Below are 115,343 nucleotides of genomic sequence, written 5' to 3'. Positions count from 1 at the left end.
GTTCGTCGCGTGTATAAGCTTTCGAGCCGTAGCGGCGCGCGGCCGCTTCATCGACGTAAAGCCAAGGATAGGCGCTACTCGTCGTTTGTTCCGTGCACCCATACGGGTATTCGAGCAGCCATTGCACGGCAGCCTTCACATCGATCGGAGGTTTATTCGAGAGCAGCAAATGAGCCGTCAGCGAACCGGGGTAGAAGCCAGCCAGTGCGGGGTCGCGGATCTGCAGCGTGGCGCCGGGTTCGATCGTGTAGCGCTGAACGACTTGTGTCGACGGCGTCGGCGCCTCGACTTGCACGGCGTAATGGCGCTTCAAGGAGACACCGGGGCCTTCCACGGTTAGGTCGACTGCGTGCAGCCCCGCCAATTGGCCGGTCTCCACCGCATAACGCAACGTGACTTTCTGCTGTGGCCGCAAGGCGACGTTGCCGGTGCCACCGTGAATCGAAAGGCCGTTGTCGCTTGTCACGTCAACCTTGAATTGCCCCGCGCTGCCGGTCAGGTTCTGCAGATCGAGCGCGAACGTCGCCCGATCGCCGAAGTTCAGATAGCGAGGCGTCGACAGCTCGGCGATGACTGGCGCCGCGACGATCATCTCCGCGCTCTGGCTGCCATAGCGGTCCGCGGTCGCTACGACGGCACTCAAGCGCAGTGTCCCGTTGAAGTCGGGCAGCGAAACAGGAACCTCGGCCTCGCCGTTGGCGTCGAGCGTCACGGGGTCGCTGAAGATGTCGACGAGCTTCACCTTCTTTGGCAGATTCTGCGTCGCCTTCGGCGTGGCGTCGCCGCCCCATTTAAGCTTGCCCTTCTTGCCGGCCATCTTTTCGATCAGCCGCCCGTAGATGTCGTGCAGATCCGCACCGTAACGGAGCTTGCCGAAGAAGAACTGATAGGGATCGGGCACGGCGAACTGCGTAATGTTGAGAATGCCGACATCGACGGCCGAAAGCGTGAGCAATGCGTTCTGCCCCTTCGCGGCCGGCACTTTCACCTTGATCTTCGCGACGGTTTCCGACTTGATGCGCGTTGGCGCCTCGATCATCACGTCGAACTTGCGGTCGATGCGCGCGAGCGGCAACGCCGTGAGCCCCAGCGCGCGAGCTGGCGTCACGAGGTCGCCCTCGTTGCCCGGGCGCAACGCCATGACGGAAATGTAAAGGTCGTGGCGCTGCCATGACGGATCGACCGGAATATCGACCGTGGTGCTCGCGCCATCGACCTTGACGCGTTTCGTCCAAAGCGTTCGATCGCCGTCCACCGTGATGAGCGCCGTGCCCGGGTGCGGCGGCATGATCGTTAGACGCGCGGTGTCGCCGCCTCGGTATGCGTCCCGGTCGAGCTTGAGCATCACGCGGTCCGGGCGCTGGCCGGCCGTTTCATTGCTTTGCGCGTTCCAGCCCGCGTAGAAGCGGTAGCGCAACGTCTGGCCTGTGGCCGTGTCGAGGATCTCGAGCCGGTATCGTCCGTATTTGAGCGGTACTCGCAGGTGGCCGCGGCCGCCGGCCGGGACGTCCACGGTGGTCGTAAAGACGAGCTCGTCGCTGTCGGTATAGCCCGAATTCCACCCGCGCTGGTCGTCGAAGCGCCAGTAGTAGTTGCGGTTCTCGCGGAAGAGCCGCACAGGCAGGCCTTTTTCGGGCTTCAGGTTGCCAGCCGCATCGGTGCGAATCACCTCGAAGTCGGCGGGCGAATCTTCCGGCGCATAGTCACCGCTGTAGAGCGGCCGCACGGCAGTGAGCGCTGGTGCCGGCCAGATCGTCCGCTCGATGTTGCGCACCACCGGCCGGCCGCCCGTCTCGAGCAGGCTCAGCGTCGCGCGCACCGTCATCGGCGAATGCGCGTTGGCCACTTCGTCGGTCGGTAATTCCAGGCCGATGCGGCCGTCGTCGTCGAGGTGCTGGTCGTCGAGTGGCTGGCGCACGTGCGTCGCTTCGTCGTTGGCGTCGCCGAACGTGAAACCCGGGTACCGCGCCGCAAGCGGATTGTTGCTGCGGAAAAATTCGACGACGCCGACGAGCCGATTGCCAGCCGCCGGTGCGCCGTACAGATAGGCGCCTTTTACGTCCACATGGAAGGATTGATTCGGCGTCAGCGCGGACGCCGGGCTGCTCAAATCGAGCTTCATCCGCTCGGGCAGGAACTCTTCGACGCCGAAGCGCACGGTCGTGTTCGGCAGCTTATCCGCGGGATCGTTGCGCAGCTCGAGCGTCCAGGTGCCCGTTGGCGCATCGGCGGGCAACGCGATCGGGTGCAGGTAATAGCCTGGGCGTCCGGTCATCGGTTGCCACGTCGCGACGAACTGCGTTTTACCGTCGGCGCGGCGCAGCGTCGCTTGAATCGGCTGCGGCGGCACGGGCCGCCCATCGGCATCGCGAGCAAGCACCGACAGGGGGAAGGTCTCGCCGGGCCGGTAAAGGTCGCGTCCGCTCCAGGCGAAGAGCCGCACCGGCTTGTAGGGCAGCCCGGTGACGTCGTATTCGGACAGATCGAGCGCCGCCTCGCGCACCGCCAGCATCGACATCTGCTGGCCTTTTTGCGCCAGGACGATCGCCGCGCCCGCGGGCGCCTGCGCGAAGGCCGCGTGGCCATCGCCGTCGGTTTGGCCGCGTGCGAGGACTTTCCCCTGTTTGTCGAGCCAGGTCAGATCCACGCCGGAAACGGCGCTGCCATCGGTCAGCGAGCTGACGAACGCGTCGGCCGCATGCTCGAAGAGCCGAAGGTGCAGGCCGAGGTCGCTCACGTAGTAATAGGTCGTCTGGTATTCGGAGCGAAAACGCCCCGGTTGCGACATGACCGCGACATAGATGCCCGGGTCTTGCAGCGCCTTGATGCCTTCGACGGGCAGATAGGTCACGCTGCGCTTGTCGGTCTGCTGCTCGGTCAGAAAGCGTCCCTCGTACACGCTGTCGGCCATCTTGTGGAGTTCATCGAGCGACCAGATCGACACGGCGCCATGCAGATCGTCGGGCAAGCTTGCGTTGTCCGTGTCGTTGCTGTTATCGCTCGCGTCGCCATCGTCATTGGCGTCCGATTGCTTGGCCGGCTGGCGGCGCGCGAGCATCGAGTCGAGAAAGCGCGGCAATTGATCGGGGCGCACGCGCATGAACTGGACGTCGACTTCAGGTACGTTCACCGTGACCACCGGCAAGCCGCCGTTTTGCTTCGCGGGCAGCACCATGCCGCGGCTCGCGAAGTAGTAGGCCGGCGTCACGGCAGGCGTGTTGATCGAGTAGCGTATTTCCTGGCCCAGCTTTCTTCCGTCCTTCGCCGAGAGCGAATCCCCGATTTGCACGACATAGCGTGTGAGCGGCTCGATATGAGGGAAGTAGAGGATGCGCGGGTTGTCGCCGACCACCCAGGCGCCTGAAACCGCGACGCCGCCCGCGAGGTCAGTCAGTTTCTCGGATCTGCTGACCTCGCTTGCAGCCGATGCGGCCGATGCGTTATCGGGGTTGTCGGCGTCTCCAGCGTTGTCGTCGCCATTCTCGCCATTGTTATCGGGCGAGCGGGCCTTCAGGTTTTTAGCCGCAGGCATCTTGAAGACACGCACGACCTTGTCGTAGTCGCGGCTTGCGTCGAGAGGCTGGGAGAAGGTCAGCGCGAGCGCCGGCTGCCCGTCGAGTTCTCGATTGGCCGCATCGATCACGGCAAAGGGCGCATTGCGGTCTTCGCCGATATCGCTCGCTTCCGCGCGGTTGTGGAAATATCGGACTATGCCGAATGCCGCAATGGCAGAAATAAAGAGCAAGGTGATGATGCTCGCGAGGCGGATGGTGCGCTTGTTCATCTTGGTCTTCGCTTTGCAACCGGATCATGAGCGTACTGCCCGACGCATTGTCTGGACGACCGGAATATCCGCAAATCGCGCCGGCAGGCTTATTGACGGAAGTCCCACGCTTACGGGAAATCCCAATATTTCGGCTTTTGGAGACTTAAAGCCTCCGATTTAGGCCGAATTGCGCGCAGATGGTATCACTTCCGCAAGGCGGTTTCGTGCGACTGACTGCGAAACAACAAGCTCGGCCCTTCAGTACCGGCACCGAATGCGTTCGATCACCGAAACGTGGAGCATCAGCGGTTTTGGGCTGTGCGAGAACGTAACGACATCGACTCAAGGAAAGTCGGCAGGCGATAGGGAACCGATCGCCAAAACCGCGCATAATCGACGCACGTGCAGCGTCTTCGTTCATGACAAGGACGAGCCATGATTTCATCTGCCAGTTCGGGGCCTGCATGGCTATGCGCGGCCCCACTACCCGACGTCGCCGAACCCGCTTTTCGCGTTCCGCTCGGCGCCGTCGACACGCATGCCCATGTCGTCGCGGCGAATGCCGATGCCTATCCGATGGTTGCCGAGCGCAGCTATACGCCGCCGCCCGCACCCGAAGAAAAGTATCTGGCAATGCTCGACGCCTGCGGCATGACCTATGGCGTGCTGGTGCAGATCAGCGTCTACGGAACGGATAACCGTTACATGCTCGAGGTGCTGCGACGCAATCCTCAGCGCTTGAGGGGCGTTGCCGTGGTGTCGCCCGAAGTGTCCGACGACGAGCTCGAAGCCATGCATGCCGTCGGCGTACGCTGTCTGCGCATCAACGTGTTATTCGGCGGCGGCATCGGCTTTGCGGCAATGGAGGCGCTTGCGCGCCGCATCAAGGATTTAGGATGGCACTTGCAATTCTTGATGGACGTCGAGACGCTGCCCGAATTGATGCCGCGCATGATGAAGCTGCCAGTGCCTGGCGTTGTCGACCACATGGGGCATACGCCCGTGAGAGGGGGCATTGCCACGCCGGGCTTCGCTGCATTGCGCCATCTCGTGACCGATCATGGGTATTGGGTCAAACTGTCGGGCGCTTATCGCATCAGCGACAAGGCCCCGGCGTTCGAGGATGTCGTTCCGTTCGCGCAGACGCTTATCCAGGACGCTCCGGATCGCATGTTATGGGGTAGCGACTGGCCGCATGTTTCGCTCATGCCCGAGCGCATGCCCGATACCGGCCGCCTGCGCAATCTCATCGTCGACTGGGCGCCGGAAGAGGCGATACGCCACATGATTCTCGTCACGAATCCGGCGCGGCTATATGGCTTTCCCGAAAGCCATGACGCAATCGCGTCGGCCAATGCGAACGGTTAGCCGCTTTATCGGCATATCGGCAATATAACGAGGAGACTGATCGATGTCATCTGCTATGGAGCACGGAGACAAGGCCAACTGGTTTCGCCGAATGACAGCGCCCGAAAAGCGGACATTCATTGCGGCTTTCGGTGGCTGGGCGCTCGATGCGCTCGATTTCATGGTCTTTACGTTCGTGATCTCGACATTGATCGGGCTATTCAAGATCGATCGGGCCCAGGCCGGACTGCTGGCTACCATCACCTTGCTGTTCTCGGCGATAGGCGGGTGGCTGGCTGGGATGCTTGCCGACCGATTCGGGCGTGTTCGCGTCCTCCAACTGACGATTCTTTGGTTTGCCGTTTGCACGTTGTTGATAGGCTTTGCGCAGAGCTTCTGGCAGGTCTTCTTGCTGCGAGCGCTGCAGGGCCTCGGCTTCGGCGGCGAATGGGCCGTAGGTTCGGTGCTGATGGGAGAAATCGTGCGAACTGAGTACCGTGGCCGTGCGGTCGGGACCGTGCAAAGCGGTTGGGCAGTGGGTTGGGCGGTTGCGGCCATTCTCTATACGGTGCTGTTCTCCGCGTTGCCCGAAAACTACGCATGGCGGGCGCTGTTTTGGGTAGGCGTGCTGCCGGCACTGCTCGTGTTGTTTATTCGCAAGCGCGTGCCCGAGCCTGAGCTCTTTCGGCGCACGCGCGCCCAAGAGGAGGCGAGTGCCGCGCGCGTGTCGCCGTGGGCGATCTTCTCGCCTGCGCTGATCAAGACGACGGTGCTCGGTGCATTGCTTTGCACCGGTCTGCAAGGCGGCTACTATGCGGTGACGACTTGGTTGCCGACATTCCTGAAGAGCGAGCGGCATCTCTCGGTGATCGGCACGGGCGGCTATCTGCTCGTGATCATTCTCGGTTCCTTCATCGGTTATCTGGCCGGCGCTTACCTGACCGATCGCCTCGGCCGCCGAGCGAACCTCATCATTTTCGCTTTGCTCTGCGGCGCGTGTATCTTCGCGTACACGCGCCTGCCACTCTCGAACGAGCAAATGCTTTTCCTCGGCTTTCCCCTGGGCTTTGCGGCATCGGGGATTTTCAGCGGAGTGGGTGCCTATCTGACTGAACTGTTCCCATCGGCCGTGCGCGCCAACGGACAGGGCTTCGCATACAACTTCGGCCGCGGAATCGGTGCGCTCTTTCCCAGCCTCGTCGGATATCTCGCGAAGACTGCGCCGCTCGGTGTTGCCATCGGTATTTTCGCGGGCGGGGCGTACTTGGTCGTCTTGATCGCGACCTTGCTGCTGCCGGAAACGAAGGGCCGTGAGATTTCGTGACCTCGCGCGAGCGTGCTATGCCGCGAACCGGTTTTCCCGATTCGCGGCGAGCACGAATTCAAGACAGACGTCGGCGGAAAGAGGGCGGCTGAAGAAGTAGCCTTGGAAGCGCCCGCAACCCAGCGCCGATAGACGCGATAACTGACGCTCGTTTTCGACGCCTTCAACCACCAGCGACAGATTGAGCGTCCCGCTCAATTCCGCGATGCTTTTGACGATGTGCTCGTTGACACTGCCGGGGCTGACATCCGCCAATGAGCGATCTATCTTCACTGTGTCGAGAGGCAGCTCGCGCAGATAGTGCAGCGATGTGTGGCCCATACCGAAATCGTCCAGCGCGACTTTCACGCCGATTTTTCTCAGGTTTTTCAGATTTTCGATCGCCTCGATGTCCGGAAGCAGCATCGTGGACTCCGTGATCTCGAGTTCAAGGAGGGAGGGAGGCAAGTGCTCGCGATCGAGTATGTCGACTACGTTCCGGTAAAACTCACGATTCATCAGCTGTTTCGGCGAGACGTTGACCGCAATCACGAAATCGTCGGGCAGCACATCGCGCCAACGCTTCCTTTGGCGGCAAGCGAGCGATAGGACATGCAATCCCAGGCGGTCGATCTCTTCAATGTCATCGGCGAGTGCCACGACGATCGGCGGCGCCACCCGGCCCAGAAACGGATGCTGCCAACGCAACAGTGCCTCGGCCCCGAATATTCGCCCGGTTCGGAGATCTACTTGCGGTTGGTATTCGAGGAAGATATGTTTCTGCGTCGCCAGCGCATCTTCCAGGTCGCTTGCCAGCGACACGGCCATCCGGCCCTCGTCTCCGGGCAGCTCGAGGCAGCGTTTCGGCTTGACGCTCGCTTCCGGCGACTCGGCGATGCGCAGAAGAGAGGCGAGCACTTCCTGTCCTCTTCTGCCCGCGAGATATTCGGCGACGCGGACGAATGGCGCGTATATCGCGGCTCCGGCCGCCAGCGATACGATTTGCACTAACGTTCCCGACAGCGAACCCGTGACGGCGTATCCGCTGAAAAGCGCTGGTGTCGTCCATGGCACGCTGAAGCTCGCCTTCGGCATCAGGCCGGCGACGATCGCTCCATAGGCAATGAGAATCTGTGCAATCGGGGCCAGTACGAACGGAATGGCATAGACCGGGTTGAGCACCAGCGGCAGCCCGAAGAGCAACGGTTCGTTCACGTTGAATACCGCCGGCACCATCATGAACAGCGCCAGCTTGTGCCCGCGGACGGTGCGGCTCACGAGCAGCAGCGCAAGGATGAGGCTCAGCGTGCCGCCGGATCCTCCCATTCGCGCGAACGCCGAGAAAAAGCCGTAGGTGAAGATGAACTGAGGAGTGGCACCGCTTGCGACGGCGGCAACGTTTGCATGCGCGGCCGGGTCGAGTACGCGTTCCTGAACCGAATAGAGTGTGTTGGGCCCGTGAATCCCGAACAGCCACAGTACCTGAGACGCCGCCTCGTAGCTGATGGAGAAAAGCAAGCTGTTGGAGAGCTTCGAGAACGAGATGGCGAATTGCGTGGTCAATGCCTCCACCCACTCCGACCAGCCGAGCCACATTGAAGCTGCTCTGAGAATGGCGAAAGCGAGGATGGTCAGCATTCCGGCAGGCATCACCGTAAAGACGTCGCCGACGAGCGTGTCGTTGCTCAGATTATGTAGCGGAATACGAAAAAGGCGGTAGCCGCAGAGTTTCAAAAAGAGACAGCAGCCGATCGATGCGGCGACGAGCGCAGTAAATAATCCGTGCCCGAGGGAGAGCGGTGCGAGCGGGCTTGCATCGCTGCCAGTTGGCGCCACCAGCGTGAAGAAGCACGACGTCACCACGATCACGGCGACCATCGGATTGACGACGCGATGACCGAGTCGCTGGTTATGAAGGCTTGTGAGGACATCCGTGAAGCCATATAACGCAACGAGCGATCCAATGCCGAAAGTACCGGCGAGCAGGCTGTCGCAAAAGTCATCGAGACGGGGCCCGAAGGCTTCCGTCAACAGTTGCTGCATGCCGGCGGTCGACGGGTAGCGCAGAAGCAAGGCCAGCGCGCCGGTCATGATCAGTGGCAAGGCAAGCGCCAGCCCGCGGCGAATGGCGATGAAATAGGGCGTACGGTCGATTCGCTCGACGACGTGCACGAGCCTAAGCCAGGGCCCTAACGATTCATTAGTCATCGCCTTCGACTTGCTTCGGGTTGGGAACTCCTGGGATCTTCGAATTTTTGCTTTCCCGAGCTACCGCTCGCGTAAACGGCTGAACCATGAGGAGTCCGACGGGTTATTTGTTATCCAGGCATCGGTGAAGCGGCCGCCGCGAGCCGACCACGCACTGCAATTCGAAACTTTTCGACCAAGCATATCGATGCTGCGTTCGCACAACGCTATTCATATTACAATGACTTTTCAAGAATCAACAGATCGTTTTTTGTTTATCAGAAAGTTCTCACGGTCATGTCGGCGTGATAGGAATGCAGAATGTATGATGGCTCGTACCATGGCTGGCTGGTTTTGTTGTCTTTTGCAATTGCCGTACTGGCGTCCTACACGGCACTGGATATGGCCTCGAACGTTTCGACGGCCAAGGGGCGTTCGGCATGGCGGTGGCTCGCGGCCGGGGCGTGCGCCATGGGCATCGGAATCTGGTCGATGCATTTCACCGGCATGCTCGCGTTCAGTTTGCCGATCCCGCTTGGCTACGATCCCGCAATAACGGGTGCATCGCTGCTCATTGCAATCGCCTCTTCGGCTTTCGCGCTGTGGTGGGTTTCCCGGCCTTCGCTATCGTGGCGGAGCGTAATCGGGGGAGCGCTGGTAATGGGCGCGGGCATTTCCAGCATGCACTACACGGGCATGGCGGCGATGCGAATGATGCCCGGCATCCAATTCGACCATTCACTCACAGCGGCATCGATTGGAATCGCCGTGCTGGCTTCCGGAGCCGCACTGCAACTGGCATTTCGGCTACGGGCGCGCTCGTCGCGCGTCAAGCTGTGGCGAGCTGGGGCCGCGGTCGTCATGGGCTCGGCGATCATCGGCATGCATTACACCGGAATGGCCGCGGCGGAGTTTCCCGTTGGTGCAGTTTGCGGCGCGGCCCTCGACGGCTTCCGCACGGACGGGCTTGCGCTTTCCGTCGCCATCGGAACCGTCGCTGTGTTGGTGCTCGCTCTGACGGTTTCGGTATTCGATTTGCGGCTACAAACGCGGGCGTCCGCGCTGGCGGAATCCGAGGCGAGGGCCCAAGAGCTGGCCCATCTTGCCACGCACGATATGTTGACTGGCCTGCCCAACCGGGCGGCTTTCGAGGCGCGACTCAACGAGTCGATGGCCGATATCGATCTGCATGGCAGTCATGTCGCTGTCATGTTCATCGATCTCGATGGATTCAAGGCGGTCAACGATGCGCTTGGACACCATGCGGGTGATCTTCTTCTCATCGAGGTGGCGCGGCGCATGCGCAAAACGCTTCGCCGCGGAGACATGGTTGCGCGGTTGGGGGGCGACGAGTTCGTGATGGTCGTCAACATCGATCGGCCGGCGGACGCGGCCGAGATAGCTAGAGGCATTCTGGGCAGCCTCGATCATCGGTTCGAGCTTCAGGGGCTCGAGTTGCATCTGTCCGCCAGCGTGGGAATCGCCGTCTATCCTGACGACGGCAAGCATCCGCATGAGCTGCTCAGAGCGGCGGACGCGGCGATGTACCGGGCAAAGTCTCAGGGAAAGAACGGTTACTGGTTCTATGACCCGTCGTTGGAGGCCAACGCGCGCGAACTGCTCCAGCTCGCGCAGGACCTGCGCTGGGCGGTCCAGCGAAACGAGTTGACCCTCTACTACCAGCCGAAGCTGGATGTCTCCGGCGAAACGATCGTCGGCGTCGAGGCGCTTCTTCGCTGGGGCCATCCCACGCGCGGACTCATTCTTCCCGAGCGGTTCATCGGTTTGGCGGAAAGGGTGGGGCTGATCTTGCCTATCGGCGAATGGGTCATTGATGAAGCTTGTCGACAGATTGCGAACTGGCGCTCGATGGGACTTACGGACTGGACGATGGCGGTCAATCTGTCGGCTATTCAGATCCGTCATTCGGCGCTACCGGATATCGTTTATGCGGCACTCGAACGCCATGCTGTGGCGCCGCATTGTCTGGTTCTCGAGATCACTGAATCGACGATGGTCGATATGGATGCCAGCATTCAGGTGATCGAGCGACTGCACCGAATGGGCGTGCAGATCGCCATCGACGATTTCGGCATAGGCTATTCGAGCCTGCTCAACCTCAAGCGCTTGCCTGTGCACGAGTTGAAGATCGATCGCGGATTTGTGCGGGAGCTCGAATCAAGAACCAGCGATGAGGCCATCGTATCGGCCATTGTCGCGATGGGCAAAACGCTGAACCTGCGGATCGTCGCGGAAGGCGTGGAAACGGCGGAACAACACGCGCTGCTCTCGGGGATCGGGTGTCATTCGATGCAGGGTTTTCTGTTTGCACAGCCGATGCCGGCTGACCGGTTGGTTGAATCGATCGAACAAGACGGTGCAAGGGTGCGGCTGAAGCGGTCGGGCGTGAATGCTTCTGCTGTTTAAGTCGAAACGTGTCCGACGACGAAGCGTTCAAAGAAGTGCGACGGCAGCTGCATTCGGCGAGCGCCGTTCGAAACAACTCGTTGCAGAACTCACAGTTGCCAGGTCGTCGACGCCTGTCAGCTCCGCGTTAAGGATGCAAGCGGCATCAAGCCGCCTAACCACCGAACGGAGCTGATCATGAAGAAGACCGCCTTGCGTTTCGCCGCTGTCGCCGCTGTTGCATTTTCATTCGCAGGCATCGCATCCGCACAGACGAACTGGGATGCGGCGCATCCGCGCCGCACGGAGGTGAACCATCGGCTGGCAAATCAGAACAGCCGCATTCACGATGAGGTTCGCGAAGGTGATATGTCGCACGTCGAGGCGGTGGCGCTTCACAAGGATGACCGCCAGATTCGGAAGGAAGAGCGACTGATGGCGAGCCAGAATGGCGGTCACATTACTAAGCAGGAGCAGCGCACATTGAACCAGCAAGAAAACAACGTGAGCAAGCAGATCGGAGAGTGAGCTAGCGATCTGGATGGTGCGCCCGGCTGGGCGCGCCAAGCAACTGTTGCGTCTCTATAACTTCCTTTTTCCACATAGTCCCGAGGCTGCTCGACGCGCGGCCTCGGTGATTGCCGAAGCAGTGCTATTGCCCGGACTGTGCAATGCCTTCCTCGACATCGACTGCGCTTAACTCGCGCTGCTTCTTGGTGCCGGGCAAGCGCACCGGTTTGCGCACCGCGCCGCCCTGATTCGTGCGTGACGGCGAACCCGAGGCGCGCCGATCATCGCACTGCGCCCAACTCGCCTGCGCCACTTGCAGCGCGTGACTTGCGGCTACACGTCCACGAACCGCCTTTCGAGCCAGCGCGTGAGCGATCATCTGATAATATCAGCGCCGAACTAGATCAGCGTGGCACGAAACCCGACCTATAACGATCTGTTTGAGAGGGTCCATACATGGACTGCGTTACCTTTTCAAAATCGTTCCAGGACAATATGAGAGCGCTGGGGCTGCCAGCCCCTTTTAGTATGTTTTCGTCGATGACGACGGCGCTAGCGAACCTCAGCGCGATGCTAAATGCATTCAAGTCGGTTCCGCCAAATGCTACCGTCGCTGAGATGCTCGGTGCCACGACGTTAAAGGAAAAGCTTGATGTCGTGGGCGCGATGGCGGCGTCATACTACGTCGGTGCGGTACTCGGAAGCATTCTCGTCGGAGCACAAGCATCGAAGGCCTGCAGCGATCCTTACCGTAGCAATTTGACCGTACAGCGATACCGCTTTCTGGGTTTGGTTGATGAGTCGCGGAGTCATCATCCCCATCGATGTTCAGACCTTCGTTCAGAACAATCCTGAAGTCATCGACGAAAGCCCGAGGCGAAAGTCGTATGCGATGCGAGCTCGGCAGTATGGAGCAACACAATGAGTTGGATCAGCGATAAGGTTGCGCTAGTGCTCATGGCGGTGGTTTGTGCGGCCGGCGCCTGGGCGCTTATTCACTATTCGGGGCAGTGGTTTTTCCCTGCCTTGACGTTATTTTCCCTGATCTCGATGTTTCTCGAAATTCGTCGGCTGAGGGCACTCCTCGCGAAGCATGGGATCGATCCGCGAAGCAAGTGAAGAAAACGCCGCTGGAGCGGCGTTTTTACCAATTAGGAAGCGATTGTCAACGTCAGTTGCATCGCGAAACTCTCCTCGTTTAGCCCGCCGGTTGCCGGGGCGCCCGCGCCGGCGCGAAACCAGGCCGCCTGGACCGTCTTCCTGCAGCCGCGCGACGAGCCGCCGAATCTGCCGCGTCGTCAACCCGAGTCGCTCCGCAGCCCGCCATGGCTTGAGCATGCAGTCGGCAACCGCGTGAATCACCTCGAACCTGTCCAGCTCGCGCATCGTCATTGTTATCCGTTCTGTCGCAGCCATCGAAGCCTCCGGCGCCGCCAATCGGCTGCGGGCCAGCTTACGCTGCGCCCAAAAGCGGACATTTGAACTTAGCTAAAAGCGGACATTACAACTTAGCCGCTACAACCGGATCCGTTGATAATTCATGTTATGTCAAATCAATGAGCACTCCGTCACCCCTCCCGTATCTGCCGGGCGCGCCTGACATCGTCGCCCTCTAGATAGAACGACGTTGCAGCAATCGACGCGTGTCGCAGGTCATCCCGTACCGCCGTCAGTTCTGCGCGGCGCGCCAGCGCATGAGTGGTGCGCGCATGCCGCATCAGAGCTCTGTAATTCGATCGCGCTACCTGTCACCCTGTTCGATTCAGGCCGGCTGCGCGAACAGCGCTGCGATCCGATCGAGCAACGCAGTTCGCAACGCGCCGTCGCTTGCTGCCCGCCGGTTGCATGGCCGCGGCATGTCCACCCGCAACTCGTGCACGATGCCGCCAGGACCGTCTTGCCCGGATTGCATCACGAGCACCCGGTCCGAGAGCAGCAAGGCTTCGTCCACGTCGTGCGTCACCACAAGCGCGGCCATATGATGTGACGACGTGACCTGCAACAGGAGGTCCTGCAAACGCATTCGCGTAATGGCATCGACTGCGCTGAACGGTTCGTCGAGCAGCAACACGCTCGGACGAGAGAACAGCCCGCGTGCTATTGCCACACGTTGCGCCATACCGCCCGAGAGTTCCTTCGGCCAGCGCGCCCCGACACCCGGCAGGCGGACCTCGGCAAGCAGTCTCGCGACACGATCAGCAGCTTCGCCGTAAGCGCGCAGCGGAAAGCAGATGTTGTTCGCCACATCGAGCCACGGCAAAAGCCGCGGCTCCTGAAAGATCACGCCTAGCTCCGGCGACGAACCATCGAGCGGTACACCGCGCAGCGCGACCGCCCCGTCGAAATCGCGATCGAGCCCGGCCACGATGCGCAACAGCGTGCTCTTGCCGCAGCCGCTCGGGCCGAGCAGGCTCACGATCTCGCCCTGGCGCACCGTGAGCTGCGTGTCGCTCAGCACCACGCGGCCGCCGTAGCGCTTCAGCCGCACGCTTATATCGAGCAGCGGATCGCTCATCCTCGCCTCTCGCCGGTATCCGTATCGCGCCACACCAGCACGCGCGCTTCGAGCGCCTTTATCGCGCCGTCGGTCAGTTTGCCCATCAGCGCCAAGAGAATGATGGCGCCGAACACGATGTCGGGCCGCCCGGTTTCCCGTCCGTCGCTCAACAGATAGCCGAGGCCGCGCGTGGCGGCGATCAGCTCCGCCGCGACCACGAACATCCACGCAAGGCTCAGGCCCGTGCGCAGCCCGGTGAAGAGCTGCGGGAGCGCCGCCGGCAACAGGATGCGTGCCAGCATGCGCGCGGGGCTCAGGCGATAAACCGAGCCGAGTTCCACCAGCTTACGCTCCACATTGCGAATGCCCGCGACCACGGCAAGGTGGACCGGAAAGAACGCACCTATCGCAACGAGCGCAATCTTCGGTGCTTCGTCGATGCCCATCCAGAGCAGCAACACCGGCACCCACGCTAGCGACGGTATCGCGCGCAGCGCCTGAAACGAAGGGTCGAAGAGCGCTTCGAGTCTGCGGCTCAGTCCCATCCCGGCGCCGATCAACACAGCGAGCACCGCGCCAAGGCCGAATCCCGCTAGCACCCGCAGCGTACTCGCGGCGACGTGGCGCAGAAGCCGCGCGCCGCCCATGTGCATCAACGTGCCTGCGATCGTCGAGGGTGCAGGCACCAGGTTGGCAGGCAACATCCGCATGCAAACCAGCAGTTCGATCGCGCAGAGAAATACCACCGGCAACGCAAGCCCGGCCCAATGCCAGTGCCGCAGGCTTCTTTCCGCCGCGTCGGCGCGCCCGGAATCAGATGCGTCATGGCGCGTCCCACCCCGCTCATGAGCCTCGCGCGCAGGCCTGGCGCCGGACGCGGTCCTGTCGCGCAGCGCGAACGAGTCGTCCATGGCCATCGCGCCTTCCCTTACGGCGTGCCCGTCGACACGATCACTGCGCGGGCAGGCCGGACGTCGATCAGCGCATCGATGACCTGCTCCACCTTCGTGCCGGGCTTCACCAGTTGCTCCTGTGTGAGGATGGGCGCTGCGGCCTTGAGCGCGGCGATTTGCTTCGGCCCCGGCTGCGGCCGGCTGAAATCGTTGCGGCTCAATTGCAGCTTCGCCACGGCGAGCGACACCTTCGATTCGCTCGATATGATCTGCGCGGTCTCGTCCGGGTGCGCGGCGATCCACAGCCGGGCCTTTTCGTAGACCTTCAGCACGCGCGCGAGCGCACCGGGGTACTGCTGGACGAAGTCTTCGCGCGCGTTCAGAAAGCCCCACGTGTTGAAGTCCACGTTGCGGTACAAAAGCCGCGCGCCGTTGTCCACCTCCGCCGCAGCCATGTGAGGGTCGAGCCCGGCCCACGCGTCCACCTGCCCGTTGAGGAGCGCCGTGCGTCCGTCGGGATGCTGGAGATTGACGATCTCGACGTCGTCCGCGGACAAACCTGCCGTGTGCAATGCGCGCAGGGTGAACAGATACGGGTCGGTGCCCTTCGTCGCGGCGATCTTCTTGCCCTTGAGCTGTGCGAGCGACTGGATGTTCGAGTCCTTGCGCACGACCAGAGCGGTCCACTCCGGACGCGAGAAGATGTAGACGGTGCGAATCGGATTGCCGTTCGCCTTGGCCAGCACCGCGGCAAGTCCCGCGCTGGAGCCGATCTGGATCGCCCCGCTGTTCAGGTATTCGAGCGCCCGGTTGCTGCCAAGACTCAGCACCCACGTGATCTTCGTGTGGTCCGGCGCAAACGCTTCCTCGAGCCACCCATGGTGGCGAATCACGAGGCTTTCGGGCGAGTAGTAAGCGTAGTCGAGCTTCAGTTCCGCGGGTACGGCCTCGGTGGCGTGAGCGGTGCGCGGCAGGAACGCCGCGGTAAGCATCGTGAAGGCGACGGCCACAAAGGCGGTGGCGGCCGCCCGAACGCGCGCGAAGGCGACGCGGCTCGATTGCTTCATTGCATTTCCCCGGTTTGGTCGGTTGTATGGCGTGCCGCTGTGTGCCGTCCCGATCGGGGCGGCAAGTCATGCACTCGAAATCACGCAGTCAGACAGACTATGCTAACGGCCGCGTGCACGTCGGCGAACCGATGTTTCGAGCGAAGCAAATGACGGTGCGCGAATTGCGTTCAGCGCATTGTTCGCACCCCTTCGCGCGCCCTTGCCGACGCTGCGTCGCGACCACATTCTCGAGCTGCGCTTCGCCCTTTGGAGCGCCCACGCCTTCATGGTCGTTCGGAACGCCGCGGCCTCGCGTAGTCAGGACGCCGTTTCGGCGGCCAGTACACCCCCCAGATATGCGTCGCGAATCCGCCGGTCGCCGAGCAGGCTCGGCGCATCGCCCGACAGCACCACACGCCCCGTTTGCAGCACGTAGCCACGGTGGGCGATCTGGAGCGCAAGACTCGCGTTCTGCTCTACCATGAAGAACGTCACGCCCTGTTCATTCACGGTGCGGATTAGCTCGAGTACCTTGTCGACGTAGAGCGGAGAGAGGCCCATCGTCGGTTCGTCCATGCAGACCATGGACGGGCGGCTCATCAACGCGCGCGCCATCGCCACCATCTGCTGCTCGCCGCCCGAAAGCGTACCGGCACGCTGCCCCAGCCGCTCTTTCACACGAGGAAACAGTTCGAGCATGCGCTCGTAGTCGGCTTTTATGCCGTCGCCGTCGGGGCGTGAGAACGCGCCCATGAGCAGGTTTTCGCGTACTGTCATGTCGCTGAACAGACGGCGCGCCTCGGGCACCGACGCAATGCCACGTCGGATGATTTGTGCCGTAGATAGCCCCATTAGCGACTGCCCCTCGAACACGACATTGCCCGAGCGGGGCTTGTGCAAACCGAGGATCACCTTCATCGTCGTCGATTTGCCGCTCGCATTACCGCCCAGCAGGCAGACGATTTCACCGCGCGGCACCGCGACGCTCACGCCGAAGTGAACCTGGCTTTGTCCGTAGAAGGTGTCGATGTTGTCCAGTTTCAGTTGAATGTCCGTCATTGCGCGTTTCGCGTAAGGCGATGTTTGGCTTGCTGTTGCTCGCTGCTCCGGGCTCATGCTGCGACGGCTACGCGGCGGCCCGGCTGCTGCCCGACATGGCGGTGCCCCAGGTAAGCCTCGATGACTAGCGGGTTGTTACGTACTTCCTCAGGCAAGCCCGATACGATCTTCTTGCCGTCGTCCAGCACGATCACGCGGTCCGAGAGACGCATCACGAGGTCGAGCTTGTGTTCGATGAGGAGAATCGTAAGACCCCCGCGCTTTAGTTCGAGCATGAATTCCTGCATCTCCGCTGTTTCGGACTCGTTCATGCCCGCCGTCGGCTCGTCGAGCAGCAGGATGCGCGGATGCAGCATCAACGCGCGGGCAATTTCGACGCGTCGCCGGTTGGCATAAGAGAGGCTGTGCGCAGGCGCATCGATGCGCGGTAAGAGCCGCGTGCCGAAGCGCGCGAGTACGTGCTTCGCTTCGTCGCGCAGACGCTCGTCTTCATCGCGTAACGCGGCTCCGGGAACGAGCGCGCGGAACACTTCCACGATCGCCCCGATCAACGGCAGGCCGTGCCGTGCGATGGCAAGGCGCGAGTGCGCACCGATCAGCACGTTGTCGAGTACCGACAGGTTGCCGAACACGCGCCCATGCTGGAAGGTACGCGCCACACCGCGTCGCGCGAACTCGTCGGGCGTATAGCCCGTCACGTCTTCGCCGACGAATCGCACGATGCCGTCGTCGGGCCTGTCCGTCCCCGCAAGCAGATTGAACAGCGTCGATTTGCCTGCTCCGTTCGGCCCGATCACGCTCACGCACTCGCCAGCCGAAACATTGAGACTGATTTCGTTGACTGCCGTGAGGCCGCCAAAGCGGCGCGTCACACGGCGCACGTCGAACAGAATGGAGCGCCCCTCCCCGCTGGCGATAGTCATCGTTCTCTCCTCAAACCGCGCCGAACAGGCCCTGCGGGCGAAAGCGCACGAGCAGCAGCAACACCACCCCATAGACGAGCATCCGGTAGTCGGCCGCAAAGCGGAACAATTCCGGCAGTCCGACCAAAGCCACGGAGCCCACGATTGCGCCCGGCACGTTGCCGAGGCCGCCCAGTATCACCATCGTGAGGCCCAGAATGGACACCTGCGAATCGAAGGTCTGGTAGTTGATGTAGCTGTACAGATGCGCCGCGATGGCCCCACCGATGCCGGCGGAGAGGCCGCCGCACGCGAATGCGATCGCCTTGTAGCGATTCGGCCGCACGCCGTAGGCGCGTGCGGCGACATCGTCCTCGCGAATCGCGCGCCATGTGCGCCCTAGATGCGAACGCAGCAGCCGAAGCTGCAGCAAGGCGAGCGCAACCAGTATGGCAAGCGTGAACCAGTATGCAGAGCGCGCGCCCGATAGCGGCCAGCCGAACAACGACAACGGCGCGATACCGGTCACGCCGATAGGTCCGCGCGTCAGGCTGTCCCAGTTCAGGATGACGAGCCCCACGATCTCGCCGATCCCGAGCGTCGCAATGGACACATAGTGCCCACGCAGACGGAACGACGGATAGATCAGCAGCGTGCCGATTGCGGCGGTCACCACGCCGGCTAGCAGGATGGTAATCCCAGGCGTCAAGCCCATCTTTGCCGACAGCAGGGCGGACGCATAGGCGCCAATCAGCAGCAACGCCGCATGACCCAGCGAGATCTGCCCCACGGTGCCCGCCACAAGCGTCAGGCTCAAGGCGAGCAAACCGAAAATCCAGCCGTTCGTCAGTGTCTGCAACAGATACGGGAATGGCGCGACAATCGGTAGCGCGAACGCGATCGCGAGCAGGATGCCGACTGCGCGCGGCGAGAGGCGCACCGCTTGCCGGTTCGAGAGGAAGGTGCCGGTCAACGGCTCGGGCGGCAAACGGCGGCTCGAACTGAAGAGCCCATTCGGGCGCAGCACGAGAAAGAGCAGCAACAGCGCGAAGGCGAACAGATCGCGATAGCTCGTGCCGAACAGTGCAACGCCATAGCTTTCGACGAGGCCGAGCAGCAGACTGCCCACAATCGCGCCGGGCACATTGCCGAGGCCGCCGATCAGCAGCGCCACCACGCCTTTGAGCGTCGCCTGAAAACCCATCGCTGGGTCGATGCTGTTGTAGTACATGCCGACCAGCAAGCCACTGAGCCCGCCGAGGCCGCATGCAATGGCGAACACCGCGCGGTTCACCGCATGCACGTTCACGCCCATCTGCTGCGCGGCATCGCGGTCCTGGGCGGTCGCCCGCACCGCCCAGCCCAGCCGCGTGAAACGCAGAAACGCATACAGTACGGCGGCCGCGCCTATGCCGATCGCCGCAATCAGCGCGTCGAGCGAGTTGAGCGACGCACCGCCGACCATCAGGGTCCACTGCGGCAGGGAGCTGGGCACGGGGCGCGGGTCGGGTCCGAACACGATCTGCGCCAGTTGATCGAGCACGAAGCTGATGCCGATCGTCGCAAGCAGGGGCGTAATGCGCGCGGCGCCTTGCAGCGGCCGCAAGCCGATACGTTCGATCGCGATACCGAGCAGTGCGCAGCCGCTCACCGTCGCGAGCAAAGCGAACGGCAGCGGCAGGCCCAACCGCGAGAGGCAGAGCCAGCCAATGAAGCCGCCCACCATGTACACGGAGCCGTGCGCGAAATTGATGAGGTGCGACACGCCGAAAATGAGCGCGAGCCCGATGGCGAGCAGCGCATAGATGTTGCCGACGATCAGCCCGTTGATCGTGTAATCGAACCACGATGCCATTGCGGTGCCCTATTTGATCCTTTCCGTTACTGAACGCGCGCTGCGCTCGTGCCATCCCACAGCGCGAACTTGCCGTCCTTCACGACGAGGTCGAGATTCTTCGCGCCGGCAACGCGGCGCGTTTGCGGGTCGAAACGGAACTTGCCGAAGATTACGCTCGGTACGTTATCGATCTTCGCGAAACCGTCGTGCACGGCACTGCGCGTTGCGCCATACCGGCGGATCACCTCGGCCGCAAGCGTCATCGCGTCGTAGGCGCGAGCGGCGAACGTGTCGGGGTCCGCATGGTAGCGGGCCCGATAGCGTTGCACGAAGCTCTGCACTTCGGGGCGCGGATCGCCGGGGAAGAAGTTCGATTCCGTGTACACCCCATTGACCGCTTCACCGCCCAGGTCGATGAACTTCGGGGAGTACACGGAACCCACCGCGGCAATCGGCTCGCGCGCGCCCGAGGCGCGCGCCTGGCGGACAATCTGAGCTCCGTCGGAGTAGTACGAGATGAGCACGAGCGAATCGGGCGACGCGCTCCTTACACGCGTGAGCGTCGCGCGAAAGTCCTTTTCGTTGGGCTGATAACCCTCGGCCGCGACGATCTGCGCGCCGTTGGCCAATGCCGCTTTCGTAAAGATGTCCTTGCTCGTGCGACCCCAGTCCGTATTCAGATATAGCACCGCAATCTTGCGGAAGCCGAGTCCTTTGGTGACGTAGTCGGCGAGCAGAGGCTGCTCTTCAGCTTGGCTGATGGCCGTGCTCCACATATAGTCGCCGCCCTTCGTGAAGTCGGGATGCGAATTCGTGAAGCCGAACTGCACGAGCCCCGCGCGCTGATAGATGGGCGATGCAGCCATGGAAGCGCCGCTCGACAGATCGCCCAGTTCCAGCAGGATGCGCTTGTCGTCGACGAACTTCTGCGCAATTGCGACGGCCTGGCGCGGGTCGCTGCGGCTGTCTTCGAAGTCGTAATCGAGCGGGTGACCGTTGATGCCGCCGCTCCCGTTGATCTGTTCGAGCGCGAGGTCGAAACCGCGCTTCCATTGTTCGCCGTACTGGGCATCTTGCCCGCTTAGCGGACCGGTCACGCCGACCCAGTACGGATCACCGGCAGCGTGTGCCGCGCCCATGTGCAGCAGCGGCACGACGGTCGCGATGCTCAAGGCCCAGGCGCCCAACATGCGGCGCAACGTGTGGCCCACCTTCCTGTTCGATTCTCTCGACATGTCGATCTCACGCATTCCATTCATGATGGGTGCGATGTAACCATGCCGGCCGGAAATGAACCAAACAAGATAAGCGCCAATCGATATTCGCTTTTCGATGAAATGCTTATCCGTGTAAGCGCAATGGCCTTTCCGGAATCGCAAGCAGGCTTTGCGACTTGCCGTGGCGCCTGCCGCATAAGGGTTCGCGCGCCGACGCGAAGCGCAATCAAGCGGCAATCCGGCACGACACGACGCGCGCGCCGCAGCCGTTTTACATCGTTTCATTCTTTTCATAGCCGAATTTATTATAAGAATTGCGCATGCAACGCCCCCTACAATGCCTGCAACACGGGAGTAGAACAGCGCATGGAGTTGCATCAACTCGAAGCTTTTTCGGCCGTCATGTCGGCGGGCAGTATCACTGGCGCCGCGCGTCTGCTCCGGCGCTCGCAACCCGGCGTATCGCGAACGATCCAGGATCTCGAACAGGAAATCGGCTACGCGCTGTTCCACCGGAACGGGCCGCGCGTCACGCCGACGGATCGCGCCTTTCTGCTTTACGCCGAGGTCGAGCGTGCACTGGTCGGCCTCGAACGAATACGCGCCAGCGCGCTTGCCATCGGGCGTGACGAAGCACCGCCGCTGCGCATCGCCGCGACGCCCGCGCTTGCTGCGGCTCTCGTACCGCGTGCATTGAGCAGGCTCGAACCGGGCGTGGCGCCGCGGGAGACGAACGTGCTTGGCGCATCCGCGGAGCAAGTCGTGCAGGCACTGCTGTCGCGCGCCGTGGATGTGGGTATTGCAACGCTGCCGCTCGATCACGGCGCACTGCTCCTGCACTACGTGATCGAAGCGCCGTGCGTGGCAGTCGTCAGTCGCGACGATCCCCTGGCCAATGCGCCCGTGATCGAGCTGCGCAATCTCGCTCACCGCCGCATCGCGACCGTCGGGAACCGCTATCGCTTGCGCCGTCGCATCGGCCAGGCTCTCGAATCCGCAGGGTTCGCGTCAGCCATCGTGTTCGAGAGCAATGCGTCGCTCAACGCGGTCATGGCCGCACAGGCGAACCTCGCTGTCGCCGTTGTCGATCCGGCCACGGCCTTCGGTACGCCCGTCGATGGTGTCGTGACGCGGCGGCTCGATGTGGAGATTCCTTTTTTCTACGGCGTGGTCACGTCGGCGGACAAGGCGCGCTCGCCAGCTGTCGATGCGTTGATCGAGGCCATCGATGCCGTCTCGCACGAGCTGTTGCCGGGCGCTACGCGCCATCATGCCGCACGGCACGACACGTTACTGTCCGAACCCGTCCAACCACGCGTAAGGAATGGCAGGCGTTCGACGCGCCACCCGGCAGGAGCCGAAGCATGAACACAACAACCAAGCCGCAAACAACGAGCACCGGACTCGCCGCGCTCGAAGCGCGCCTGCGAGAGGACCTCGCATGGCTCGAATTGCCCTCGCCCGCGTGGGTTCCGCCCCGCTTCGTCGAGGGCGAGCGCGTGCTCGACGTTGCTATCGTTGGCGGCGGCATGGCCGGGCTCGCTGTGGCGGCCGAATTACGCATGCTCGGCATCCACCATATCAAGCTCTTCGATCAGGCCAGTGCCGGACGCGAAGGCCCGTGGGTGACCTACGCGCGAATGCAAACGCTGCGTTCGCCTAAACAGCTAACCGGACCGGCGTTGCGGTTTCCCGCTCTCACGTTCCGCGCCTGGTACGAAGCCCAGTTCGGCCGCGAGCAATGGGATGCATTGAACAAGATTGCGCGCGAGCAATGGATGGACTATCTGCGCTGGTATCGCGACGTGCTGGCTTTGCCGGTGGTGAACGATACGCGTGTCGCCCGACTGGAACCGCGCGCGGACGGATTGTGGGCCCTGCATCTGCAATCGGCGGCCGCCCAGGCACCGAGCGAGGTGCGCGCGCGCACGGTGCTCGCACGGCACATCGTTCTGGCCACGGGACGTGAAGGGCTCGGCGGCCCGTATGTACCGCCCGTCGCCGCCACGCTGCCCGCGCGCTTTTACGCGCACTCGTCGGATGCGATCGACTTCGACGCACTGCGCGCAAAGCGCGTGGCCGTGGTCGGCGGCAGCGCGTCCGCATTCGACAACGCGGCGGTTGCACTCGAAGCAGGTGCCGCGCGCGTCGACATGTTCATTCGCCGAAGCGAAATGCCGCGCATCAACAAGCTGACGGGCATTGGCAGCCCAGGGCTCGTACACGGTTTCCAGCATCTGCAGTACGAGTGGAAATGGCGCTTCCTTCACTATTCCGCACAGTCACAAACACCCCCGCCACGCGACAGCGTGCTGCGCGTTACGCGCCACGCTCATGCGCATCTTCATCTCGGCAGTCCGCTGCTCGGCGCGACCATTCAGGGCGACGAGATCGCGCTCGATACGCCGAAGGGACGTTACGTGCTCGACTACCTCATCTTCGCAACCGGCTTTCACACTGAGATCGACACGCGGCCTGAATTCGCATCCATTGCGCCGCATGTGCGGCGCTGGCGCGACCGTTTTAATCCAGGTCCCGAACTGGCAAACGAAGAACTGGGGGCGTCGCCCGATCTCGACTTGAATTTCGCGTTTCAGGAACGCGCGCCGGGCAGCTGTCCTTCGCTCAGCCGTATCCATTGCTTCAACCATGCGGCGAGCCTCTCGCATGGCAAGGTGGCGGGCGATATTCCGGCCATCAGCGACGGCGCGCAACGGCTCGCGCGCGGCATTGCGTCGATGCTGTTCCATGCCGACCGCGAGCTGCACTACGCAGCCTTGCAGGCATTCGACAAGGCCGAGCTGTTCGGAGATGAATGGGTTGACGCGGATGCCGCTACCGAGGTGTCGCATCCCGCTGTCACGAGCGAACCGTGACGACGCATCGAATCAGCACACGACAGGAGTACGCATGTCTACAGCAGTGAATGAGCCGTTCGCCGACGGCGACTTCGTCAGCAAGCTCGCAGGTCTTGCTCCCGCCGGCACCGTCGCCGCCCTGCGTGCAGCGCGCGCCGATGCGAAGCGCTTTACGCAAGGGAGCCACGATGCGCTGTTCGATCCGAACGCAACGGGCCTTTCGCTCGAAGAGCGCCTCGCCGCGGCCACCTACGCGGCCCATCTTGCAGCGGCGCCCGACGTGACGCGTGCGTATCGAGAACGCCTGATTGCACTACGCACCGCGGCCCGCGACGAAACGCTCGCACTACTGGAACAGTTTATAGCGGCAGACAACGTATCCACTGCGCACACCACGCCGGCCACAGACGCAACGAAGAACGCGCGCACGACAGCGATTCTTTCACACACGCACGCGCTGGCCACGCTCGCGCCGCTACCCGGCAAACCCGCGCTGGTACGCCTGAAAGAGGCGGGACTCGCGACACACGAAATCGTCGCGCTCTCACAGCTGGTCGCGTTCGTCACCTATCAGGTGCGGGTCGTCGCCGCCCTGCGTGCACTGGAGGCCGCCGCATGAGCACGCCGCACGTCTTCACTTCGCAACGACTGAGCTGGTCCGCGTGGCTCGATACCGTTGCACTCGCCGATGCGTCGGCCAGGCAGACCGCCGTGCTCGAGGACAGCCATCCGCAGGCGAAGACCTCCGACTACTATCTGCTGCTCGTGCACGAGCCCGAGATTCTCCAGCAACGCTCGGGGGCTTTCAACAGCATCATGTACGCGCCCGGCGGCCTGTCGCGTGCGGAACGGGAGCTGGCGAGCACGGTAGTCTCGCGCGTAAATGGCTGCGTGTACTGCGCGTCCGTGCACGCACAACGCTTCGCGCAACTCGCGAAACGCGACGATGTGATCCAGCACGTCTTCGCCGATCCACGTACTGCCGGCACGACGCCGCGCGAACGCGCGATCGTGCGTTACGCAATCGAGCTCACCTTGCACCCCGATGCGATCGGTGCTGCATCGATCGATGCGCTCACTGCAGTCGGGCTAACGCATGCCGAAATTCTCGATCTAAGCCACGCAGTTGCAATATTCGCGTGGGCCAACCGCCTGATGTTGACGTTGGGTGAACCGGTCTTTCCGGATTGACGCGATGATTGGTTTAAGCCGCCCGCGAATTGCGGGCAGCTTCAATCACGCGCACCGGTCAACGAAGCAAAATCGATCCGTTTATCGGCTTCAGCCGTAAAGGCGCTGCTGCCGCGTCGGTTGATCGAACCGTGCGGGAAGTGAAGCGTCCGCGCGATCAGTCGCCGCCCTTACCGATCCACGCGGCCGTTGCGGCGTCGCTCACGCGGAACGACGAAAACTTCGCGCCGAGTTCCGCAATCGTGTGGATGTCGTTCTTCACCAGATCGTCGCGCGTAATCAAGGCCGGCTTCACCACGATGTGATGCCCGGGGTCCTGCCCCGCGACAAGCAGCGCCGCGGCCCGCACTGATACGGCGCCCACCACGGCCGGGTTGGTGGCCGCGGTTGCCACCCAGGCACTGTTCGGTGCGCGAATCGCTTCGATGTCGGCAGTCGATATGTCGGCGCTGTAGATACGCAGCTTCGTGCCGAGATTCGCTTCGTCGGCCGCGAGCTTCGCGCCGCGTGCGAACTCGTCATAGGGCGCGAATACGACACGAATGTCCGGATGCGCGCGATAGGCAGCGGCCGCCTGGTTCGCAACGGACTGTGCAATCGGATTGTCCACCGTGCCCCAACGCGCTTTTTCCTGGACGCCGGGATGACTGCTCTTGAACGCGCGCCAAACGGCATCGCGCCGGTCAAGCGGCGCGAATCCGGCCACATAGACGTAGCCCGCGGAAAAAGTCGTGCCGTTATCCTTCACGGCCTGGTCGAGCAGCAGCGCAGCTAGATCGTGATCGCTCTGCTCGATCTGCGGCACGCTTGCGTTGCCCAGATCGACATCGAACGCGACAACCTTGATGCCCTTGTCGAGCGCGCGTTGCACCACGTCCTTCAGCGATTCGGGCAACCCGTGATTCACGATGATCGCCGACACGCCAACGCTGATTGCCTGCTGGATCTGCTCGCGTTGCTCCGCGGCGTCCTGCCGTCCTTCATAGATGCGCAGATCGACGCCGAGCGACTTCGCCTGCTTTTGCGCGCCCGCTTCGTAAGCCTGGAAGAAATCGCCCGTCGAAAGATAGTTGACGAGAGCGATCTTCACGCCGCCCTTGTCGAATGGCGGTGGTGCGCCCGGAATGCCGGCAGCGCTCGCGCATGCGGTCCATCCCCAAGCCGCGGCCGCGACCATCAGCCCTGCTGCCTCGCGCCATGTCTTACGCACCATACGCTGACCAAGCCCGCTCGTCATGATTGGAATCTCTTTGTGACGTATTGCATGTTAGGCATCGCGTCAACTTTGCCCGTCGTCGCGCTTGCGCACACCGAACGTGAACGCCAGCGCACCGACGAGCAACGCGCCCTTGATGAAATCCTGCATGTAATAAGGCGCGTTGAGCATGGTGAGCCCGTTGAGCAGCACGCCGACGAACACCGCGCCCACGACCGTGCCGAACACGTTCGGCCGCTTCGCGACACCCACGGCGTAGCCCACGAGCGCGGCCGCCACGGCATCGAGCAGCAACGAATGGCCTGCGCTGACGTCGCCGCGTCCCACACGCGCGGCAATCAGCATGCCGCCAAGCGAAGCGATAGCGCCCGATGCGACGTATGCAGCCACGCGATAGCGCGCGGTCGGCGCACCGGCAAGCCGCGCTGCCGTCTCGTTGCCGCCTGTCGCGTAGAGCACGCGTCCCCAGCGCGTTGTCTCCATGACAACACAGCCAAACACCATCAACATAGCGAGCACGATCACAGGCAGCGGCACGATATCGAACACGCGCAAACGGCCCAGCGCGAGAAAGGCGGCCGGAAACACGCCGCTCGTTTCAGTGCCGTCCGGCAAAACAGTACCCGCGGAAAGGGAGCGGCCGCCCGTTGGAATTAGTTGCAGCCCCGCGAGCAGAAACAGTGTGCCGAGTGTGGCGAGTTGATCGGGTACGCGCAAACGCGTAATCAATAACGCATTGAAGAGTCCGCTCACCACCCCGAGAGCGAGACAGGCCGCCACGGCCGCCCACGTTCCGCCATGCCACACGACGAGCACGTAACTCGCGGCCATCTGCGCCGATGCCGCGATGCTGCCCACCGAAAGATCGAAGCCGCCCACGGCCAGCGTGACGGTGACGCCGATGCCGAGCAGCGCCGTAATCGAAATGGCCTGCAGGATACTGAAGAGGTTGTCGACGTTGAGAAACGCGGGTTCCGCGATGGAGAACACAATGACAAGCGCCGCGAGCGCGAGCAGCATACCGTTTCTCTCGAACTGCACGCGCAACTTTTGCAGACGCGAGCGGCGCGTGACGGAGGCGGAGGAAACGCTTAGGGTGACGGCGGCGGAAGCGTCGTCGGCGGACAAGGGTTTCTTCATGGGCTCACGGAACGTGGAGGGAGCGTGATGACCCGGCACGTGCAACAGGCGCGCCGTGGTCGAAATGCACGATGCGGTCGGCCACTTCGAGTGCTTCGTCGAGATCGCTGACGAACACGAGGGTCGCGCGTCGCGACGCACTGCTGCGCAACAAGCGAACGATGTCGGCCCGCGCGCCCACATCGATGCCTTGGAACGGCTCGTCGAGCAGCAGCAGACGCGCAGGCTCGGCATGCCAACGCGCGAGCGCGACCTTCTGCTGGTTGCCGCCGGATAAGTGTGACGGACGATCGTTCGCGCCGCGACAGCGAACGCCGAAGCGTTCGATCGCCTCCGCTGCAGCGTGCTTCTCACGCCGCGTGCGCACGAAACCATCGCGAAACCAGCGCGACATGAACGGAAATGCGATGGTGCCCGCGATTGTCGCGAACGGCACGCTGTCGGGAAAAAGCGTGGTGCGGCGGCGATCTTCGCCGAGCATGAAGACACCGGCGCGGATCGCATCGGCCGGCGAACGCGGTTGCCAGCGCACTCCGTCGAGCGTCATCAGCCCATCGTGTGCAAACGATGCGCCGAACAACGTGCGCGCAAGACGCGACTTGCCGCTACCGACCGGTCCTGCAATCGCGACGACTTCCCCGCGCTGCACGTCGAGATCGAAAGGTGCGCTGGCGGACGACAGCCGCAGACCGCGCAGGCTCAACACCGCGGGACGGTCCGCGTGCGCGCCACTTTGCGGCGGTTCGTGCGAGCGTTGCAGCGGTCGTCCGATCATCGTTTGGAGCGCGGCATGAAAGTCGATTGGGCTCCGCGCGTCGCCCACGACACGGCCATCGCTCAACACCACTACGCGATCCGCCATGCGGCGCAGGTCGCGTTCGCGATGCGAGACGAGCAACGTCGCAACGCCTTCGTCTCGCAGACCTCCAATCAGATCGAACAGACGATCCGCTTCCCCAGCGGAAAGACTCGCGGTCGGCTCGTCGAGAATCAGCAATGCCGGGTGCGTCGCGAGCGCGCGCGCAATCGTCACCTGCTGCTGTGCCGCAAGCGGCAATGCTCCGAGCGGCGCTGCGAGATCGACAGCAAGCCCGATGCGCGCGGCGCGCCGCGCCGCCTCGGCACGCCGGACGCTGGCAGGCACGTACCACGGCGACGTGCCGCCGCAAAACTGGTCGAGCAGCAGATTGTCTGCAACGGGCAGGTCCGGGACGACGATATCGGCAATGGCCTGATGCACCGTGGCAACGCCACGCCGCACAGCATCTTGCGGCGACGATGGGACAAACGGCGCACCACGCAGCGCGAGCGTGCCGCGATCGGCGCGATAAACGCCGCTGAGAATCTTCACGAGCGTCGACTTGCCTGCACCGTTCGCGCCCATCAACGCGACCACTTCGCCAGCGTCGATGGCAAGATCGATGTGGTCCAGCGCGACACTGGCGCCGAAGCGCTTGCCGATACCGGCGGCCTGCAAAACAGGAGAGGACATCGCGCGCAGAGGGACCCGAAAGGAAACGCTATCTTGCCGCGCATGAAACCACGCGCGGCGGCTATGCGTGCACATTAACGCGGCTCGCGTCCCCAGAACAACGAACGAATGGTGATAACCAAGTGACGCAACGGCGGAACGCAGCCAAGACGGCTAAGAGACTCTGGCTGTTTAAGGTTTAGCCACCGTTGAAATAAGATGGGAAGCCCCTGACGTACCTCTCTACGTCCCATTTTGACGAAGTGCATTTAGCATTACTTGCTTCGAAGCAAACCGCCTTTTAGATCGGATTCGCGAAGAACATTTCGCATTGATTTGCAATGCCGAGCCTCAGTTTTCGTCCGCAGTCCGGTGCGGGCAGGCGGAGATCGGTCGTACACGGCGCGCCGAGACGGGTAGGAACTCCCACTTGCGCAACCCGGCTCCGCTAGCACAAACTATTGGCGGACAGCAGCAGAAGCGATCTCGATGCTTGCCTCTCAACCTTTGCGAGGTTCATCATGGTTCAGTTGCTCACCGTCACAATCTCGAACCCCGACAGCGTCAATTTCATCCTCGGGCAAACGCATTTCATCAAGTCCGTCGACGACATTCACGAAGCGCTCGTCGCCTCCGTGCCCGGCATCAAATTCGGGCTGGCTTTCTGCGAAGCGTCCGGTAAACGACTCGTGCGTCGCTCCGGCACCGATCCCGAGCTCACGCAGCTTGCCTGTGATAACGCCATGACGATCGGCGCCGGTCACAGCTTCATCGTCTTTCTTGGCCAGGGTTTCTATCCGCTCAATGTGCTGAACGCGATCAAAGGCTTGCCCGAGGTCTGCCGGATCTTTTGCGCCACGGCCAATCCGACCGAAGTCGTGATCGCCGAGACAAATCAGGGGCGAAGCATCCTCGGTGTCGTCGACGGTTTCACGCCGCTCGGCATCGAGAACGAGGTCGAAATCGAAGCCCGCAAGACGTTTCTGCGCGAAATCGGCTACAAGGCTTAGGCTGCGCCGAAACGCATATCGGGCGGTTGGCACCGCAATGCGGCATGACGATGAACTGCCGCCGATTTGAAGCGAATGCAGGTCGGCACGTCAGCCACCGTCCCGGAGCCCGCAGTTGACGCTCGGGGAGTGCGATGTATGCCGGCAATCTCTCCGCAAGAATCGAGAAGTCGTGCAACCCAAGGCTCAGTAAAGTGGAGATTCGTCCATACACGGAAAGCGGAGCAACCGGTGCGCAATCTGCGCGAAAGACCGTCGACTCGAAATCACCCCCTTTTTGAGGTCGGCGAAGATACGGTGAACAGCCCACTCGGCGCATACCTTCATAACGTCGACTGGTCCAGCGTCGAAGCCGCGCTCGACGAGTACGGATGCGCCATCATCCCTCGCCTTTTATCGCCGTCGCAATGTCGGGCGCTCGCCTCGCTTTATCCGGACGACGCCCGGTTCCGTAGCCGCGTCGTGATGACGCGGCATGGTTTCGGCAAAGGCGAATACAAGTACTTTGGCTATCCGTTGCCCGAGCTCGTCGCTTCTTTTCGAGAGGCGCTGTACCCTCACCTCGCCCCGATCGCCAACCGGTGGATGAGCGCGCTCAACATCGACATCCGCTATCCAGCAACGCATGCCGCTTTCATCCGGCGCTGCCATGCCGCCGGGCAGCGCCGCCCTACTCCACTGCTGCTGCGTTACGGCTCAGGTGACTACAATTGTCTGCATCAGGACTTGTACGGCGAACATGTCTTCCCGCTGCAGGTGGCCGTGCTGCTGTCCGAGCCCGGCCGCGACTTTTCCGGCGGCGAATTCGTGCTGACGGAGCAGCGCCCGCGCATGCAGTCGCGCGTCGAGGTCGTTCGGCTCGGGCAAGGCGACGCGGTGGTTTTTGCCGTGAGCCATCGTCCGGTGCAAGGCACGAGAGGTGCATATCGCGTAAACATGCGACACGGCGTCAGCCGCCTGCTTTCGGGCGAGCGCCACACGCTCGGGATCATCTTTCACGACGCGCTGTGACCGTCGTCGATATTCGGAGGCAGGTCAGTCGCCCATACCTGATGCGATGACTGCCATGTATTCATTGTTCAACGATCGCGTCGAGGCCGGCCGAATGTTGGCCGAGCGCCTCAAGGAGTACGTGGGTCCGGGCACGGTGGTCCTCGCCTTGCCGCGTGGCGGCGTACCCGTAGGGTTCGAGCTTGCCATGGCACTCGGGGCCGAACTCGACATCATGCCCGTGCGCAAGCTCGGCGTGCCAAGCCAGCCAGAGTTGGCGATGGGCGCTATCGCTCCTGGGGGCGCGCTATTCGTCGATACACAGACGATGCGCGCGGCACACGTCGGCCAGGCGCAGTTCGACGCTGTCCTGGCGCAGGAGCAATCGGAACTAGCGCGTCGGGAAACGTCATACCGGGGCGAGCGAGCGCCGTCCGCGGTCGAGGGCCGCACGGCGATTCTCGTCGATGACGGCATAGCGACAGGTGCGACGATGCAGGCCGCCGTCAAGGCACTGCGCGAGCGTCGACCGGCGCGCATCGTCGTCGCCGTGCCGGTCGCTCCGGCTGGTGCCGAAACCGATTTTGCCGCCATCGTCGACGAATTCGTCTGCGTCGCTCAACCGGCGCTTTTTTTCAGCGTCGGCCAACACTATGACAATTTCGGGCAGACGACGGATGAAGAAGTGCGCGATCTGCTGGAACGCGCACGGGCTGGAGGGAAGTGACGGCGCGACTAGCAACGAACCCGGTGGCTTAGGTACCCCTGGGTCACGTACCGCTTACAGCCGCAGCGCAGGCGCCGCATACCGGCACTCGTAGCGCTTGCGGATCGTGCCGTTCTCGTCGACGCTCTCTAGATAGACGTCGAACTGCCAAAGTCGAGCCATGTGCTTGAGCACTTCCTCGGTATCGTTCGACAAATGGCGGTTGTCCGTCATGAAATGCCGCAGCGTCAGGCTGCGGTCGCCGCGCGTGTTGACCGACCATACCTGAATGTTCGGCTCGCGGTGATGCATGTCGTACTGACGTGCCAGCGCGTGGCGCACGTACTGGTAGCCGCTGTCGTCGTGGATCGCGGAGACTTCCAGCGCGTCGCGCGTGTCGTCGTCGAGCACGGAAAAGAGCCGCATGTCGCGGATCAAATGCGGGGACAGGTACTGCGCGATGAAACTCTCGTCCTTGAAATTGCGCATCGCATAATGCATCGCCGGCAGCCATGGCGATCCGGCGATGTCGGGAAACCACTTGCGGTCTTCGTCCGTTGGCGATTCGCAGATCCGCCGAATGTCGCTCATCATCGAGAAGCCGAGCGCATACGGGTTGATGCCGCTGTAATACGGCTTGGTGACGGGCGGTTGATAGATGACGTTGCTGTGCGAATGGAGGAACTCCATCATGAAGCCGTCTTCGAGAAGCCCCTGGTTGTACATCGTGTTGAGCAACGTGTAGTGCCAGAACGTCGCCCACCCCTCGTTCATCACCTGGGTCTGCCGCTGCGGATAGAAGTATTGGCCGATCTTGCGGACGATGCGTATCACCTCGCGCTCCCACGGCTCAAGGAGCGGCGCGTTCTTCTCGGCAAAATAAAGCAGGTTCTCCTGCGGCTCGGGCGGATATCGCTCTTCCTCCTCCGTCTCGAGCGGCCTTTCCTTCACGGGCAGCGTTCGCCATAGCTCGTTGACCTGCGACTGCAGATACGCCTCGCGTTCGCGCCTCAGCTCGGCTTCCTTCGAAAGCGAGGGCTTTTGCGGCCGCTTGTACCGGTCCACGCCGTAATTCATCAGCGCATGGCACGAGTCGAGCAGCTCTTCGACGCGGTCCAAGCCGAACCGCTCCTCGCACTCCGCGATGTAATTCTTCGCGTAGACGAGGTAATCGATGATCGCGTGCGCGTCCGTCCACAGCCGGAACAGGTAGTTGCCCTTGAAAAATGAGTTGTGGCCGTATGCGGCATGTGCCATGACGAGCGCCTGCATCGTCATCGTGTTCTCTTCCATGAGGTAAGCGATGCATGGATTCGAGTTGATGACGATCTCGTAGGCAAGGCCCATCTGCCCGCGGCGGTAGCTCTTTTCGGTGGAAAGAAAGTGTTTGCCGAACGACCAGTGCCGATAGTTGACCGGCATGCCGACCGATGCATAGGCATCCATCATCTGTTCGGCACTGATGAGCTCGAGCTGGATCGGATAGACGTCGAGCTCGTACTGCTCGGCGACATGAGAAATATGCGTGTCGTATTCCTCGATCAGCTCGAAGGTCCAGTCGGACGGCCACGGCAGCGGTCTGCGGTCGGCAGCGTTCATACGAAGTTCCTTTGGGGCCACGACAGGTACGTCGGCGTGGGCTTGCGTCGGCTCGACGTCCGCTCGTTTGCCGCTCTCGCGCGGCACGTTGCCGTTCTGCCCGTGTGCACCCTTACGGCGGCGCTCCGGCTGATATCCGCGCGATTCATTATGCAGGTGCTTCGTACTCATGATTGAGCCGCCTGCTTTTCGAACAGTTCCCGGAATACGGGATAGATATCGGCCGCTGCGTCCACCTTCTTCATCGCGAGATGCGGCTGCGTCATCGCGAGTTGCGCGTACTCGAGCCAGAGGTTCTGCTCTTCCGGCGCGACTTGAATATACGCGAAGTAGCGCGTTTTGGGCAGGATGTCATCGTGCAAGAGGCGCCGGCACTTGGGCGAATCATCAGTCCAATTGTCTCCGTCGGACGCCTGTGCTCCGTAAATGTTCCATTCAGTGGGCGAGTAGCGCTCGTCCATGACCTTGCGCATGAGTTCGAGCGCGCTGGACACGACCGTGCCGCCGCTCTCCGTGGAATGGAAGAAGGTGTCTTCGTCGACCTCCTCCGCACGCGTATGGTGCCGGATGAACACGACTTCGATCTTCTCGTAATTGCGCTTCAGGAACAGATAAAGCAGGATGAAGAAGCGCTTCGCCAAGTCCTTGCGCTGCTCGTCCATCGAGCCCGAAACGTCCATCAGACAGAACATGACGGCCTGGCTCGACGGCTGAGGCTGCTTGACGCGGTTGATGTAGCGCAGATCGAACGGATCGATGAACGGAATCCGCCAGATGCGTCCGCGCAAGTGATGGATGTCCTCTTCGAGGCGCTTGATTTCCTCACTGTTGTCGCCGGGCTCCAGCTTGAGCGCCTCGAGCTGGCGCTCGAGTTCGCGCAGATCGTTGACGAGCGGCGCGCCGAGCGCGATGCGCCTGCCGAGTGCGCTGCGCAGCGAGCGCACCACGTCGATGTTGTTCGGCGTGCCCTCGGCCGCCCATCCGGCACGGATGTTCTTCCATGTCGGCACGGCGAGCAGATGCGTCTTCACAAGCCGCGGCAGCTCGAGATCGTCGAAGAAATACTGCATGAACTCTTCGCGCGAGAGCTCGAAGACGAAGTCGTCCTGCCCTTCTCCTTCGTTGCTGGCCTGGCTTCCCCCACCGCCGGAGCCGCCGTTCGGTCGTGGAATCTTGTCGCCGCGGATGTAATCCTCGTTGCCCGGATGCACGAGCTCGCGCTTGCCGCCGGGCCCGTGGCGGAACATGGGTTCGGCGATGTCCTTACGCGGAATGGTGATGCTCTGCGTGCTTTGGATGTCCTTGATACTGCGGTCGCGCACCGCCTCGGATACGGCACGCCGAATGTAATTCTTTACGCGGCGCAGGAAGCGCTCGCGATTCGCAATGCTCTTGTTCTTCCCTGCCAACCTGCGGTCGATGATTTGGTGAAGCACATCCAGTCTCCCGCTTTTCGTTGCCTGAAACGACGCGACGAGACACTGCGCAGGCGTCGTGCCCGCGCATCCCGCGCATCGCGGAGCGCTCGCCCGGCCAACGCCAGCCAGGCGAGCGCGCTGCCTTGCGTTACTTTACGACGACTTGCGTACCCGCAGGTACCAATCGCAGAGCAGGCGTACTTGCTTCGGCGTGTAACCTTTCGTAACCATCCGATTGACGAAATCTTCGTGCTTGCGCTGTTCCTCCGCCGACCCTTTGGCATTAAAGGAAATCACCGGCAACAGTTCCTCCGTGTTCGAGAACATCTTCTTTTCGATCACGACGCGCAGCTTCTCGTAGCTGATCCAAGCCGGGTTCTTGCCGCCGTTCGCCGCCCTCGCCCGCAGCACGAAATTGACGATCTCGTTGCGGAAATCCTTCGGGTTGCTGATGCCGGCCGGCTTCTCGATCTTTTCGAGCTCCGCATTGAGCGCGGCGCGGTCGAAGCTCTCTCCCGTGTCGTGATCGCGGAACTCCTGATCCTGAATCCAGAAGTCGGCATAGGTGACGTAGCGATCGAAGATGTTTTGACCGTATTCCGAATACGACTCCAGATAGGCAGTCTGAATCTCCTTGCCGATGAACTCCGCGTAGCGCGAAGCCAGCAGGTCCTTCACGAAGGACAGGTATTTCTGCTCCGTTTCGGGCGGGAACTGCTCGCGTTCGATCTGCTGCTCGAGCACATACATCAGGTGCACCGGGTTCGCCGCGACTTCGGTCGAATCGAAGTTGAACACGCGCGACAGGATCTTGAACGCGAACCGCGTCGAGACGCCCGTCATGCCTTCGTCCACGCCGGCATAGTCGCGGTATTCCTGATACGACTTGGCCTTGGGATCGGTATCCTTCAGGTTTTCCCCGTCGTAGACCTGCATCTTCGAGAAGAGGTTCGAGTTCTCCGGTTCCTGCAGACGGGTAAGCACCGAGAACTGCGACATCATCTTCAGCGTGCCCGGCGCACAGACGGCGTCGGCCAGCGACGAATTGCGGATCAGCTTCTCGTAGATCTTGATCTCTTCGGACACACGCAGGCAGTACGGCACCTTCACGACGAAGATCCGGTCGAGCAACGCCTCGTTGTTGCGGTTGTTCTTGAACGCCTTCCATTCGGACTCGTTCGAGTGCGCGAGGATGATGCCGTCGAACGGTATCGCACCGAAGCCTTCCGTGCCCTTGAAGTTGCCTTCCTGCGTCGCGGTGAGCAGCGGGTGCAGCACCTTGATCGGGGCCTTGAACATTTCGACGAACTCGAGCAGGCCCTGATTGGCGAGACAAAGGCCGCCGGAGTAGCTGTAGGCGTCCGCATCGTCTTGCGCGTACTGCTCGAGCTTGCGAATGTCGACCTTGCCGACGAGCGACGAAATGTCCTGATTGTTTTCGTCGCCAGGCTCTGTCTTCGCAATGCCGATCTGGCGCAGGATCGACGGGTAGCGGCGCACCACGCGGAACTTGCGGATGTCGCCGTTGTACTCGTGCAGGCGCTTGACGGCCCACGGGCTCAGGATGCTCTTCAGGTAACGCCGTGGAATGCCGTACTGGTCCTCGAGGATCGGGCCGTCTTCGTCGTAGTCGAAGAGGCCGAGCGGCGATTCGTTGACGGGCGACCCTTTGATGGCATAGAACGGCACACGCTCCATGAGCTGCTTCAGTCGCTCTGCGATCGACGACTTGCCGCCCCCCACGGGACCCAGCAGATAGAGAATTTGCTTTTTCTCTTCGAGCCCTTGCGCCGCGTGGCGGAAGTACGAGACGACCTGCTCGATCACGTCTTCCATTCCGTAGAATTCGCGGAACGCGGGGTACACCTTGATGACCTTGTTCGCGAAGATTCGCGACAGGCGAGGATCGTTGCGGGTATCGACCTGCTCCGGATCGCCGATGGCCGCTAACATCCGTTCGGCAGCTGTGGCATATGCTGCGGGGTTTTCTTTGCAGAGCGCGAGATACTCCTCGAGCGAGAACTCTTCTTCTCGCGTCTTTTCGAAGCGGTTCGCGAAGCTGCTGTAAATATCCATGCTACCTCCTCGCCCAAGTCTGCGGTCGATGCCGTTCACGGAACCCTATACCGAGACGACCTCGCTCGATTTCATCCTAAACCCTTTTAAATTATTTTTCACGGCTTGCGTTGTTCACGTGACTCCCATCTTGGAGATACGGCGACAGTCGCCTACAATCTTCGTCCGCGCTGCGAGGGAAGCTCGTTGCGTGCCATACGCCAAGCTTCAAGCACATCGTAGTGCCTCGAAGCGCAAGCGCGCACGCCGCGACCTTCGTCTCTCGTACGTTGGCGAACCGATCAAGGGGCATCTTTGCTCTCAAAGCGTGCATCTCCCAAATAGCGGTCTTTCTGCTGCGCTGCGCGCTTGTATGCGGCCGCCCGGATTCGCGTCGCGGCCGACGTGCCGCTCTCTTCGCCGCGTCATCGCTCCTACCGTACGTATACGTGCTGGGTGGCCTGTGCGACGACATTCGTACGCGACCGTTACAACTTTTTTTCGAGGGACAGGCGTCGATTGCTCGGCAAAGCCACACAGTATGTGTGTGCGCGTTCGGCCCCTAATTCAAGTCGCACGTGAATGGACGCAGCCTGCGACGGTGCGGGGCGGTAACGCGTGGCGCTTTGCATCGATTCGCGCCAGATCGTCTTCTCGAGCAAAAGCAAACAGAAGAAGCTCGGCGAGGAGAGTCTCTGCGGGGGATCGGTTTGGATGGGGAGCACGTGCGTCGCCTCCGGTGCAACATTCGCGGCGCACATGCGTCGTTCATACCGCGTTTAACGGCGTTGTCATCGGTGCGCTTAAGGCATTTCGTGTCCGGAGCCCCCCGAGGAAACCCGCGCCTCGGGGGCGCTACGCGCCGTCATGCATCGAGCGCGACGCTCATGCAGACGGCCGTCGACTCGCGCAGCACCAGGCGTGGCGTGATGACGCGCCGGCGCGTCGGCCCGGTGAGTTCGCGGCAGATGCGCTCGATCAGCATCTTGGCCGCCGCCTCGCCCAGCGCGCGCACCGATTGGCCGACGGTCGAAAGCGCCGGATAGGTGTACCCGCTCAATTCGATGTCGTCGAAGCCGATGATCGAGCATTGCTCCGGCACACGAATGCCCCGCACGGCCGCGACGCGCAGCGCGCCGATTCCCATCATGTCGTTGCAAGCGAAGATAGCGGTCGGCTTGACTGTATCGAAGAGCTTTCCCGCCGCTTCCTGCCCGCCGCCGGCCGAAAAATCGCTTTCCACGATCGCACTCGGCTCGATTTCGATGCCGCGTTCCGCCATGGCCCGGATAAAGCCGTGCACGCGCATGGCGCTGACCGCCGTCGTCACGGGCCCGGTAATGCATCCGATCCTGACGTGTCCGAGCTCGAGCAGATGCCGCGTCGCCAGATAGGCGCCGCGCTCGTGATCGATCTGAACCAGGTCGGCGGCGAGGCCCTCGATGTTGCGATCGACGACGACGAGCGGCTCGCGCGCGTCCGCGAGGCTTTCCGCCAGCACCGCATCGTCCCCGGCGGACGCCACGATGATTCCGTCCGTACGCTTTTCCTGCAGCACGCGCAGGTAGTTGCGCTGCTTGGCCGGCTCGTCGTCGGAATTGCAGAAGAACATGCAATAGCCCGCGCGCGCGCAGCCATCCTCGATGCCGCGCGCGAGCTCGGCAAAGTAAGGATTGGTGCTGTTCGGCACGACGAGCCCGATCGTCGCCGTCGAGCGCGCCTTCAATGAGCGCGCCACCGCCGACGGCACGTAGTTGAGCTGGCGGATGGCGCGCTCGACTTTCGCGCGCACGTCGGCCGATACCGGCCGCGTGTTGTTGACCACGTGCGATACCGTCGTGAACGACACACCAGCCATGGCTGCCACATCCTTGATCGTCGCCATAACCCGTTTCTCTCTCGCTTGTTTTTCTTGACCGGCGCAACGATGGCCGGCAACCCCGATTGTGCTTGTTTCTTCCGTCTTTGTCCGCCACGTTCCCCGCGTGGCGGACAAGGACGCCTTTCCATCAACCGCGCTTGCGCCGGCTGCGATAGGTGTCGAGCACGACCGCGACGACGATCACGGCGCCCGTGATAATCCGCTTGGTCGGCTCGTTCGCGCCGATCTGCGCAAGCCCCGCCGCCAGCACCGAGATGATCAGCACGCCGAAGAAAGTGCTGATCACGGATCCGCGGCCGCCCATCAGGCTCGTGCCGCCGATCACAACTGCCGCGATGACCTGCAGCTCGAGCCCGACGCCGGCATTCGGATCGGCTGCCTCGAGGCGCGACACCTGAAAAAGCGCCGCCAGCCCCGAAAGCGCGCCCATCAGGGCGAACACGGCGACCTTGTAAGGTCGCGGATCGACGCCAGCCAGTCGCACGGCCTCCTCGTTCGTGCCGATGCCGACGAGATGGCGGCCGAACACGGTGCGCGTCAGCGCGAGCTGAGCGAAGATCATGACGGCCACCGCGAGCAGGAACGCGGGAGAGATCCCCACCGCGATCGGATTTGACAGGAAATCGAACGCATCGCCGATATAGGCGGTGCGCGAATTCGTCATCTGATAGGCCAGCCCGCGCGCCGCCTCGAGCACGCCGAGCGAGACGATGAACGAGGGAATGCGCCAACCGACTGTCACGCCACCCGTGATCGCCCCGGTCAGCGCCGCCGCCGCCATGCCGACGACCGCCGCCGGCAGCGCCGCCCATCCCCATTTGAGCGAAGCCACGCTCACGACCGAGGCCGCGAGGGCGAGCACCGAGCCGACGGACAAGTCGATTCCCGCGATGATCAGCACGAAGGTCATGCCGACCGACATGACGACCAGGTCAGGGATCTGGTTGGCGATCGTACTGAACGTTTCGTACGTCAGGAAATGCGAGCTCAACAGCGAGAACAGCGCGATCATCGCAAAGAGCGCACCGGCGAGCCCAAGATAGTTCGAAAAGCCGAGCCGCGTGCCGGTCGGCCGCGCGCTCGCCGCTTCAGTCAGGAGCCCGGCCGCGGTTTCTTGCCGCATGCGGGACGATTCGGCCAGCGCGCCGTCGGGGCGCGCCGATTGTTCGGTCATGACGGTCTCCGTGCGTTCAACGCGTTGGCGGGCGCTTGCGGCGCGCCCCCATTGCCCAGATGTCCGGCGAAAGCCGCCGCGAGCAGCGCATCCTGTGTCCAGCCGTCACGCTCGAAAATGCCGGTGAGACGTCCGGCCGACATCACGGCGATGCGGTCGCAAATCAGCATCAGCTCGCGCAGGTCGCTCGAGACCACGACGAGTGCGCGTCGTTCGCGCGAAAGCGCTCCCATCAGCCCGTAGATGTCAAACTTGGCGCCCACGTCGATGCCGCGCGTCGGCTCGTCGAAGAGCAGGACGTCCGCGTCGCGCGCGAGCCACCGGCCGATCACCACCTTCTGCTGGTTCCCGCCCGAGAGCTCGGCGACCGGCTGCGCGGGCCCCGCGGCACGCACGCGCAACGCTTCCATTTGACGCCGGGCAAGGGTGGTCTCTCTGCGCCCGTCGATGAGTCCCCAACTCGCCACGCTCGTCGTATTGCCGAGCGACACATTCGCGGCGATCGAGTGCGGCAGCAGTAGGCCCTCGCCTTTTCGGTCCTCGGTAATGAGGACGATGCCGTGCCGGACCGCATCGGCGGGGGAGCCGATGCGCACGGGCATGGGAGGCCGGCCGACCGACACGGTGCCGCGATCGGCGGTGTCGGCGCCGTAGATGAGCCGCATCAATTCCGTGCGACCGGCTCCGATTAGCCCGCTCACGCCAAAGATTTCACCCTCGCGCACTTCGAACGACACGTCGCGGACGACGTCGCCGCGCCCGAGCCCTTCGACCCTGAGCAGCGGCGCGCCGAGCTTGCGAACGCCCAACTCGATGCGCTCGCCGATCTCGCGTCCCACCATCTTCGTCACCAGCCGGTCGGTCGTGACGTCGGCCATCGCTCCCGCGTGGACGAGCCGACCGTCGCGCAATACGGCTACACGCTCGGCAATCCGCGCGAGCTCCTCCAGCCTGTGTGAAATGTAGACGACCGCGACGCCGCTTGCTTTCAATCGCTCGATCTGCTCGAACAGCAGGTCGACCTCGCGCGCGGTCAGCATCGCGGTCGGCTCGTCGAAAATCAGTACGCGCGTCTCGCCGATCAGATTGCGCGCGATCTCGACCATCTGCTGATGGCCGATGCCGAGCGAGCTGACCGGCGTGCCGGGGTCGATCGCGTCGAGTCCGACGCGCGCCATCGCGGCGCGCGCGTCGTCGGCGAGCCGACGGCGATCGACCCAGCCCAGCGCACGCGGTCCGCGCCGCGGCAGGCAATCGAAAAAGAGGTTCTCCGCCACCGACAGCGTCGGCAACAGGTTCAACTCCTGCATCACCATGCGCACGCCGAGCGCTTCGGCTTGCTGGCGGCTCGCCGGCGCATAGGGCCGGCCGCCGAGGCGCATCGTGCCCGTGGTCGGCGTCACGAGCCCGCCTACGATCTTGGACAGCGTGCTTTTGCCGGCGCCGTTCTCCCCGGTCAGGGCGAGCACCTCGCCCGCATGAAGCGCGAGCGTCACGTCGGCGAGAACGGGCTCGGCGTAGGTTTTGCCGATGCCGATCACTTCGAGCACTGCGTTCGTTTCGTCGTGGTCGATCGAATCCATCATCCGTGTTCTCGAGGCCGCCGTGGTCGCCGGCGACATCGCGCGTCGCGCTGCCGCATGACTTGCTCGGTCCCGGGTTGGGCCGACCAAAGTGAGCGCGTCCGTTCGCGCCCCTCCGGCCCTATACAACGCTAACGGCAGTGGCGGGCATTTCTTGAGTCAATTGGCTGACGAATTCGGCGCGGCCGCGGGGAATCCGCCGGAACGCTTCCTTAACTCCGATGGCGGAGTTGGGCTGGGCAGCGACCGCGGCCCCCGCCCTCCCGCGTGCCGGGCGAGGCCGCGCCGCGCCGGCCGTAAATCCCTCCGGGCGATTACTTCGAGGCCGTCTGCGTACCCGCCTTCGTCACCAGGTCGACCGGTGTCTCGACGACTTGTGACAGCTCGGACTGCTTCTTGTGCTCCTGGATCGCCTTCAGCGCGACGTCGATTCCGAATACGGCTTGCTTGGCCGCGTACTGATCCGCCGTCGCAAGCACTCGGCCGTCCTTGAGCATCGGCTTGATCGCGCCGATGTTGTCGTAGCCGACCACGTAGACCTTGCCCTGCTTGCCGGCCGCGCGCACGGCCGAGACGGCGCCGATCGCCATATTGTCGTTGCCGCAGAGCAGCGCCTTCAAGTTCGGATATTGATTCAGCATCGCGGAGGCGATCGCATTGCCCTTGTCGATTTCCCACTCGCCGGACTGGACCGAATCGATCTTCGCGCCGACCTTCTGCATCGCGGCCTTGAAGCCCGCCGTGCGCTGTTGCGCGTTCGTCGTCGTCGAGACGCCCTCGATGATGCCGACTTCGTCGCCGGCCTTCAGCTTTTTCGCGAGATAGTCGCCCACCTCCTCCGCGCCTTTCGCGTTGTCCGGACCGACGAACGGTACGTTCAGATCCTTCGATTTCAGCACGTCCGGATCGAGCCGGTTGTCGATATTGACGACGATGATGCCGGCGTCGACCGCCTTTTTGACGACGGGCACGAGCGCCTTCGAATCCGCCGGCGCGAGCACGATCGCATCGACGTGCGAATTGATCATCTGCTCGACGATGTTGATTTGCGCCGCCGTATCGGTTTCGTTCTTGATGCCGTTCGTGATCAGATCGAACTTGCTGGAGTTGTGCTTCTGATAGTCCTTCGCGCCGGTCTCCATCGTGAGGAAGAATTCGTTGGCAAGCGATTTCATCACGAGTGCGACCTTGGGCTTCTTCGCCGCCTGCGCCACGGCCTCGGTCGTGCCGAGCGGCGTCAGCGCGACGGCGAAGAGCGTCGCGGCGGCGGCAATGAAGCGGCGACGGGTGCGATCATTCATGAGGTTCTCCTTTTCCTTTTATTCGGGCTCGCGAGAGCCGCGGTTTTTGATTCGGACGCCGGCGGGAAACGTTTGCGGCTGCGCTGAGTGAGCCAGGCGCCGAGCTCGGCGCGCATCGACAGGCGCGATCCGGCCCGCCTATGCTGTACCGTTTTAGCAGCGTACGCAAGGAGAGTTGAATTGGCATCGGTCGGGGGTTTCCCTGACCGACGCCGGAAGAAAACATGCACGAGTCGCCGAGCCCTGCCGCGGATTCGACTCAATGAGAATGGGGCGGCCCCTAGAGCTTATCGACCGAAGACCCGTCGATCTTCCCGTCGATGATGTCACGGGCGTATTGCAGACCGATCTTGTGTGCCTCCAGCTGGTCGTCGAGCGGATCGTGTTCGGGAACACCGAACATTTCGGCCTTCGCGCGCTCGCCGCGCGACTTGCGCGCGATCGTCACGACGATGTCGAAGCGGCGCGGCGCATCGGCCGGCTGGTCGGGCTCCTTGGCCCGCCGCAACGCTTGAACGCCGATCGCGTACCCCTTGTACTGCTCGGTGAACGGCTCCAACATAGCTTGAACCCCCGTGCTACAGCACGAATAAGAATGGTTCGGCGCAAAGAAGCGGTCGAGCGCCATCGGCTTCGCCCCGGCCCGCGCGCGCCGCGTGGTAGGCGGGCCGGTTGGGCAGATGCAAGACCCGTTCCCTCCCCGAAGGGCAACCGGCACGGCTTACCGCCTTCGCGTCAGCCGCAGGTGCCCGCGCGCGAACGGCGGAGGTCGGTGCGTCAAATGCCGGAAACATTGAAGAATTTACCGGTTCGTCGGCATTGCCTCCCCATGGCCGCGACGATTCGTCGCATTTCTTCTATGATGGCTGCCAAGACGGCCGCTTTCCCAATCGAAAACAGAAACGCCAAGGGCCGCCCTCTCGTCGTCGATGCGCAATGCATAGCGGAGGCAGGAATGGCATGGAGACACAACCGGTGGGTCAAGCGCTGGATCGTTACGATCCTCGTTTGGGCCGTGCCGGTGACGATCGTCGCGGTTCACGAAATCCGCGAGGAAATGAGCTACAACATCGTCGATCGCGACCGCGCGCTGACGACGTGGGAATTCACCGACGGGCAGCGGGCGGCAGGCGCTCCCGCACGCTGTCATGGCTCACCCGACGAGGCGCGCGCGGCCGGTTGTCCGGCGGACGTCCTCGCGGCCAACGCGCCGCGCCATCAAGCGGCGATCGACGAGTACGTGCTGAGGCGGGAGACGCTCGTGAGCTATCTCTGGCACGCGTTCGTCGGCTACTGGGTCGTGCCGGCGGCGTTTCTCTTCGCGCTGGGACTCGTCATCGCGGGGATTCGACGCGCGCTGAGGCGGCCGCCGATTCCGAAGAGCCCCGCACACCACTGAGCCGAATTCGGGACAGGTCCAGGCATGGCCTGTGCTTCGCCCTCCTTCGTCAGCGCTTCTTTCGCGCGAGCGGGAAGGCGTGACTAATGGAATGCGTTCCGACTATCGTCCAGACCTGCCGTTGCAGGTTTGACCGACGGATCCCACGGAGAGAGCCATGCAAAAAGGAAGTTTCGTACTGAAGGCGGCGGGTGCCGTCGTGGCCGGCAGCCTGGTGCTCGCGGGCTGTACGGCAACCACCAATAAGGGCAATCCGGTGGGCGAAAGCCCCGGCAGCAATGCGTCCAAGCGCCAGGACATCAACGCCGGCGTCGATGCCACGCTCTCGCGCATGTATGCGCAAGTGCCCGGCTCCCGCGAGCTCGTCTCTCGTGCCCGCGGCGTCCTCGTGTTCCCCCGCGTCCTCCAGGCCGGGTTCGTCGTCGGGGGCGAATATGGCGAGGGCGCGCTGCGTACGGGCGGGACGACTTACGCCTACTACAACCTCGTTTCCGGCTCGTTCGGCCTGCAGGCCGGCGCGCAATCGAAAGCCGTCGTCTTCCTCTTCATGACGGACGATGCGCTGAAATCGTTCGAATCGCGCCAAGGCTGGTCAGCGGGCGGCGATGCGTCGGTTGCGCTGCTGAAGATGGGCGCCAACGGGGCCGTCGATACGACGTCGGCGACTAAGCCGGTCCAGGTCATCGTCCTGACGAATGCAGGCCTCATGGCCGACCTCTCGCTGCAAGGCATGAAAATCACGCGCATGAACATCTGATGCGCGTGCTCATCGCGCGGCGCGCAGGCGCCGCGCGCCTTTCCTGCTTCCCTACCAGCCAGCGCGGCGGCCTCAGGTCGAGGCCGAATCGATCACTTTGAAGCGCGAGCGCTTCTGCGCGCGAATCACCGTCTGATAGGCGGCGAGATACTGCCTCGCCATGTGATGCGAGGTGAAGCGCTCTTCGAAGCGCCTGCGCACGCCTTCGCGCGGCAGCGTGTGGAGCCGGTTGACGGCCGCCACCGCGCTGATTTCATCCTCCACGATGAAGCCCGACACCCCCTCGTCGACGACCTCGGGCACCGAGCCGCGGTTGAACGCGATGACGGGCGTGCCGCAGGCCATCGCCTCAATCATGACGAGCCCAAACGGCTCGGGCCAATCGACGGGAAAAAGAAGTGCGTGCGCGCCCGACAGGAATTCGGCCTTCTGATCGTCGGCGATTTCGCCGATGTACTCGACGTGAGGCAAGTCGAAAAGCGGCTTGATTTCGCGGTCGAAGTACTCGCGATCAGCGGCGTCGATCTTGGCCGCGATGCGGATCGGCAACCCGCAATGGGCTGCGATGCGAATCGCGATATCGACGCGCTTTTCGGGCGAGATGCGGCCGAGAAACGCAAGATACCTCTGCTCGGTCGGCTGAGGCTGATAAAGCCGCTCAGGCAGACCGTGATAGACGGTCGTCAGCCATTTCGCCTGCGGCAACGGATGACGCTGCGCGTTCGAGATCGAAATGACGGGCGCTGTGTTGAACGTATCGAAGACCGGCTGCTGTTCCGGCAAGTCGAGCCGCCCGTGTAGCGTTGTGACGAACGGCGTTTCCTGCCGCTTGAACAACGAAAACGAGTAGTAATCCATGTGGAAGTGCAGCACGTCGAACTCTTCGGCACGGCGGCGCACGAGCTCCATCAGCAACATGTGCGGCGCCACGCGGTCACGGATCGCGGGATCGAGACGCAGCGCGCGCGGCCAGACGGCTTCCAGCTTGGCGGTCGTCTTCGAATCGCCGCTTGCGAAAAGCGTGACGTCATGACCGAGCTCGACGAGCGCCTCGGTGATGTACGAGACGACGCGCTCGGTGCCGCCGTAGAGCCGCGGCGGCACCGATTCGGTGAGCGGTGCGATCTGCGCTATTTTCATTGCCTGCACTCCATGCGAACGAGGGTTGGTTCGCCGATATGGCAAACATTTGATGGCGCCAAACATGGGATGGCGCAACCGTCGCGAGAGGCGAGCGGGCTACGGGGTTCGTTAGCCCCGGCCGCCGTCCGCGGCGCGCTGACCTCCATTATTCCGTACGGCTCCCGCAAGCAAATGCACCTTTTCACTTATTCCCGGCTGTTACAGTCGAGAAACAATCGGCAGCATTCGAATTTGAGGGTGCGTCCCGCGTCAGTCGCGTCCCTTGCAGGGATAGGCTTTGCCGAGACCGAGTGAGACGACCGTGCTCGCGTTGTAATCGCCGGCCCGCGGGTCCTCCGCCACGTACTTGCGGATCGCGTCGACGAGCGATTGGGGCGTTGTCTTCGGCGGCAGGCAGAAGTACTGACCGACCCGGGGGCCCGTGGTGCCGCCGATCGCGTCGATCGTGTTGTAGACACCGTCGGCCGCGCCCTGGACATAGCCTTTGCAGGCATTGCGCGAAGCGACGTCCGTCTGAGCGCATAGCTTAGTGAGTTGCGCTCCTGTGAACGCGAGGGCCGAAATCGGCGCGGCAAGCGCACTGAGGCATATCAAAGCCCGCAACATGGTTTTCCTTTTCTCCGAGCGATGAACGTGCGGCCACCTCAGCCCGGCGGAAGGCCCGAGCCCCGCGCCGCGTGCCCGCCGGGGACACCGTGACGGCACGGCAGTCGCCGCGCCAGGACGCTCATTTTGCACTGTTTTGCCCCGCGGCAGGCACCCCACTCGATGCCGCCTGCTCTCGCGCGAACATGTCCTGAATCGCCGCGGTGGCATCCTTGGCTTGATAGCGCTTGGCAAAATCGAGCGCCGTCATGCCGATCTGGTTCTTCAGCTTGGCATCGGCCCCGCCGTCGAGCAGTACCTTCATCGTCGTCACGTGATTGCCGCGCGCCGCCATCATCAGCGGCGTCGTGCCGTTCGGCGACGCGGCGTCGATATAGGCGGAATTGTCGATCAGCAGCTTCGCGATGTCGTCGTGACCGTTCGCGGCGGCATAGTGCAGCGGCGCCCAGCCTTTCTTGTTGACTTCCGCGCCCTTGGCGATGAGCAGCTTTACGAGATCGGCGTCGCCGTTCAGCGCGGCCAGCATCATCGCGTTCTCGTCGTGGGCGTCAAGCTTCTCGATATCGGTGTTCGGGTTGTCGATGAGCAGCTTGGCGACGTTGTCCGATTTCTCGCGCGCCGCGAGCACGAGGAGCGGCATGCCTTCGTCGTCGGTCGTATTGGGATCCATGCCGCGCTTGAGCAGCTTCGTCACGGCCGAGACATCGTCGAACTTGACCGCCTTGATGATCGCGTCCTTATCCGTCGCATGAGCCTGGCCCGCCATCGTCAGAGCCAGAATCGGGGCAGCGCAAGCCATCAACAGGCGGCGCAGGCTCAATGCCCTCCCCAACGGCCGATTCTGCCGCAGCGGGGCGGGTACACCGAAGCGCGATATAGCCGAAACCATCGTGAGCGTGTTTATCTGCACCATCTTTTCCTTTCAATTGCCTGACGACAGGCGTCGAGTGTCGAGTGTCGAGGATCAGGCCGCGCGGGGCGCCGCCGCGGCGAAGAGCCGGAAGAAATTGCCCGTCGTCGCCGCACCGAGTTCCGCCTCGGGGATCGCGCGAAGCTGCGCGATGAAGCGTCCGACATGGCTGACGTACGCAGGTTCATTGGACTTGCCCCGGTGAGGCACCGGAGCGAGATACGGCGAATCGGTTTCGATGAGCAGCCGCTCGAGCGGAACACGGCGCGCGACGTCCTGCACGTCGAGCGCGTTTTTGAACGTGACGATGCCCGAGAGCGAAATATGGAAGTTCTGCGCAAGCGCGCGCTCGGCGACGGGCCATGGCTCGGTGAAGCAATGCATGACGCCGCCGGGCTCGTGCGCATGCTCTTCGGCCATGATGCGCAAGGTATCGTCGGCCGATGCGCGCGTATGGACGATGAGCGGCTTTTTCGTCGTGCGCGCCGCGCGAATATGCGTGCGAAAACGCTCGCGCTGCCATTCCATGTCGGCGATCGAACGCCCTTCCAGACGGTAATAGTCGAGGCCCGTCTCGCCGATGGCGACGACTTTCGGATGTTCGGCCAGCTCGACGAGCTCGGCCACGGTCGGCTCGCGCGCGTCTTCATGGTCGGGGTGCACGCCGACGGAAGCGAAGACGTTTTCGTATTCGGCCGCGATCGCGAGCACCGAGGGCAGCGTCTCCAGATCGACGCTTACGCAAAGCGCATGCGTCACTTGATGCGCCTTCATGTTCTCGAGCACCTGCGGCAGGCGGTCGCCGAGGCCCTCGAAATTGATGTGGCAGTGGGAATCGACAAACATCGTGATAGGGCTCGTGTTGGTCAAGGAGTGCAAAGGCCGCGTCAGACGAACAGCTCCCGGTAGCCGATGAAGAGCGCCTCGAAGACGAGGCGCGCGTTGAGCGGATGATTTTCGACCGCCCGCTCGCGCGTGACCGTCCGCAGGTAGCGCGCGAATGCGTTGGCGTCGACGCGCGCGGCGCAGCGCGCGAGTTCGCGCTCGGCAGCCGGGAAGTAGCGCGGACGGCGAGCCGTCCGCTCGGCGAGCAGATCGTAGAGCCAACGCTGCAGCCAGCCGAGCACGACGGGTACCGGTAATTTCTGCAGTGCCTCGCCGCAGGCAAACGCGTCGCATTCGGCGCCCGCCGCGAGCTGCTTTAGCGCGAAATCGCGCAGCGCACGGTTCTCGTCGGCCGCGAGTGCGAGCGCCGCGAGCGGCGCACCGCCCGCTTCGGCGAGCAATGCGGCGGCCTCTTCGACGCCTTGGCTCGCGAGCCATTCAGCTGCCAGGTCGGCCGAGGGTGTGGGCATCGGCCATTGACGGCAGCGGCTGACGATCGTCGGCAACAGGCGGTCGATACGCGCTGATACGAGCAAGAACACGACGCCGGGCGGCGGTTCTTCAAGTGTTTTCAAAAGTGCGTTGGCGGCCGCCGCGTTCAGTGCCTCGGCCGGATAGACGAGCACGACGCGCGCGCCCCCCCGGTGCGAGCCGACGCCGCAAAAATCGAGCAGCGCGCGCACTTGCTCGATCTTGATCTCCTTGCTCGGCGTGCGCGTCTTCTTGCCTTCGTCGGCGTCGCTTTTCTCGTCGGACGGTGCGGCTCCGCCTGCGCCAACCTCGGCCGCGAGCGCCTCCGGCGCAAGCGCGCGGTAGTCGGGATGGTTGCCTTGGACGAACCAGTTGCAGGCGAGACAAGCGCGACATGGCTCGCCGTTTTCGCGCGGCGCCTCGCAGAGGAGACCCTGCGCGAGGTGTTGCGTGAAATGCAGTTTGCCGATCCCTGCCTGCCCGTGCAGCAGCAACGCGTGCGGCCATTGCGCGCGCAGCCTTTGCAGGCGGTTCCAGTCGTCGAGCTGCCAGGGGTAAATCATGATCGGGTCTTCCCGTTGGGCCTCGTTGCTTCGGGGTGCGAAAGCGGCATGCTCACATCGTGGAGATCAGCTCGTCGAGTGTCTTGCGGATGCGCTCGATGCTCTGCGTCGCATCGATGATCGCGAACCGGTACGGCGCCTCGTCCGCGCGCCGCAGGTATTCGGCGCGCGTGCGCTCGAAAAACGCCTCCGTCTCGCTCTCGAACTTGTCCGGCGAGCGTACGGCACTGCGCCGCTTGCTGGCCGTCTGCGGCGGCACATCGAAGAGCACCGTCAGGTCGGGCTGAAACCCGCCCTGCACCCAGCGCTCGAGTGTCTCGAGCTTGTCGCGCGGCAAGCCGCGCCCGCCGCCCTGGTAGGCGAAAGTAGCGTCGCTGAAGCGGTCGCTCAATACCCAGTCGCCGCGCGTCAGCGCCGGCTCGATCACTTGCGCGAGGTGCTCGCGCCGCGAGGCGAACATGAGGAGCGCTTCGGTCTCGAGATCCATCCGGCGATGCAACAGGAGCTCGCGCAAGGACTCGCCGAGCGGCGTGCCGCCAGGCTCGCGCGTGACGATGACGGCCCGCCCGCTCGCGTCGAGCTTTTCCTCGAGCCGGTCGCGAAACCAGGCGAGATGGGTGGTCTTTCCCGCGCCGTCGATCCCTTCGAATGTAATGAATTTGCCTCGCGCCATTTATTGTTGACCTCGAATGTACTTGTCGACGGCCTTGTTGTGGTCGCCGAGCGTATCGGAAAATACACTGCTCCCGTCGCCTCGGGAAACGAAGTAAAGCGCGCTCGTCTGCGCGGGGCGCATCGCCGCTTCAAGCGCCGCCGCGCCGGGCAGCGCGATCGGCGTCGGCGGCAAGCCGCGGCGCGTGTAGGTGTTGTAGGGCGTGTCGCTCTGCAGATCGTGCTTGCGCAGGTGGCCCGCGTATTCGTCGCCCAAGCCGTAGATGACGGCAGGGTCCGTCTGCAACGGCATGCCGAGCCGCAGCCGATTCGCGAAGACGGCGGCGACGAGCGGACGATCGGACGACTTGCCGGTCTCTTTCTCGACGAGCGAGGCCATCGTCAGTGCCTCATAAGGCGACTGATAGGGCAAGCCGGGCTCGCGCTCGGCCCAGGCCCGCAAAAGCTGCTGCTGCATCAGGCGATAGGCGCGGCGATAGACGTCGAGGTCGCTCGCGCCCTTATCGAAAAGATAGGTGTCGGGGAAGAACAGTCCCTCCGCGTTCGTGACGGCCGTCTCGGAGGCGCCGATCGCGGCCAGGAGCTGCGCGTCGCTCATACCGGCCGTATCGTGCTTGAGCGACGGATCGGCGTCGAGCTCGGCCCGCATGCGCTTGAACGTCCAGCCTTCGATGATCGTGACGACGTCTTCGTTCGTATCGCCGAGCGCCAGCTTTTGCAGGACCTCGTAGGGCGTGACGCCGCTCTTGAACTCATAGTTGCCCGACTTCAGCCGGCTTTGCAGGCCGAGCGCGCGCGTCATCAATATGAAAGGCTCGGGCGCGAACGGCACGCCGCCGCGGATCAATTGCTTTGCGACGCTGCGCACGCTGCTGTGCGGCTTGATCGTCACGTCGACGACGGGGGCCGAGAGCGCGACCGGCTTCATCGCCCAGTAGTAGCCGCCTCCAACGAGCGCGGCAAGCGCAACGACTGCGACTGCCCCGAGAGCGAGGCATTTCTTCAGAAGGGACATCGGAACATGGCTCGGATAGACCTCATATAATAACTTGATCGCATCCGCCAAAGTCAGGATTGACTGAAGTCCTTTTCCATGAACGTCCCCACCGTACCCGCACATCCGAACCCTGCCGCGCTTCCCGCCGCGCCGCGGCCCCAATCGGCCGAATTCGAATCGGTTCTCGCGCGCGGCGCCTTCATGCGGCTCGATCAATTCGGCGTAATCGAGGCGGCGGGCGACGACGCCGCGACATTCCTCCATGGCCAGCTCACGAACGACGTCCAGCATCTCGACGCGGCGAGCGCCCGGCTTGCCGGTTACTGCTCAGCCAAGGGCCGGCTGCTCGCGACGATGCTCGCCTGGCGCGCGGGCGAGGCGATTCGGCTGATGCTGGCGAAAGACGTGTGCGCAAGCGTGCAAAAGCGTCTGTCGATGTTCGTTCTGCGCGCGAAGGCAAAACTCGTCGACGTAACCGGCAACGTAGCCGTCGTCGGCTTCGCGGGTGACGTGCGCGGGGCGCTCTCGGCCGTTTTCGACGCGCTGCCCGACGGCGTGCACGTGCAAGTCGGCGGAGCGGCCGGCGCCCTGATCCGCGTGCCCGATGCAATCGCGCGCCCGCGCTACCTGTGGGTCGGTCCAAAGGACGAGGTCGAGGCGCGCCTGCCCGCGCTCGAGGAAAGGCTCACGCGCGCGAGTCCTGCTGTATGGGATTGGCTCGACATCCGCGCCGGCGAGGCGCGCATCACGCAAGCCGTGGCCGAGCAGTTCGTGCCGCAGATGGTCAACTACGACGTGATCGGCGCGGTGAATTTTCGCAAGGGATGTTATCCGGGGCAGGAAGTCGTCGCGCGCAGCCACTATCGCGGCACGATCAAGCGGCGTGCCGCCCTCGCGCATATCGGCGATACGGCGGGCGTCGTCCCGGGCCGTGAGGTGTTTCACTCGGCCGATCCGGCTCAGCCTTGCGGCATGATCGTCAACGCTGCCGCAGCCCCGCAAGGCGGCTTCGACGCGCTCGTCGAAATCAAGCTGGCCGCGCTCGACGAAGGCTCTATCCACCTCGGCTCGGCGGATGGCCCGGTGCTCGCGTTCGAGCCGTTGCCGTACGCGTTGCCGACTGACATCTGAGCCGCGCCTGCCCACATGTGTCTTATCGTCTTCGACTGGCGGCCCGATGCCGAGCGCGGCCCGCTTTTGACGCTGGCCGCCAACCGCGACGAGTTTTTTCGTCGCACGACCGCTCCACTCGACTGGTGGCGGGACGCGCCGCATCTGCTCGCGGGCCGCGATCTCGAAGGCGGCGGTACGTGGCTCGGGCTGTCGCGCGATGGTCGTTTCGCGGCGCTGACGAACTACCGGGCGCCGCGCGACGTTCGGCCCGGAGCGCCGACACGCGGCGCGCTCGTCGCCGGTTTTCTGACGGGTGCGGCCCTCGCGCCGCTCGACTACTTGCGAGAAGTGGCCGAGCGAGGCGCCATTTACAACGGCTTCAACCTGATCGTCGGCGACTTCCGCAGGCGCGAGTTAGGTTGGTACTGCAACCGCGGCGAGGCTCCCCCCCTTCTCGTGCGGGCCGGGACACATGGCATTTCGAATGCGGTGCTCGATACGCCTTGGCCTAAGCTCGTGCGCAAACGTGCCGAGTTGGCCGAACTCGTCGCCCTCGACCGAGAGGCGAAGCTGGCCGAGCTGATCGAGTTGATGCGCGATACGAGGATGGCGAGGGACGACGAGTTGCCCGCAACGGGCATTCCACTCGAGCGCGAACGCGCGCTTTCGGCCGCCTTCATCGAAACGCCCGACTACGGTACGCGCGGCACAACTGCCCTTCGTGTATCGGCGCACGGCGCGCGCCTTGCGGTGGAGATTATCGAACGCAGCGACGATGACGGCTCTCATCACGTCGTGCGGCCCGGCGGCGTCGAGCGGCGCTTCAGCTTCGATATTGCGGTTGCCGACTCGGTGCGCTAGCCAGAATTCGAGGCGCTGTGGGCTTCGGGCGGGATGGCCAGAGGGCGCCGCATCTCGACGTGCTCTACGCCGGCCTCTTGGAACGGATCGCCGATCCTGGTAAAGCCGTGCCGCTCATAGAACGGCACGACGCGCGATTGCGAATAGAGCCATACCGCCGCGTCGCCCCGGTCGGCCGCGTGCGCGATCAACGTGCGCAGCATGCTTGAGCCGATTCCGCGGTGGCGCGCTTCCTCGAGCACTGCAAGCCGCCCGATCGCTCCGCCGGGCAAGAGCCGACCCGTGCCGACGGGCCGGCGCCCGCGATCCGAAGCGCGATACGCGACGATGTGTAGCGCATCGAGGTCGGCATCGTCCCACTCGTGCAGCGCCGCGATGCGCTGCTCACGGAAGAAAACGGCGTCGCGAACGAGCGTCGCGTCAGCGCCGAGCCTCGGCCAGTCGCCTGTCTCCACCGTGAATTCGCTCATTGCATTTCGAGCCTCAAGATCTTTCGTCGGTGCGCGGATCGCTAGGCGCGCGCAACTGCTCGATGTCGTCGTGGCGCGTCCGAATGCTGGACAGGACGGCCGGTTGCGGAAACACGTAAAACCGTTGCTCGCGGACGGCATCGAATGCCGCCTCAGCAATTTCCGCCGCGCTTAGCCGTCCCGCGCGCACCGCCTTGCGCAGTTCCCGGGTCGCGAGAATTTGCGAGGCCGATTGCGCCCCTTCGTTGCGCCAGCGACCCGGCCGGGCGCGCTCCGCATCGGCGATGCCCGTGGGCACGAACGCCGGGCACAGCAGCGAGCACCCGATGGGTGCCGTGACCTGGCGCAAATCGTGGTAAAGCGTCTCGGTCAGTCCGACGACGGCATGCTTCGACGCATTGTAGACGCCCATCATCGGCGGCGCGAGAAAACCAGCGACGGAGGCGGTGTTGACGATATGCGCGGGCTCGTCCTGGCGCAACATGATCGGCGTGAAAACGCGCACTCCGTGGGCCACGCCCATCACGTTGACGCCCATCACCCAGGCCCAATCGTTCGCGTTCATTTCCCAGATCAAGCCGCTCGCTCCTACCCCCGCGTTGTTGAACAGCAAGTGAGCTTTGCCGTAGACCGAAAGCGTGCGCTCGGCGAGCGCCTCGACCGAACTGCCGTCGGACACGTCGGTCGGCACGCCGATCGCGCGCGCGCCCGTCGCCGTCAGCGCATCGACGACGCCGGCGAGTGCTTGCTCATCCACGTCGGCCAGCACGAGTTTCATGGCGAGCGCGGCGGCTTTTTCGGCAAATGCGCGACCGAGACCGCTCGCGGCGCCGGTGATGACGGCAACTTTGCCGTCGAAATGGTCCATCCGCTCTTCCCCTTTGTCGAGGCCGATCGAACGGCTCAGGCGTCGCTCGGTCCCGGCTTGCCCGCGGGCGTCCGGCGGCGTCGCTGCTCGACGACGTCGCGCCCGATCGCGAGCCGGCGCGTGTATTTGAAGGTACCGAGCGCTTTTGCGACGAAATGGCCCTCGCTGTCACGGACTTCGCCTTCGCAGTAGGCCATAGTCGTCGAGCGGTGGAGCACGCGTCCGTATGCACGCAGTTCGCCGCGCCCGGGCTGCATGAAGTTGATTTTCATTTCGACGGTGACGACGCCGACACCATCATCGGCGAGGCTGCGCGCCGCCGTGGCGAGTGCGGCGTCGGCAAGCGTCATCGTGACGCCGCCATGCGCGATCCGCCATGTGTTCAGATGCGATTCGTCGAGTGCGAGGACGACTTCGCTCACGCCGTCCGCGGCTGAGACGAGGCGCACCCCGAGGTGGTCGACGAACGGGCTCTCGATTGCCTGCGGATGCGGGCCGGCACTCGCGGAATGGTTTTCGGACATTTCAGTACGCGCCGGGCGGCTGGTCAGATTTCGTAGTCGACGCACTCGCGCGTTTCGCGCACTTTGCCGACGAATGCCTTCAGTGCTTCGTGCGTCGGGTGGACCTGATAGGCGTCGAGCGCCGCCTTGTCGGCGAAATCGGACACGAGGACGACATCGTAAGTCGATTCGAGCCCCGGCGCGGCGATGCCGACCTCCAGGCGCACGATGCCAGGGACGATGTCCCGGCATCCCTCGAGCTTTTCCTTGAGCTTGCGCGCGTTTTCGGCGCGCGTCGCCCCTTCGGCCGTTTCTTTCAGCTTCCACATCACGATGTGTCTAATCACGGTTGGTCGACCTCAGTTGAAGGTTTTTGGAAAAAGGTGCTGCGGGGCGCCGCCGGGGCATTGGCGGTCCTCGATGAGCTAGCTGGCAAAGTGCGCCTATACGGTAAAGGGTCGCGGTATAGTCCGCGGCTCAGTTTACAGGAAGCCCGCGGACCTCGTGGCCGAGCGTGCGCGCTGGCAAAGTAAGGATAAGCGTCTGAAAATTTCCGCCCCTGTCCGAGCGCAGATGAGTGCGGGGCTACGCCGCAGCTTTCAGGGTGAAGTCGACATGAACGGCATCGTACGGAAACTCGAAAGCGCCGTCTTCGCTACGGTCGATAACACCAGCATTCAGCAAGGCGTGGACGTCGTCGCTCACGCGGCGCACGTCGCGCCCGACTCGCCGGGCTATCTCGCGCAGACCGAGCGGGCCGGCGCCCGTCATAGCCTCGAGAATTTCCCAGCGAAGTTGCGTCATCGTCTGAAACAGGAGCGCGGGCGTGGCAAAGCCGATGTATTCGCCCTGCTGTTCTCCCTTCGATGCCGCGATGAAGCGCTTCGAGAAGTCGTCTTGCGACAACACGCCAAGCGTTACCGTTCTCATTCTCGTTCCCTCCAGCCCTTCACATCCGACCAGAAGTCGGCAATCAACTGCTCGATCGTCGTGAAAGTGTATGGACTTTCGATATGCCCGATGTGCCGATGATCGCCCTTTCCTCGCTCGTTATCGTACCGAACCTCGCATATGCCCCGAACCACGTAGGCAAGACTGTATTTGTACTGGTGCAAGCTTCCCAGAACAGGTAGTGGAACATGCCATAGCACCGACGCGACGAACGAATCTGGGCCGAGCGCGATGCGATCCCTCGTCAGTAGAACAGCCTTCATCTTGGCACCACATCAGATATGTTGTCAACCATGTCAACACTTGGCGCGAATCTGGCGTTTGGAAAACGCATGAACATAGGGTCCGCTCCATTGTTTCAACCTTCCCCGCCGCCAAGCGCGAGATAGAGGTCCATGCGGTTCTCGAGCCTCGCCAGGCGGTTCGTCGTGCTCGCCGTCATCGAATGGCGCAGCGCGCGTTGCGCCTCGATCCACGGCGCAAGACTCGTCTTGCCGGCGCGGAAGCGAGTCTGCGCGAGCATCGCCGCCCGCTGCGCTTCGACGACCGCGCGCTCGCGCTCCACGGCTTGCGCATCGAGTTGAGTCCGCGCCGAGAGTGCATCTTCGACATCGGCGAGGGCTCGGTGAAGCTTTTGCCGGAAATCGGCGGCCGCTTCGTCGTATTCACTGCTCGCCACTCGAAGCTCCAGCTGCTTCGTTTTCCATTGCACGAATGGCAACGTAAGGCCGATCCCGAGCGCTGCGACAGGGCTCTGAAGCGTGCGCACGAGTGCCTCGCTGCTCGTGCCGAACTCGCCTGTCAGCGCAAAGCTCGGATAAAAGCTGGCGCGCGCAACGTCGATGTTGGCGAGCGAAGCCCGCAGACGGGATTCGGCCGCGCGCAGGTCGGGACGGCGCGCCAGCACGTCCGAGGGCAAGCCTGCGCCCACGGCCGGCAGCGTGGCAGTCGAGAGGTCGATCGGTTCGGCGGCGCGCTGCTCGGGCGCGCGATCGAAGAGAACAGCGAGTGCGTTGCGCTTCGCTTCGCGTTCCATCCGCAGTCCCGATTGTTCGGCGCGCTGCTGCGCCGCCTGCTGCTCCGCTTCAGCGACGTCGAGTGCCGATGCCGCGCCGGCTCGATGGCGCGCCTTGGCAAGCTCGACCATTCGCTCCGCATCGGCGATGCTTGCTTCGCCTCGTGCGAGCAGCTCGTTCAAATTGCCGATCTGCCAATAGAGCTTCGCCGTCGTACCGATCAGCGCGAGCGCGGCCGCTTCGCGGTCAGCTTCGCTCGCCCGCGCCTTCCACGCGGCCTCGCTACGTTGCGCGGCGAGCTTGCCCCAAAGATCCGCTTCGTACGAAAGCGACGCGTTCACATAGGCGAAACGGCGCGTTCCGGCCGAATCGAACTCTCGCGAGACATTGATGCCGGCGTTCGCTTCCGCGCTCGGCAGCCCATTCGTAGCGATGAGTCCCGCTCGCAGCCGCGCCCGGTGAACGCGAATCGCGGCAATGGCCAGATCGTTGTTCGTCGCAAACGCTTCGTCGATCAGCTCCGTCAGTGTCGCGTCCTCGAACGCCACCCACCAGCGACGAGCCGCCGGTGCCGCGGCTCGGTCAGAGGCGGCGAGCCATTGACTCGGCACCGCGACGGCCGGGGGGAGTCGACCGCCGCTCGGCGAGATGCAGCCTGTGAGCAGCGCACTAACGCAAACCGCGCCAATGAGGCGTCTGGCATGGACGCGGATGTCGTGTCGCTTGGATTTCATCTTGAGTGCCCGATGCATTCGTTGTTCTCATCAATCGCGCGCCAGCGCGACCACCGGATCGAGTCGCGCCGCATTGCGCGCGGGCGCAAAGCCGAACACCACGCCGACGAGCGTCGACGAGACGACGGCCGCGACGAGCGTGTTCGCCGAAAACACCATTCGCCAGTTGTCGACGAACGCTTCGAGCACGAAGCTCGCGCCGAACGACAAGGCAATGCCGATCGCGCCTCCCATCAGGCAGACGAGAACGGCCTCGACGAGAAACTGACACATCACGTCGCCACGCCGCGCACCGACCGCCATGCGAATGCCGATTTCGCGCGTGCGCTCGGTCACCGATACGAGCATGATGTTCATTACACCTATGCCGCCCACCACCAGCGATACGACCGCAATCAGCGACAGCAGCAGCGTCAGCGCCTGGCCGGTCTTGTTCATCGTCTTGATGACGCTGTCGAGGTTGTAGGTGAAAAAGTCCTTGCGGCCATGCCGCCGCGTCAGCAGCTCGGTGATGCTCTGCTCGGCCGCTTCGCTCGGTTGCCCCGCGCGAACTCTCACGACGATCCCCTCGACGTGGCGTTGCCCGAAGAGCCGCGCGCTCGCCGTCGTGTAAGGCACCCAGACGTTGAGCGTGGTGTTGTCGATAAAGAACGACCCGCGCATGTTCGCCCGGACGCCGATGACGACGCACGGCACGTTATCGATCAGTACCACCTTCCCGAGCGGATCGACGTGCTCGCCGAAGAGCTTCCGACGGGTATTGCTATCGATGACGACGACTTGTGCGTAGCGACGGACTTCCTCGGCGCCGAACGCTATGCCGGCCGCCAATTCGTCGCCGCTTACACGGAAGTTGCTTTCGCTGACGCCCGAGACGCGCGCGTTGACGTCGACGTTGCCATATCGCAACAGCATCGAGCGGCTCGTGAGCGGGGTGACGCTATCGACGTACGGCTCTTCGCGCAACGCGTTCGCGTCGGCCGCAACGAGCGTCTGGATCGATTCGGCGAGGCTGTCGCCCCAGTCTCTTCCGGGATAGACGCTGATCGTGTTCGCACCCATCCGGCTGATCTCTTCGAGCATGTAGCGTTTCGCGCCCTCGCCCGCCGCGACGATCGAGACGACGGAAGTAATGCCGATGACGATCCCGAGCATCGTCAGCAGCGTGCGCAAACGATGAGCGAGGAGCGCCGAGCAAGCCATCGCGGCAGCCTCGGCGAAACGGGCCAGCGCGCCGGTCCGCCCTCGTCCGAGCCGTTCGCTCGTCGGCACGGCGCGCGCCGCCGCGGCCGTCGCGTCGTCATGTGGAGCCGTCCCGCCTTGGTACGTCCGCCCTTTCGGCGGTGCCGCGGCCGACGGGACGTTCGCGCCATCCGCTGTGACGGCGCCATCGCTGATTTCGACGATGCGGCTCGCGTGGCTCGCCACGTGGGGGTCGTGCGTGACGACGATCACCGTGTGACCGAGCGCGTTGAGCTCGCGCAAGATCGCGATGACCTCATCGCCGCTCGCGCTATCGAGGGCGCCCGTCGGCTCGTCGGCAAGAATTACGTCGCCGCCGTTCATCAGGGCGCGTGCAATGCCGACGCGCTGCTGCTGGCCACCCGAAAGTTCGGCCGGGCGGTGCGAGCCGCGCTCCGCAAGCCCGAGCCGCGCGAGCAATGCCCGGGCGCGCTCGCGCCGAGCCTCGCGAGCCATGCCGACGTAGATCGCCGGCATTTCCACATTGGCGATCGCGTTGGCGCGCGGCAGCAGATGGTAGCGCTGGAAGATGAAGCCGAAACGCTCGCGGCGCAGCCGGGCCAGGTCGTCATGCGAGAGCGTGCCGGTGTCCACGCCGCCGACCTTGTAGGAGCCCGCGCTCGGCCGATCGAGGCAGCCGAGGATGTTCATCAGCGTCGACTTGCCGGAGCCCGAGGCACCGACGATCGCGACGAATTCGCCCGATTCGATCGTAAGATCGACATCGCGCAGCACCGTGGTTTCTTCATCGCCGGCACGAAAGCGCCGCGTGACGCCGGTAAGCTCGATGAGCGGCTCGCGCATCGTCAGGCTCCCGCGTCCAGGGGCGCGTCGCTCGATTTCCCGGCCGTACCGACGATGACGCGCTCCCCTTCGCTCAAGCCAGCGAATACTTCGGCTTTCACGTTGTTGTTGATGCCAATGCGGACGTTGCGCGTCTCCACGCGGCCGTCGTTCGCCAGGACGCGCACGCTGTGACTGCCATCGCTCGCCTTGGCGCCGAGCGCGGAGGCCGGAATGGCTAGCGCACGCGACGCCTTCCCGAGGACGACGCTCACCTGCGCCGTCATCGAGATGCGCAGCCGATGGTCCGGATTCGGCACTTCGAACAGCGCGTTGTAGAAGACGGCCGTATTCGGCCGCGAGCTCTTGTCCTTGCCGCCCGGACCGCCGCTGTGCACATCCGCGAAGTCATGGGGGGCCGGCTCGACCGCGCGCAGCTTGCCTTCGTATCGCGTGTCGGGATCGCCGAGAATCGTGAAATAGGCTGGCTGACCGGGCGCGACGCGCACGACATCGGCTTCCGAAATCTGTGCCTTGACCGTCATCGTGTCGAGGTCCGCGAGCTTGAGGATGACGGGCGCCTGCTGCTCGGCGATGACGGTCTGCCCCTCCTGGGTCACCAGCGCGACGACTTCACCGTCCATCGGCGCAACGATGCGTGTATAAGCAACGCTCGCCATTGCCTTTTCGACTTCGATGCGTGCCTTCTTGAGCTTAGCGTCGAGCGAGGCGAGCTCGGCGCGCCTGACGGCGAGCGCCGCGGCGGCCGTGGCCGCTGCTTCGCGCGAGGTCGCTTCGGCGAGCAACAACTGCTGCTCGCGCTCATCCGCCAGTTCCGCTTCCCGCAGCCGTGCCAACGCGGCTTGCCGCTCGGCTCGCAAGTCGTCTTCATTGACTCGCGCCTGCTGCAGCGCGTATTGCGGCAACGTTGGATCGATCTGGGCGAGCGTCTGCCCTTTCGTCACTTTGTCGCCGAGTGCGACCTCGAGTGTCTTCAGTTGGCCGGAAACCTGCGCCCCGACATCGACCTCCTTGAGAGCCCGTAACATGCCCGTGGCAAGCACGGCGTCCTCGATGTCCGCGCGCTCGACTTGCGCCGTCAGATAGTTGGGCGGGTCGTCCTTTGCGAAATAGAAGTGATAGAGAACCGCGGCTGCGGTCAGAAATGCTGCGCCCGATATGGCGACGAGCGTACGGCGGTGAATTTTCGGCATCGGTGGTTAACGGCAACGGGATGAGTCCTAGTCAACCTGTCGACGCTACACGTTCCATCGTGCAAAATTCGCTGCCGCCGGATTTCTCGGACGAAAGCTCGGACGAAAATTCAGAAGAAGCGGCAACGTACGCCGTTCGCGCTCGCTCCCGCCTCAGCGCACTTCGTCGGCGCGTGTGCGCTCCACGCCTGCCGCCTCCATATCGCGCCAGGCCCGCCCGAGGGAGCCGTCGAGGTCGATGGCCCGGCAGGCATCCTCGACGACGACGGCGTCGAAGCCGGCCGCGCGCGCGTCGAGTGCGGTCCACGCGACGCAATAGTCGGTCGCGAGACCGCAGCACCATACTCGCCTGACGCCCGACTCGCGCAGGTAGCCGGCCAAGCCGGTCGGCGTCTTTCGATCCGCTTCGACGAATCCCGAGTAGCTGTCGATGTCGCGGCGGTAGCCTTTGCGGATGACGAGCCGCGCGTGCGCCGCCTTCAGCTCCGCATGCATCTCCGCGCCCGGCGTGCCCTGCACGCAGTGCGTGGGCCAGAGCACCTGCTCGCCGTAGGGCAGCCGTACCGTTTCGAATGGCTGGCGCCCCGGATGGTTGGCCGCGAACGACACATGGTCGAGCGGGTGCCAGTCCTGCGTAAACACGACGTGTTCGAAGCGGCCGGCAAGCGCGTTGACGACCGGCACCACTTCGTCCCCGCGCGCGACGGCGAGCGCACCGCCCGGCATAAAGTCGTTTTGTACGTCGACGATGACGAGTACGTCGGTCGATCCTTTCATGATGAGCCTCGAACAGGTTGAAATGGCATCGCGCGCTCAGCTCGGGCGGTCGCCGCCGGCCGTCGGCAAGACGTGATCGCGAAACATCTCGCGCAGCTTTATTTTCATCAGTTTGCCCGTCGCCGTGTGCGGCAGCTCATCGACGAATACGACATCGTCGGGCATCCACCATTTCGCCACCTTGCCTTCGTAAAAGGCGAGCAGCGCCTCGCGTGTCAGGCCCTGGCCCGTCGGCCGTCTGACGACGACGAGGAGCGGCCGCTCGCCCCATTTCGGATGGGGACATGCGATGCAGGCGGCCTCGGCGACATCGGGATGGGCGACGGCGACGTTCTCGACGTCGCTCGAACTGATCCACTCACCGCCGGACTTGATGACGTCCTTGCTGCGATCGGTGATTTGCAGGAAGCCGTCGCTATCGATCGTTGCGACGTCGCCCGTGGGGAACCAGCCGTGAACGAGCGCCGATTCTTCGCTGCCGAAATATTTGCCGATGACCCATGGCCCGCGCACGTGAAGCTCGCCGAAGGCGACGCCGTCGCGACGCATCTCGTTACCGTCGGCGCCGACGATCTTCATATCGACGCCGCAAATCGGTCTGCCCTGCTTCTCGAGCAGATGGCGACGCGCTTCGGGCGCGCGCCGCTCCTGCTCCCAGTTGAGCCGCGCGAGCGAGCCGAGCGGCGACATCTCCGTCATGCCCCAGGCATGGATGACACGGACGCCGTAGTCGTCCTCGAACGCACGCAGCATGGCGGGCGGGCACGACGAGCCGCCGATGACGGTTCGCTCGAGTGACGTGAAGCGAACGCCTGCCTCGCGTACATAGGCGAGCAGTCCCATCCAGACGGTCGGCACGCCGGCCGAGAGCGTGACACCCTCGGCTTCCATCAGCTCGTAGAGCGACCGACCGTCGAGGTCCTTGCCCGGCAATACGAGCTTGGCCCCGGCGAGCGGCGCCGCATGCGGGATGCCCCACGCGTTGACGTGGAACATCGGAACGACGGGCAGCACCGCGTCGCGCGCGGAAATCCCCATCGAATCAGGCAACGCGGCCCCGTATGCGTGCAGGACAGTCGAGCGCTGCGAGTAGAGCGCGCCCCTCGGATGTCCCGTCGTGCCCGAGGTGTAGCAGAGGTTAGATGCAATTTGCTCGTCGAGCTGGGGCCAGTCGAGCTCGCCGTTCTCGGCCTCGAGCAGCGTTTCATAGTAAAGGACCGGCGCCGCGATCGTCGGCGGTCGCGGCTGCGCATCCCCAAGCGCGATCCATCCCTTCACGTTCGGGCACAGCGGCGCGAGCTTCTCGACGAGCGCAGTGAAAGTCGTATCGAAAAAGATATAGCGATCGTCGGCGTGATTGACGATGTAGACGATCTGCTCGAGAAAAAGCCGCGGATTGATCGTATGACAGACGATCCCGATGCCCGTAGTCCCGTAGTACGCCTCGAGGTGCCGGTAGCCGTTCCATGCCAACGTCCCAACGCGCTCGCCCTGTCCGACACCGAGCTTCGTCAACGCCTGAGCAAGCTGTTTCGCGCGCTTTTCGCAATCGCGATAGGTGTAGCGATGAATATCGCCTTCGATGCGGCGCGAAACGATCTCGGTGTCGGCCGCATAGCGCGCGGCATGCCTGAGCAGCATCGAAACGTTGAGCGGCACATCCATCATCCGGCCCAGCACTGGCTTGGTCATGGCGGCTGTCTCCTCCGGGATGCCCCGTTTTGCCCGAGTCTCGCTTTCAGGACATTAACCGCAGCCTCGTGCGCTCGGCAAGCCGTGCCGACCCGGTTCGACGAAGCATTCGGAAACGAAGCTCAGGCCAGCGGGCGCCCTGGCAAGCCCCGCGGGACAGCCCGACGTGCCGGCCACTACGCGGCGACGGCCTCCTTGCGTGCCAGCCCGAGCTGGCAGGCTCGTATGCGTTGTGCGCGTGCTCGAGATTTTTCGGCATCGGCTCTTGCCTTCGCTGTCCCGAGTCCGTCGAGGCACGCCGCGCGCAACCGCCACAGCGTATCGAGCCCCTGACGGTCGCGGTAGCGGCGCACGATCGACATGGCACGATCGAACGCGGCGAGCGCGTCGGCGTAGCGTTCGAGGTGGCGCAGCGCGTCGATGTACGGGATCAGGAAGATCACGGCGACGCTCGGCATCGCGACATCGACGGCATCGAGCGTGGCTTCGAGCCCATAGAGCTCGACGGTCATGCCGAGGCGGACTCGGGCCCAGTTCTCGATCATCACCGCGACGGCGATCCAGAGATCGTAACCGCGGGCTTCTGCGATGGCACGCACGCGCGCCGTCCACGTCAGCGCCTCGCCGGGGCGGTCGCAGATCTGCATGGCGATGGCCGTGAAACCGTACAGATAGGACGATGCCGCGGGATTGCGTAATTGGTCGGCGGCCGTCAATGCGCGCGTCAGCGCAGCGTCGATCGCTGCCGGCTCGCCTTGTTTGCAGGCGATCCAGAGCAGGAAGCCGAGCGCGTAGATATCCGAGGCCTGGCCGACCCGCTCGAGAATACGCCGGCGCATGCCAGGGCTTTCGCCGAACTCCGCGGCAAGCCGCAGATGCGGTTCGGCCTCAGCGAAGCGGCCGATGAAATAAAGGTTGTTGCCCATGGCCTGGTGACCGGCCGCGAGCCATGCCGCATCGCCGTGGCGCGTCGCGAGCTCGATCAGCACGCGACTGTGGCGATGCAACGCACCGCGATGGCCGACGCGCGAAGACGAGGGCAACCAAAGCCCCCACTCGACCTGCAGCCGCATCTCGAGATCGCCGCTCGCCTCGGCGAGCTCCTGTGCTTCGCGGAAACAGTCGGATGCGGCTTGCGAGCCGTAACCCTCGAGTTCGACGAGCGCCAGGCCCTTGCCCATCCAGGCCGAAAGCATGGTGGCGCCCTCGATCCGCTGCAGTGCGCCGTGCATCAGCGCGCTGTCGAAATGACTGATGGCATCGCGCTGGGCGCCCTGGAGAAATGCTTGCCGGCCCGCCGCCACGTGAGCGAGCATCGCTTTCCCGGGTTCCCCGGCCGACTCCCAATGCCAGGCGACACGCGCGGCCGGCAGGCAGTCCGCGAGACGCTCGGCGGCGCGGCCGTGCAGGGCCCGGCGCTCGTCGAGCGGCAAACGCTCGAGCGCGGCGCGATGCAACGCCTGGTGGCGAAACTGATATGCGCCATGCTCGAGCGGATAGAGAAGGCCTGCTTCGACGAAGCGCGCGAATTGCGGCAGCAGTTGAGCGGGCGGCTCGTCGACGACCCGCGACAACTGAACGATATCGCCTTCGTTGCCGAGTACGGCGGCCGAGCCGGCGAGGCGTCTCAGCTTCGGCGACAGTCGGTCGAGACGCGCCGCGAGCAGGTCGTGCAGGTTGCGCGGCAACTCGACGCCCCGCCGCGCTGCCTCGGCAACCTGAGTGCCACGCCCGTGCGCAGGCCGTTGGGCGCCGCTGCCCAGAAGTAAATCCCGTTGGGGGAAGCCGATCCCGGCCCAGTGGCGCTTGAGCTCGACCAGAAAGAGCGGCAGCCCCTCGGCGAGCCGCAAGCCGGCCTCGGCTTCGGCGCGCGTCATCGGCCGTTGCGGCGAGGCAAGCCCGAGCAGGTCGCGCGAGGCGGCATCGTCGAGCCGGGGCGGCTGCATGACCGGAACGCCGACCGGCACATTGCCGGGCTCGCGCGCGAGCAGCAGCGTGAAAGCGGCGACGCTCGTGTTCGCGAGCCACTGGTCGAGCAGCTCGCACGTCGTCTCATCGGCCCATTGAACGTCGTCGATGACGAGCGTGAGACCGCGCGCGCCGGCAGCCGCGGCCGCCATCGCCATGAGGCGCGCGAACGTGCCGCTCAGCGAAGCCGGCGTCGCCGCGATGCCCTCGGCTTCGCCCTCCATCGCCGGCGCGAACAGCTCGGCCAGGAGCCCCTCCGTGCGCCAGCGCCGCTCGAGCCGGGCGAGCCGCTTCAAGGCCCGTGCGTCGCGCACACCGGGCGCCGCGCCGATCAACGCACCGATCCAGCTGCGCAGCGGCGCGAGCGGTTCGTAGACTGTTTCGCGGCTGCAGCGAAGCCAGACCGCCAAGCTACGTCGCCTTGCATGGCGAACGACTTCGTAGGCGAGGCGCGTCTTGCCGAGTCCGACCTCGCCGACGACGGCCACGCTCGTCGCGATTCGTCGCGCGGCGCGAAGATAGCGCAGCAACTGCGCCAACTCGGCGCGACGACCGACGAGCGGAAGCTCGAGATCGTCGCCGCGCGGCCGGGCGCGACGCGCGCGCGGTCGGACCACGACGAGCTCGGCATGTTGCGGGTGCGGGATCAAGCGGAAGCTTTCGCCGCCGCGACGGTCGAGATCGCGGCGCAGCCAGCTCGCCGCCTCGGCGCTCGCGAGAATTTCGCCGCCATGGCCGAGCGCGCAAAGACGCAGAGCCGCGTTGACGAAACCGCCCGGCGGTTCCTGGCCGGTTGCGGAAACACTCATGGTCGGCACCGCGCAATGGATAGCCTGAACGAGGCATGCGCTGAGTCCCGCGTGGCCCGACAGCTCGACGGCCAGTCGCGCGGCGGCGAGCGCCGACTCTTCGAGCGCGAGCGGGACGCCGAAATGAACGAGCGCGAGCCCCTCGTGCGGCACGACGAGCCGCGCGGTGCCGTCGCCGATGCGCTGCCGGACGAGGTCGAGCAAGCTCGAGAACGTGGGGCCGTCGCGGCACGTCGATGCGCCGTCCGGGTCGTAATCGACCAACTGCGCGCACAGCAGCGCGATCGGCCGTCGCTCCGGCAGAACGGCCTCGGGCGCCGCCTTTGCCCGCAATCGCGCGGCGAGGCTCTGCGTCTTGGCGTCGGGCTCGGCATCCGATTCTTCCATCAGGCGCCGACAAAACGAGGCGTAATGCGCGAGAGCGGCATCGATGCCGTCGATTTCGGCCAACGCCTCCATGTAAGTCCGGTTCGCCGGCTCGTCCAGCGGGGCCAGCTCGATCAGTCGCTGCGTCGCGCTCATCGCCTCGCGCATCATGCCGCTTGCCTGCCGCAGCGCGGCAAGCCTGCGCCAAAGCTGTGCGGCCCGGCTCGCGGCGGCGTCGCGCTGGTCGCGCAGCCACGCTTCGAGCTCGGAGTCCTCGGCGGCATCGACGCCCGCCAGGAATTCCCCGCCGTACAAAGAGGCCGCTTGCTCGAGCGCAACGATGTCCTCGGCCGCGTTCAGCTCGCGCGCGAAGCGCGTCTGCGCGGCGGCCAGCGCGAGCGCATCGCAGCGCCATCCATCGGCCGCGAGCAGCAGCGTCTGTCGATCGCCCTCGAGCCGATCGTGAGCGGTCCCCAACGCCGCGCGCAGCACATGGATGGCATGCCGCAGGCTGCGGCGCGCGGCATCCCCGTCGGCATCCGGCCAAAGCCTGCTCGCGAGCCGCTCGCGCCGCTGGGGCACCCCGGGTTCCATCGCAAGCCAGGCGAGCAAGAGGCGCACCTTGTCGTAACGGAGGTCGACCTCGCGACCGTCGACATAAAGGCGGCAACCGCCCAGCAGGCAGATTTCGATCATCGAAGCGGACATGGACGGCCCTGACGCGCGGGAGCAGCTTCTGACTTGCTGCGTTAACTAGCGGTTAACGGCATTAACGGCACACGCAATTCTTTCTGAATGTGTCGCGCGTGTCGAGACAAAAGTCATATTTTTTGGCCGTCGCCGGTGTCGCTTGCTTTACATTTTTTTCCTAAAGCCAATAGACGTCGCCCCGCGCCAGCATCGACGGCGCATGGCGACCCGCCGCACGCCGCAGTTCGTCCATCGTCTCCTTCTCGTAACCAGGCTTTACATGCGAAATCAACAATCGGTAGGAGCCCGCCTGTTCGGGCAACTGCGCGGCGAGCAACGCCGGGCATAGATGCTTCGATTCGACGGCAAGCTTGCGTTGCGCGTCGGGAAACGCCGTCTCCACGATCAGGTAACGCAAGTCGGCAATCCGCGCGACCGCATCCCAGAACGCCGGGCAGACGGACGAGTCGCCGCCGAACGCCAGGCTGCCTCGAGGCGTGGCCACCTCGTACCCCACCGCGGGCACGCCGTGAGCCGCAGGCAGCGGTGCGAAGATTCGCTCGCCCACTGCGCAGGACTCTCCCTCTTCGAGCAGCGCGAAACGCAGAAACGGTCTCGCGGGCGAAGGTATCCGCGTGAAATCCGGCCACAACACTCCATTGAACAGATGCGCACGCAGGATGACCTCCGTTGCCGCCGTGCAATGCACGACGAGCGGCTTCGCGCGCCGCGGCCCGACCGTATCGAGCATCAGCGGCAGGCAGGCGATGTGGTCAATGTGAGCGTGCGTGAGGAAGACATGATCGATGCGGGCAAGCGCTTCGATGTCGAGGTCGGCGACGCCCGTCCCCGCATCGATAAGGATGTCCGCATCGACGAGCAACGCCGTCGTACGGTGCCCTTCCCCGCCTATGCCGCCACTGCAGCCCAGAACGGTCAGTTTCATCATGCACGGGTTCCCGGTCGGCTCATTTGGCGTCGAACTCGTGGACGCCGTCCCATGCATCGGCATCGTCTCGCGACGCACGCATGGCGGCGATCCGCTCGAGATAGAGCGTGTAAAGGCGCCGCCGCGGGCCGGCATCCCGCAGCGCGCGCAACAAAGCTTCGGCCGCGTCCCACTCGCCGCGGCGATACTGTTGCAGCGCTTCGTGCCAGCGCGCGAGCTCCGCGACCTCCGAGTGAGAGAGCTTGTAGGCTTCGTCGACGGGCTCATAGATCGCCACGGCCTCGCGCTTGCCTTTTACGCGCACGCGGTCGAGTTCCCGATAGACGATGTTCGGGGTCTGCCCGCAGGTCGCTTCCCCGACGACGATATCGACGCCGTAATGCTTCGAGATTCCCTCGAGCCGCGCGCCGAGGTTGACCGCATCGCCCATTACCGTATAGGCGCGGCGCACGTGCGAACCCATATCGCCGACCGTCATCGGTCCCGTATTGATACCCACGCCGATCTGAATCGTCGGCTCGCCGCGCTCCATGAGCGCCGTGTTGAGCGGCCTCAACGCTTCGCGCATTCGCAACGCGGCCAGCACGGCCTGCTGCGCATGAAGCGGCTCCGCGAGCGGCGCCCCCCAGAATGCCATGATCGCGTCGCCGATGTATTTGTCGAGCGTGCCGCGATGTGTACGGATTACCGTCGTCATTGCGCCGAGGTACTCGTTCATCCAGCGCGCGAGCGCTTCGGGTTCGAGCGTTTCGGCGATCGCCGTGAAGCCGCGCACGTCGCTGAACAACACCGTGAGGTCGGCACGCCGGCCGTCCATACTGTACCGATGCGGCTCGCGACTCATCTGCTCGACGAGCTCGGGCGGCACATACTGGCCGAACAGATTGGCGAATTGTCGCCGATGGCGCGACTCGACGAAGAACCCGAGCGACATGTTCAGCACGAACAGGGCCGCGATCAGCAACACGCTCGCGGCGAGCGGCAGTGCAGCGTTGCCGTAGGTCCACAGCGCAAGGTCGCCTGCGATCGCGACTCCGAGCAATGCGACGGTGATGGCCGTCGCGCGCAAAGGCGCACGCCACGGTACGGCGAAGGTCATCGATAGGCCAATGACGAGCATCGCCAAGAGTTGGATAGCATCGGCATAGGCAGGCACGTGCTTGATCGTGCCATCGAGGATGCCGCTCACCAGATTCGCGTGAATTTCGACACCGGGATAGACGCTGCCGACCGGGGTCGAGCGCATATCGAGCAGGCCCGGCGCAGTGGTGCCGATCAGCACGATTCGATTCGCGAGCCGCGTGGCGGCCACGCGTCCCGCCAGCACGTCGACCGCGGACACGTACGGGAAGCTATGATCGCGGCCACGGTAAGGCACGAGCGCGGCGCCATTCTCGTCGACGGGAATCTTCGCGGTGCCGTGCGGCAACGCCAGCTGGAGCGACTCGAGCGGATCGTCGCCGCGCTCTGCTCGTTCGCCGAAGTCCGGTGCGATCGCGGGATTGCCGAGCGAAAGCCGTACGACCGCCAGCGACAACGACTCGTACACCTTATCTTTATGCCGGATCAGTAACGGCACGCGTCGCACGTTGCCGTCGGAGTCGACGACCGGGTTGAAGAATCCCGCGCTAACCGCCGCCTGTTGGAATACGGCCAAGTTGCCCCCATAACCGTACGCCTGCCTCAGCCCACCGCGGTGACCGGCGAATTCCGCGGCGGACAGAACGGGAGGCGGCAGTGCGCCGTTCGCTTCATCGCGGCCGCTCATGTAATACCCGAGCGCCACGGGCCGCTCGCGCAGCGCGGCGGCGAAGCGGTTATCGAAATCGAGCTGAGCCCGCAAACCATTGAGCACTGCCAAATATCGCGCGTCGCCGCGCATATCGCCGGCGGCCAGTTGCTCGAGCGTAGCAAGTCCCGAGCTGCGATCGGGCTCGGCCATGACGATGTCGAAAGCCACGACCTTCGCTCGCGCGGCGAAAAGCTTGTCGACGAGCTCGGCCATCCGGTCCCTGCCCCACGGCCAGCGGCCCATTGCGGCCAGACTGCGCTCGTCGATGTCGACGATCACGATGCGATCGTCGCGCGTGCCGGGCATCGTCATTCGCAATCGCGCGTCGTAGATGAGGTTGTCGAGCACGTCGACGGCGAGCAGCCGGTAGAACCCCGCAACGTGGCCGAGTAGTACGGCGAGAATGGCGAGACCGGCGATCCAGCGCGGCAAAAGGCGTTTCATTTGATTACGCGTGCCCTCCAACGGGACCGTCAATAAGCCGCGCGCGCGGCTTCGTTCGCCACCGTCAACCGGGATGCCAGCACCATGACGACGAAACGATGAAACTGTCGCGCCGTATCGGCGTCTTCGATTTCGAGCTCATTCAGCGCCGAGTACGTCAAGCGCCATGCGGCGGTCGGCTCGTCGGCTCGCACGTCGGCGCTGCGCGGCTGCTGCGTATAGAGCGCCATCTCGCCGACGATCGTGCCCGAGCCGTACGAGCGCAGCCTCATCGATTTACCGTCTTCGAGCGGCAGCGAAACGGTGACGCGCCCTCGCTCGATGATGTAGACCGCATCGGCTGCGTCGCCTTGCGAGAACAGCAACTGCCCTTGCTTGAGCTGGCACGGCTCCATATAGGCCGAGAGCCTGGCGAGCGCCTTGCCGCTCAAGTGCGGCATGATCGCGGCGAGGCTGCGGAACGTCGAATGCTCGCGCGCAGTGCCCGCCCGCATGAGCAACAAGTCTTCGACCCACTCGAGGCCGCTGTCGAGGTCGCCGAATACATGGATGTTGTCGGTCAGTACGCCTGCGCGGGCCAGCATGTCGTGCGCGCGCGGGGGCAATCCGGTAAAGACGAGCGTATCGCCGGATGCCTTGGCGCGTTGCTTCAATCTCAGGAACGTTGCGGACGTCGACACATCGAGGCCGCTCACCTTCCTGAAGTCGAGCACGATGAAGCGCGGCGACCCTCCGCTGCTCGCGGCGAGCCGCTCGCTCACGCGGCGCAACATCAGGTTCGCCGTACCGAAGAAAAGGAACCCTTGCAGGCAAGTGCCGACGACGGCATCCGCATGAGCGAGGAGCCGCTCTGTGTCGCCGATCGAGCGCTCTACGTTCGAGTGATAGGTGCGTCCGTCGAACTCGCGCGAAATGGCGCTGATCCGCGCGTAGTTGAAAACGAACAGCGCGCAGGCCGCGGCGATGCCGAGCACGATGCCGGCCACCACGCCTTCGACGATGATGACGGCGACGATCAGCAAGACCAGGAGGTAATCGGCCAAACCCAGCTTCCGATAGGAAGCGATCAGCCATTCGCGCAGCAGGCCCCACGCAAGATAGAGTTGCAGCCCGACGAGCACGGGCTTCGGAAACCAGGCGATGAGGCCTGGGAAAAGCGCGATGACGGCAAAGCAGCCAAGGCCCGCGACGACGCCGCTCAATCGAGCGGTGGCGCCCGCGCGCGTGTTGAGCATCGTGCGGCTCATCGACTGATAGCCGACGATGCCGCCCGTCAAGCCCGCGAGCAGATTCGCGAGACCGGCTGCCCGCATCTCCTGATTGAAGTCGGCATCGTGCCCCGTCGCCAAGCTGGCACCGCTCGAATTGAGTAGGATCGTCAACGCGGAGACCGCGGCCACGGCGAGGCACTCGGGAAGATGCGCGACGATCGCCGCCCAGTCGATCTGCTGGCGCGGCAACATCAGCGGCAATTGCAGCGCCGAAAGCGGCTCGCGCGCAAAGAGCAGTCCCGCCTCGCGCAATTGCTCGGGCGCCTGACCGATTGCCGACATGCCGACGAAGAAGACGACGATGCCCGCGCCGAGGCCGAGCGGCGCAAGCGCATACGGCTTCACGCGTCCTTGCGCGGCGAGCAGCGTGGCGCAGACGACGACCGCCGGCACCCACGCGAGCCATGGCAGCTCAGCCAATGTCGCGATGGCCGGCAAGCCCAGGCTGTGTCCGGTCAGCATGCGCATCGCGCCCGACAACAGCAGATAGCCGGTGCCGCCGAGAAACCCGCCGACCACTGGGTATGGCAGAAACTGGATCACCGAGCTGCGTCGCGATACGCCGACGAGATAGAGCGCCGCCCCCGTCACGAGCGTACTGACGGCGAGCGCCGCGAGCACGGTAACGAGTACGCCGTTTTGCGAAAGGCCGGTCGCGGTCGCATCCGCCGCGACGCCTGCGGCGAGGCCGACGAGCAGTGCGACCGCATTGCTGTCCGGGCCGCCGATCGAAAACGGCAGCGAGCTCTTCAGCGCGACGACGAGCGCGATGATGCCGCAGCTCACGAGCGTGATCGGCATGCCGACGTTGACGAAGTGCGAGAGGTTGCCGCTGAAAATCATCGACCCGTAGCCGATCGAGTAACAGAGCGTCACGAGGCCCGAGAGAAGGCCCGCGACGATGTTCGGGGCGAGCGGCGTCGCGGCGTCCGTGCGCGTCGTCGTATTGAGCGAAAGAGTCTTGTCCGTCATGGTAGGGACCTCACTTGCAGGCAGCGGGCGACGGCACGACGGGCTCGACGTTCGCGCCCGGCATGAGGCCGATCGTCGAGCGCGGCGATCGGATGATCGTGCCGAAGCCTTCGGATAGTTCGTGGTGATCGACTTCCGTGCGGACGTCGATCGTTCCGTGATAGACGCGGATGTGCTCGCCCGCCTCGCCGCGCGGGCACTCGAGCGCGAGCGCTTGCGGCTCGCTTGCCGGAACGCTCATGGGGCCGGCGCCCTCGCCGCTCGGCAGCCGGCTCGCAAGCCCGCATTCGAGCACCGACCACTCGGTGCCGCGAATGCCGATCGTCGCGGTTTGCGTGTTGAGCCGGTATGCGTCCGGAACGCCCTGTTTGCCGATCAACCCCGAGATCAAGCGCAGACCGCCCTTCAGCAACGATGAGACGCTGACGTTATTTTTTGCATCGTTCTCGGCGAAGCGGTAGTCGTCGATCCTGTATCGGGTTTCGGCCTTGAGATAGACCCGCTGGTGATCGGCCATCAGCAGCACGGCTTCACCCTCCGTCGATGTCTCGATGGTGTCGCCCGACTCGACCGATGACCCAGCGACGGCGAAGCGCTTCGCGCCCGACGCCGGCTCGATCGATACGACACCGGCGGTGTAGGCCACCGTGCCGGCCGGCGCCGCCGCGCGCGCATGAACGGACGCCACTGCAATGGCGGAGACAACGATAAGGGCTGCGAACGCGCGGGGAAAATGCGTGATTGGAATCATCGATCTCCCCTCAAAATGCTTTCGTCAATTGCAGCCATACGCGCCCGGCATGATCGGTATCGGCGACGGCCGTGGCATTGCCGAGCTTGTGCGCGTAGATGAGGCGGATTTCGTAGTCCGGCGCTTTGGAGAGCGTGACGCCGATGCCGGCTCCCGACAGTCTTTGATGGTTGGATTCCGTCGAAAACGGATAGGCGTTGTTTCGCACGAACCCGGTATCGACGAAGCCGAAGACGCCGAGCTGCCCTGGAAGCAGCGATTGCGCGACGGCATAGCGCAACTCGGCCGTCGCGAGATAACCGTCGTCGCCCGGCGCCTCGCCGGTGGGATAGGCACGTACGCCATAAGGGCCGCCGAGCGATAGCTTCTCGGATGAGATCAGGTTTTTCGAGGCTTGCTGGCCGTTCAGGGACAGATAGAACTGAAGCCGTGGCGTGACGGCCTCGTAAAGCGCAATCGAATAGGTGTACTTACGATAGTGGCCGTCGGTCCGCGCCGAAGTCTGGTCGATCGCCAGCGGATCGCCCGACTCGAAGTGAACGTTGCCCGATTCGGTCCGCACCGCATAGGTGACGAGGGTCTTGCCAGCGATCACATTGCCGTCGAAGCCCGCGCCGAATACGTTGTCGAACTTGTCTTCGGCGGTTCCGTTCGCGTGATCGGTCAGGTTCTTGCGATCAAACCCGCCTTCAGCGTTGAGGTTCAACGTGCGCGAGCGGATCAGCGGGTAGCTCGCCGCCCACGACAGCACGGTCGCGTGGCCATAGGCATCGAGCGAAGAAAAGTCGGCGCCGAGCCGGTAGGTCGATTCCGTCACAGACAGGCTGGTGCGCAGGCCGTCGCTTCCGATCGGGGCGCTATAGCCGAGTTGGCCGAACGTTTGGCCCGTGATCGAGGTCAGCGCGCGCGCATCGAGGCGATCGCCGAAACCCAGCGGGCTCAACCACTGCAGCGCGCCGCCGACACGGTAGCGTCCCGTTGGCCTGATGCCGTAATTGTCGGCCTGCAAGCTCGCGGTCAGCGCGCGAGTCGGAGGCACGTCGATCGTCAGGTCCGAGGTGCCGGGCGTCTCGCCCGCCTGCAGGTTTCCGGTGACGGCCGTTGCGCCGGTCACGTCCTGCATCAGCAGCGCCGCGCGATCGAGCCGGCGCTCGTCGATGACGTCGCCGAGATGCTTCGGGCTTACATAGCGCTGAAGCACGGCATCGCGCACGTGCGGGGCATTTCGAACTTCCACCTTACCGTAGCGGCCTTCCACGATCGCGATATCGACGATACCGTCGCGGATGTCCTGCGCGGGGATGTATGCGCGCGCGACGAGATAGCCATGCGCGCGGTAGAAACTCGTGACGCGAGTGGCGGCTTCGTCGAGGTCGCCCAACGTCCGGGCGCCGCCTAGCGCGGGCTCCAGGAGCGGCATCAATTCGGCACGGCTGAACTTCGTATTGCCGTCTATCTGGAATCCTTTGACGGCGAACCGCAACGCCGATGCGGAAGGCGCCGGTGCGGCAGGTCGCTCGATGTGAATCTCGGCATTCGACGCGGGCGGCGAGACGGGCGGCAACGTCTGCAGCTGATTGCGCAGTGTGCTGCCCGCATCGGGTATCGGCGACGCCACCTGGGCCCAAGCATCCGGCATCGTGCAAGCGAGCGCCGCGCTCATGCCGGCGAGAAGGGTCAATGGAGGGCGGCGACGCGGGTTCATTGCGCTTGTCGACGGAATCGGGAATGCGGCGCCGCTATCGCCGCGATGCCGGTGGCGGTGCATGTTCGATACGCCGGTCGCATCGTCTTTTCCGAGCCCCGCGCTCATGGCACGCACGCATTTGCGACAGGCCATGCCGGCAATATCGACGACCGTCCGTTGCCAGAGACGGGTGTGGCGTGCGCTGCGTCGAACGCCGCCAGGACGGCTCCAATCTCTTTTCGGCGCCCGTTGCCGTCTCCATCGGAGCCGCTGTCGGCGTCGTTGTTCATGACTGCCTGGACCTGGTTGATCACGGCCGGCGCCGACGAAGGCGCAGTCGAAGACGGCGGCGCGCTCGCCTGCGGGTCGACGACGGTCAGGTCAGCGACCGTTCCGTCGGCCACCGCGTAGCCGGCCGGCACGTTGGAAGCCGTATAGCGGATTCGATAGAGGCCCACGCCGTCGTCGCCGCCTGCTCGCGTCGCACTCGCCGCGTCGCCGTTGCTGTAGACGCTGACCGTCACGCCCGACGGCACGGTTGCATCGGTGAATGCATCGCCGTAGCTCGAACCGGCGTATTTCAGCGATAACGTCGCGCTCTCCTGCGCGGTCTGGCCGGCCATCTTCTGGTTTGGATTCGCGTTGACGAAGATGACTTGATCGGTCGAGAAGAGATACCGATTGCCGCTCGCCGAGACATTCGAGCCCGGGCTGTAGCCTTGGGCCCATAACGCGCTGTTGCCGCTTTGCAGCCCCCCGAACGAATCGGCATCCGGACTCGTCGTATAGATCAGCCACCGGCCGTTCGTCGTGACGACACTCGGACCAAAAAGGTTCGCGAAGCCGGCGCTCACGAGAATGACCGCATCGCCGCTCGCCGACGAGTCGATCGATTGGGCGAGCGTCGTTGTATAGCCGGGGTTCGTCAGCGTGACAGTGCCTCCGGCGGTAATACCCCTCGTCGATCCCGCCTGACCCACCGTGAGCTGACTTGCGTTGTTCAGGCTGAACGAGCCGCTGACCATCGCCGCCACCGTGCCGATCTGGTTCGCACCGTCGAGTGTTACATTGCCTGCGCTCGGAATGCCCAATACGCCGAGCGTGAATGCGCCGCCTTGCGTAATATCGCCGCCCGAGGTCTGCAGCGTGAGCGCGGCGCCGCTGCCGCTCACTGAACCGAGCGTGATTGCGGCGGCCGAGATCGACGTGTCACCGGTCAGATCGAGCTCCGTACCGGGCGCGGATGCGAGCGATACGCCGTTTGCGGTCGCCAATGCATTCGATTGCAGATTCGTCAAAACGGCCGGTACGAGCGACGCGACCGACGAAACGGCGCCGCCCGAGAACGGGTTGCCGAGCGCCGATGCGATATCGCCGAGCGTCACGCTCGATCCCGCCAACGCGACAAAGTTGTCCTGCAGATTCATCGAGACGCTGGCGCCAGAGGTCTCGGCCGCGCCGAGCGCTGTTCCCGGGCCCGGCACGTTCGTCGGCGAGAACGCGACGATCGCCGTGGCGCCGTTGAATGCCGTCGAAGGCAGCATCAGGTAGTAGAAACCGTTTGCCCCGGTCGTCAGGCTCGCGATCAATTGGTCGTGCGCGGCGAAGTCGAGCGTCTTGGCGGTTTGTACGGCGCCCGATGTGTTCGTGTAGGTGCCGGAAAATACCGTGGGCGTGCTCGAGAAGATCGAGACGAGATAGGGATAGGATGTGCCCGGAATGAAGCGCCAGACGTTGCTGAAATCGAACCCCGAAAAGCTCGACGTTTGGCTCGACAACATGTGGGCGTTCGTGAGTCCCGTGCCGCCGGCGCTCGTGCTGAGCCCCGTCGTATCGATGTTCCAATAGCTGCGGGTGACCGAAGACCCGGAACCGGCGACCGCCACGAGGCCGCCCGACGCATCGCGCCCGGATACGAAGCCCGTTGCGTAACTCGTTGCGATCGACGCTTCATTGTCGCCCACGAGGCCGCCGGCCACCCCGCTGCTGGCGGCGCTGAGGCCGAGCGCGTAGCTGTCGGCAATTGTGCCGCTATTGAGGCCCACGAGGCCGCCGACGTCACCGGCGAAAGCGGTGACCGCCGAGCTCGAGAACGATTGCACGATCGATCCGTCGTTCTGGGCCGCGAGACCGCCAGCGGTCTGAAAGTCCGATACCGCGCCGGTTGCCCATGATGAGACGATTTGACCGCCGGTGCCGTTGAGGCCAACGAGGCCGCCTGCGTACTGACTGCTGTTGACCGTTCCTGTGGCGGACGATCCGGCGATCGTTCCGGTGTTTTGGCCTACCAGCCCGCCCGCGGCATTTTGGGTGGCCGTCACCGGGCCGCTTGCGCTGCTCATCGTGATCGAGCCGTCGTTCAGGCCGACGAGGCCGCCGATGAGGTTGTCTCCCGTGACGGAAGCGGCCGAGCCCGAATGCGATATCACCCCGCCCCTATTCCAGCCAACGAGCCCTCCCACCTGGCCTTCGATGGTGCTGCCAAGGCCGGATGCCGTGATCGTCACGCCCGAGCCCACGGTCGCGTTCGTGATTGCTGCCGGAAACGACGAGCCGTCGCTAAGATTGTCTCCAATCAAGCCGCCGACGTTCGTATTGCCGCTGGTATCGTTGAGCAGCGTGTTCGACGTGGCCGTTACCGTGCCGTTGTCGACGGAGACGTTCGAGATCGTTCCGCCTTGATTGATGCCGACGAGCGCGCCGACGAACCGAGAGCCGGTGACGTTGAAGTGGGTTAGCGACACGTTCGATATCGCGCCGTCCCGAACGAAACCGAAGAGGCCGATGTTCTCGTTGTTGGGATTGTTGATCGTCAAGCCGCTGATCGTCTTGCCGTTGCCGTCGAACGTTCCCAGGAATGCGTTTTCGACGCCGTTGCCGATCGGCGCGAAGCCGAGGCCGCCGTTCCAATTCGATGTGCCGCTCGCATCGATCGAGTTCGCGAGCTTGTACGAATCGGCCAGCATCTGCACCGAAGTGCCGATGCCTTGCAAGCCGTAGACGTCGCCGATCAGATAGGGGTCGGCGGTCGTCCCGCTGCCGCTCAGTGCTCGCAGGAACGATGCGCCATTGCCGACAACGAAATTCGAAGCGCTGAACCCCGGCAGGAACCCGCCGCCGACTTGTACCCACGCCCCGTTCTGGAGATCGAACGTGCCCGTGGCGATCGAAGCCATCGACGAGGGGGAAATCGTGCCGGTGGCCGAGAGCGTGAGCGTGCCGCTGCCGGCGTCGAGAATGATCGGCCCATCGATCGCGATGCTGCTGCCCGACGTTACGTTCAGCGATTGAAGCGCAGTGACCGACGCGCCGAGCGTGATGGCACCGCTTGCCGTCAGCGACCCCGTGCCGGTTAGCGAAATGGGCTCGTTCGTCGCGAGCGTTCCCCCGGCGTCAGCAGTGAGCGATCGTGCGACGAGCGGCGCCATCAAAGCGATGTCGTGCGTCGCGCTGGCCACGATCGAGCCTGTTGCGCCGCCGTCCAACGAAGCATTGATTTTGATATCGTGGTCGGCCGTCAACGTGAGCATGTTGCCTGAATTCCACACCACGCCGTCATTGATGGTGATGTCGCCAACACCGCCCGAGCCCGAGCTCGTCTGCAGTTGAATGTTGGTGTTCCCGAGTTGCGTCGAGAGCTGAGCCCCTGTCATATCGCCGCCCGAGGCGGCGACGACGATATCCGACGGATCGATGAGCCACGTGCCGCTCTGGCCGTTCGTCGCATGCGTCGTGATGGTCGCGCCCGGTTGCAGCTGGAAAGCCTCGCCCGATGTTTCGATCGTGCCGCCGTTGCCGCCGTTCGGCGCGGATGCGTCGAGCGTTCCGCCCACGAGCGCCGTGCCGCCGTTGGCGATCAGCTTGATGGTGCCGCCCGTGTTGACGGCTGTGCGCGCAACGATTTCGCCCGTGTTGTTGACGACGCCCGACAACACGGCGTCTTTTCCCTTGCTCGTGAGGATGACGACGCCACCGTCCGCGCGGATCAAGTCGCCGTTTTCGGCGAGGGCGTCGAGCGTGCCTTGGTCGATCGTCAGCGAGACGAGTTGATTGCCGGCGAGCGTGACGGTCGCTGCCGAGCCGGCCGCGAGTTCGACTGTGCCTTTATCGGCGATGAGCGAACCCTGGTTCGATACGCGCGGCGCGATGAACGCGATATAGCCGCCGTTCGCCGTGATCTGTCCTTCGTTGACGATGCGCCCGGTGCCGCCGCTATCGGTGAAGCGGAATTTTCCCGCGAGGAAATCGCTGTCGGACAGGTTGAGCGTCGATGCAAGCAGCCCGCCGACGTTGACTTGCGCCGATTTCCCGAAGAGGACGCCGTTCGGGTTGAGGATGAAGACCTGTCCGTTCGCGTTGAGTGTGCCGAGGATCTGGGTAGGGCTTTGGCCTGTCACGCGATTGAGCGCGATCGCACTGCTCCCCGGCTGCGCGAATGTTACGGAGTCCTGACTGCCGATATCGAAGCTGGTCCAATTGATGGCGAGACGATTGCTGCCTTGCTGAATGATGGTGGTGGCTCCGCCCGCTGCATTGGGCGCGGCATTGATGGTGCCGGCGCCGGCAGTGATCTGACCACCCGCTGGCGCGGCCGCGGCGTGCAAGCAGCCGAGCGCGCTCGCCGCGGCGAACGCGGCGGCGACGATCGGCCGCAGCGGGAACGGCCCTTCACCATGCGCGTCTGCCTGCACATGTTCATGTGCGTGCGCATGGTGCTTTCCCCGCCCCGTTTTGCGTGGATATTCGTGCCGGTTTCCGGTCTTTTCTTTCATCGACGACGGTCCTGGAAGTCGACTCGGTCGCGTTGGCCGAGTGGCGGCACGAGCGAGCGGCGCGTACGCCTACCGTCGCGCATCTTGCCAAGCGAGCGTTTATTGAGCGTTTACCGCCACGAGATCCGCTCCGGCCACGGCTGGCTTTCGTGCGATTCGGTGGTGCGACGGGCCGTCCGGCTCGGATACGCGTCGCGAAGCGGCCGCTTACAATACGAGGAAGTCGAGAGGTCTCACTCATGTCTTTTTCCGCAACCGTTGCTGAGCCCACCGGGGTGTTGGCGAGATTGGCCGAGTCGTTGGCGGCGACACGCCCTGGCTCGTTCGCGGGTCTGGGCACCGCTTTTTACACGCGTTTGCCTGCCGCGCCGCTGCCCGATCCCTATGTCGTAGGTGTATCGGCCGATGCCGCGACGGCGCTCGGTCTCGATCCGTCGATGGTGAGCGAGCCCGATTTCGCCGCGTTCTTCTGCGGCAATCCGACGCGCGAATGGCCCGCGCAGGCCCTGCCCTACGCGTCTGTCTATTCCGGCCACCAATTCGGCGTCTGGGCCGGCCAGCTCGGCGACGGCCGTGCGCTCACGCTGGGCGAGCTCGAACATCGCGGCGTGCGCAATGAGCTGCAATTGAAAGGCAGCGGGCGCACGCCCTACTCGCGCATGGGCGACGGCCGCGCCGTGCTGCGTTCGTCGATCCGCGAGTTTCTCTGCTCGGAAGCGATGCACCACCTGGGTATTCCGACGACGCGAGCACTTTGCGTGATCGGGTCGGACCAGCCGGTGCGGCGTGAGGAGATCGAAACGGCCGCCGCCGTCACGCGCGTTTCGCCGAGCTTTGTCCGATTCGGACACTTCGAGCATTTTTACGCCGCGGATCGCATCGACGACTTGCGTAAGCTCGCCGACCACGTGATCGATCGCTTTTTCCCGGAGTGTCGTGAAGCGCTGGATCCCTACCTCGCCTTGCTCGGTGCGGCAGTCATTCGCACGGCCGAGCTGATCGCGCAATGGCAGGCGGTCGGCTTTTGCCACGGCGTCATGAACACGGACAACATGTCGATCCTCGGTCTGACGATCGACTACGGACCGTTCGGCTTCGTCGATGCATTCGATGCGAACCACATTTGCAATCACTCGGACACGCAGGGGCGCTACGCGTACCGCATGCAGCCGCAGATCGCGTACTGGAACTGCTTCTGTCTCGCGCAAAGCCTGCTGCCGCTGATCGGCGCGCACCATGACGAATCGGTGCGGGCTGAACGGTCGGTTGCCGATGCGCAACAGGCCCTCGAAACGTTCAAGGCGCGCTTCGGGCCGGCGCTGGAGCGCCGCTTGCGCGACAAGCTGGGCTTGTCCGAAGCGCAGCCCGGCGACAACGTGCTCGCCGACCGCCTGCTCGAGCTCATGCACAAGAGCCGTGCGGACTTCACGGCGACGTTCCGTGGTCTTGCGACGATGTCCAAGCACGACGCGAGCAGCGACGGACCGGTACGCGACCTGTTCATTGACCGTGACGCATTCGATCGATGGGCGGCCGATTACCGCGCGCGGCTCGCAACCGATCCGCGCGACGACGCGGCGAGACGCGAGGCAATGAACCGCGTGAACCCGAAATACGTCTTGCGCAACCACCTGGCCGAAACGGCGATCCGACGCGCGAAGCAAAAGGACTTCTCGGAGGTGGAGCGCCTCTTGACCGTGCTGCGCCGCCCGTTCGATGAGCAGCCCGAATTCGAGGCCTATGCGGCGCTGCCGCCCGACTGGGCTGGCACGCTGTCGGTCAGCTGCTCGTCATAGGGCGCAAGGACCGCACCGCATCCATGCGCCGCTCGCGTGCGTATATGCACCGTGCGGCGAACATGCCAAAACGGAGACATATCGACCATGACTGAACACACCGATCCCCGCGATCTCCCCGAAACGAGCGAAGCGCCCCGTGACGGCTATGCCGTCCGTAAGTCCGACGACGACTGGCGCAGCGAACTCGGCGACGTCGAATACGAAGTCACGCGGCACGCCGCGACCGAACGCCCGTTCACGGGCCGCTACTGGGATCACTGGGAGCGCGGCGTCTACGACTGCGTCTGCTGCGGCACGCCGCTCTTTGAGTCGTCGACGAAATTCGACGCCGGCTGCGGCTGGCCCAGCTACTTCAAGCCGATCAACGGCGAGGTGATCGAAGAGCGGACCGACCGCTCGCATGGGATGCTTAGGATCGAAGTCCGCTGCAAGCAATGCGGCGCGCACCTCGGCCATGTATTCGAGGACGGCCCCGCTCCCACGGGCCTTCGCTACTGCATCAACTCGGCTGCGCTACAATTCGAGCCCAAGTAGCGCGGATCGTACGCTTCGCTGTAATAGCGCGGCCCAAGTCCGCGGGCAGGCGCACGAAATCGTGCGCCTGCCCGCGGCTTTTTGCCGACAATGTGCGTCGAATCCGCCCCGGCCCGAACAGCGAAGCCTTTCGTACAGTCCGATGAAATTTCTCTTCGATCTCTTCCCGATCATCCTCTTTTTTGTGGCGTTCAAGGTCTGGGGCATCTTCACGGCCACGGCCGTCGCGATCGCCGCGACGCTCGTGCAAGTGGCGTGGGTGGCTTTTCGGCACCGCAAAGTCGACACGATGCTCTGGGTCAGCCTCGGCGTGATCGTCGTCTTCGGCGGAGCGACGCTCGTCCTGCACGATCAGAAATTCATCCAATGGAAACCGACCGCGCTGTACTGGCTATTTGCCGCCGGGCTTTTCGTCGCGCGCTACGGCTTTCGCAAGAATCTCATCGAAACGATGATGGGCAAGCAGCTTACGCTGCCGCACGCGGTCTGGGATAAGCTCAATGTCGCCTGGGCGCTCTTTTTCGTTGCGCTCGGCATCGTGAACCTTTACGTCGTCGGCAATTTCACCGAGTCGCAGTGGGTCAACTTCAAGCTCTTCGGTACCACGGGCGCGATGGTGCTCTTCATCGTTGCCCAGAGCCTGTGGCTCGCGAAGTACATGAAGGAGGAGTGACGATGACTGCTGTGTCCGCCGAGCAATTCATGACGGCAACGCCGGCCGAGCGCATCGCGTTCATCGAGGCGCGCATCGGCGCGGCGCTCGAACCGACGCGGCTCGCTGTCCGCGATGACAGCGCGCAGCACGCGGGCCATGCGGGCGCGGCGGCGGGCGGGCATTACACCGTCACGGTGGTGGCGGCCGCGTTCGGCGGCAAGGCGCGCATCGCGCGGCACCGCCTGGTGTATGATGCGCTGGCCGACGTGATGCAGCGCGGCATCCATGCGCTCGCGATCATGGCGTACACGCCCGAAGAGTTTGTACGTTTGCCCGATGCGCCTTCATCGAAGTCATAGATGAAATGTCATAAGCGCCCCCGTATCAGGAAGGAAACAAAAGCACCGGGGGCTGTCTCTTATCGAATCCTTCCCATTTGGAACGCTAGGAAACGTCCGATGATCCATAACAAAACCCGACTTTGGGTATTGCTTGCCGCGTTCGCGGCTGCTCCGGCCTTCGCGCAGAACATTGCCGTCGTCAACGGCACGCCCATTCCGAAATCGCGCGCCGACGCGCTGATCGGTCAGCTCGTGAAGCAAGGCCAGCAAGACAGCCCCCAACTGCAGCAAGCCGTGCGAGACGAGCTCATCAATCGTGAGATCCTCATGCAGGAAGCCGCTCGCGAAGGCATTCCGACGCGCGCCGACGTGAAGGCGCAAGTGGCCGTGGCTCAGCAAACCGTCGTGCTGCGCGCGCTCATCGAGGATTTCGTGAAGAAAAACACGCCGAGCGATGCCGACGTCAAGGCGCGCTACGACGAGCTCGTGAAGCAAGTGGGCGGCAACGAGCTGCATTTGCACCACATCCTCGTGGACAACGAGCAGCAGGCGAAGGACATCATCGCGAAGATCAAGGGTGGCGCGAAGTTCGAGGATCTCGCCAAGCAGTACTCGAAGGACCCGGGCTCGGCCAAGAACGGCGGCGATCTCGACTGGTCGAACCCGAGTGCCTACGTGCCCGAATTCGCCCAGGCGGCCGAGAAGCTGCAGAAGGGGCAGATGACGCAAGAGCCGGTGCACACGCAGTTCGGCTGGCACATCATTCGTCTCGACGACTCGCGGCCCGTCACGCCTCCGCCGCTCGATCAGGTCAAGCAGCAGATTGTTCAGCAGATGCAGCAGGAGAAGCTGCAGTCGTTCGAACAGAATCTGCGCGCACAAGCAAAGATTCAGTAAGCGCCAGGCTGACGTTGGCGGAGCGAAGCGATGCCGCCTTCGGGCGGCATCGTCGTTTTTGCCGATCGCGAAGGCCGCGCCGCGCGGCTGCTTCCATCAAGCATCTTCCCGTGCGCTTGCGACGGTGGGCTGCACCGCCAGCATCGCCCCGATTTCGGCGGGCGTCAGGGGCCGACTGAAGTAGTAGCCCTGAATCTCGTCGCAGCCGTTCTCGCAAAGGAAGTCGACCTGAGCCTGAGTCTCGACCCCTTCCGCAATTACGTTCAAGTTCAGGCGCCGGCTCATCGAAATCACGGCCATGACGATCGCCCTGTCATCCTCACGTTGCGGCAGCTCGCGGATGAACGATTTGTCGATTTTCAGCCGGGCGATCGGCAAATGCTTGAGCGCGCTGAGACTCGAATAGCCGGTGCCGAAATCGTCGATCGAGAATCGAACGCCCATATCCTGCAGCCGCTTCATCGTTTGAACACAGCGGTCCAGATCCTGCATGATGAGGCTCTCGGTCAGCTCGAGTTCAAGGTGACGTGCATCGAATCCGCTGTCCTCGAGTGCGCTAGCCACCGTCTGTGCCCACCCGTCGTGCAGAAACTGTCTGGCCGATACGTTGACCGAGATCCTGACGGGAGGCAAGCCCGCGCGCCGCCACCGCACGCCTTGCCGGCACGCCGAACGCAAGACCCACTCGCCGATCGGCACGATCAGCCCCGTTTCCTCCGCCAACGGGATGAACGTCATCGGCGATATGGGGCCGTCGGCAGGATGGTCCCAGCGCAGCAATGCTTCGACACCCAAGATGTTGCGCGTGCGTGCGTCGACCTGCGGCTGATACACGACGCGAAACTGGTCGCGCGCCAGCGCTTCGCCCAACTGCTTTTGCCGACGCAGGCGATCGCGCAGCCTGGCATTCATCTCCGGGCGATACCATTGGCTATTGTTGCGGCCCACTTCCTTCGCGCGATACATCGCGGCGTCCGCGTGACTCAGCAACGTTTCCGCGTCATTGCCGTCGATCGGATAGCTCGCCATCCCCATGCTGCAGGTGACCTGGTACGTCTGCCCGACCAGTTCGACCGGCTCGGAAATCGCTTCGCGCACGCGCTCGATCGCGAGGTAGGCACCCGGACCATCCGCCGATTCGTTGCCGAGCACGAGCACGAACTCGTCGCCGCCAAGGCGAACGACGGTATCCGCCTGGCGCAGACACGACCGCATGCGGCTCGATACCGCCTTCAGTAACTCGTCGCCGGCACGGTGTCCAAGGCTGTCGTTGATCAGCTTGAAGTTGTCGAGGTCGATGAAGACGACGGTGACGGCGTAGCCGTGCCGTTGCGCGTGCTCCAGTTCCTGATCCAAGCGGTCTCGCAGCAGCGAGCGGTTCGGTAATCCGGTCAGCGCATCGTGCGTCGCCATATGGCGAATCCGTTCCTCGGTCCGCGCGCGGTCGCGCGCGAGCGCCCAGCTCTTCGCACTCAGGATCGCCGTTAAAACCAGCAACAGCATGCTGCCGGCCGCGCTCGACAACACATAGAGCTGCCGATCGCGGCGAAAACGCGACAGCGCCTCTTCGCGAGAAAGCCCGACGATGGCGACGAGCGGGAAGCCGTGCAACGCGCGCACGTTGGTGAAACGTGCGACGCCGGCATCCCAGGGCATGACGCCGGGCTTGCCCGATACGCCGCGGGCGGGCGGCACCGCGACCGCCGCGCCCCACGAAATGTCGTCGCCCACACGCTCCACGCGCATGATGCCGTCCGTGCCAAGCAGACCCAGAAAGCCATGTCGGCCCATTTGAGCGGCGTCATAAGCACTCGCGAAGTACGATGGGTCGACGGTCAACATGACGATGCCCGCGAAGCGGCCGCTCGCGTCCGCAAGTCGTCGGCTGAAGACGATCTCGGGGGCGCCCGAGCCAGCATTGCGCTCGACCTGACCGATGAAAAGCGCATCGCCGCCGTTGCCTGACATTGCCTTGAAGAACGGCTCGCTGCCGACGCGCGGCTCCGGTAGCTTCCGCGAGCTCGCAATCACCTCGCCGCGGCTCGTTGCAATGGCCACATGAAATACGATTGCCGGAGGGAGCATTTGCCTGTCCTCCATCTCTTCGAGCGCGTGGTCCCCTTTCATTGCGTAGGCGTACGCCACCATCTTCAACGTACGGTCGATTTCCGCGAGATTGCGCACAGCCTGCGCTTCATAAGTGTCCGCCAGCTGGCGGCTCGACTCCGCCGCGGCGCTCACCGCTGTCTCATATTCCATGCGGATCGTGTAAGCAACCGAGCACCAGAAGACCAGCAGGAAGATCAGCGTCACGCAGGGAAAGAAAACATAGGCTTCGAGAAAGCGCGGGGGCACATGGCGCGTCGCGCGCCGCGCCATGTCGCGCGCAAGGCCCGAAATACGGGCCTTGCTTACACCTCGAGCCGTTTTCAAGGTCTCCATCTTCTCCGCCATTCGTAGCGGTCAGTGCAGGGTCAGCACTGCTTTCACACTTGAATCCAATTCGCTTCTGTCGATATATCCGATCGCGTTCGGCGACGCGGCAACGATCTTCTTGACGGCCCGAGCGTCCGCTGTCGCGCGCGGCGGCACGCCTCGTCCCGTGAAGATCAGCTTCGGCCAATAAGCGCGCAATTGCGCGAGCGACTTGCCCGCGACGAGCTTGTAGAATTCGGCGCGCCGCGCGTCGTCGTCGTTGTAATCGATCGGCACCACTTCAACGCCATCGGGCAGCTGGCTCATGCGTCCGAGGTAGATATCGGCGACATCGCTCACCGTGAGCGACGTCAGCCGACTTTTCGCCGACACGATGACGACGATCTGCGCGTCGCACACCGTCGCGCAAAGCGCGAGAATTGCGCCGATCAGAGCGCCCGACAGCTTTCGCTTGATCCCGTGCATGCGCGCCCCTAGAAGACGAAGTCAAGGGTGGCGCTGAACACATTCGCCGCGCAGCCGTTGCGGAAGTTCGGCTGCTCGTCGATGAAGAGCCCCGCCGATTGGGCCGGTGTCCAGATGTGTTCGTACTGCACCTTCATGTCGAGATTTTTCGCGAAATCCCAACGCAGGCCCACCGACAGATCCTTTTGCCCAAGGTTCGCGTTCGGGATGACGGTCTGATAGTTGAGCGCATGCTCGAGGGCGTATGTCGCGTACGGCGTGAATTGGCCGAAGCGCACGCCGCCGCTCAGGTAGCCGGCGAGGTAGCCCGGGGTCAGTCGATCGGCCGTCACACGTGCGACCTCGCCTTGCACGAACCAGCGCGGGACGTCGTAACCGATGCCGACGCTGTAGGCCACCGCGGCCGATCTTTGCACGAACGGCGACGAGGTGTATGCGTGAAGGTAGCCGATATGCAGAGTCAGGCTCCGGTACTCGAGCGTGTCCACCACTCCGCCGATGTCCGTCCCCTTGATCTTCGTGCCGCCTGGAGTGATATGGAACGAGGTGCGGCCATAAATGAAATGCAGTGTGTCGACGACGTGCGCAAAGCGCAGCCTGTAAGACGCATCGACGCCGTCGCTGTTCGTGATTGGCTCCAGGTTATAGAGCTCTCCGGGCACGCGTACCCATGGGTTGGCATAACCCACTTCGCGGTAGTCGGAGCTGAGGAAGGTGGGCAGTTCGATCCGTCCTACCCGTACGTTGAAGTCCGGCGTGAACGCGTAGTTCACGTTCGCCCACTCGATCGTCGGCGTGTAGCGGTTATCGTAGTTGTAGCGCGATACGACTTGCACGAGCGCCGTCAGCTTGTCCGTGAACCGGCCCGTGAGCTGGAGCCCGAACTTCGTGTCGCCGGCAAAGTTGAAGTGGCGCGTGTATCCGGCGCCTGCCGGCTGAAATGCGGCGCCCGTGAAATCGGCGGTGTCGAGACTCGAGTGCGCCACGCCGAGCGTGCCGAAGCCGCTCAACGAGAACATCGACGGCAATTCCCCGGCATGCGCACCCCGTGCGGCTGCCAAAAGCGTCAGCGTCAGCGCGGCGGTCTCGAGCGTCAGCTTCGCTGCGCGCGTGATGCCATGGCTGCGGATTGCAGGTCTCTTTCGTCGCACTATTGCGTGGGTCGTTGTGGGCCGCGGCATGTCGGCGCGCCAATGGGACGCGCCTGCCGGGCTCGTTATGTTTCAACTATGTAAACGACCCCGCCTTCCGACTCTTTATCGAATGGCGTGTAAGGATTTTCTTATTCTTGGGTCAGCGCATCGGCCGGCGATGACTGCAAAGGCATCGCCGCGCATGAACGGCGGATAGCGCTGCCGTCTCGCCGTCTCGCCGTCTTACGCGAGCCAGCGCCGTGCGTTGCGGAACACGCGCATCCATGGGCTCGCTTCGCCCCAGCTCTCAGGATGCCAGCTCATCTGCACCGTCCGATGCACGCGCTCCATGTGCGGCATCAGCACCGTGAATCGGCCGTCGGGCGTCGTCACGGACGTGATACCGGCGGGCGAACCGTTCGGGTTGAACGGATAACGCTCGGTGGCTTCGCCGCGGTGATCGACGAAGCGCATCGCCACGTTCGCGCGCGCAGGATCACCTTGCTGAGAGAAGTCCGCGAACCCTTCTCCGTGGGCCACGGCAACGGGAATTCGCGAGCCCTCCATGCCGGCGAAGAAGATCGACGGCGAGGGCTCGATACGCACGAGCGAGAACCGCGCCTCGAACTGCTCCGACTTGTTCCGCGTAAACTTCGGCCACGCATCGGCGCCGGGAATCATCGACGCGAGGCTGCTCATCATCTGGCAACCGTTGCAGATGCCGAGCGCGAACGTGTCGGGCCGGCCGAAGAACGCCGCGAACATGTCGGCGAGCATCGGGTTGAAGCGAATCGTCTTCGCCCAGCCTTCACCCGCCCCGAGCACGTCGCCATAGGAGAACCCGCCACAGGCCACGGCGCCGGCGAAGTCGGCCAGCGTCGCACGGCCCGACAGCAAGTCGCTCATGTGCACGTCATAGGCATCGAAGCCCGCGCGATCGAACGCATAGGCCGTCTCGAGATGCGAGTTCACGCCCTGCTCGCGCAGGATCGCCACGCGCGGACGCGCGCCTTTATTCAGGTACGGCGCCGCCACGTCCTCCTGCGGATCGAACGCCAACTGCGGCGAAATGCCTGGGTCCGCCGCATCGAGCAACGCGTCGTATTCGGAATCGGCGCAAGCCGGGTTGTCGCGCAATCGCGCGATGCGCCAGCTCACTTCCGTCCAGGCGCGCTGCAATTCGGCGCGCGGCGCATCGTAGATCTTCTTCGCGTCGCGATAGACCTCGATGACGTCGCGCTCGTTGAGCTTGCCGATCACGTGCGAGCAAGCCGAGAGCCCATGCTCGCGTAGCACGCCGAGCACGTTGTCGCGCTCGGCTGCCTGCACCTGGATCACCGCGCCGAGCTCTTCGGCGAAGAGCGCGTGCAACGTGCGATCGTCGCGCCGCCCGCTAGTCTGCTTCGCCCAGTCCTTCGCATCGCCATAATCGAACTCATGGGCGGCATCGAGGGTGAGCATGTCGACGTTCAGCGATACGCCCACGTGTCCGGCGAACGCCATCTCGCAGACGGTTGCCCACAAGCCCCCGTCCGAGCGGTCGTGATAGGCGAGTATCAGGCCCGCCGCATTGAGCGCCTGAATGGCGGCGAAGAAGCGTTTCAGATCCTCGGGATCGTCGACGTCGGGCACGCTGTCGCCGACTTGCTGCGTCACTTGCGCGAGGATGCTGCCGCCGAGCCGCTGCTTGCCGCGGCCGAGATCGATCGCGATCAACACCGTATCGCCGGCTTCGCCGGATCGACGGAGCTGCGGCGTCAAATGGCGGCGCACGTCGTCGACGGGCGCAAATGCGGAGATGATCAGCGAGACGGGCGACGTCACTTCCTTCGCGACGCCCTTCTCGTCCCATTTCGTCTTCATCGACAATGAATCCTTCCCGACCGGAATGCCGATTCCGAGCGCCGGGCAAAGCTCCATGCCGATCGCCTTCACCGTATCGAAGAGCGCGGCGTCCTCGCCGGCGCTCCCGCATGCGGCCATCCAGTTCGCCGAGAGCTTGAGCTTGTCGAGGGACGCGATCGGCGCCGCCGCGATGTTCGTGATCGCTTCGCCGACGGCCATGCGGCCCGATGCCGGCGCGTCGATGACGGCGAGCGGCGTGCGCTCGGCCATCGTCATCGCCTCGCCGCGGAAACCGGCGTAATCGACGGCCGTAATCGCACAGTCGGCCACCGGAACCTGCCAGGGCCCGACCATCTGATCGCGCACGCTCGTGCCGCCGACGCTTCGATCGCCGATCGTGATCAGGAACGACTTGCTCGCGACGGTCGGATGCTTGAGCACCGAGACGGCAAGCTCGGCGAGGGACAAGCCTGTAACGTCGACGGGCGCGCGCTCGGCCGCCACGCGTTCGACGTTGCGATGCATGCGCGGCGGCTTGCCGAGCAGCACCTCCATCGGCATGTCGACGGGACGTCCCGCGGCTCCTTCGGCCTGCGTATCGATGAGTTGCAACTGCCGCTCCTCCGTCGCCACGCCGACGACCGCGAGCGGACAACGCTCGCGCGCGCAGATCGCTTCGAACGTGGGAAGATCGGCCGGTGCAATCGCGAGGACGTAGCGTTCCTGCGCTTCATTGGACCAGATCTCACGCGGCGACAGGCCGCTTTCCTCGAGTGGGACCTGGCGCAGCTCGAAGCGCGCGCCTTTGCCCGCACCATCGACGAGCTCGGGAAATGCGTTCGAGAGTCCGCCGGCGCCGACGTCGTGAATGCTCAGGATCGGATTGCTTTCGCCAAGCTGCCAGCACGCGTTGATGACTTCCTGCGCGCGCCGCTCGATCTCGGGATTGCCGCGCTGCACCGAGTCGAAATCGAGCTCGGCCGTGTTCGCGCCCGTCGCCATCGAGCTCGCCGCGCCGCCGCCCATGCCGATCCGCATGCCGGGCCCGCCGATCTGAATCAGCAGCGTACCGGCCGGCAGGTCATGCTTGTGCGTATGCGCCGCCGAGATGTTGCCGATGCCGCCCGCGATCATGATCGGCTTGTGATAGCCGCGCACCTGGCCGCCGACGTTCTGCTCGTAGACGCGGAAGTAGCCGCCGAGGTTCGGCCGCCCGAATTCGTTGTTGAATGCGGCCCCGCCGAGCGGGCCGTCGATCATGATTTGCAACGGCGACGCGATCCGGTCGGGCCGCCCGTAGGCGGAGTGCTGCTCGGCCGGATTGCGCGAGGCCGGCGGTAAGGCGGCGTCGCGCGCGTTTTCCCACGGCTCGACGGCGCCGGGCAGCTCGAGATTCGACACGGTGAAGCCCGTGAGGCCCGCTTTCGGGCGCGCGCCGCGGCCCGTCGCACCTTCGTCGCGAATCTCGCCGCCGGCGCCCGTGGCGGCGCCCGCGAACGGCGAAATCGCAGTCGGGTGGTTGTGCGTCTCCACCTTCATGAGCGTATGCGTGAGCTCGACGTGACGCCCGTAGCGCTCGTCAAGCGCACCGCCGGCGCGTTCGGCGCCGGTGGTGCCTTGAGCATCCCCAGCGCGCGCCTGCCGCGGGAACCAGCGCTCGGCCGCCCCCCCTTCCATGATCGCGGAGTTGTCCGAATAGGCGACGATCGTTCCCTGCGGGCTCAACGTCTCCGTGTTCTTGATCATCTGGAACAGCGACGTGTCCTGCGGCTCGCCGTCGATCGTCCATTGAGCGTTGAAGATCTTGTGGCGGCAGTGCTCGCTGTTCGCCTGCGCGAACATCATGAGCTCGACGTCGCTCGGGTCGCGGCCGAGCTTCGTGAAGGCATCGACGAGATAGTCGATCTCGTCTTCGGCCAGCGCGAGGCCCAGCTCAGTATTCGCGCGCTCGAGCGCGCCGCGCCCATGCGCGAGGATGTCGACGGTTGACAGAGGCTTGGCAGGCAGCTCGTCGAAGAGATGCAGCGCCTCGTCGCGTGCGCGCACGACGCTTTCGGTCATGCGGTCGTGCAGCGCGACCGCGACAGCCGCACGCGCTTCGTCGGTCAAGCCCTTACTGCCGCCAACGCCCAAAAAGCCGGTCTTCAGCATTACCGTGTATTCGATTCCGCGCTCGATGCGGCGCAAGTGCGTGAGGCCGCAGTGATGCGCGATGTCCGTTGCCTTGCTCGCCCATGGTGAGACGGTGCCGAAGCGCGGCACGACGAGAAAGGTCTCGGTGGCGCCGCGCCCCTCGCCCGTCGCGAACGGCGTGCCGTAGTGCACGAGCGCCTCGATGCGCGCAGTGTCCTCGGAGGTGAGCGGCGTCAATGCGTTGACGAAGTGCAGATATTGGCCGCGCACGCCGACGATGTTCGGATCGATGCGGGCAAGCGTCTCGAGCAGGCGGGTTTGACGGAATTCGGATAGCGCCGTAGCACCGGGGAAACACGAGAAGTGGGCCATGAAAAGACGTGGGCGTCGTTGAGTCGCGCTTAGCGCCGGGCGGACGATCGGGCTCAGAACCGATCCCTCTTGCGCATGCAGACGACGTGATGCGAAGGAAGACCGAGATTATACCCGGAACTCGGCCCCCAATAAGCCAAGCCGTCATGCGCGGCAGCTCGTCCGCGCACGCCGACGCTTGCAAGCGTCGACGGGCCATGCCCGCTCTCGCGTGGGCACCCTGCTTTCGCCTGCGCAGGCGAGGCGCATCGCCCGTTTTGGCGCTATGATGCGCGGTTTGCTTCACCGGCGCCGCATGGCCAACGCGATCGTTGCACGGGGCGCGGCGCCGGCCGTCGGACACGACGCGATCGAACGCGGCGTGCGGCGGCTCGCGGCAGGTTGCAGCGCATCGAAAGAACCATTCATGGATGTCATCGTCATAGGCGGCGGAATCGTCGGGGTCGCCACCGCATATCAGTTGCACGCGGCGGGCCACCGCGTCTGCGTCATCGAGCGTCATGCAACCGTCGCACAAGGTGCCACGTACGGACACGGCGGCGCGGTTCTGCCGACGCCGCTCGACGTCTGGTTCGGGCCGACCTTCATGAAAACGGCGCGCGCGCCGCGCGGCGGGATCGTCTACAAGCCGGGGTTCGACTCGGCCACGCGACGCTTCATGCAACGTCTCGCACGGCTCGCCGAGCATGACGCGTTTTGCGCGCAATACCGGCGGCTCAAGCCGCTCGTCGACGTCGCCCGCGAAACGATGGAGGCCATCGAGACGCGTCTCGGCCTCGATTTCGAGCAAACGAGCGGCGTCCTGCACGTCGTGCGCCATGCGCGCGACTGGGAAGAGGCGCAAAGCGCGCTCGACCTGCTCCGCGAGTTCGAAGTCAGGCATCACGTGCTTTCGGCCGACGAATGCGGCGAAATCGAACATTCGGTGCCGACGGACCCCGCTTTCGCGGGCGGCGTGCTCTTCCAACAGGAGCGGATGGCCAACTGTCCGCTCTTCACGAAGCTGCTCAAGCAGTCCCTCGAAGACGAAAGCGGCGTTCACTTCAAGTTCGGCCGCGCGGTTGCGACGCTGCGCTTGGATAACGCGCGCGCCGCCGTCGAACTGGCTCCCGCCGAGGGCGAGCGCTCGAGCTCGCGCGACGTCGATGTCGTCTCGGCCGACGCGATCGTCGTGGCGGCGGGCGCGGGCAGCCTCGCGCTCATCGAGCGCTCGGGGCTGCGCCTGCCGCTGCATCCTGCCCGCTTGTTCGCGCTGACGGCGCCGATCGCCTACGAGGAGCGGGCCCCGCATCTCACCGTCGTCGATACGACGAAGCGCATCACGATGACGCGCGCGAATCAGCGCGTGCGCGTGGCGGGCGCGGCCCTCGTGCAGCCGGAGCGCGACGTGGCGAAGCCGCCGGCCGAGCCGCTTGCGAAGGCGGCGACGGCCGCTCTCGCGCAGGCCACGCACGACTGGATTCCCGGCGCCGCTCGAATTTCCGCGGCTCATGCATGGGATGGCATCAAGCTGCTTTCGCCGGACGGCCTGCCCGTCGTGGGCCAGGCGCTGCACCCGCGGCTCTTCCTCAATTTCGGGCACGGGCCGGCCGGCTGGGGGCTTGCCTGCGGGTCTGCTAAAGTGATCGCGGATCTCGTGAGCGGCACCGCGCCCGGCGTGCCGCCCGATACGTTGGCCGCGCTGCGCGCCGATCGTTTCGTCGACTGAGGCGGCGCGGGCGGATCCAACCCCGGCGCCCCGGCGCCTTGCATGCGCTGTGCATGTCATGGCGTCGAAGTCACGTCGCCCGGCGCAATGCCGCGCCGATCCTCAACGCCCGCTCGCCCGACCATGACCGAAGCCGCCTCTCGCCCCGCCTCTCCCGTCTTCGTCAATCCCCACGAGCGGCCCTTGCCGCTTTACACCGTTGCCGAGCTGCGCGCGATCGAAGCGCGCGAGGGCGCGCGCTTGCCGGCCAACACGCTGATGGCGCGGGCCGGCGCGGCCGCGGCGCGCTGTCTGCTCGAACTGGCCGAACATGACGGCTCGCTCGCGGCCGGCCGGACGGTGTGGCTCGCGGCGGGGCCCGGCAACAACGGCGGCGACGCGCTCGTCTGCGCGACCGAGTTGCGTAAGGCCGGCGTCGACGTCGAGGTCTGCATGCCAGTCGAGGTCAAGCCCGACGATGCCCGCTGGGCGCTTGCCCGCGCCCGCGCGGCCGGCGTGCCCATTTCGGCTGGCGCCCCCGTCTCGTTCGATGGCTACGGCTGGCTCGTCGACGGCCTGTTCGGTATCGGGCTGGCCCGCCCTCTCGAAGGCCTCTTCGCCGAGTTGGCTCAACGGATCGCGCAAGCGGCCGGCGCCGGAAAACCCGTGCTCGCGCTCGACGTGCCGAGCGGCCTCGACAGCGACTCGGGCAACCTGGTGGGCCATGGCCCGGCCGTCCGGGCAACGCACACGATCACGTTTCTCGGCGCGAAGCCGGGCCTTTACATGACGCACGGCCGCGACCTCGCGGGCGAGATCGCCGTCGCGCCGCTCGGCGTCGAGGCGCACGACGGCACCGCCGCCGCGCTGCATCCCGCGCCCGCCGGTACGGCCGGCACAGCCATCACGTTGCTCAACGCGCCCGCCCTGTTCTGCGCCGCCTTCCCGCCACGCGCGTTCGCCGCGCATAAGGGCACGTTCGGAAGCCTCGCCGTCGTCGGCGGCGATACGGGCATGTGCGGCGCGCCGATTCTGGCCGCGCGCGCGGCGCTCCATGCGGGCGCCGGCAAAGTGCACGTGGCCTTCGTCGGCGCGGGCTCACCGCCTTACGATCCGCCCCATCCCGAGTTGATGCTGCATCCGCTCGATTCGGGGCATGCGTTCGCGCTCGAAGAAATGGACGCGCTGGCGCTCGGCTCCGGGATGGGTCGACGCGCTATTGCGGCCGAGATTCTTCTGAAAGCGGTAGAACTGGATGTGCCGAAACTTTTGGACGCCGACGCGCTCAATCTCCTCGCCGACGATGAGAAGCTTGGCGCCGCGCTCGCCGCGCGGGGCGCGGCCGGCCACGTCTGCGTGCTGACTCCGCATCCGCTGGAGGCCGCCCGTCTCATCGGTGTCAATGCGGCGGCTGTCCAGCGCGATCGGCTCGCCGCGGCACGCACGCTGACTAGCCGCTTCGGCGCCGTCGTCGTGCTGAAGGGCGCCGGAACCGTCGTGGCGGCGCCCGATGGCCGTACCGCCGTCAATCCAACCGGCAACGCCGCGCTCGCCACGGGGGGGACCGGCGACGCGCTCGGCGGCATCATCGGCGCGTTGCTGGCGCAACGCCTGCCGGCTTACGAGGCTGCGCTGGCGGGCGTCTACCTGCACGGGCTCGCGGCCGATACGCTCGTCGCAGGCGGCGCCGGACCCGCGGGCCTCACGGCCAGCGAACTCGCGCCCGCGGTACGCGCCTCGCTCAATCGCCTGATCTATCCGGCCCGTGGGTAGCGACCCCGTCGCCCCGCCAATTTGACGGCGGCTTGCGGACGATGCTGTGGAACGGCATTCAACGCCGCTATACTGATTGACCGCAGCCTGGCATCACGTACCCGCCCATTTCCGACCGATACCATGACGCCGAACTCGCTTTCTTCCTGGTCCGCGCTCAAAGCGCACTACGAACACATTCGCGATGCGCGACTGCGCGACTGGTTCGCCGCCGATAGCGGCAAGCCCTCGCGCGCCGAGCGCTTCACGTTCGAAGGCGGCGGTCTCGCCGCCGATTTTTCGAAGAACCGTATCACTGAGGAGACGCTGAGCCTGCTCGTCGCGCTCGCGCGCGAAGCCGGCGTCGAGAAACGCCGCGACGCGATGTTCGCGGGCGAGATCGTCAATCCGACCGAGGGCCGGGCCGCCTTGCATACGGCGCTTCGCGCCACGCGCGCGGACGCGCCCTACCATGCCGAGGTCGCGGCCGAGCGCGGGAAGATGGCCGCATTCGCCGAGCGCGTGCGCAACGGCGCATGGACGGGTTACACGGGCAAGCGCATCCGCCATGTCGTGAACATCGGTATCGGCGGCTCGGACCTCGGGCCGAAGATGGTCGTTCATGCGCTCGATCACCTGTCGCATCCCGAGATTTCCACGTACTTCGTCTCGAATGTCGACGGGGCCGATCTCGCGCGCGTCATGGACCGCATCGACGCCGAAGAAACGCTCGTCATCGTCGTGTCGAAGACATTCACGACGCTCGAGACGATGACGAACGCCCGCTCGCTGCGCGACTGGTTCGTCGCGAAGGGCTGCCCGGAGAGCGCGCTCGCCAAGCATTTCGTCGGCGTATCGGCGAATCCGGCCGAGGTCGTCAAGTTCGGCATCGCGCACGATAACGTGTTTCAGATGTGGGACTGGGTGGGCGGGCGATACTCGCTGTGGTCGGCAGTCGGGCTCTCGATCATGATCGCGATCGGGCCGCTGCAGTTTGACGCGCTGCTCGCGGGGGCTGCCGGCATGGACGCGCATTTTCGCGAGGCGCCGCTCGAGCGCAATCTGCCGGTGCTGATGGGACTCGTCGGTATCTGGTATCGCAACTTCTTCGAATCACAGAGTTACCTCGTCGCGCCCTACTCTGAGGCGCTCCATTTCCTGCCTTCGTACTTGCAGCAGCTCGAGATGGAGAGCAACGGCAAGTCGGCGCGGCTCGACGGCGGCTTCGTCGACTATCCGACATCGGCCGTCACCTGGGGCGAGCCCGGCACGAACGGCCAGCATGCATTCTTCCAGATGCTGCATCAGGGGCCGACGATCGTGCCGATCGACTTTATCGCCGTCCTCAGGCCCGAGCATCCGCTCGCGAGCCATCATCCGAAGCTGCTCGCGAACTGCTTTGCCCAGAGCGAGGCGCTGATGCTCGGTCGCACCGTCGACGAGGCGACGAGAGTGGCCGGCCCCGACAAGCCGGAGCTCGTGCCGCATCTCGTGTTCCCCGGCAATCGCCCGTCCACGACGCTGCTGCTCGATGCGCTGACGCCGGGCTCGCTCGGCGCGCTGATCGCGCTCTACGAGCACAAGGTGCTCGTGCAGGCCACGGTCTGGAACATCAACCCGTTCGATCAATGGGGCGTCGAGCTCGGCAAGATTCTCGGCAAGGTCGTCGAAGCCGACCTTACCGCACCGGTGTTCGATCCCGCGAAGCACGATTCGTCGACTTCGGCGCTGATCGAACGGGCGAGAAGCGCGGCGAAGGCGAACTGACGAGCATCATGTCACTCGGCCGGCATCGAGCGTCACGACGCGCGCGCAACGACGCGCAAGCTCGATGTCGTGCGTGACGAGCACGAGCGTCGCGCCGTGCGCCGCGTTCATCCGGAACATCAGGTCGATGACGGCGTGGCCCGTCGCGGCGTCGAGGCTGCCGGTGGGCTCGTCGGCGAAAAGAATCGCGGGCTCGGTGACGAAAGCGCGCGCCAGCGCGACACGCTGCTGTTCTCCGCCCGAGAGCAGCTTCGGATAGTGCGCCGTGCGCGCGCCGAGCCCCACCTGCTCCAATAGCGCACGCGCGCGCCGCGAGGCCTCGTGCGCCAGTACGCCGCCTTGCAGTTCGAGGGGCAGCCGCACGTTCTCGAGCGCGGTCAGATGGGGCATCAATTGGAACGATTGAAAAACGAAGCCGACGGAACCGTTGCGCAAGTGCGCCCGCTCGTCCTCGGAAAGTGCCGCCAGCTCACGGCCGAAGAGCCGAACCGACCCCGAAGTCGCGTTGTCCAACCCCGCGAGCAAGCCGAGCAGCGTCGACTTGCCCGACCCCGAGGCGCCCACGATCGCCACGCTGCTGCCGGGCATGACATCGAGGTCGATGTCGTCGAGTATCGTGAGCTCCCCTGTTGCATCCTTGACCCTCTTGCACAACTTCCGCACTTCGATGATGGGCTCGATATTTTCTTGCATGAAGAAGCATCGCTCGAGAGTGAATACCTTCGATAGGGACGGCCCGCCTTCGCGTGTCGTTGCAGATACCGCCGCTCGGCTCGCCAGGCTTGCCGGGCTTACCGCCCTGGCTTCGCCGAGACGCGCTCGCGCGAAGCAAACGTTCCGCCGCGCCGTTGCCGCGGTAGCCGTCCTCGCCGCGGCGACGTTCGCGTGGCCGCCGGCCGCAGACGCCGCCGTCGCGGCCGAGTCGTCGCGGCCCGTCATCGTCGTGCTCGGCGACAGCATCTCGGCCGAGTACGGATTGCCGCGCGACACGGGCTGGGTTGCGTTGCTGCGCCGGCGTCTCGCCGATGAGCGGATCGATTATAGCGTCGCGAATGCGAGCATCAGCGGCGACACGACAAGCGGCGGACGGGCGCGCATGCCCGAGCTGATCGCGCGCCTGAAGCCGTCGATCGTCATCGTGGAGCTCGGCGCCAACGATGCGCTGCGCGGCGTGCCGCTCTCGACGACGGAAGACAATCTGCGCACGATCGTCGAAGAAGCTCAGCAGGCTCGCGCGAAAGTGGTGCTTGTCGGCATGTACGTGCCGTCCAATTACGGGCCGGCTTACACGCAACGCTTCCACGCGATCTACGGGACGCTCGCGAAGGAATTCAACGTGCGGCTCGTGCCGTTTCTGCTCGCGGGGATCGAAAACAAGCCCGAAATGTTTCAGGCTGACCAGATGCATCCGAACCAACAGGCGCAGACGGTACTGCTCGACAACGTCTGGCCGGCGCTTGCGCCGCTGCTGCGGCGGTGAGGCAGCGGCGCGAGCAGCCCCGCTCCGCGGCACCACCGGAGCGGCGCCGCCTGGCTGTTAGCTGCCGTCGCCTTGCTTGCCCTCTAGCGAGCCATACATCTTGACCTTCGAGCGGGCGCGCAGCCCGGCGAGGTAGGCCTCGATATCCTCCTGCGCGCTGATCTGGGCGAGCTGCTGCTGCGCAGCCGCAAGCCGCGCCGGATCGATCGGCGCGCCCGGCACCACGGCGTTGACGCGGTAGATGCCGTAGCCGGCGTCGCCGAGATCGACGCCGACGTACGCGGGCAGCTTGCTCGCATCGACCTTGAAAACCGCGGCGAGCGCGGGCGGCGGCACGCCCTGCGCGTCGGTGCGGGAAACCTTCGTTTCGGGCCCGAACCCTGCCGTCGATTTCGATTTCTGGAAATCGGCGAGCTTTGCCGTGCCGTCTTTACGCGCCAGCTCGAGCGCCTGCTCGGCCACGTACTTGTTGCGCACGGCGTCCTTGATCGACGCGAGCGGAGGCGTGGCCGCCGGCTTATAGTCGGTCACGCGTGCCGAGATCAGCGTGTTGTTGCCAGCGTCGATCGCCTGCGTGTTGTTGTGGTCCTTTACCGCATCGTTGGCAAAAACGGCGGCCAGGAACTTCGGATTGTTGAGCGGGCTATCGGGAGGGAGCGTGCGGCTCGGCTTGTCGGTGACCGTCGCCGTCTCGATCTTGAGCTTGTACTTGTCCGCGGCGGGCTGAAGGCTCTTCGCCTGCTCGTAAACGGTCGACGTGAAGCCGTCCGATCCGTCGCTGAACGCCTTCGTGGCCTGTTGCGCCTTCAACTCCTTCATGATGTCGTCTTTCACGTCGGCGAACGGCTTCACGACGGACGGCTTCTCATCCGTCAGCATGATGACGTGATAGCCGAACGACGAGCGAACGATGCCGCTGATCGCATTCTTGCCCTTCAAGCCCAAAGCGGCCGTATCGAATGCCTTGTCGCCCGTCAGCACACCGCCCGTCGACCACCCGAGATCGCCGCCCTTCGAAGCCGAGCCCGGGTCCTGCGAATCTTTCTTCGCGATGTCGGCGAATTGATCGGGATGCGCCTTGACCTCCGCCAGCACGCTTTCCGCCTTCGCCTTGGCCTTGGCGTCGTCCGCCGCGCTGGCCGTTGCCGGTGACGAGATCAGGATTTGGCTCACGCGGATTTCGCGCGGCGTCGTGTAGCGCGCGATGTTCTCGTCGTAATACTTTTTCGCGTCGGCGTCACTTGGAGCGATCGACGCCGAGAGCGTCGCCGGCGAGAACACGACGTATTGGATCGTCGCCGTCTGTGGCGTGGCGAACTCGGCGCGATGCGCGTCGTAGTAGGCCGCGAGCTGCGCGTCGGTCGGCTGGACCTTCGACGCGTAGTCGGCCGGATGCAATACGAGCGACTGAACCGTGCGCTGCTGTTCCGCGAGCTTGGCGAGCTGCTCGGCCATGCTCTTCGGCGTAAAGGCGCTCGCCTGGATGCTGTCGGGAATCTGATCGATCGCGAGGCCGTAACGCACGCGTTCGTCATATTGTTCCGGCGTCATGCCCTGCATCGCCAGCAGTTCCTTGTAGCGGTCGAGGTCGATCGAGCCATCGGGCTTGCGCAGCGACGACACGACTGGGTCGGCCAGCAGCGCCCGGCGCACGGCCTCGTCCGACGCCGTCAGATGCTCGCGCTGCGCCTCGTCGGCCAGCGCGCGCTGCTGGATCAGGCTGTCGAGCAATTGCTGCCGGCGCTCGGGCGTGTCGAAGAGCTTCGAGTCGAAGCGCGAGCCGAGGATCTGGCGTGCCTGATCGAGCTGCTGGCGCACCGCATTGTCGAATTCGGCACGCGTGATCTTGTGCCCATTGACGCTCGCCACATTGGCGCTTTCGTCGAAAAATCCACGGAAGCCCTGGATACCGACGAAGCCCAGCCCCGGCACGATGACGAGGACGAGCATGAGCATCATCAGGCGCTTGTGGTTGCGAAAGAAATCGAGCATGCGTGAGGGGTTAGGTTGGACAAAAACGTCCAATAGTACAACAGCAGCCCATCCTGGCGTAAACCGTGAGTTGCCAGCCCTTCGCCCCGATCCGACAATAGCTGATCGGCTCTCGCCCGGCAGGCCCGAGGAATCAGCCGTTCCCGGCTCGCGGCGCGTGGTGCCGACGGGAGACGCTCATGCTCTACAACTGGCTCGAGACGCAGCGCGCGCTGATTCGCTGGATGGATACATGGGCAGCCTCGCTCGCACGGGCGTGCGGTCTGCCCGCGCAATCTCCCGAGTCGCTCGCGATGCCCGGCTGCGAATGGCTGCGCCGCGTCTTCAAGACGACGCTGGAGCCGCCGCCGTTCGCGATCGCGTCGGTGACGCTCGGCGGCCGACGCGTTCACGTCGATGAAACCGTCGTCGATCGTGTGGCGTTTTGCGCGTTGCGCCGGTTCGCGCGGCGAGGCGAACATCGCGCGCGGCTCGACGGCGGCGCGCCGATCCTGCTTTGCACGCCGCTCGCCGGACATCACGCGGTCATGCTGCGCGAGACGGTGGAAACGCTGCTCGAGGACGGCGACGTCTACGTGACCGACTGGGCCAACGCACGCGACGTGCCGCTCGCCGAGGGCCGCTTCGGCCTCGACGACTACGTGCTGACCGTGGAGCGCTTCATGCGCCGCCTATGCGGCAATGGGCTGCATGTGCTCGCCGTCTGCCAGGGGACGGTGCCGGCCATCGCCGCCGCGGCCCTCATCGCGGCTCGCGGCGAGCCCGCGCCGCTTTCGGTCACGCTGATGGGGGGACCGATCGATACGCGACTCAATCCGACCGCCGTCGACCGGCTGGCGGCGACACACAGCATCGACTGGTTCCGCCGCACGGTCATCGATACGGTGCCGGCCTGGTATCGCGGCGGCGGACGGCGTATCTACCCCGGATACCTGCAGCATGCCGCGATCGTCGCCGCGCATCCGCATCGGCAGATGGCGCTCGAAACGCGGTACTGGACGAGCCGCCTCGCCGGCGACGACGCCAGGATAGCCGCGAGCCGGCGCGCCTTCGACGAATACGCGGCGGTGCTCGACATGACCGAAGACTACTTTCTCGATACCCTCCGCATCGTTTTCAAGGAGCAGCGGCTCGCGCGCGGTGCCTGGGACGTCGACGGCCGGCGCGTGCGCGGCAGCGCGCTCGCGGCGTCGGCGCTCTGCACGATCGAGGGAGACCGCGACGACATCACGGGCGCCGGCCAGACCCACGCGGCGCATGCGGTCTGCAGCGCGGTGCCCGACAGGCGGCGCAAACAGCTGACTATTGCCGATTGCGACCACTACGATCTTTTCACCGGTCCGCGCTGGCGCGAAGCGATCCATCCGGCGCTGGCCGCGTTCTGGCGCGAGACCCACGAGCCCCACGAGCCCCACGAGCCACAGCCCGCCGCCATTAGCTGAGTGCCCGAGCGCCCCGCGCCAGCCTTGCCTTGCCTTGCGTCAGCAAAGTTCTGACAGAAACTGCGCCCCTCCACGCCGAGCGATAGCGCGTGATCGGCGCGCAGCTCGAATTCGTCAGTCTATTACTCTTCGCTAAGCAATTAAAATACACGCCCCGCCAGCCTGCGAACGACCGGAAGAGCACCGCTCGACGGGCGTGCATCGCCGCGCCAAGGGCCGCTCCGCGGTCCGGCTACGCATCGCCGCTCATTTTCCGTCACCGCCGTAGGAGAAGTCTTACAACCCTACGCTAACACTTACCGAAGTTTCATACGCCGCTGATAGGCTCGGCGCCCGCTACCACCGATACTCACATGGAAATTGTTTCGCGGCACCCAGGGCGGGTGCGCACCCAAAAGGCGGAGAACGAAGACATGCTGCTCGAATTGGAACCAGAGGAAGACACTCGCGCGGAGCGGCTGCCCCTGTCTTCGATCGTACCTATGCGTCCGCCGAAGACCACACCGCAGGCCACGCCGAAGACCACGCCGAATGCCGCATCGACGAACGCAGGCTGCTCCGACTGTTCGATGCTGTCTGGCTGCATGCCGAACAACCTTACGTCGGAAGAACTGCGGCTCTTCGATTCGATCGTGACCGCGACGCGCCTCGTCAAGCGCGGCGAAGCGCTCTACCGCGCGAACGATGAATTCCAGAGCATCTATGCCGTGCGCGCGGGCTCGTTCAAGACGGTCGTCATGCATCGCGACGGTCGTGAGCAGGTGACGGGCTTTCACTTCGCGGGCGAAGTGCTCGGCCTCGACGGCCTCCATAGCCGGCGCCATATCGGCGATACGGTCGCGATCGAAGACAGCAGCGTCTGCATCATTCCCTACGCATTGCTCGAGGCGCTCTGCGCCGAGTCGAAACCGCTGCAGCAGCAAGTCCTGCGCATGATGAGCGGCGAGATCGTTCGCGAATCGGCGCTCATGATGCTGCTCGGCACGATGCGCGCCGAAGAGCGCCTCGCGAGCTTCCTGCTCAATCTCTCGAGCCGCATGGAGGCGCGCGGGTATTCGCCGGCCGAATTTCATCTGCGCATGACGCGCGAAGAGATGGGCAACTACCTCGGCATGAAGCTCGAGACGGTGAGCCGCATGTTCTCGAAGTTTCAGCGCGACGGTCTGCTCGAAACGCGCGGCAAGCGGATTCGCATCGTCGATCTCGAGGCGCTCGCGCGCGTTTGACGCCCGCTGGCCGCGGGCGGGGCCGCCTCACCGTTTCATCGTCAGTACCGCCGCTCCCGACAGGCGGCCTTCGCGCAGATCCGAGAGCGCGCGATTGGCTTCCGTGAACGGATACGGCGTCGTCTCGATCTCGAGCGGCGTCTGCCCCGCGATTTTCATGAATGCGTGACCGTCCTCGCGCGTCAGGTTGGCGACCGATACGAGGCGGCGCTCGCCCCAGAGAAGGTCGTACGAAAACGCGGGAATCGTGCTCATGTGGATCCCGCCGCAGACGACGACACCCCCCTTTACGACAGCCTCGAGCGCCCGCGGCACGAGCGCCCCGACGGGCGCGAAGATGAGCGCCGCATCGAGCGCTGCGGGCCCACGTTCGTCGCTGCCGCCGGCCCAATGCGCGCCGAGTCGCCGTGCGAGCTGCTGGGCAGTTGCATCGCCGGGACGAGTAAAAGCGTACACGGTGCGGCCCTGGTGGCGCGCGACCTGCGCGACGATGTGTGCCGCGGCGCCGAAACCGTAGATGCCGACGCGTTCGGCGTCACCCGCCATCGCGAGCGTGCGGTAGCCGATGAGCCCCGCGCAAAGCAACGGCGCCGCTTCGACATCGGTGTAGCGATCGGGCAGCCGCAAGCAATAGCGGCTGTCGGCGACGGTGCGCTCGGCGTAGCCTCCGTCGATCGTATAGCCGGTGAACCCGGGCGCATCGCAGAGGTTCTCTCGCCCGCGCGCGCAGTATCGGCAGTGCCCGCACGCGTGCCCGAGCCACGGGACGCCTACGCGCTCGCCGATCGCGAAGCCGCTTGCCCCCTCGCCCATCGCGGCGACCGTGCCGACGATCTCGTGGCCCGGAATGACTGGGCGCTTCGGATGCGCGAGATCGCCGTCCACCACGTGAAGATCGGTGCGGCAAACTCCGCACGCATGAACGTCGATGAGCAACTGCCCCGCGGCGGGTACCGGATCGGGCAGCTCGCGCTCAGCGAGCAACGGCGCGCTTCCGTCGAAAACCATCGCACGCATCGCTTTCTTCCTCCATCGCTCCCGGCATCGACGGCGTCGGCATCCGTGCCCGCGACCGGCTCGCTCAAGGTCGGAATCGACGACCGCGCGCGGCGGCAACGACGCGCGGCGAAGCCCGCCGGCTGCTGGCTTGCCGATCGCTATTCGTCGTAAAAGCGAAAAAAGCCGCTATGCAGCAGCACGGGCTTCTTGCCTAACTCCTGGAGCATCTTGCGTGCGGCGTGTTCGATCGCACGCCGATTGACTTCGAACGCGCGTTGCACGTCGTCTTCACGCAGAGACTCGGCGCCGAAATGGTCCTCGAGCGCTTCCGCCGTGATCGCGCATTGCACGCGCTCACCGTCGACGAGTGCCGGAAAGGCGAGCACCAGATCGCGGCCGCAGTACTCGGCCGGCTCCTGCGGAAAGGAGATTTGCATGTTGCCACCTCGCTGTGCCGTTCAATCTTCCATCCAGCATAGTCGAAGGCGGGCAAACGGAGGATCGACGTCCGTCAACGACACCGGGCCGCGTTCGCGCAGCCCGGCTTCGAGCGGAGTCGATTTCAGTCGGCGGCGACCGTGCGCTGCCGCTGCTCGCCGAGTCCGGCGATGCCGAGATGCATCGTCTGCCCCGCCTTGAGGTAGATCGGCTCGGGCTTCTGGCCGAGGCCGACGCCCGGGGGCGTGCCCGTCGAGATGACATCGCCCGGCTGCAGGCTCATGCACTGCGAGAGGTAGGAAACGAGCTTCGCGACCGGGAAAATCATCGTGCGCGTGTTCCCGTTCTGATAACGATGGCCGTCGACCTCGAGCCAGAGGTCGAGGCTCTGCGGATCGCGAATTTCGTCGCGCGTGACCAGCCACGGGCCGATCGGACCGAACGTGTCGAATCCCTTGCCCTTGTCCCACTGGCCGCCGCGCTCGATCTGCCAGGCCCGCTCCGATACGTCGTTGACGACGCAGTATCCCGCCACGTAGTCGAGCGCGCTCGCTTCGTCGACGTACTTGCAGTTCCGCCCGATCACGACGCCGAGTTCGACCTCCCAATCGGTCTTCGTCGAGCCGCGCGGAATTTCGACGTCGTCGTTCGGGCCGACGATCGCGCTCGTCCACTTGTTGAAAACGACCGGCTCGGTCGGGATCGGCAGGTTCGATTCCGCCGCGTGGTCGGCATAGTTGAGCCCGATGCAGACGAGCTTGCCGACGCGGCCGACGCAAGCGCCAAGGCGCGGCTCACCCGAGACGAGCGGCAACGTCGCCGGATCGAGCGCGCGAACGCGTGCCAGGCTCGCATCGGTCAGCGTGTCGCCCGCGATGTCGTCGACGTGGCCCGAAAGATCGCGGATGTTGCCGTCAGCGTCGACAAGACCCGGTTTTTCCTGGCCTTTCGGCCCAAAGCGAAGCAGTTTCATGGCGGTAAGATAAAGGGTTTGAGTAACGATTCGGTCGAGCGCGCGATCCGACCGCGCCGGTGCGACCGATCATGATTGAGCATCCGACCCAATTCGGCAAATTGGTCGGACCACCGAACGAGCGCTCAGTTCGACCAGCCACCGTCGATGACGTGGATCTGCCCTGTCGTAAAGCCTGCCTCGTCTGACGCGAGGTAAGCCGCGAGCGCGGCAATTTCCTCGGGCCGACCGATGCGGCCCATCGGCTGGCGCGCGACGAACGCGGCCTGCACCTCGGCGACCGACTTGCCCTGCTCGCTTGCCTGCGCGGCAATGCGCTGCTCGAGCGAGGGCGACTCGACGGTGCCCGGGCAAATCGCATTGCAGCGAATACCGCGCGTGACGAAATCGGCGGCGACGGACTTCGTCAACCCGACGACGGCGGCTTTCGATGCGCCGTAGGCAAAGCGGTTCGGCACGCCTTTTACGCTCGAGGCCGCGGACGCGACGTTGACGATCGAGCCGCCGCCGCGTTCGAGCATCGCGGGCAGGAACGCCCGGATCGTCCGATACATCGACTTGGCGTTCAGATCGAACGAAAAGTCCCAGTCCGCCTCCTCGCATTCGAGCACCGTTCCCGCGTGGACGAAGCCGGCGCCATTGAGCAGCACGTCCACGCCGCCGAGCTCTCGCGCAAGCGCCGCAATCGCTGCGGAATCGCGCACGTCGAGCTTGCGCGTCTCGAATGGCACGTTGCCGAAGAGATCGACGCGAATGTCCGTGGCGATGACGCGCGCGCCCTCGCGCGCGAAACGTTCCGCGCAGGCGCGGCCGATGCCTTGGGCCGCGGCTGTGACGAGCGCCACCTTGCCGGCAAGCCGCTCCGGCGGCGGTGAAGGAAAATGTGTTTCGCTTGCGTTCATGAATTGGGTGCTCCGTTCATTTGTCGAATGGGGGACGTCGATGACATCTATCGTTTGAAGACATTCGGCGCTCGCTGAGGCGAGGCGGACGAGCCGTCAAGCGCCAAGTCAAAGGCCATAAAAGGTGGTCGCGGTGCCGCCGAAAATCGCGGCGCGCTCGTCGTCCGTCAACTTGGCGGTCAATCTCGTCGCGCACGCGTGCCAGCCGCCGTAATCGCCGTTGAGCTCGAGCACGGGCCAGTCGCTGCCCCACATGAGCCGCCTCGCGCCGAAGTTCGCGAGCAGATGATCCACATAAGGCGCGAGCGTTTCGTCGGTCCATCCGGGCCCGGCCTCGGTGGCCAGCCCCGAAATCTTGCAATGGATCTGCGGCAGGCGGGCGAGCTCGGCGATGCGCTCGGCCCACGGCTGCCAGCCCGCATCGCCCTCCGCGATCGGCGGCTTCGCGCCGTGATCGATCACGATCCGCAAGTCCGGGTGGCGCTGCGCGAATGTGAGCAGATGGGGTAAGTGGCGCGCGAACACGAGCGCGTCGAAGGCAAGCCCATGCTCGATCAGAGCGTCGATGGCAGGCCCGAGCGGGGCTCTTGCGATCCAGTCGTCCTCGGGCAGGTCCTGCAGCATCGGCCGCACGCCCTTGAACTTCGGCTCGCGCGCCAGTTCGGCGATGAGCGCGGGTGCCGCGGCGGCGTCGAGCGGCACCCAGCCGACCACGCCCGCAACGACGGGATTTTCGCGGGCGAGATCGAGCAAATAGCGTGATTCGTCGACGGTCGGTGCCGCCTGCACGACGAGGCTGCGGGCCACGCCGGCCGCCTGCGCGAGCGGCGCGAAATCGGCCGGGCCGAAATCACGATAGAGCGGCGCGAGCGCCGGCGTGAGCCAGCCGTAATCGCCGCGCGAGATTGCCCAGAAATGCTGATGCGCATCGACGGTGTTCATCGTCTCAGCCTGCCTTTGCTATGTGCTTCTTTGCTTCGCTGCCGCCTTTTGCTGGCGGCGGCAGGCGAAGCAAGCGATTGCGATACGGCGTCACGCGGACGCCATCAACTCCGGGGCGTGGGAGCGCTCGGATGCAGCAGACCCGCCGCGCGCAGCGCGTCCCAGAATGCAGTGGGAATCGCTTTGGTGAATGCGTCGACATTCTGCCGCACCTCGCTCGCGTTGCGCGCGCCCGTCAATACGCTGGCAACCGCGGGGTGAGCGTAGGGAAACTGCAGGGCCGCGTGCGGCAGCGCGACGCCGTGCGCATCACAGACGCCTTCGATGCCCGCCACGCGCTCGATCACCTCCGCGGGCGCCTCCCCGTAGTTGAACTTGAGGTCGCTCGCCGCGCTGTTGCCGGCATCGCGGCGCTCCTTCAGATGACGGACGCCATGCGCGAGGATGCCCGAGTTGAATGCGCCGCCGACCAGGATCGAAACGCCGCGCCGCTCGCATTCGGGCAAGAACGTGTCGAGCGTCCCCTGCTCGAGCAAGGTATAGCGTCCGGCGAGCAGCGCGCAATCGACATCGAACTCGCGCATCGTCTCGACGATCGGCTGCGCCTCGTTCACACCGAGCCCGACCGCGCGCACGGCCCCTGCCTTGCGCAGCTCGTCGAGTGCCTTGAAGCCGCCTTCGCTCAATTGCCGCCAATAGTGCTCGTTGCGATCGCCGTGAGTGACGGGGCCGATGTCGTGAATGAGCAGGATATCGACCGAAGCCACCCCGAGCCGCTGCAAGCTGTCTTCGAACGAGCGCAGGATGCCGTCGCGCGTGTAATCGAATACGGGCTCGAACGGAAGCGGATGCGCCCAGCCGTTGCTCGGTGCACGCGCGGCCGCATCGCGGCGCGGCCGCATGAGCCGGCCAGCCTTCGTGGACAGCACGAACTCCTCGCGCGGCCGATCGCGCAGTGCGGCGCCGACGTAATGCTCGGCCTTCGTATGGCCATAGTAAGGTGCCGTATCGAAGAAGCGGATGCCCGCGTCCCACGCGGCATCGATTGCCGTGCGCGCTTCGTTTTCGGTCACGTCGCTGTAAAGTCCGGCGAGCCCGGCCGTTCCCAACCCGAGCGCCGTCACTTCGAGCGCAGTGCGGCCGACTTTGCGGCGCTCCGACACTGCACCGTTGCGCGTCTCGCTCATGCGCTCACCCCCGCGGGCGCGACCTGCGCGATGGGAAGACACGCCGGCCCGATGGGCTCGAATGCTTTGTAGGTCAAGATGAACTCCTGGTGGCCAAGCAGCTCCGATTTCGTCCGAGTGCCGCCGGCGGCCGCGGCGGTCAGGTCGAACACCTCGCGCCCGACCTCGTCGAGCGTGCCGCGCCCCTCGAGGATGCGGCCCGCGTCGACATCCATGTCGCCCGACAGTTTGCGATAGGTCGCCGGATTTGCGCAAACCTTGACGACGGGCGAAATCGCCGAGCCCACCACCGAGCCGCGCCCCGTCGTGAAAAGAATCAGATGTGCGCCGCAGGCGATCAGCTCGCCGATCTCGGCGTTGTCGCTGATGTTCGGGAAGCCGAAGCGCGGCTCGCCGTCGGGCACGACGTCGAGCAGATAGAGACCGCCCGTCGGCGGGATATCGCCAGGCTTGACGATGCCGACGATCGGCGAGGCGCCGCTTTTCGGATAGGCGCCGAGCGACTTTTCCTCCTGCGTGGTCAACCCGCCGTCGGCATTGCCGACAGCGAAGCTCCCGTGCCCCATGATCGTGTAATAGCGCGCGGCCTTTGCCACGCATTCGACGATGGCGTCGCCGAGCTCGGGCCGCGCCGCGCGCGACTTCATGTGAAACTCGCAGCCGACGAGTTCGCCCGTCTCCTCGAAGAGGCAGGTCGCGCCGCGCTCGATCAGCGCATCGAACGCGCGGCCGACCGCCGGGTTCGCCGTAATGCCGCTCGTGCCGTCGGAGCCGCCACAGACGGTGCCGACGATGAACTCGTCGAAGCCCATCGGCACGGTCTGCTGCGCGCGCAGCGTCGCCCGCGCGCGGCGCACCCAGTCGACGCCGCGCATCACCGTGCTGCGCGTGCCGCCCGTTTCCTGGATCGTCAGTACTTCGACGGGCCGCCCCGTCTCCCGCACGAGATCGACGAGATAGTGCTTATTCATGCTCTCGCAGCCGAGCGAAACGAAAAGCACGGCGCCGACGTTCGGATGCGTCGCGATGCGAGCCATCATCTTCTCGGCATACGCATTCGGGTAGCAGCCCGGAAATCCGATCAAATGGACGTCGGGGTCGTCGTCATGGGCATTCTTCGGCTCGAAGTCGGCGTCGACGACCCCTTCCTCGAAACCGGCATCATCGAAGCGCGGCGCAAAGCGCGCGACGATTTCGCGCGCCACATGATGCGCGCACTCGACGAGGTACGCGACGGCCACGACATTGCGGATGCCCTTACGTCCGTCGCTGCGCAAATAGCCGCGTAGCGGCGCGGCGTTCGATGAAAGTTCGTTCATAGTGGGTGGTTGTTCCCCGGAAAGTTCGTCGACGCGACGACGCTCACGCTTCGCCGTGTTGATGCGAAACGAAGCTGTGACCGGCCTCGTGCGTGTACGTGGGTAGATAATCGCTGACGAGGTTGTGCATGTGCAGGTGATCGCCTCTTGCGACTTCGGTCGTGACGTGCCCGATCGGCGCGCCATAGCGGACGACTTTCTCCTCGGCGCCCAATGCGCGTCGCGCGAGCTTGTGCCCGAGCGGAATCGTCTTGCCGAGCACGACCGTCTCACCTTCGATCACGAGCGACGTGCCCGCCTCGAGCGTCGTGCCCGCAATGAGGCAGTTGTCCTCCGGCGAGAGCAGTATGAGCCGGGCGTCGGTCGCCTGTTGCGTCTCGCTCAGTGCCATATTTGTCTCCTGTCCTGGGCCGCGCGGCGCTCGGCAATGGCGTGATGGTGCGATGGAACCGGTATCCTAGCGCCAATCACCGTCTAGCCACCGATTCACCAATGAATATATTATTCATATGCGAATGATCGTGCGTCAAGCGGCGCGGGTGCGTATTTTCCCTGAGGACCCCTCCAGGCCGATCACGTCCCCGTAAGATGAAGCGGCCCGGAACACCTGGTTTCGTTCGCAATGACGCAACCCGGCAACGACGTGATGCCTACTTCTCCCGAGACTGCCAACTAATTGAACCCAGCCCAAAACTTGAAGCCGGCGGCACAGGCCCCGAGTGGTTCGCCCGGTGACGAAGCCGATCGCTATCGTGCGCCCGCACTCGACAAAGGGCTCGATATCCTCGAGCTTTTGTCGGAGCAAAAGGAAGGCCTGACGCGTGCCGAGATCATGAAGGCGCTCGGTCGCAACGCGAGCGAGATCTACCGAATGCTCGAGCGCCTCGTCGCTCGTCAGTACGTCATTCGCTCGCCCGGCGGCGACCGATACACGCTCAGCCTGAAGCTTTTCGCCCTCGCGCACCGGCATCCGCCGATGAATCGCTTCATCGCCGAAGCGCTGCCCGAAATGCAACGCTTCGCCGAGCGCGCCGAACAGTCGTGCCATCTGACCGTCTATGACCGCGGCAATCTGCTCGTCATCGCCCAGGTCGACGGCCCCGGCACCTGGGGCCTGTCGATCCGGCTCGGCTCGCGCGTCGGACTCGTCGATACCGCATCCGGCCACGTCATGCTCGCTTTTCAAAGCGAGAGCGAGCGCGAACGGATGCTCACCGAGCACACGAAGGTCAAGGGCGAGATCGCTTTGACGAACGAGCAGATCGCGGCCACGCTCGAAACGATCCGCTCGCACGGGTATTTGCGCCAGGAGAGCGCGCATGCGTTCGGCGTCACCGACGTCTCGTTCCCGATTCTCGGCCCTTCCGGCCACGCGATCGCCGCCATGACGACGCCGTATATGCGCCGCATCGACAGCTACGTCGCACCATCGCTCGACGACGTCACGAAGATGCTCGACGACACGGCACAGCGATTGTCGATGCATCGCGAGACGTGAGAGTCGGCTCCGTTGCCGACGTTCATGCTAGCGCCGGTCGGAAGAAAGTGGTTGACATTCTACCTACAGATAGATAGAGTTCGCCTCATGGAAACGACGAGCACAGTCCGCGAACAGATCCTCGAGCACGCCATCACACTGATGATGCTGCGTGGCTACAACGGCTTCAGCTATCGCGATCTGTCCGAGCTCGTCGGCGTGAAGACATCGAGCATCCACTACTACTTCCCGTCGAAGGACGATTTGGTGCTCGAAGCCGTCAACGAGTACAGCAGCGAAGTGCTGCAAGCGCTCGGGTCGATCGATGCGGCGCTTGCGGCCGATGCGAAGCTCTCCAAGTACGCGAAGCTCTTCGCCCGCACGCTCGGCGACGGGGACCAGATCTGCCTGTGCGGCATGCTCGCGGCCGATATCGGCTCGCTGCCCGACAATGTACGCCTTGCGGTGCAGGCATTCTTCAAGGCCAACGAAAGTTGGCTCTCGAAGGTACTGGCTCAAGGCGTGCAGGAAAAGACGATCGCGATCGCCGGCAAGCCCGAGCATGCGGCGCGCGCCCTCTTCGCCGCGTATCAGGGCAGCGTGTTGACGAGCCGGTTGTTTCACACGAAGAGCCGGATGGACGAGGTCGAAGCGTTGTGGAGGATCCCGAAATAACCGGAGGCTCGGCACGCACACCGTTAAGCCGTGTGTTCATTTTTTTTGTTCAATTCTATCTACACGTAGATACATCCGATCGATGGTCGGCGCCTTTTGCGCTGGCAAAACGTTGAGGAAACGAACTTGGTGTATCGTTTCTTTGCAGGCGCCTGTCTACCTCCCGGTAGATAGATAATTGGGTCAGAAGCACTTATCCACGAAGGAGAAAGTTGTCATGTCACTCGAAAAAGTTCTTTACCGCGCTCATGCTCATGCCACCGGCGGCCGCGACGGCCGTGCGGTCGTGCCCGACAGCAAGCTCGATTTCAAACTCACGACGCCGCGCGAGCTCGGCGGTGCCGGCGGCGAAGGAGCCAATCCCGAGCAGCTCTTTGCGGCCGGCTATAGCGCCTGCTTCATCGGTGCGATGAAATTCGTCGCGGCACGCGACAAAATCCAGATGCCGGCCGACGCGTCGATCGACGGCGAGGTCGGCATTGGTCCAATCCCGAACGGTTTCGGCATCGAAGTCGAGCTCAAAATTTCGCTGCCGGGCATGGACCGCGCACAGGCGCAGTCGCTGATCGAAAAGGCCCACGTCGTGTGCCCTTACTCGAACGCCACGCGCAACAACGTCGACGTAAAGTTGACGCTCGTCTGAGCGGAGCCAAAAAAGCCCAGACCGCAAAAGCGCGGGTCTGGGCAACACCACCGGGAACCCCAGCGGCTCGGAGGATTCAGGGCCTCACAATTGATGTAGTGAACGGCACGACGTCGAGGCTGTCGTGCTCGCCGCAGGCGTGTCTTTTCGAGGCACGCCTGCCTTCGATTGCTTAGTTGTGCTGAGCGATCGGCGGCGAATACGAGCTGATTGCTCCATCGCTCGCGCGGCCCGATTCAGCACCGCTTTGCGCGCCACCCACGCCGTTGTTTGCATCTTGCGCGGCGATACGGGCTTCGGCTGCCTGGATGTTCTCCGGATAGTGGAGCCAGTCGAGCGGGTTGTAGCCGGCCTTCTCGACGCGTACGAGATCCGCGCGGACTTGCGCACGCGTGAGCGGCTGGTTGTTCGATTGAGCGAACGAGACGACAGGCGCAGCGAGCGCGACGGCGATGGCAACTGCTTTGATGATCGACTTCATGATGACCTCCGACACTGTCTTGTGATTCCGCAAACACCCTTGTTTGCAGCTGGTGATGCCAGTGTAGGAGCGCGGCCACAGTGGATAAATGGGCCATTCCAGAATTCACTGGTGCGGCGGAAAGAACAATGCGAGCGCGCACGCCCGAGGGCCGAGCTTACGCATGTGACGCTGAACCCGCAAAGCGCGTGAAGGTACAACTCCCCTCGCTGAATCGCGAAAGCGGCCATCATTCTGGCGCTATCCCTCCTCGATAGTCCTGCTTTCGTGCGCCATCTTCTGCGCTCGCAAACGAACAACTACCTGTTCGAACGAATAACACGGTCAGCGCACACGGCGACCGCCTCACCGGCTGTCATATGACGTCTGACAGCACGCGGCGGCCGATCGACAGCACGCCTAGCGCCCGCTTTCGCGAGCCAGCAAGGGTTTTCCCGGATGTTCTCGTACGCGCATGGCTGTACGATGACCGATAACGAAACCAAAATGTTCGAATTCGATCATGCGTCCGACGGCTTGCGAGCGGGTAGAGCCCGCGGGCGTACGAGAGAAGAAGGAGACGGATTTGAAGACCATCGTCGGCTTGCGCTGGTGGATCATCGCGCTCGTATGTCTCGGCACGATCATGAATTACCTGTCGCGCAACGCATTGGGCGTCATGGCGCCGCAACTGAAAACGCTGCTGCACATGAGCACGCAGCAGTATTCGTACGTCGTCGGCGCCTTTCAGGTCGGATACACGCTCATGCAGCCGATCTGCGGCTTCATCGTCGATCTGATCGGCTTGCGCATCGGCTTTGCGCTCTTTGCCGCGCTATGGTCGATCACGGGCTGTCTGCACGGGCTCGCGGGCGGATGGCTGTCGCTTGCAGGACTGCGCGGACTGATGGGGCTCACGGAGGCCGTGGCCATCCCGGCCGGCATGAAGGTCGTGGCCGAGTGGTTTCCCGATCGCGAGAAATCGGTCGCGGTCGGCTACTTCAATGCAGGCACCTCGCTCGGCTCGCTTTTGGCGCCGCCGCTCGTGATCTTCCTGTCGCTACGCTACGGCTGGCAAAGCGCATTTGCCGTCACGGGCGCGCTCGGCTTCGTCTGGGCCGCGATCTGGTTCGCGTTCTATCGCTCGCCCGGCGATCACAAGCGCATTTCGGCGAACGAACGCGCCGCCATCGTGAGCGGCCAAAGCCCGATCGCAGCGCCTGCCGGCGACGATCGCCGCATCCGTCGCGTCATTGGCACGCGCCGCTTCTGGGCGATCGCTCAAGCACGCTTTTTCGCGGAACCCGCTTGGCAGACATTCAGCTTCTGGATTCCCCTCTATCTCGCCACCGAACGACATATGGATCTGAAGGCCATCGCGCTTTTCGCATGGCTGCCGTTTCTCGCGGCCGATCTCGGCGGACTCTTCGGCGGCTATCTGTCTCCGTTCCTGATGAAGCGTCTTCGCCTGCCGCTCGTCTGGTCGCGCGTTGCCGGCGTCATCCTGGGCGCGCTGATGATGATCGGTCCCGCATGTATCGGATTGGTTCGTTCTCCTTACGAAGCGATCGCCCTCTTCTGCGTCGGCGGCTTCGCGCATCAGATGATCTCCGCGCTCGTCAACACGCTCGCCGCCGACGTCTTCGAGTCGAGCGAAGTCGGCACCGCGAGCGGCTTCGCGGGCATGGCGGCCTGGATCGGCGGACT

The 115,343-nt window shown here is 64.4% G+C and carries 90 protein-coding genes and 2 pseudogenes (2 of these 92 cut by a window edge); 31 read left to right on the top strand and 61 right to left on the bottom strand.

Annotated features, from left to right (window positions below):
- Positions 1–3,784, bottom strand: partial view of an alpha-2-macroglobulin family protein gene (locus tag B0G57_RS11880; RefSeq protein ID WP_018443327.1) — the 5' portion only. It extends 1,478 nt beyond the left edge of the window; 3,784 of the gene's 5,262 nt are visible here — the first part of the coding sequence; the start codon lies at positions 3,782–3,784; its stop codon lies beyond the left edge, outside the window.
- Positions 3,785–4,201: 417 nt separating this feature from the next.
- Here B0G57_RS11880 and B0G57_RS11875 point away from each other — a divergent pair, with 417 nt between their 5' ends.
- Both B0G57_RS11875 and B0G57_RS11870 read left to right on the top strand, forming a co-directional pair.
- Complete coding sequence (locus B0G57_RS11875; RefSeq protein WP_018443328.1) at positions 4,202–5,134, top strand: amidohydrolase family protein; 933 nt, start codon at positions 4,202–4,204, stop codon at positions 5,132–5,134.
- Positions 5,135–5,189: 55 nt separating this feature from the next.
- On the top strand, positions 5,190–6,437 hold the full coding sequence (locus B0G57_RS11870) for an MFS transporter (RefSeq protein ID WP_018443329.1): 1,248 nt from the start codon (positions 5,190–5,192) through the stop codon (positions 6,435–6,437).
- A 15-nt stretch (positions 6,438–6,452) separates the two neighbouring features.
- Here B0G57_RS11870 and B0G57_RS11865 read toward each other — a convergent pair whose 3' ends face one another.
- The gene (locus tag B0G57_RS11865) at positions 6,453–8,624 is read right to left on the bottom strand and encodes a PTS sugar transporter subunit IIC/EAL domain-containing protein (protein WP_026230162.1); all 2,172 of its coding nucleotides are present in this window, start codon (positions 8,622–8,624) and stop codon (positions 6,453–6,455) included.
- A 300-nt stretch (positions 8,625–8,924) separates the two neighbouring features.
- Here B0G57_RS11865 and B0G57_RS11860 point away from each other — a divergent pair, with 300 nt between their 5' ends.
- From B0G57_RS11860 to B0G57_RS11845, 3 genes are all read left to right on the top strand, one after another.
- The gene (locus B0G57_RS11860; RefSeq protein ID WP_020566508.1) at positions 8,925–11,030 is read left to right on the top strand and encodes a putative bifunctional diguanylate cyclase/phosphodiesterase; all 2,106 of its coding nucleotides are present in this window, start codon (positions 8,925–8,927) and stop codon (positions 11,028–11,030) included.
- A gap of 177 nt (positions 11,031–11,207) precedes the next feature.
- Positions 11,208–11,537, top strand: coding sequence for a hypothetical protein (locus tag B0G57_RS11855; protein WP_018443332.1), 330 nt, complete (start codon positions 11,208–11,210; stop codon positions 11,535–11,537).
- Positions 11,538–11,975: 438 nt separating this feature from the next.
- Entirely contained in the window at positions 11,976–12,374 is a 399-nt protein-coding gene (locus tag B0G57_RS11845; RefSeq protein WP_146013395.1) for a hypothetical protein, read from the top strand.
- A 348-nt stretch (positions 12,375–12,722) separates the two neighbouring features.
- Here B0G57_RS11845 and B0G57_RS11835 read toward each other — a convergent pair.
- The 8 genes and pseudogenes from B0G57_RS11835 to B0G57_RS11795 form a co-directional block, all read right to left on the bottom strand.
- Positions 12,723–12,935, bottom strand: a pseudogene (locus B0G57_RS11835) (helix-turn-helix domain-containing protein); the annotation flags it as partial.
- A 346-nt stretch (positions 12,936–13,281) separates the two neighbouring features.
- The gene (locus B0G57_RS11825; RefSeq protein WP_018443336.1) at positions 13,282–14,034 is read right to left on the bottom strand and encodes an ABC transporter ATP-binding protein; all 753 of its coding nucleotides are present in this window, start codon (positions 14,032–14,034) and stop codon (positions 13,282–13,284) included.
- Complete coding sequence (locus B0G57_RS11820) at positions 14,031–14,927, bottom strand: ABC transporter permease (RefSeq protein ID WP_018443337.1); 897 nt, start codon at positions 14,925–14,927, stop codon at positions 14,031–14,033. The genes B0G57_RS11825 and B0G57_RS11820 overlap by 4 nt, the downstream gene beginning before the upstream one ends.
- A 17-nt stretch (positions 14,928–14,944) precedes the next feature.
- The gene (locus tag B0G57_RS11815; protein WP_018443338.1) at positions 14,945–15,976 is read right to left on the bottom strand and encodes an aliphatic sulfonate ABC transporter substrate-binding protein; all 1,032 of its coding nucleotides are present in this window, start codon (positions 15,974–15,976) and stop codon (positions 14,945–14,947) included.
- 300 nt (positions 15,977–16,276) lie between these two features.
- Positions 16,277–17,017 (bottom strand): ABC transporter ATP-binding protein, encoded by a 741-nt coding sequence (locus B0G57_RS11810; RefSeq protein WP_018443339.1) that lies wholly within the window; start codon positions 17,015–17,017, stop codon positions 16,277–16,279.
- 53 nt (positions 17,018–17,070) lie between these two features.
- The gene (locus B0G57_RS11805; protein WP_018443340.1) at positions 17,071–17,940 is read right to left on the bottom strand and encodes an ABC transporter ATP-binding protein; all 870 of its coding nucleotides are present in this window, start codon (positions 17,938–17,940) and stop codon (positions 17,071–17,073) included.
- A 10-nt stretch (positions 17,941–17,950) separates the two neighbouring features.
- Positions 17,951–19,774 carry an ABC transporter permease gene (locus B0G57_RS11800; protein WP_018443341.1) on the bottom strand — a complete coding sequence of 608 codons (1,824 nt, stop codon included), beginning with the start codon at positions 19,772–19,774 and terminating at the stop codon, positions 17,951–17,953.
- 26 nt (positions 19,775–19,800) lie between these two features.
- The gene (locus tag B0G57_RS11795) at positions 19,801–20,991 is read right to left on the bottom strand and encodes an ABC transporter substrate-binding protein (protein WP_083925804.1); all 1,191 of its coding nucleotides are present in this window, start codon (positions 20,989–20,991) and stop codon (positions 19,801–19,803) included.
- A gap of 348 nt (positions 20,992–21,339) precedes the next feature.
- Here B0G57_RS11795 and B0G57_RS11790 point away from each other — a divergent pair, with 348 nt between their 5' ends.
- Genes B0G57_RS11790 through B0G57_RS11775 form a run of 4 tightly spaced genes read left to right on the top strand, consistent with a single transcriptional unit; the run spans position 21,340 to position 25,022 of the window.
- A complete protein-coding gene (locus B0G57_RS11790) occupies positions 21,340–22,341 on the top strand; it encodes a LysR family transcriptional regulator (protein ID WP_018443344.1) in 1,002 nt (333 codons plus the stop codon).
- Positions 22,338–23,849 (top strand): NAD(P)-binding domain-containing protein, encoded by a 1,512-nt coding sequence (locus B0G57_RS11785; RefSeq protein ID WP_018443345.1) that lies wholly within the window; start codon positions 22,338–22,340, stop codon positions 23,847–23,849. The genes B0G57_RS11790 and B0G57_RS11785 overlap by 4 nt, the downstream gene beginning before the upstream one ends.
- Before the next feature lie 34 nt (positions 23,850–23,883).
- Complete coding sequence (locus tag B0G57_RS11780) at positions 23,884–24,450, top strand: hypothetical protein (RefSeq protein WP_018443346.1); 567 nt, start codon at positions 23,884–23,886, stop codon at positions 24,448–24,450.
- On the top strand, positions 24,447–25,022 hold the full coding sequence (locus B0G57_RS11775) for a peroxidase-related enzyme (protein ID WP_018443347.1): 576 nt from the start codon (positions 24,447–24,449) through the stop codon (positions 25,020–25,022). Before B0G57_RS11780 ends, B0G57_RS11775 begins: the two co-directional genes overlap by 4 nt.
- Positions 25,023–25,179: 157 nt before the next feature.
- On the opposite strand, the gene B0G57_RS11770 is transcribed toward B0G57_RS11775, so the two are convergent.
- The 3 genes from B0G57_RS11770 to B0G57_RS11760 all read right to left on the bottom strand — a co-directional run bounded on the left by B0G57_RS11770 (position 25,180) and on the right by B0G57_RS11760 (position 28,870).
- Entirely contained in the window at positions 25,180–26,199 is a 1,020-nt protein-coding gene (locus B0G57_RS11770) for a substrate-binding domain-containing protein (protein WP_085952749.1), read from the bottom strand.
- A gap of 102 nt (positions 26,200–26,301) precedes the next feature.
- Complete coding sequence (locus tag B0G57_RS11765) at positions 26,302–27,378, bottom strand: ABC transporter permease (RefSeq protein WP_018443349.1); 1,077 nt, start codon at positions 27,376–27,378, stop codon at positions 26,302–26,304.
- 4 nt (positions 27,379–27,382) lie between these two features.
- The gene (locus B0G57_RS11760; RefSeq protein ID WP_035469538.1) at positions 27,383–28,870 is read right to left on the bottom strand and encodes a sugar ABC transporter ATP-binding protein; all 1,488 of its coding nucleotides are present in this window, start codon (positions 28,868–28,870) and stop codon (positions 27,383–27,385) included.
- A gap of 500 nt (positions 28,871–29,370) precedes the next feature.
- Between B0G57_RS11760 and B0G57_RS11755 the strand changes: the two genes are divergently transcribed.
- The 3 genes from B0G57_RS11755 to B0G57_RS11745 all read left to right on the top strand — a co-directional run bounded on the left by B0G57_RS11755 (position 29,371) and on the right by B0G57_RS11745 (position 31,576).
- Positions 29,371–29,859: an adenosine-specific kinase gene (locus B0G57_RS11755; RefSeq protein ID WP_018443351.1), complete on the top strand. Its 489-nt coding sequence runs from the start codon at positions 29,371–29,373 to the stop codon at positions 29,857–29,859.
- Between the two features lie 297 nt (positions 29,860–30,156).
- Positions 30,157–30,870, top strand: a complete 714-nt coding sequence (locus B0G57_RS11750) for a 2OG-Fe(II) oxygenase (RefSeq protein WP_026230166.1) — start codon at positions 30,157–30,159, stop codon at positions 30,868–30,870.
- A gap of 55 nt (positions 30,871–30,925) precedes the next feature.
- Positions 30,926–31,576, top strand: a complete 651-nt coding sequence (locus B0G57_RS11745) for a phosphoribosyltransferase (RefSeq protein WP_018443353.1) — start codon at positions 30,926–30,928, stop codon at positions 31,574–31,576.
- Positions 31,577–31,630: 54 nt separating this feature from the next.
- Here the strand turns inward: B0G57_RS11745 and B0G57_RS11740 are convergent.
- The 8 genes and pseudogenes from B0G57_RS11740 to B0G57_RS11700 all read right to left on the bottom strand — a co-directional run.
- Positions 31,631–33,166: pseudogene (locus B0G57_RS11740) on the bottom strand (SpoVR family protein); the annotation flags it as partial.
- A gap of 155 nt (positions 33,167–33,321) precedes the next feature.
- Positions 33,322–34,590 carry a YeaH/YhbH family protein gene (locus B0G57_RS11735; RefSeq protein ID WP_020566511.1) on the bottom strand — a complete coding sequence of 423 codons (1,269 nt, stop codon included), beginning with the start codon at positions 34,588–34,590 and terminating at the stop codon, positions 33,322–33,324.
- A gap of 135 nt (positions 34,591–34,725) precedes the next feature.
- Positions 34,726–36,648: a PrkA family serine protein kinase gene (locus B0G57_RS11730; protein ID WP_018443356.1), complete on the bottom strand. Its 1,923-nt coding sequence runs from the start codon at positions 36,646–36,648 to the stop codon at positions 34,726–34,728.
- An 844-nt stretch (positions 36,649–37,492) separates the two neighbouring features.
- A complete protein-coding gene (locus B0G57_RS11720; protein ID WP_018443358.1) occupies positions 37,493–38,512 on the bottom strand; it encodes a LacI family DNA-binding transcriptional regulator in 1,020 nt (339 codons plus the stop codon).
- A gap of 124 nt (positions 38,513–38,636) precedes the next feature.
- Positions 38,637–39,683, bottom strand: coding sequence for an ABC transporter permease (locus B0G57_RS11715; protein ID WP_018443359.1), 1,047 nt, complete (start codon positions 39,681–39,683; stop codon positions 38,637–38,639).
- Complete coding sequence (locus B0G57_RS11710; RefSeq protein WP_018443360.1) at positions 39,680–41,266, bottom strand: sugar ABC transporter ATP-binding protein; 1,587 nt, start codon at positions 41,264–41,266, stop codon at positions 39,680–39,682. The genes B0G57_RS11715 and B0G57_RS11710 overlap by 4 nt, the downstream gene beginning before the upstream one ends.
- A 314-nt stretch (positions 41,267–41,580) precedes the next feature.
- Entirely contained in the window at positions 41,581–42,567 is a 987-nt protein-coding gene (locus B0G57_RS11705; RefSeq protein ID WP_018443361.1) for a sugar ABC transporter substrate-binding protein, read from the bottom strand.
- A gap of 280 nt (positions 42,568–42,847) precedes the next feature.
- Positions 42,848–43,129, bottom strand: a complete 282-nt coding sequence (locus B0G57_RS11700; RefSeq protein ID WP_018443362.1) for a hypothetical protein — start codon at positions 43,127–43,129, stop codon at positions 42,848–42,850.
- A 393-nt stretch (positions 43,130–43,522) separates the two neighbouring features.
- Between B0G57_RS11700 and B0G57_RS11695 the strand changes: the two genes are divergently transcribed.
- On the top strand, positions 43,523–43,966 hold the full coding sequence (locus B0G57_RS11695; protein ID WP_026230168.1) for a hypothetical protein: 444 nt from the start codon (positions 43,523–43,525) through the stop codon (positions 43,964–43,966).
- 157 nt (positions 43,967–44,123) lie between these two features.
- Positions 44,124–44,723 carry a BPSL1445 family SYLF domain-containing lipoprotein gene (locus tag B0G57_RS11690; protein ID WP_018443364.1) on the top strand — a complete coding sequence of 200 codons (600 nt, stop codon included), beginning with the start codon at positions 44,124–44,126 and terminating at the stop codon, positions 44,721–44,723.
- A 72-nt stretch (positions 44,724–44,795) separates the two neighbouring features.
- Here B0G57_RS11690 and B0G57_RS11685 read toward each other — a convergent pair whose 3' ends face one another.
- The 7 genes from B0G57_RS11685 to mltG all read right to left on the bottom strand — a co-directional run bounded on the left by B0G57_RS11685 (position 44,796) and on the right by mltG (position 50,988).
- Positions 44,796–45,863, bottom strand: coding sequence for a glycosyltransferase family 4 protein (locus B0G57_RS11685; protein ID WP_018443365.1), 1,068 nt, complete (start codon positions 45,861–45,863; stop codon positions 44,796–44,798).
- A gap of 252 nt (positions 45,864–46,115) precedes the next feature.
- Positions 46,116–46,472, bottom strand: coding sequence for a Rap1a/Tai family immunity protein (locus B0G57_RS11680; RefSeq protein WP_018443366.1), 357 nt, complete (start codon positions 46,470–46,472; stop codon positions 46,116–46,118).
- A 121-nt stretch (positions 46,473–46,593) separates the two neighbouring features.
- Positions 46,594–47,385, bottom strand: a complete 792-nt coding sequence (locus B0G57_RS11675; RefSeq protein WP_018443367.1) for an ankyrin repeat domain-containing protein — start codon at positions 47,383–47,385, stop codon at positions 46,594–46,596.
- A 51-nt stretch (positions 47,386–47,436) separates the two neighbouring features.
- Positions 47,437–48,228, bottom strand: a complete 792-nt coding sequence (locus tag B0G57_RS11670; RefSeq protein ID WP_018443368.1) for a TatD family hydrolase — start codon at positions 48,226–48,228, stop codon at positions 47,437–47,439.
- A gap of 41 nt (positions 48,229–48,269) precedes the next feature.
- Positions 48,270–49,301 (bottom strand): DNA polymerase III subunit delta', encoded by a 1,032-nt coding sequence (locus tag B0G57_RS11665; RefSeq protein WP_018443369.1) that lies wholly within the window; start codon positions 49,299–49,301, stop codon positions 48,270–48,272.
- A 52-nt stretch (positions 49,302–49,353) separates the two neighbouring features.
- Complete coding sequence (tmk, locus tag B0G57_RS11660) at positions 49,354–49,974, bottom strand: dTMP kinase (protein ID WP_018443370.1); 621 nt, start codon at positions 49,972–49,974, stop codon at positions 49,354–49,356.
- Positions 49,975–50,988: an endolytic transglycosylase MltG gene (mltG, locus tag B0G57_RS11655; protein WP_026230169.1), complete on the bottom strand. Its 1,014-nt coding sequence runs from the start codon at positions 50,986–50,988 to the stop codon at positions 49,975–49,977.
- 78 nt (positions 50,989–51,066) lie between these two features.
- Between mltG and ygfZ the strand changes: the two genes are divergently transcribed.
- Together ygfZ and B0G57_RS11645 are read left to right on the top strand one after the other, a co-directional pair.
- Complete coding sequence (gene ygfZ / locus B0G57_RS11650) at positions 51,067–52,101, top strand: CAF17-like 4Fe-4S cluster assembly/insertion protein YgfZ (RefSeq protein ID WP_018443372.1); 1,035 nt, start codon at positions 51,067–51,069, stop codon at positions 52,099–52,101.
- 15 nt (positions 52,102–52,116) lie between these two features.
- The gene (locus B0G57_RS11645; protein ID WP_018443373.1) at positions 52,117–52,944 is read left to right on the top strand and encodes an NRDE family protein; all 828 of its coding nucleotides are present in this window, start codon (positions 52,117–52,119) and stop codon (positions 52,942–52,944) included.
- Here the strand turns inward: B0G57_RS11645 and B0G57_RS11640 are convergent.
- The 18 genes from B0G57_RS11640 to B0G57_RS11555 form a co-directional block, all read right to left on the bottom strand.
- On the bottom strand, positions 52,941–53,414 hold the full coding sequence (locus tag B0G57_RS11640) for a GNAT family N-acetyltransferase (protein ID WP_018443374.1): 474 nt from the start codon (positions 53,412–53,414) through the stop codon (positions 52,941–52,943). The two genes, B0G57_RS11645 and B0G57_RS11640, sit on opposite strands and share 4 nt — an antisense overlap.
- 13 nt (positions 53,415–53,427) lie before the next feature.
- On the bottom strand, positions 53,428–54,282 hold the full coding sequence (locus B0G57_RS11635) for an SDR family NAD(P)-dependent oxidoreductase (protein WP_018443375.1): 855 nt from the start codon (positions 54,280–54,282) through the stop codon (positions 53,428–53,430).
- 35 nt (positions 54,283–54,317) lie between these two features.
- A complete protein-coding gene (locus B0G57_RS11630; protein ID WP_018443376.1) occupies positions 54,318–54,806 on the bottom strand; it encodes a PaaI family thioesterase in 489 nt (162 codons plus the stop codon).
- Positions 54,807–54,829: 23 nt separating this feature from the next.
- Positions 54,830–55,132, bottom strand: a complete 303-nt coding sequence (locus B0G57_RS11625) for a Dabb family protein (protein ID WP_026230170.1) — start codon at positions 55,130–55,132, stop codon at positions 54,830–54,832.
- A 238-nt stretch (positions 55,133–55,370) separates the two neighbouring features.
- Entirely contained in the window at positions 55,371–55,715 is a 345-nt protein-coding gene (locus B0G57_RS11620; RefSeq protein ID WP_018443378.1) for an HVO_A0114 family putative DNA-binding protein, read from the bottom strand.
- Complete coding sequence (locus B0G57_RS31690) at positions 55,712–55,999, bottom strand: toxin-antitoxin system TumE family protein (protein WP_018443379.1); 288 nt, start codon at positions 55,997–55,999, stop codon at positions 55,712–55,714. The genes B0G57_RS11620 and B0G57_RS31690 overlap by 4 nt, the downstream gene beginning before the upstream one ends.
- A 95-nt stretch (positions 56,000–56,094) precedes the next feature.
- Positions 56,095–57,486, bottom strand: coding sequence for an efflux transporter outer membrane subunit (locus B0G57_RS11610; protein WP_102607246.1), 1,392 nt, complete (start codon positions 57,484–57,486; stop codon positions 56,095–56,097).
- Between the two features lie 30 nt (positions 57,487–57,516).
- The gene (locus B0G57_RS11605; RefSeq protein ID WP_018443381.1) at positions 57,517–59,532 is read right to left on the bottom strand and encodes a MacB family efflux pump subunit; all 2,016 of its coding nucleotides are present in this window, start codon (positions 59,530–59,532) and stop codon (positions 57,517–57,519) included.
- A 2-nt stretch (positions 59,533–59,534) separates the two neighbouring features.
- Positions 59,535–60,725: an efflux RND transporter periplasmic adaptor subunit gene (locus tag B0G57_RS11600; protein WP_018443382.1), complete on the bottom strand. Its 1,191-nt coding sequence runs from the start codon at positions 60,723–60,725 to the stop codon at positions 59,535–59,537.
- Positions 60,726–60,878: 153 nt separating this feature from the next.
- Complete coding sequence (gene pncA, locus B0G57_RS11595) at positions 60,879–61,502, bottom strand: bifunctional nicotinamidase/pyrazinamidase (protein ID WP_018443383.1); 624 nt, start codon at positions 61,500–61,502, stop codon at positions 60,879–60,881.
- 36 nt (positions 61,503–61,538) lie between these two features.
- Positions 61,539–63,194, bottom strand: a complete 1,656-nt coding sequence (locus B0G57_RS11590) for a 3-(methylthio)propionyl-CoA ligase (protein ID WP_018443384.1) — start codon at positions 63,192–63,194, stop codon at positions 61,539–61,541.
- Between the two features lie 176 nt (positions 63,195–63,370).
- The gene (locus B0G57_RS11585; RefSeq protein ID WP_018443385.1) at positions 63,371–67,045 is read right to left on the bottom strand and encodes an AAA family ATPase; all 3,675 of its coding nucleotides are present in this window, start codon (positions 67,043–67,045) and stop codon (positions 63,371–63,373) included.
- A 160-nt stretch (positions 67,046–67,205) separates the two neighbouring features.
- The gene (locus B0G57_RS11580) at positions 67,206–67,973 is read right to left on the bottom strand and encodes a 3',5'-cyclic-nucleotide phosphodiesterase (protein ID WP_026230171.1); all 768 of its coding nucleotides are present in this window, start codon (positions 67,971–67,973) and stop codon (positions 67,206–67,208) included.
- A gap of 22 nt (positions 67,974–67,995) precedes the next feature.
- A complete protein-coding gene (locus B0G57_RS11575; RefSeq protein WP_018443387.1) occupies positions 67,996–70,212 on the bottom strand; it encodes a CHASE2 domain-containing protein in 2,217 nt (738 codons plus the stop codon).
- 29 nt (positions 70,213–70,241) lie between these two features.
- Entirely contained in the window at positions 70,242–72,455 is a 2,214-nt protein-coding gene (locus B0G57_RS11570) for a SulP family inorganic anion transporter (protein ID WP_018443388.1), read from the bottom strand.
- A gap of 10 nt (positions 72,456–72,465) precedes the next feature.
- Complete coding sequence (locus B0G57_RS11565; RefSeq protein ID WP_018443389.1) at positions 72,466–73,206, bottom strand: FecR family protein; 741 nt, start codon at positions 73,204–73,206, stop codon at positions 72,466–72,468.
- A 10-nt stretch (positions 73,207–73,216) separates the two neighbouring features.
- Positions 73,217–75,019, bottom strand: a complete 1,803-nt coding sequence (locus B0G57_RS11560) for a ShlB/FhaC/HecB family hemolysin secretion/activation protein (protein WP_018443390.1) — start codon at positions 75,017–75,019, stop codon at positions 73,217–73,219.
- On the bottom strand, positions 75,016–79,665 hold the full coding sequence (locus tag B0G57_RS11555) for a beta strand repeat-containing protein (protein ID WP_102607243.1): 4,650 nt from the start codon (positions 79,663–79,665) through the stop codon (positions 75,016–75,018). The genes B0G57_RS11560 and B0G57_RS11555 overlap by 4 nt, the downstream gene beginning before the upstream one ends.
- Positions 79,666–79,904: 239 nt before the next feature.
- On the opposite strand from B0G57_RS11555, the gene B0G57_RS11550 reads away from it, so the two are divergent.
- The 5 genes from B0G57_RS11550 (at position 79,905) to B0G57_RS11530 (ending at position 83,891) form a co-directional block, all read left to right on the top strand.
- Complete coding sequence (locus tag B0G57_RS11550; RefSeq protein WP_018443392.1) at positions 79,905–81,461, top strand: protein adenylyltransferase SelO; 1,557 nt, start codon at positions 79,905–79,907, stop codon at positions 81,459–81,461.
- 87 nt (positions 81,462–81,548) lie between these two features.
- Positions 81,549–81,998, top strand: coding sequence for a peptide-methionine (R)-S-oxide reductase MsrB (msrB, locus tag B0G57_RS11545; RefSeq protein ID WP_018443393.1), 450 nt, complete (start codon positions 81,549–81,551; stop codon positions 81,996–81,998).
- Positions 81,999–82,140: 142 nt separating this feature from the next.
- Positions 82,141–82,671 (top strand): septation protein A, encoded by a 531-nt coding sequence (locus tag B0G57_RS11540; RefSeq protein ID WP_018443394.1) that lies wholly within the window; start codon positions 82,141–82,143, stop codon positions 82,669–82,671.
- A gap of 2 nt (positions 82,672–82,673) precedes the next feature.
- Complete coding sequence (locus B0G57_RS11535; RefSeq protein WP_026230174.1) at positions 82,674–83,012, top strand: BolA family protein; 339 nt, start codon at positions 82,674–82,676, stop codon at positions 83,010–83,012.
- A gap of 99 nt (positions 83,013–83,111) precedes the next feature.
- Positions 83,112–83,891, top strand: a complete 780-nt coding sequence (locus B0G57_RS11530) for a peptidylprolyl isomerase (RefSeq protein WP_018443396.1) — start codon at positions 83,112–83,114, stop codon at positions 83,889–83,891.
- Between the two features lie 96 nt (positions 83,892–83,987).
- On the opposite strand, the gene B0G57_RS11525 is transcribed toward B0G57_RS11530, so the two are convergent.
- The 4 genes from B0G57_RS11525 to purL all read right to left on the bottom strand — a co-directional run bounded on the left by B0G57_RS11525 (position 83,988) and on the right by purL (position 92,275).
- Positions 83,988–86,333 carry a bifunctional diguanylate cyclase/phosphodiesterase gene (locus tag B0G57_RS11525; RefSeq protein ID WP_020566517.1) on the bottom strand — a complete coding sequence of 782 codons (2,346 nt, stop codon included), beginning with the start codon at positions 86,331–86,333 and terminating at the stop codon, positions 83,988–83,990.
- Between the two features lie 21 nt (positions 86,334–86,354).
- On the bottom strand, positions 86,355–86,792 hold the full coding sequence (locus tag B0G57_RS11520; protein ID WP_018443398.1) for a type 2 periplasmic-binding domain-containing protein: 438 nt from the start codon (positions 86,790–86,792) through the stop codon (positions 86,355–86,357).
- Between the two features lie 8 nt (positions 86,793–86,800).
- Positions 86,801–87,943, bottom strand: a complete 1,143-nt coding sequence (locus B0G57_RS11515) for a hypothetical protein (protein ID WP_018443399.1) — start codon at positions 87,941–87,943, stop codon at positions 86,801–86,803.
- Positions 87,944–88,168: 225 nt separating this feature from the next.
- The gene (gene purL / locus B0G57_RS11510; protein ID WP_018443400.1) at positions 88,169–92,275 is read right to left on the bottom strand and encodes a phosphoribosylformylglycinamidine synthase; all 4,107 of its coding nucleotides are present in this window, start codon (positions 92,273–92,275) and stop codon (positions 88,169–88,171) included.
- A 406-nt stretch (positions 92,276–92,681) separates the two neighbouring features.
- On the opposite strand from purL, the gene B0G57_RS11505 reads away from it, so the two are divergent.
- The 3 genes from B0G57_RS11505 (at position 92,682) to pgi (ending at position 97,481) form a co-directional block, all read left to right on the top strand.
- On the top strand, positions 92,682–93,983 hold the full coding sequence (locus tag B0G57_RS11505; protein WP_026230177.1) for an FAD-dependent oxidoreductase: 1,302 nt from the start codon (positions 92,682–92,684) through the stop codon (positions 93,981–93,983).
- 123 nt (positions 93,984–94,106) lie between these two features.
- On the top strand, positions 94,107–95,735 hold the full coding sequence (locus B0G57_RS11500) for a bifunctional ADP-dependent NAD(P)H-hydrate dehydratase/NAD(P)H-hydrate epimerase (RefSeq protein WP_018443402.1): 1,629 nt from the start codon (positions 94,107–94,109) through the stop codon (positions 95,733–95,735).
- 123 nt (positions 95,736–95,858) lie between these two features.
- Positions 95,859–97,481, top strand: a complete 1,623-nt coding sequence (gene pgi / locus B0G57_RS11495; protein ID WP_018443403.1) for a glucose-6-phosphate isomerase — start codon at positions 95,859–95,861, stop codon at positions 97,479–97,481.
- A gap of 6 nt (positions 97,482–97,487) precedes the next feature.
- Here pgi and B0G57_RS11490 read toward each other — a convergent pair whose 3' ends face one another.
- Complete coding sequence (locus B0G57_RS11490; protein ID WP_018443404.1) at positions 97,488–98,174, bottom strand: ABC transporter ATP-binding protein; 687 nt, start codon at positions 98,172–98,174, stop codon at positions 97,488–97,490.
- Positions 98,175–98,280: 106 nt separating this feature from the next.
- Here B0G57_RS11490 and B0G57_RS11485 point away from each other — a divergent pair, with 106 nt between their 5' ends.
- Positions 98,281–98,961, top strand: a complete 681-nt coding sequence (locus B0G57_RS11485) for an arylesterase (RefSeq protein WP_026230178.1) — start codon at positions 98,281–98,283, stop codon at positions 98,959–98,961.
- Positions 98,962–99,018: 57 nt separating this feature from the next.
- Here B0G57_RS11485 and B0G57_RS11480 read toward each other — a convergent pair whose 3' ends face one another.
- On the bottom strand, positions 99,019–100,953 hold the full coding sequence (locus B0G57_RS11480; RefSeq protein WP_018443406.1) for a SurA N-terminal domain-containing protein: 1,935 nt from the start codon (positions 100,951–100,953) through the stop codon (positions 99,019–99,021).
- Between the two features lie 179 nt (positions 100,954–101,132).
- Here B0G57_RS11480 and phaZ point away from each other — a divergent pair, with 179 nt between their 5' ends.
- Together phaZ and fnr are read left to right on the top strand one after the other, a co-directional pair.
- On the top strand, positions 101,133–102,395 hold the full coding sequence (gene phaZ, locus B0G57_RS11475; protein ID WP_018443407.1) for a polyhydroxyalkanoate depolymerase: 1,263 nt from the start codon (positions 101,133–101,135) through the stop codon (positions 102,393–102,395).
- Positions 102,396–102,877: 482 nt separating this feature from the next.
- Positions 102,878–103,621: a fumarate/nitrate reduction transcriptional regulator Fnr gene (fnr, locus tag B0G57_RS11470; protein WP_102607193.1), complete on the top strand. Its 744-nt coding sequence runs from the start codon at positions 102,878–102,880 to the stop codon at positions 103,619–103,621.
- A gap of 27 nt (positions 103,622–103,648) precedes the next feature.
- Here fnr and B0G57_RS11465 read toward each other — a convergent pair whose 3' ends face one another.
- From B0G57_RS11465 to B0G57_RS11430, 8 genes are all read right to left on the bottom strand, one after another.
- A complete protein-coding gene (locus B0G57_RS11465; RefSeq protein WP_026230179.1) occupies positions 103,649–104,638 on the bottom strand; it encodes a zinc-dependent alcohol dehydrogenase family protein in 990 nt (329 codons plus the stop codon).
- 140 nt (positions 104,639–104,778) lie between these two features.
- The gene (locus B0G57_RS11460) at positions 104,779–105,057 is read right to left on the bottom strand and encodes a DUF1488 family protein (protein ID WP_018443411.1); all 279 of its coding nucleotides are present in this window, start codon (positions 105,055–105,057) and stop codon (positions 104,779–104,781) included.
- Between the two features lie 125 nt (positions 105,058–105,182).
- Complete coding sequence (locus tag B0G57_RS11455) at positions 105,183–106,031, bottom strand: ureidoglycolate lyase (RefSeq protein ID WP_018443412.1); 849 nt, start codon at positions 106,029–106,031, stop codon at positions 105,183–105,185.
- Positions 106,032–106,156: 125 nt separating this feature from the next.
- A complete protein-coding gene (locus B0G57_RS11450; protein ID WP_018443413.1) occupies positions 106,157–106,933 on the bottom strand; it encodes an SDR family oxidoreductase in 777 nt (258 codons plus the stop codon).
- Between the two features lie 108 nt (positions 106,934–107,041).
- Complete coding sequence (locus B0G57_RS11445; RefSeq protein ID WP_018443414.1) at positions 107,042–107,875, bottom strand: amidohydrolase family protein; 834 nt, start codon at positions 107,873–107,875, stop codon at positions 107,042–107,044.
- A gap of 104 nt (positions 107,876–107,979) precedes the next feature.
- Positions 107,980–109,062, bottom strand: a complete 1,083-nt coding sequence (locus B0G57_RS11440; RefSeq protein WP_018443415.1) for an aldo/keto reductase — start codon at positions 109,060–109,062, stop codon at positions 107,980–107,982.
- Positions 109,059–110,381, bottom strand: coding sequence for a UxaA family hydrolase (locus B0G57_RS11435; RefSeq protein ID WP_104489578.1), 1,323 nt, complete (start codon positions 110,379–110,381; stop codon positions 109,059–109,061). The genes B0G57_RS11440 and B0G57_RS11435 overlap by 4 nt, the downstream gene beginning before the upstream one ends.
- Positions 110,382–110,424: 43 nt before the next feature.
- The gene (locus B0G57_RS11430) at positions 110,425–110,772 is read right to left on the bottom strand and encodes a UxaA family hydrolase (RefSeq protein WP_018443417.1); all 348 of its coding nucleotides are present in this window, start codon (positions 110,770–110,772) and stop codon (positions 110,425–110,427) included.
- Positions 110,773–111,075: 303 nt separating this feature from the next.
- On the opposite strand from B0G57_RS11430, the gene B0G57_RS11425 reads away from it, so the two are divergent.
- The 3 genes from B0G57_RS11425 (at position 111,076) to B0G57_RS11415 (ending at position 113,176) form a co-directional block, all read left to right on the top strand.
- Entirely contained in the window at positions 111,076–111,879 is an 804-nt protein-coding gene (locus B0G57_RS11425) for an IclR family transcriptional regulator (RefSeq protein ID WP_018443418.1), read from the top strand.
- Positions 111,880–111,966: 87 nt separating this feature from the next.
- The gene (locus B0G57_RS11420) at positions 111,967–112,533 is read left to right on the top strand and encodes a TetR/AcrR family transcriptional regulator (protein WP_018443419.1); all 567 of its coding nucleotides are present in this window, start codon (positions 111,967–111,969) and stop codon (positions 112,531–112,533) included.
- 217 nt (positions 112,534–112,750) lie between these two features.
- Positions 112,751–113,176: an organic hydroperoxide resistance protein gene (locus B0G57_RS11415; protein ID WP_018443420.1), complete on the top strand. Its 426-nt coding sequence runs from the start codon at positions 112,751–112,753 to the stop codon at positions 113,174–113,176.
- 172 nt (positions 113,177–113,348) lie between these two features.
- On the opposite strand, the gene B0G57_RS11410 is transcribed toward B0G57_RS11415, so the two are convergent.
- Positions 113,349–113,657 carry a DUF4148 domain-containing protein gene (locus B0G57_RS11410; protein ID WP_035469559.1) on the bottom strand — a complete coding sequence of 103 codons (309 nt, stop codon included), beginning with the start codon at positions 113,655–113,657 and terminating at the stop codon, positions 113,349–113,351.
- A gap of 565 nt (positions 113,658–114,222) precedes the next feature.
- Here B0G57_RS11410 and B0G57_RS11405 point away from each other — a divergent pair.
- Positions 114,223–115,343 carry the 5' portion of an MFS transporter gene (locus B0G57_RS11405; RefSeq protein ID WP_026230183.1) on the top strand. 172 nt of this gene lie beyond the right edge of the window, so only the first 1,121 of its 1,293 coding nucleotides appear in the window; its start codon is at positions 114,223–114,225; the stop codon falls past the right edge of the window.

The organism is Trinickia symbiotica, assembly GCF_002934455.1.
GTDB lineage: Bacteria > Pseudomonadota > Gammaproteobacteria > Burkholderiales > Burkholderiaceae > Trinickia > Trinickia symbiotica.
Note: the sequence above shows the minus strand (reverse complement) of the source record. Positions and strands in the feature narration are given on the sequence as shown.

Bases quoted from the DNA above. Each gene is read 5' to 3' on its own strand.
- B0G57_RS11875 (WP_018443328.1), top strand. From the start codon at position 4,202: ATGATTTCATCTGCCAGTTCGGGGCCTGCATGGCTATGCGCGGCCCCA.
- B0G57_RS11870 (WP_018443329.1), top strand. From the start codon at position 5,190: ATGGAGCACGGAGACAAGGCCAACTGGTTTCGCCGAATGACAGCGCCC.
- B0G57_RS11865 (WP_026230162.1), bottom strand. From the start codon at position 8,624: ATGACTAATGAATCGTTAGGGCCCTGGCTTAGGCTCGTGCACGTCGTC.
- B0G57_RS11860 (WP_020566508.1), top strand. From the start codon at position 8,925: ATGTATGATGGCTCGTACCATGGCTGGCTGGTTTTGTTGTCTTTTGCA.
- B0G57_RS11855 (WP_018443332.1), top strand. From the start codon at position 11,208: ATGAAGAAGACCGCCTTGCGTTTCGCCGCTGTCGCCGCTGTTGCATTT.
- B0G57_RS11845 (WP_146013395.1), top strand. From the start codon at position 11,976: ATGGACTGCGTTACCTTTTCAAAATCGTTCCAGGACAATATGAGAGCG.
- B0G57_RS11825 (WP_018443336.1), bottom strand. From the start codon at position 14,034: ATGAGCGATCCGCTGCTCGATATAAGCGTGCGGCTGAAGCGCTACGGC.
- B0G57_RS11820 (WP_018443337.1), bottom strand. From the start codon at position 14,927: ATGGACGACTCGTTCGCGCTGCGCGACAGGACCGCGTCCGGCGCCAGG.
- B0G57_RS11815 (WP_018443338.1), bottom strand. From the start codon at position 15,976: ATGAAGCAATCGAGCCGCGTCGCCTTCGCGCGCGTTCGGGCGGCCGCC.
- B0G57_RS11810 (WP_018443339.1), bottom strand. From the start codon at position 17,017: ATGACGGACATTCAACTGAAACTGGACAACATCGACACCTTCTACGGA.
- B0G57_RS11805 (WP_018443340.1), bottom strand. From the start codon at position 17,940: ATGACTATCGCCAGCGGGGAGGGGCGCTCCATTCTGTTCGACGTGCGC.
- B0G57_RS11800 (WP_018443341.1), bottom strand. From the start codon at position 19,774: ATGGCATCGTGGTTCGATTACACGATCAACGGGCTGATCGTCGGCAAC.
- B0G57_RS11795 (WP_083925804.1), bottom strand. From the start codon at position 20,991: ATGTCGAGAGAATCGAACAGGAAGGTGGGCCACACGTTGCGCCGCATG.
- B0G57_RS11790 (WP_018443344.1), top strand. From the start codon at position 21,340: ATGGAGTTGCATCAACTCGAAGCTTTTTCGGCCGTCATGTCGGCGGGC.
- B0G57_RS11785 (WP_018443345.1), top strand. From the start codon at position 22,338: ATGAACACAACAACCAAGCCGCAAACAACGAGCACCGGACTCGCCGCG.
- B0G57_RS11780 (WP_018443346.1), top strand. From the start codon at position 23,884: ATGTCTACAGCAGTGAATGAGCCGTTCGCCGACGGCGACTTCGTCAGC.
- B0G57_RS11775 (WP_018443347.1), top strand. From the start codon at position 24,447: ATGAGCACGCCGCACGTCTTCACTTCGCAACGACTGAGCTGGTCCGCG.
- B0G57_RS11770 (WP_085952749.1), bottom strand. From the start codon at position 26,199: ATGGTCGCGGCCGCGGCTTGGGGATGGACCGCATGCGCGAGCGCTGCC.
- B0G57_RS11765 (WP_018443349.1), bottom strand. From the start codon at position 27,378: ATGAAGAAACCCTTGTCCGCCGACGACGCTTCCGCCGCCGTCACCCTA.
- B0G57_RS11760 (WP_035469538.1), bottom strand. From the start codon at position 28,870: ATGTCCTCTCCTGTTTTGCAGGCCGCCGGTATCGGCAAGCGCTTCGGC.
- B0G57_RS11755 (WP_018443351.1), top strand. From the start codon at position 29,371: ATGGTTCAGTTGCTCACCGTCACAATCTCGAACCCCGACAGCGTCAAT.
- B0G57_RS11745 (WP_018443353.1), top strand. From the start codon at position 30,926: ATGTATTCATTGTTCAACGATCGCGTCGAGGCCGGCCGAATGTTGGCC.
- B0G57_RS11730 (WP_018443356.1), bottom strand. From the start codon at position 36,648: ATGGATATTTACAGCAGCTTCGCGAACCGCTTCGAAAAGACGCGAGAA.
- B0G57_RS11720 (WP_018443358.1), bottom strand. From the start codon at position 38,512: ATGGCGACGATCAAGGATGTGGCAGCCATGGCTGGTGTGTCGTTCACG.
- B0G57_RS11715 (WP_018443359.1), bottom strand. From the start codon at position 39,683: ATGACCGAACAATCGGCGCGCCCCGACGGCGCGCTGGCCGAATCGTCC.
- B0G57_RS11710 (WP_018443360.1), bottom strand. From the start codon at position 41,266: ATGGATTCGATCGACCACGACGAAACGAACGCAGTGCTCGAAGTGATC.
- B0G57_RS11705 (WP_018443361.1), bottom strand. From the start codon at position 42,567: ATGAATGATCGCACCCGTCGCCGCTTCATTGCCGCCGCCGCGACGCTC.
- B0G57_RS11700 (WP_018443362.1), bottom strand. From the start codon at position 43,129: ATGTTGGAGCCGTTCACCGAGCAGTACAAGGGGTACGCGATCGGCGTT.
- B0G57_RS11695 (WP_026230168.1), top strand. From the start codon at position 43,523: ATGGCATGGAGACACAACCGGTGGGTCAAGCGCTGGATCGTTACGATC.
- B0G57_RS11690 (WP_018443364.1), top strand. From the start codon at position 44,124: ATGCAAAAAGGAAGTTTCGTACTGAAGGCGGCGGGTGCCGTCGTGGCC.
- B0G57_RS11685 (WP_018443365.1), bottom strand. From the start codon at position 45,863: ATGAAAATAGCGCAGATCGCACCGCTCACCGAATCGGTGCCGCCGCGG.
- B0G57_RS11680 (WP_018443366.1), bottom strand. From the start codon at position 46,472: ATGTTGCGGGCTTTGATATGCCTCAGTGCGCTTGCCGCGCCGATTTCG.
- B0G57_RS11675 (WP_018443367.1), bottom strand. From the start codon at position 47,385: ATGGTGCAGATAAACACGCTCACGATGGTTTCGGCTATATCGCGCTTC.
- B0G57_RS11670 (WP_018443368.1), bottom strand. From the start codon at position 48,228: ATGTTTGTCGATTCCCACTGCCACATCAATTTCGAGGGCCTCGGCGAC.
- B0G57_RS11665 (WP_018443369.1), bottom strand. From the start codon at position 49,301: ATGATTTACCCCTGGCAGCTCGACGACTGGAACCGCCTGCAAAGGCTG.
- tmk (WP_018443370.1), bottom strand. From the start codon at position 49,974: ATGGCGCGAGGCAAATTCATTACATTCGAAGGGATCGACGGCGCGGGA.
- mltG (WP_026230169.1), bottom strand. From the start codon at position 50,988: ATGTCCCTTCTGAAGAAATGCCTCGCTCTCGGGGCAGTCGCAGTCGTT.
- ygfZ (WP_018443372.1), top strand. From the start codon at position 51,067: ATGAACGTCCCCACCGTACCCGCACATCCGAACCCTGCCGCGCTTCCC.
- B0G57_RS11645 (WP_018443373.1), top strand. From the start codon at position 52,117: ATGTGTCTTATCGTCTTCGACTGGCGGCCCGATGCCGAGCGCGGCCCG.
- B0G57_RS11640 (WP_018443374.1), bottom strand. From the start codon at position 53,414: ATGAGCGAATTCACGGTGGAGACAGGCGACTGGCCGAGGCTCGGCGCT.
- B0G57_RS11635 (WP_018443375.1), bottom strand. From the start codon at position 54,282: ATGGACCATTTCGACGGCAAAGTTGCCGTCATCACCGGCGCCGCGAGC.
- B0G57_RS11630 (WP_018443376.1), bottom strand. From the start codon at position 54,806: ATGTCCGAAAACCATTCCGCGAGTGCCGGCCCGCATCCGCAGGCAATC.
- B0G57_RS11620 (WP_018443378.1), bottom strand. From the start codon at position 55,715: ATGAGAACGGTAACGCTTGGCGTGTTGTCGCAAGACGACTTCTCGAAG.
- B0G57_RS31690 (WP_018443379.1), bottom strand. From the start codon at position 55,999: ATGAAGGCTGTTCTACTGACGAGGGATCGCATCGCGCTCGGCCCAGAT.
- B0G57_RS11610 (WP_102607246.1), bottom strand. From the start codon at position 57,486: ATGAAATCCAAGCGACACGACATCCGCGTCCATGCCAGACGCCTCATT.
- B0G57_RS11605 (WP_018443381.1), bottom strand. From the start codon at position 59,532: ATGCGCGAGCCGCTCATCGAGCTTACCGGCGTCACGCGGCGCTTTCGT.
- B0G57_RS11600 (WP_018443382.1), bottom strand. From the start codon at position 60,725: ATGCCGAAAATTCACCGCCGTACGCTCGTCGCCATATCGGGCGCAGCA.
- pncA (WP_018443383.1), bottom strand. From the start codon at position 61,502: ATGAAAGGATCGACCGACGTACTCGTCATCGTCGACGTACAAAACGAC.
- B0G57_RS11590 (WP_018443384.1), bottom strand. From the start codon at position 63,194: ATGACCAAGCCAGTGCTGGGCCGGATGATGGATGTGCCGCTCAACGTT.
- B0G57_RS11585 (WP_018443385.1), bottom strand. From the start codon at position 67,045: ATGTCCGCTTCGATGATCGAAATCTGCCTGCTGGGCGGTTGCCGCCTT.
- B0G57_RS11580 (WP_026230171.1), bottom strand. From the start codon at position 67,973: ATGAAACTGACCGTTCTGGGCTGCAGTGGCGGCATAGGCGGGGAAGGG.
- B0G57_RS11575 (WP_018443387.1), bottom strand. From the start codon at position 70,212: ATGAAACGCCTTTTGCCGCGCTGGATCGCCGGTCTCGCCATTCTCGCC.
- B0G57_RS11570 (WP_018443388.1), bottom strand. From the start codon at position 72,455: ATGACGGACAAGACTCTTTCGCTCAATACGACGACGCGCACGGACGCC.
- B0G57_RS11565 (WP_018443389.1), bottom strand. From the start codon at position 73,206: ATGATTCCAATCACGCATTTTCCCCGCGCGTTCGCAGCCCTTATCGTT.
- B0G57_RS11560 (WP_018443390.1), bottom strand. From the start codon at position 75,019: ATGAGCGCGGGGCTCGGAAAAGACGATGCGACCGGCGTATCGAACATG.
- B0G57_RS11555 (WP_102607243.1), bottom strand. From the start codon at position 79,665: ATGAAAGAAAAGACCGGAAACCGGCACGAATATCCACGCAAAACGGGG.
- B0G57_RS11550 (WP_018443392.1), top strand. From the start codon at position 79,905: ATGTCTTTTTCCGCAACCGTTGCTGAGCCCACCGGGGTGTTGGCGAGA.
- msrB (WP_018443393.1), top strand. From the start codon at position 81,549: ATGACTGAACACACCGATCCCCGCGATCTCCCCGAAACGAGCGAAGCG.
- B0G57_RS11540 (WP_018443394.1), top strand. From the start codon at position 82,141: ATGAAATTTCTCTTCGATCTCTTCCCGATCATCCTCTTTTTTGTGGCG.
- B0G57_RS11535 (WP_026230174.1), top strand. From the start codon at position 82,674: ATGACTGCTGTGTCCGCCGAGCAATTCATGACGGCAACGCCGGCCGAG.
- B0G57_RS11530 (WP_018443396.1), top strand. From the start codon at position 83,112: ATGATCCATAACAAAACCCGACTTTGGGTATTGCTTGCCGCGTTCGCG.
- B0G57_RS11525 (WP_020566517.1), bottom strand. From the start codon at position 86,333: ATGGAGACCTTGAAAACGGCTCGAGGTGTAAGCAAGGCCCGTATTTCG.
- B0G57_RS11520 (WP_018443398.1), bottom strand. From the start codon at position 86,792: ATGCACGGGATCAAGCGAAAGCTGTCGGGCGCTCTGATCGGCGCAATT.
- purL (WP_018443400.1), bottom strand. From the start codon at position 92,275: ATGGCCCACTTCTCGTGTTTCCCCGGTGCTACGGCGCTATCCGAATTC.
- B0G57_RS11505 (WP_026230177.1), top strand. From the start codon at position 92,682: ATGGATGTCATCGTCATAGGCGGCGGAATCGTCGGGGTCGCCACCGCA.
- B0G57_RS11500 (WP_018443402.1), top strand. From the start codon at position 94,107: ATGACCGAAGCCGCCTCTCGCCCCGCCTCTCCCGTCTTCGTCAATCCC.
- pgi (WP_018443403.1), top strand. From the start codon at position 95,859: ATGACGCCGAACTCGCTTTCTTCCTGGTCCGCGCTCAAAGCGCACTAC.
- B0G57_RS11490 (WP_018443404.1), bottom strand. From the start codon at position 98,174: ATGCAAGAAAATATCGAGCCCATCATCGAAGTGCGGAAGTTGTGCAAG.
- B0G57_RS11480 (WP_018443406.1), bottom strand. From the start codon at position 100,953: ATGCTCGATTTCTTTCGCAACCACAAGCGCCTGATGATGCTCATGCTC.
- phaZ (WP_018443407.1), top strand. From the start codon at position 101,133: ATGCTCTACAACTGGCTCGAGACGCAGCGCGCGCTGATTCGCTGGATG.
- fnr (WP_102607193.1), top strand. From the start codon at position 102,878: ATGCGTCCGCCGAAGACCACACCGCAGGCCACGCCGAAGACCACGCCG.
- B0G57_RS11465 (WP_026230179.1), bottom strand. From the start codon at position 104,638: ATGCGTGCGATGGTTTTCGACGGAAGCGCGCCGTTGCTCGCTGAGCGC.
- B0G57_RS11460 (WP_018443411.1), bottom strand. From the start codon at position 105,057: ATGCAAATCTCCTTTCCGCAGGAGCCGGCCGAGTACTGCGGCCGCGAT.
- B0G57_RS11455 (WP_018443412.1), bottom strand. From the start codon at position 106,031: ATGAAACTGCTTCGCTTTGGGCCGAAAGGCCAGGAAAAACCGGGTCTT.
- B0G57_RS11450 (WP_018443413.1), bottom strand. From the start codon at position 106,933: ATGAACGCAAGCGAAACACATTTTCCTTCACCGCCGCCGGAGCGGCTT.
- B0G57_RS11445 (WP_018443414.1), bottom strand. From the start codon at position 107,875: ATGAACACCGTCGATGCGCATCAGCATTTCTGGGCAATCTCGCGCGGC.
- B0G57_RS11440 (WP_018443415.1), bottom strand. From the start codon at position 109,062: ATGAGCGAGACGCGCAACGGTGCAGTGTCGGAGCGCCGCAAAGTCGGC.
- B0G57_RS11435 (WP_104489578.1), bottom strand. From the start codon at position 110,381: ATGAACGAACTTTCATCGAACGCCGCGCCGCTACGCGGCTATTTGCGC.
- B0G57_RS11430 (WP_018443417.1), bottom strand. From the start codon at position 110,772: ATGGCACTGAGCGAGACGCAACAGGCGACCGACGCCCGGCTCATACTG.
- B0G57_RS11420 (WP_018443419.1), top strand. From the start codon at position 111,967: ATGGAAACGACGAGCACAGTCCGCGAACAGATCCTCGAGCACGCCATC.
- B0G57_RS11415 (WP_018443420.1), top strand. From the start codon at position 112,751: ATGTCACTCGAAAAAGTTCTTTACCGCGCTCATGCTCATGCCACCGGC.
- B0G57_RS11410 (WP_035469559.1), bottom strand. From the start codon at position 113,657: ATGAAGTCGATCATCAAAGCAGTTGCCATCGCCGTCGCGCTCGCTGCG.